108 protein-coding genes and 1 pseudogene (1 of these 109 cut by a window edge) are annotated in these 114,007 nt (G+C 61.7%); 55 read left to right on the top strand and 54 right to left on the bottom strand.

The genetic code is table 11. The features are described from left to right. Both AB9K34_RS22385 and AB9K34_RS22380 read left to right on the top strand, forming a co-directional pair. Nucleotides 1-528, top strand: partial view of a LysM peptidoglycan-binding domain-containing protein gene (locus AB9K34_RS22385; protein ID WP_369956852.1) — the 3' end only. Its footprint begins 693 nt before the window's first position; the window shows 528 of its 1,221 coding nt (coding positions 694-1,221); the start codon falls outside the window, past its left edge; its stop codon occupies nt 526-528. Between the two features lie 78 nt (nt 529-606). Then, nucleotides 607-2,415 carry an ABC transporter ATP-binding protein/permease gene (locus AB9K34_RS22380; RefSeq protein ID WP_369956850.1) on the top strand — a complete coding sequence of 603 codons (1,809 nt, stop codon included), beginning with the start codon at nt 607-609 and terminating at the stop codon, nt 2,413-2,415. An 89-nt stretch (nt 2,416-2,504) separates the two neighbouring features. On the opposite strand, the gene AB9K34_RS22375 is transcribed toward AB9K34_RS22380, so the two are convergent. Next, on the bottom strand, nt 2,505-6,326 hold the full coding sequence (locus AB9K34_RS22375) for an efflux RND transporter permease subunit (protein WP_369956849.1): 3,822 nt from the start codon (nt 6,324-6,326) through the stop codon (nt 2,505-2,507). Next, nucleotides 6,323-7,549, bottom strand: coding sequence for an efflux RND transporter periplasmic adaptor subunit (locus AB9K34_RS22370; protein ID WP_369956848.1), 1,227 nt, complete (start codon nt 7,547-7,549; stop codon nt 6,323-6,325). The genes AB9K34_RS22375 and AB9K34_RS22370 overlap by 4 nt, the downstream gene beginning before the upstream one ends. A 277-nt stretch (nt 7,550-7,826) precedes the next feature. On the opposite strand from AB9K34_RS22370, the gene AB9K34_RS22365 reads away from it, so the two are divergent. From AB9K34_RS22365 to AB9K34_RS22350, 4 genes are all read left to right on the top strand, one after another. Continuing rightward, nucleotides 7,827-8,498, top strand: coding sequence for a tetratricopeptide repeat protein (locus AB9K34_RS22365; RefSeq protein ID WP_369956846.1), 672 nt, complete (start codon nt 7,827-7,829; stop codon nt 8,496-8,498). Between the two features lie 51 nt (nt 8,499-8,549). Further along, complete coding sequence (locus AB9K34_RS22360; protein WP_369956844.1) at nt 8,550-9,884, top strand: PQQ-binding-like beta-propeller repeat protein; 1,335 nt, start codon at nt 8,550-8,552, stop codon at nt 9,882-9,884. 50 nt (nt 9,885-9,934) lie between these two features. Next, nucleotides 9,935-11,389 (top strand): ribosome biogenesis GTPase Der, encoded by a 1,455-nt coding sequence (gene der, locus AB9K34_RS22355; protein ID WP_369956843.1) that lies wholly within the window; start codon nt 9,935-9,937, stop codon nt 11,387-11,389. A gap of 165 nt (nt 11,390-11,554) precedes the next feature. Further along, entirely contained in the window at nt 11,555-12,682 is a 1,128-nt protein-coding gene (locus AB9K34_RS22350; protein ID WP_369956841.1) for a DUF2235 domain-containing protein, read from the top strand. A gap of 188 nt (nt 12,683-12,870) precedes the next feature. Here AB9K34_RS22350 and AB9K34_RS22345 read toward each other — a convergent pair whose 3' ends face one another. Then, nucleotides 12,871-14,019, bottom strand: a complete 1,149-nt coding sequence (locus AB9K34_RS22345; protein ID WP_369956840.1) for a Hint domain-containing protein — start codon at nt 14,017-14,019, stop codon at nt 12,871-12,873. Between the two features lie 483 nt (nt 14,020-14,502). Between AB9K34_RS22345 and AB9K34_RS22340 the strand changes: the two genes are divergently transcribed. Next, nucleotides 14,503-15,498, top strand: coding sequence for a fatty acid desaturase (locus AB9K34_RS22340; RefSeq protein WP_369956839.1), 996 nt, complete (start codon nt 14,503-14,505; stop codon nt 15,496-15,498). 26 nt (nt 15,499-15,524) lie between these two features. Continuing rightward, entirely contained in the window at nt 15,525-15,908 is a 384-nt protein-coding gene (locus tag AB9K34_RS22335; RefSeq protein WP_369956838.1) for a nuclear transport factor 2 family protein, read from the top strand. A 36-nt stretch (nt 15,909-15,944) separates the two neighbouring features. Here the strand turns inward: AB9K34_RS22335 and AB9K34_RS22330 are convergent, their stop codons facing one another. The 4 genes from AB9K34_RS22330 to AB9K34_RS22315 all read right to left on the bottom strand — a co-directional run bounded on the left by AB9K34_RS22330 (nt 15,945) and on the right by AB9K34_RS22315 (nt 19,454). Next, nucleotides 15,945-16,661, bottom strand: coding sequence for a hypothetical protein (locus tag AB9K34_RS22330; protein ID WP_369956837.1), 717 nt, complete (start codon nt 16,659-16,661; stop codon nt 15,945-15,947). Next, nucleotides 16,658-17,950 carry a serine--tRNA ligase gene (serS, locus tag AB9K34_RS22325; RefSeq protein WP_369956835.1) on the bottom strand — a complete coding sequence of 431 codons (1,293 nt, stop codon included), beginning with the start codon at nt 17,948-17,950 and terminating at the stop codon, nt 16,658-16,660. The genes AB9K34_RS22330 and serS overlap by 4 nt, the downstream gene beginning before the upstream one ends. Nucleotides 17,951-18,348: 398 nt before the next feature. Further along, entirely contained in the window at nt 18,349-18,753 is a 405-nt protein-coding gene (locus tag AB9K34_RS22320) for a pentapeptide repeat-containing protein (protein ID WP_369956834.1), read from the bottom strand. A gap of 20 nt (nt 18,754-18,773) precedes the next feature. Continuing rightward, complete coding sequence (locus AB9K34_RS22315) at nt 18,774-19,454, bottom strand: hypothetical protein (RefSeq protein ID WP_369956832.1); 681 nt, start codon at nt 19,452-19,454, stop codon at nt 18,774-18,776. Between the two features lie 182 nt (nt 19,455-19,636). Here AB9K34_RS22315 and yajC point away from each other — a divergent pair, with 182 nt between their 5' ends. The 10 genes from yajC (at nt 19,637) to AB9K34_RS22265 (ending at nt 26,651) form a co-directional block, all read left to right on the top strand. After that, the gene (gene yajC, locus AB9K34_RS22310; protein WP_369956830.1) at nt 19,637-19,921 is read left to right on the top strand and encodes a preprotein translocase subunit YajC; all 285 of its coding nucleotides are present in this window, start codon (nt 19,637-19,639) and stop codon (nt 19,919-19,921) included. Between the two features lie 33 nt (nt 19,922-19,954). Further along, entirely contained in the window at nt 19,955-21,616 is a 1,662-nt protein-coding gene (gene secD, locus AB9K34_RS22305) for a protein translocase subunit SecD (protein WP_369956829.1), read from the top strand. Between the two features lies 1 nt (nt 21,617). After that, nucleotides 21,618-22,586, top strand: coding sequence for a protein translocase subunit SecF (gene secF, locus AB9K34_RS22300; RefSeq protein WP_369956828.1), 969 nt, complete (start codon nt 21,618-21,620; stop codon nt 22,584-22,586). A 134-nt stretch (nt 22,587-22,720) separates the two neighbouring features. Further along, complete coding sequence (locus AB9K34_RS22295) at nt 22,721-23,476, top strand: TSUP family transporter (RefSeq protein ID WP_369956827.1); 756 nt, start codon at nt 22,721-22,723, stop codon at nt 23,474-23,476. Between the two features lies 1 nt (nt 23,477). Further along, a complete protein-coding gene (locus AB9K34_RS22290; protein WP_369956825.1) occupies nt 23,478-23,831 on the top strand; it encodes an Mth938-like domain-containing protein in 354 nt (117 codons plus the stop codon). A gap of 37 nt (nt 23,832-23,868) precedes the next feature. Then, nucleotides 23,869-24,483: a heme ABC exporter ATP-binding protein CcmA gene (ccmA, locus tag AB9K34_RS22285; RefSeq protein WP_369956824.1), complete on the top strand. Its 615-nt coding sequence runs from the start codon at nt 23,869-23,871 to the stop codon at nt 24,481-24,483. After that, on the top strand, nt 24,480-25,136 hold the full coding sequence (gene ccmB, locus AB9K34_RS22280) for a heme exporter protein CcmB (protein WP_369956822.1): 657 nt from the start codon (nt 24,480-24,482) through the stop codon (nt 25,134-25,136). The genes ccmA and ccmB overlap by 4 nt, the downstream gene beginning before the upstream one ends. Nucleotides 25,137-25,181: 45 nt before the next feature. Next, nucleotides 25,182-25,955, top strand: coding sequence for a heme ABC transporter permease (locus AB9K34_RS22275; protein ID WP_369956821.1), 774 nt, complete (start codon nt 25,182-25,184; stop codon nt 25,953-25,955). Continuing rightward, a complete protein-coding gene (gene ccmD / locus AB9K34_RS22270) occupies nt 25,952-26,110 on the top strand; it encodes a heme exporter protein CcmD (RefSeq protein WP_369956820.1) in 159 nt (52 codons plus the stop codon). Before AB9K34_RS22275 ends, ccmD begins: the two co-directional genes overlap by 4 nt. Beyond that, the gene (locus tag AB9K34_RS22265) at nt 26,103-26,651 is read left to right on the top strand and encodes a DsbE family thiol:disulfide interchange protein (RefSeq protein WP_369956819.1); all 549 of its coding nucleotides are present in this window, start codon (nt 26,103-26,105) and stop codon (nt 26,649-26,651) included. Before ccmD ends, AB9K34_RS22265 begins: the two co-directional genes overlap by 8 nt. Nucleotides 26,652-26,725: 74 nt before the next feature. On the opposite strand, the gene AB9K34_RS22260 is transcribed toward AB9K34_RS22265, so the two are convergent. Both AB9K34_RS22260 and acnA read right to left on the bottom strand, forming a co-directional pair. Next, nucleotides 26,726-27,064 carry an SDR family oxidoreductase gene (locus AB9K34_RS22260; RefSeq protein ID WP_369956818.1) on the bottom strand — a complete coding sequence of 113 codons (339 nt, stop codon included), beginning with the start codon at nt 27,062-27,064 and terminating at the stop codon, nt 26,726-26,728. 66 nt (nt 27,065-27,130) lie between these two features. Beyond that, complete coding sequence (acnA, locus tag AB9K34_RS22255) at nt 27,131-29,905, bottom strand: aconitate hydratase AcnA (protein WP_369956817.1); 2,775 nt, start codon at nt 29,903-29,905, stop codon at nt 27,131-27,133. A gap of 234 nt (nt 29,906-30,139) precedes the next feature. On the opposite strand from acnA, the gene AB9K34_RS22250 reads away from it, so the two are divergent. Next, nucleotides 30,140-30,841, top strand: coding sequence for a DUF1223 domain-containing protein (locus AB9K34_RS22250; RefSeq protein WP_369956816.1), 702 nt, complete (start codon nt 30,140-30,142; stop codon nt 30,839-30,841). A gap of 68 nt (nt 30,842-30,909) precedes the next feature. On the opposite strand, the gene AB9K34_RS22245 is transcribed toward AB9K34_RS22250, so the two are convergent. From AB9K34_RS22245 to purB, 6 genes are all read right to left on the bottom strand, one after another. Then, nucleotides 30,910-31,800, bottom strand: a complete 891-nt coding sequence (locus tag AB9K34_RS22245; protein ID WP_369956815.1) for a lysophospholipid acyltransferase family protein — start codon at nt 31,798-31,800, stop codon at nt 30,910-30,912. 9 nt (nt 31,801-31,809) lie between these two features. Beyond that, nucleotides 31,810-32,679, bottom strand: a complete 870-nt coding sequence (locus AB9K34_RS22240) for a DMT family transporter (RefSeq protein ID WP_369956814.1) — start codon at nt 32,677-32,679, stop codon at nt 31,810-31,812. A gap of 193 nt (nt 32,680-32,872) precedes the next feature. Then, complete coding sequence (locus tag AB9K34_RS22235; protein WP_369956812.1) at nt 32,873-33,961, bottom strand: flagellar motor switch protein FliG; 1,089 nt, start codon at nt 33,959-33,961, stop codon at nt 32,873-32,875. A 76-nt stretch (nt 33,962-34,037) separates the two neighbouring features. After that, nucleotides 34,038-34,577, bottom strand: a complete 540-nt coding sequence (locus AB9K34_RS22230; RefSeq protein WP_369956811.1) for a tetratricopeptide repeat protein — start codon at nt 34,575-34,577, stop codon at nt 34,038-34,040. Between the two features lie 87 nt (nt 34,578-34,664). Beyond that, entirely contained in the window at nt 34,665-34,823 is a 159-nt protein-coding gene (locus AB9K34_RS22225; RefSeq protein ID WP_369956810.1) for a carbohydrate-binding module family 14 protein, read from the bottom strand. Between the two features lie 253 nt (nt 34,824-35,076). Then, nucleotides 35,077-36,381 carry an adenylosuccinate lyase gene (gene purB / locus AB9K34_RS22220; RefSeq protein ID WP_369956808.1) on the bottom strand — a complete coding sequence of 435 codons (1,305 nt, stop codon included), beginning with the start codon at nt 36,379-36,381 and terminating at the stop codon, nt 35,077-35,079. A 120-nt stretch (nt 36,382-36,501) separates the two neighbouring features. Between purB and AB9K34_RS22215 the strand changes: the two genes are divergently transcribed. Next, nucleotides 36,502-36,915 carry a DUF6314 family protein gene (locus AB9K34_RS22215; RefSeq protein WP_369956807.1) on the top strand — a complete coding sequence of 138 codons (414 nt, stop codon included), beginning with the start codon at nt 36,502-36,504 and terminating at the stop codon, nt 36,913-36,915. A 5-nt stretch (nt 36,916-36,920) separates the two neighbouring features. Here the strand turns inward: AB9K34_RS22215 and AB9K34_RS22210 are convergent, their stop codons facing one another. Further along, entirely contained in the window at nt 36,921-37,181 is a 261-nt protein-coding gene (locus AB9K34_RS22210) for a DUF6455 family protein (RefSeq protein ID WP_369956806.1), read from the bottom strand. A gap of 183 nt (nt 37,182-37,364) precedes the next feature. Here AB9K34_RS22210 and AB9K34_RS22205 point away from each other — a divergent pair, with 183 nt between their 5' ends. After that, complete coding sequence (locus AB9K34_RS22205) at nt 37,365-37,952, top strand: biotin transporter BioY (RefSeq protein WP_369956805.1); 588 nt, start codon at nt 37,365-37,367, stop codon at nt 37,950-37,952. 403 nt (nt 37,953-38,355) lie between these two features. Continuing rightward, a complete protein-coding gene (locus AB9K34_RS22200) occupies nt 38,356-39,678 on the top strand; it encodes a calcium-binding protein (protein ID WP_369956804.1) in 1,323 nt (440 codons plus the stop codon). A 74-nt stretch (nt 39,679-39,752) separates the two neighbouring features. Here AB9K34_RS22200 and AB9K34_RS22195 read toward each other — a convergent pair whose 3' ends face one another. The 10 genes from AB9K34_RS22195 to metA form a co-directional block, all read right to left on the bottom strand. Beyond that, complete coding sequence (locus tag AB9K34_RS22195) at nt 39,753-40,979, bottom strand: alpha/beta fold hydrolase (RefSeq protein WP_369956802.1); 1,227 nt, start codon at nt 40,977-40,979, stop codon at nt 39,753-39,755. A gap of 106 nt (nt 40,980-41,085) precedes the next feature. Further along, on the bottom strand, nt 41,086-42,426 hold the full coding sequence (gene dddP, locus AB9K34_RS22190; RefSeq protein WP_369956800.1) for a dimethylsulfonioproprionate lyase DddP: 1,341 nt from the start codon (nt 42,424-42,426) through the stop codon (nt 41,086-41,088). A 127-nt stretch (nt 42,427-42,553) separates the two neighbouring features. Further along, nucleotides 42,554-43,456, bottom strand: a complete 903-nt coding sequence (locus tag AB9K34_RS22185) for a TonB family protein (RefSeq protein WP_369956798.1) — start codon at nt 43,454-43,456, stop codon at nt 42,554-42,556. Beyond that, nucleotides 43,453-43,872, bottom strand: coding sequence for an ExbD/TolR family protein (locus AB9K34_RS22180; protein ID WP_369956797.1), 420 nt, complete (start codon nt 43,870-43,872; stop codon nt 43,453-43,455). The genes AB9K34_RS22185 and AB9K34_RS22180 overlap by 4 nt, the downstream gene beginning before the upstream one ends. Nucleotides 43,873-43,876: 4 nt before the next feature. Next, nucleotides 43,877-44,260: an ExbD/TolR family protein gene (locus tag AB9K34_RS22175; protein WP_369956795.1), complete on the bottom strand. Its 384-nt coding sequence runs from the start codon at nt 44,258-44,260 to the stop codon at nt 43,877-43,879. Next, nucleotides 44,260-44,958, bottom strand: coding sequence for a MotA/TolQ/ExbB proton channel family protein (locus tag AB9K34_RS22170; RefSeq protein ID WP_369956793.1), 699 nt, complete (start codon nt 44,956-44,958; stop codon nt 44,260-44,262). Before AB9K34_RS22170 ends, AB9K34_RS22175 begins: the two co-directional genes overlap by 1 nt. 380 nt (nt 44,959-45,338) lie before the next feature. Then, nucleotides 45,339-45,956, bottom strand: coding sequence for a TetR/AcrR family transcriptional regulator (locus tag AB9K34_RS22165; protein ID WP_369956791.1), 618 nt, complete (start codon nt 45,954-45,956; stop codon nt 45,339-45,341). Further along, nucleotides 45,949-46,818 (bottom strand): polyphosphate kinase 2, encoded by an 870-nt coding sequence (gene ppk2, locus AB9K34_RS22160; RefSeq protein WP_369956789.1) that lies wholly within the window; start codon nt 46,816-46,818, stop codon nt 45,949-45,951. The genes AB9K34_RS22165 and ppk2 overlap by 8 nt, the downstream gene beginning before the upstream one ends. Nucleotides 46,819-46,867: 49 nt before the next feature. Continuing rightward, nucleotides 46,868-47,830 carry an alpha/beta fold hydrolase gene (locus AB9K34_RS22155; protein ID WP_369956787.1) on the bottom strand — a complete coding sequence of 321 codons (963 nt, stop codon included), beginning with the start codon at nt 47,828-47,830 and terminating at the stop codon, nt 46,868-46,870. 8 nt (nt 47,831-47,838) lie between these two features. Then, the gene (metA, locus tag AB9K34_RS22150) at nt 47,839-48,777 is read right to left on the bottom strand and encodes a homoserine O-succinyltransferase (RefSeq protein WP_369956785.1); all 939 of its coding nucleotides are present in this window, start codon (nt 48,775-48,777) and stop codon (nt 47,839-47,841) included. 154 nt (nt 48,778-48,931) lie between these two features. Here metA and AB9K34_RS22145 point away from each other — a divergent pair, with 154 nt between their 5' ends. Continuing rightward, the gene (locus tag AB9K34_RS22145; protein ID WP_369956783.1) at nt 48,932-49,519 is read left to right on the top strand and encodes a hypothetical protein; all 588 of its coding nucleotides are present in this window, start codon (nt 48,932-48,934) and stop codon (nt 49,517-49,519) included. Nucleotides 49,520-49,630: 111 nt separating this feature from the next. Here AB9K34_RS22145 and AB9K34_RS22140 read toward each other — a convergent pair whose 3' ends face one another. The 5 genes from AB9K34_RS22140 to AB9K34_RS22120 all read right to left on the bottom strand — a co-directional run bounded on the left by AB9K34_RS22140 (nt 49,631) and on the right by AB9K34_RS22120 (nt 55,028). Beyond that, entirely contained in the window at nt 49,631-50,506 is an 876-nt protein-coding gene (locus AB9K34_RS22140; protein WP_369956781.1) for an ATPase, read from the bottom strand. 46 nt (nt 50,507-50,552) lie between these two features. Continuing rightward, the gene (locus AB9K34_RS22135; RefSeq protein WP_369956779.1) at nt 50,553-51,455 is read right to left on the bottom strand and encodes a DMT family transporter; all 903 of its coding nucleotides are present in this window, start codon (nt 51,453-51,455) and stop codon (nt 50,553-50,555) included. 6 nt (nt 51,456-51,461) lie between these two features. Further along, a complete protein-coding gene (locus tag AB9K34_RS22130) occupies nt 51,462-52,352 on the bottom strand; it encodes a DMT family transporter (protein ID WP_369956777.1) in 891 nt (296 codons plus the stop codon). Between the two features lie 322 nt (nt 52,353-52,674). Beyond that, on the bottom strand, nt 52,675-54,246 hold the full coding sequence (gene guaA / locus AB9K34_RS22125) for a glutamine-hydrolyzing GMP synthase (RefSeq protein ID WP_369956776.1): 1,572 nt from the start codon (nt 54,244-54,246) through the stop codon (nt 52,675-52,677). A gap of 59 nt (nt 54,247-54,305) precedes the next feature. After that, nucleotides 54,306-55,028, bottom strand: coding sequence for a DUF2270 domain-containing protein (locus tag AB9K34_RS22120; protein ID WP_369957113.1), 723 nt, complete (start codon nt 55,026-55,028; stop codon nt 54,306-54,308). Nucleotides 55,029-55,163: 135 nt separating this feature from the next. On the opposite strand from AB9K34_RS22120, the gene AB9K34_RS22115 reads away from it, so the two are divergent. Further along, nucleotides 55,164-56,708 (top strand): trimethylamine methyltransferase family protein, encoded by a 1,545-nt coding sequence (locus tag AB9K34_RS22115; RefSeq protein ID WP_369956774.1) that lies wholly within the window; start codon nt 55,164-55,166, stop codon nt 56,706-56,708. On the opposite strand, the gene AB9K34_RS22110 is transcribed toward AB9K34_RS22115, so the two are convergent. Then, nucleotides 56,701-56,988: a DUF6477 family protein gene (locus AB9K34_RS22110; protein ID WP_369956773.1), complete on the bottom strand. Its 288-nt coding sequence runs from the start codon at nt 56,986-56,988 to the stop codon at nt 56,701-56,703. The two genes, AB9K34_RS22115 and AB9K34_RS22110, sit on opposite strands and share 8 nt — an antisense overlap. A gap of 247 nt (nt 56,989-57,235) precedes the next feature. Between AB9K34_RS22110 and AB9K34_RS22105 the strand changes: the two genes are divergently transcribed. Beyond that, nucleotides 57,236-58,387 (top strand): DUF6456 domain-containing protein, encoded by a 1,152-nt coding sequence (locus AB9K34_RS22105; protein WP_369956771.1) that lies wholly within the window; start codon nt 57,236-57,238, stop codon nt 58,385-58,387. A 24-nt stretch (nt 58,388-58,411) separates the two neighbouring features. On the opposite strand, the gene AB9K34_RS22100 is transcribed toward AB9K34_RS22105, so the two are convergent. Then, nucleotides 58,412-59,398, bottom strand: a complete 987-nt coding sequence (locus AB9K34_RS22100) for a hypothetical protein (RefSeq protein WP_369956770.1) — start codon at nt 59,396-59,398, stop codon at nt 58,412-58,414. Between the two features lie 221 nt (nt 59,399-59,619). Here AB9K34_RS22100 and lipA point away from each other — a divergent pair, with 221 nt between their 5' ends. Beyond that, nucleotides 59,620-60,573 carry a lipoyl synthase gene (gene lipA, locus AB9K34_RS22095; RefSeq protein ID WP_369956769.1) on the top strand — a complete coding sequence of 318 codons (954 nt, stop codon included), beginning with the start codon at nt 59,620-59,622 and terminating at the stop codon, nt 60,571-60,573. 118 nt (nt 60,574-60,691) lie between these two features. Here lipA and hpt read toward each other — a convergent pair whose 3' ends face one another. Continuing rightward, entirely contained in the window at nt 60,692-61,240 is a 549-nt protein-coding gene (gene hpt, locus AB9K34_RS22090) for a hypoxanthine phosphoribosyltransferase (RefSeq protein WP_369956768.1), read from the bottom strand. 77 nt (nt 61,241-61,317) lie between these two features. On the opposite strand from hpt, the gene AB9K34_RS22085 reads away from it, so the two are divergent. Continuing rightward, a complete protein-coding gene (locus AB9K34_RS22085) occupies nt 61,318-61,776 on the top strand; it encodes a type II toxin-antitoxin system RatA family toxin (protein WP_369956766.1) in 459 nt (152 codons plus the stop codon). Nucleotides 61,777-61,804: 28 nt separating this feature from the next. On the opposite strand, the gene AB9K34_RS22080 is transcribed toward AB9K34_RS22085, so the two are convergent. From AB9K34_RS22080 to ispF, 3 genes and pseudogenes are all read right to left on the bottom strand, one after another. Further along, on the bottom strand, nt 61,805-62,287 hold the full coding sequence (locus AB9K34_RS22080; RefSeq protein ID WP_369956764.1) for a CinA family protein: 483 nt from the start codon (nt 62,285-62,287) through the stop codon (nt 61,805-61,807). Beyond that, nucleotides 62,281-62,781: a phosphatidylglycerophosphatase A gene (locus tag AB9K34_RS22075; RefSeq protein ID WP_369956762.1), complete on the bottom strand. Its 501-nt coding sequence runs from the start codon at nt 62,779-62,781 to the stop codon at nt 62,281-62,283. Before AB9K34_RS22075 ends, AB9K34_RS22080 begins: the two co-directional genes overlap by 7 nt. After that, nucleotides 62,778-63,257: pseudogene (gene ispF / locus AB9K34_RS22070) on the bottom strand (2-C-methyl-D-erythritol 2,4-cyclodiphosphate synthase); the annotation flags it as partial. The gene AB9K34_RS22075 and the pseudogene ispF, both read right to left, overlap by 4 nt. A 266-nt stretch (nt 63,258-63,523) precedes the next feature. Between ispF and dusB the strand changes: the two are divergent. From dusB to AB9K34_RS22045, 5 genes are all read left to right on the top strand, one after another. Beyond that, nucleotides 63,524-64,456 carry a tRNA dihydrouridine synthase DusB gene (gene dusB, locus AB9K34_RS22065; RefSeq protein WP_369957111.1) on the top strand — a complete coding sequence of 311 codons (933 nt, stop codon included), beginning with the start codon at nt 63,524-63,526 and terminating at the stop codon, nt 64,454-64,456. Continuing rightward, nucleotides 64,453-65,535, top strand: coding sequence for a nitrogen regulation protein NR(II) (locus AB9K34_RS22060; protein ID WP_369956760.1), 1,083 nt, complete (start codon nt 64,453-64,455; stop codon nt 65,533-65,535). Before dusB ends, AB9K34_RS22060 begins: the two co-directional genes overlap by 4 nt. Next, nucleotides 65,535-66,905 carry a response regulator gene (locus tag AB9K34_RS22055; RefSeq protein WP_369956758.1) on the top strand — a complete coding sequence of 457 codons (1,371 nt, stop codon included), beginning with the start codon at nt 65,535-65,537 and terminating at the stop codon, nt 66,903-66,905. Before AB9K34_RS22060 ends, AB9K34_RS22055 begins: the two co-directional genes overlap by 1 nt. Nucleotides 66,906-67,015: 110 nt before the next feature. Continuing rightward, a complete protein-coding gene (locus tag AB9K34_RS22050; protein WP_369956757.1) occupies nt 67,016-69,295 on the top strand; it encodes an ATP-binding protein in 2,280 nt (759 codons plus the stop codon). Further along, a complete protein-coding gene (locus AB9K34_RS22045) occupies nt 69,292-70,707 on the top strand; it encodes a sigma-54-dependent transcriptional regulator (RefSeq protein ID WP_369956756.1) in 1,416 nt (471 codons plus the stop codon). The genes AB9K34_RS22050 and AB9K34_RS22045 overlap by 4 nt, the downstream gene beginning before the upstream one ends. A 6-nt stretch (nt 70,708-70,713) precedes the next feature. Here the strand turns inward: AB9K34_RS22045 and AB9K34_RS22040 are convergent, their stop codons facing one another. From AB9K34_RS22040 to AB9K34_RS22030, 3 genes are all read right to left on the bottom strand, one after another. Then, nucleotides 70,714-71,295 (bottom strand): hypothetical protein, encoded by a 582-nt coding sequence (locus AB9K34_RS22040; protein ID WP_369957110.1) that lies wholly within the window; start codon nt 71,293-71,295, stop codon nt 70,714-70,716. A gap of 77 nt (nt 71,296-71,372) precedes the next feature. After that, nucleotides 71,373-72,773, bottom strand: a complete 1,401-nt coding sequence (locus AB9K34_RS22035; RefSeq protein WP_369956755.1) for a selenium-binding protein SBP56-related protein — start codon at nt 72,771-72,773, stop codon at nt 71,373-71,375. A 132-nt stretch (nt 72,774-72,905) separates the two neighbouring features. Beyond that, nucleotides 72,906-73,391, bottom strand: a complete 486-nt coding sequence (locus tag AB9K34_RS22030) for a hypothetical protein (RefSeq protein ID WP_369956754.1) — start codon at nt 73,389-73,391, stop codon at nt 72,906-72,908. A 106-nt stretch (nt 73,392-73,497) separates the two neighbouring features. On the opposite strand from AB9K34_RS22030, the gene trkA reads away from it, so the two are divergent. The 4 genes from trkA to hflX all read left to right on the top strand — a co-directional run bounded on the left by trkA (nt 73,498) and on the right by hflX (nt 78,050). After that, a complete protein-coding gene (gene trkA / locus AB9K34_RS22025; RefSeq protein WP_369956752.1) occupies nt 73,498-74,874 on the top strand; it encodes a Trk system potassium transporter TrkA in 1,377 nt (458 codons plus the stop codon). A 2-nt stretch (nt 74,875-74,876) separates the two neighbouring features. Further along, nucleotides 74,877-76,415: a TrkH family potassium uptake protein gene (locus AB9K34_RS22020; protein WP_369956751.1), complete on the top strand. Its 1,539-nt coding sequence runs from the start codon at nt 74,877-74,879 to the stop codon at nt 76,413-76,415. 124 nt (nt 76,416-76,539) lie between these two features. After that, nucleotides 76,540-76,779 carry an RNA chaperone Hfq gene (gene hfq, locus AB9K34_RS22015; RefSeq protein ID WP_027260655.1) on the top strand — a complete coding sequence of 80 codons (240 nt, stop codon included), beginning with the start codon at nt 76,540-76,542 and terminating at the stop codon, nt 76,777-76,779. Next, the gene (gene hflX / locus AB9K34_RS22010) at nt 76,779-78,050 is read left to right on the top strand and encodes a GTPase HflX (RefSeq protein WP_369956749.1); all 1,272 of its coding nucleotides are present in this window, start codon (nt 76,779-76,781) and stop codon (nt 78,048-78,050) included. Before hfq ends, hflX begins: the two co-directional genes overlap by 1 nt. A gap of 92 nt (nt 78,051-78,142) precedes the next feature. On the opposite strand, the gene AB9K34_RS22005 is transcribed toward hflX, so the two are convergent. Further along, entirely contained in the window at nt 78,143-80,611 is a 2,469-nt protein-coding gene (locus tag AB9K34_RS22005; protein WP_369956748.1) for a penicillin acylase family protein, read from the bottom strand. Nucleotides 80,612-80,724: 113 nt separating this feature from the next. On the opposite strand from AB9K34_RS22005, the gene AB9K34_RS22000 reads away from it, so the two are divergent. Beyond that, nucleotides 80,725-81,615: an NAD(P)-dependent oxidoreductase gene (locus AB9K34_RS22000; RefSeq protein ID WP_369956747.1), complete on the top strand. Its 891-nt coding sequence runs from the start codon at nt 80,725-80,727 to the stop codon at nt 81,613-81,615. 73 nt (nt 81,616-81,688) lie between these two features. Here AB9K34_RS22000 and AB9K34_RS21995 read toward each other — a convergent pair whose 3' ends face one another. Then, nucleotides 81,689-82,279: a YSC84-related protein gene (locus tag AB9K34_RS21995; protein WP_369956745.1), complete on the bottom strand. Its 591-nt coding sequence runs from the start codon at nt 82,277-82,279 to the stop codon at nt 81,689-81,691. Between the two features lie 195 nt (nt 82,280-82,474). Then, entirely contained in the window at nt 82,475-83,473 is a 999-nt protein-coding gene (hemB, locus tag AB9K34_RS21990; RefSeq protein WP_369956744.1) for a porphobilinogen synthase, read from the bottom strand. 112 nt (nt 83,474-83,585) lie between these two features. Between hemB and AB9K34_RS21985 the strand changes: the two genes are divergently transcribed. The 5 genes from AB9K34_RS21985 to AB9K34_RS21965 all read left to right on the top strand — a co-directional run bounded on the left by AB9K34_RS21985 (nt 83,586) and on the right by AB9K34_RS21965 (nt 91,185). After that, nucleotides 83,586-84,113, top strand: coding sequence for a component of SufBCD complex (locus AB9K34_RS21985; protein WP_369956743.1), 528 nt, complete (start codon nt 83,586-83,588; stop codon nt 84,111-84,113). A gap of 28 nt (nt 84,114-84,141) precedes the next feature. Next, nucleotides 84,142-87,591: a transcription-repair coupling factor gene (mfd, locus tag AB9K34_RS21980; RefSeq protein WP_369956742.1), complete on the top strand. Its 3,450-nt coding sequence runs from the start codon at nt 84,142-84,144 to the stop codon at nt 87,589-87,591. Nucleotides 87,592-87,724: 133 nt separating this feature from the next. Next, complete coding sequence (gene obgE / locus AB9K34_RS21975) at nt 87,725-88,759, top strand: GTPase ObgE (RefSeq protein ID WP_369956741.1); 1,035 nt, start codon at nt 87,725-87,727, stop codon at nt 88,757-88,759. After that, nucleotides 88,747-89,853, top strand: coding sequence for a glutamate 5-kinase (gene proB, locus AB9K34_RS21970; protein WP_369956740.1), 1,107 nt, complete (start codon nt 88,747-88,749; stop codon nt 89,851-89,853). Before obgE ends, proB begins: the two co-directional genes overlap by 13 nt. A gap of 66 nt (nt 89,854-89,919) precedes the next feature. Further along, nucleotides 89,920-91,185, top strand: a complete 1,266-nt coding sequence (locus tag AB9K34_RS21965) for a glutamate-5-semialdehyde dehydrogenase (RefSeq protein ID WP_369956739.1) — start codon at nt 89,920-89,922, stop codon at nt 91,183-91,185. 116 nt (nt 91,186-91,301) lie between these two features. On the opposite strand, the gene AB9K34_RS21960 is transcribed toward AB9K34_RS21965, so the two are convergent. Next, nucleotides 91,302-91,898: a histidine phosphotransferase family protein gene (locus AB9K34_RS21960; RefSeq protein WP_369956738.1), complete on the bottom strand. Its 597-nt coding sequence runs from the start codon at nt 91,896-91,898 to the stop codon at nt 91,302-91,304. A 26-nt stretch (nt 91,899-91,924) separates the two neighbouring features. On the opposite strand from AB9K34_RS21960, the gene AB9K34_RS21955 reads away from it, so the two are divergent. The 3 genes from AB9K34_RS21955 to AB9K34_RS21945 all read left to right on the top strand — a co-directional run bounded on the left by AB9K34_RS21955 (nt 91,925) and on the right by AB9K34_RS21945 (nt 93,829). Continuing rightward, nucleotides 91,925-92,107 (top strand): DUF3553 domain-containing protein, encoded by a 183-nt coding sequence (locus tag AB9K34_RS21955; protein WP_369956737.1) that lies wholly within the window; start codon nt 91,925-91,927, stop codon nt 92,105-92,107. Nucleotides 92,108-92,204: 97 nt separating this feature from the next. Then, a complete protein-coding gene (locus tag AB9K34_RS21950; RefSeq protein ID WP_369956736.1) occupies nt 92,205-92,984 on the top strand; it encodes a GNAT family N-acetyltransferase in 780 nt (259 codons plus the stop codon). After that, nucleotides 92,981-93,829 carry a lysophospholipid acyltransferase family protein gene (locus tag AB9K34_RS21945; protein ID WP_369956735.1) on the top strand — a complete coding sequence of 283 codons (849 nt, stop codon included), beginning with the start codon at nt 92,981-92,983 and terminating at the stop codon, nt 93,827-93,829. Before AB9K34_RS21950 ends, AB9K34_RS21945 begins: the two co-directional genes overlap by 4 nt. On the opposite strand, the gene AB9K34_RS21940 is transcribed toward AB9K34_RS21945, so the two are convergent. The 4 genes from AB9K34_RS21940 to ugpB form a co-directional block, all read right to left on the bottom strand. Then, nucleotides 93,808-94,827: an ABC transporter ATP-binding protein gene (locus AB9K34_RS21940; protein WP_369956734.1), complete on the bottom strand. Its 1,020-nt coding sequence runs from the start codon at nt 94,825-94,827 to the stop codon at nt 93,808-93,810. The two genes, AB9K34_RS21945 and AB9K34_RS21940, sit on opposite strands and share 22 nt — an antisense overlap. 3 nt (nt 94,828-94,830) lie before the next feature. Then, nucleotides 94,831-95,667: a sn-glycerol-3-phosphate ABC transporter permease UgpE gene (gene ugpE / locus AB9K34_RS21935; protein WP_369957109.1), complete on the bottom strand. Its 837-nt coding sequence runs from the start codon at nt 95,665-95,667 to the stop codon at nt 94,831-94,833. A gap of 17 nt (nt 95,668-95,684) precedes the next feature. Next, nucleotides 95,685-96,566, bottom strand: coding sequence for a sn-glycerol-3-phosphate ABC transporter permease UgpA (gene ugpA, locus AB9K34_RS21930; protein ID WP_369956733.1), 882 nt, complete (start codon nt 96,564-96,566; stop codon nt 95,685-95,687). Nucleotides 96,567-96,662: 96 nt separating this feature from the next. Then, nucleotides 96,663-97,973, bottom strand: a complete 1,311-nt coding sequence (gene ugpB, locus AB9K34_RS21925; RefSeq protein ID WP_369956731.1) for a sn-glycerol-3-phosphate ABC transporter substrate-binding protein UgpB — start codon at nt 97,971-97,973, stop codon at nt 96,663-96,665. Nucleotides 97,974-98,310: 337 nt separating this feature from the next. On the opposite strand from ugpB, the gene rpsB reads away from it, so the two are divergent. Next, on the top strand, nt 98,311-99,159 hold the full coding sequence (gene rpsB, locus AB9K34_RS21920; protein WP_369956730.1) for a 30S ribosomal protein S2: 849 nt from the start codon (nt 98,311-98,313) through the stop codon (nt 99,157-99,159). A gap of 84 nt (nt 99,160-99,243) precedes the next feature. Continuing rightward, complete coding sequence (gene tsf / locus AB9K34_RS21915) at nt 99,244-100,119, top strand: translation elongation factor Ts (RefSeq protein ID WP_369956728.1); 876 nt, start codon at nt 99,244-99,246, stop codon at nt 100,117-100,119. A gap of 384 nt (nt 100,120-100,503) precedes the next feature. Here the strand turns inward: tsf and AB9K34_RS21910 are convergent, their stop codons facing one another. The 4 genes from AB9K34_RS21910 to AB9K34_RS21895 form a co-directional block, all read right to left on the bottom strand. Then, nucleotides 100,504-101,265 (bottom strand): autoinducer binding domain-containing protein, encoded by a 762-nt coding sequence (locus AB9K34_RS21910; protein ID WP_369957108.1) that lies wholly within the window; start codon nt 101,263-101,265, stop codon nt 100,504-100,506. Nucleotides 101,266-101,270: 5 nt separating this feature from the next. Continuing rightward, complete coding sequence (gene aroQ, locus AB9K34_RS21905; RefSeq protein WP_369956727.1) at nt 101,271-101,711, bottom strand: type II 3-dehydroquinate dehydratase; 441 nt, start codon at nt 101,709-101,711, stop codon at nt 101,271-101,273. 81 nt (nt 101,712-101,792) lie between these two features. Continuing rightward, complete coding sequence (locus tag AB9K34_RS21900; protein ID WP_369956726.1) at nt 101,793-102,260, bottom strand: MaoC family dehydratase; 468 nt, start codon at nt 102,258-102,260, stop codon at nt 101,793-101,795. Between the two features lie 28 nt (nt 102,261-102,288). Continuing rightward, a complete protein-coding gene (locus AB9K34_RS21895) occupies nt 102,289-103,290 on the bottom strand; it encodes an NADP-dependent oxidoreductase (protein WP_369956725.1) in 1,002 nt (333 codons plus the stop codon). 94 nt (nt 103,291-103,384) lie between these two features. On the opposite strand from AB9K34_RS21895, the gene AB9K34_RS21890 reads away from it, so the two are divergent. Continuing rightward, nucleotides 103,385-104,041: a histidine phosphatase family protein gene (locus AB9K34_RS21890; protein WP_369956724.1), complete on the top strand. Its 657-nt coding sequence runs from the start codon at nt 103,385-103,387 to the stop codon at nt 104,039-104,041. 3 nt (nt 104,042-104,044) lie between these two features. Here AB9K34_RS21890 and AB9K34_RS21885 read toward each other — a convergent pair whose 3' ends face one another. Then, nucleotides 104,045-105,040, bottom strand: coding sequence for an NADPH:quinone oxidoreductase family protein (locus tag AB9K34_RS21885; RefSeq protein WP_369956723.1), 996 nt, complete (start codon nt 105,038-105,040; stop codon nt 104,045-104,047). Between the two features lie 138 nt (nt 105,041-105,178). Here AB9K34_RS21885 and AB9K34_RS21880 point away from each other — a divergent pair, with 138 nt between their 5' ends. The 7 genes from AB9K34_RS21880 (at nt 105,179) to AB9K34_RS21850 (ending at nt 112,272) form a co-directional block, all read left to right on the top strand. Beyond that, nucleotides 105,179-106,000 (top strand): SDR family oxidoreductase, encoded by an 822-nt coding sequence (locus AB9K34_RS21880; RefSeq protein ID WP_369956722.1) that lies wholly within the window; start codon nt 105,179-105,181, stop codon nt 105,998-106,000. A gap of 16 nt (nt 106,001-106,016) precedes the next feature. Further along, nucleotides 106,017-106,940 carry an SDR family NAD(P)-dependent oxidoreductase gene (locus AB9K34_RS21875; protein ID WP_369956721.1) on the top strand — a complete coding sequence of 308 codons (924 nt, stop codon included), beginning with the start codon at nt 106,017-106,019 and terminating at the stop codon, nt 106,938-106,940. Between the two features lie 83 nt (nt 106,941-107,023). After that, a complete protein-coding gene (locus AB9K34_RS21870; protein WP_369956719.1) occupies nt 107,024-108,028 on the top strand; it encodes an NAD(P)H-dependent flavin oxidoreductase in 1,005 nt (334 codons plus the stop codon). Further along, nucleotides 108,029-108,679: a histidine phosphatase family protein gene (locus AB9K34_RS21865; RefSeq protein WP_369956718.1), complete on the top strand. Its 651-nt coding sequence runs from the start codon at nt 108,029-108,031 to the stop codon at nt 108,677-108,679. Between the two features lie 9 nt (nt 108,680-108,688). After that, entirely contained in the window at nt 108,689-109,717 is a 1,029-nt protein-coding gene (locus AB9K34_RS21860; protein ID WP_369956717.1) for a phosphotransferase family protein, read from the top strand. Nucleotides 109,718-109,750: 33 nt separating this feature from the next. Next, nucleotides 109,751-110,554: an IclR family transcriptional regulator gene (locus AB9K34_RS21855; protein WP_369956716.1), complete on the top strand. Its 804-nt coding sequence runs from the start codon at nt 109,751-109,753 to the stop codon at nt 110,552-110,554. A 476-nt stretch (nt 110,555-111,030) separates the two neighbouring features. Then, nucleotides 111,031-112,272: a branched-chain amino acid ABC transporter substrate-binding protein gene (locus tag AB9K34_RS21850; RefSeq protein ID WP_369956715.1), complete on the top strand. Its 1,242-nt coding sequence runs from the start codon at nt 111,031-111,033 to the stop codon at nt 112,270-112,272. Nucleotides 112,273-112,557: 285 nt separating this feature from the next. Here AB9K34_RS21850 and AB9K34_RS21845 read toward each other — a convergent pair whose 3' ends face one another. Beyond that, nucleotides 112,558-113,913: an IS1380-like element IS1247 family transposase gene (locus AB9K34_RS21845; protein ID WP_083392702.1), complete on the bottom strand. Its 1,356-nt coding sequence runs from the start codon at nt 113,911-113,913 to the stop codon at nt 112,558-112,560. Between the last annotated feature and the right edge of the window lie 94 nt (nt 113,914-114,007).

The raw sequence follows: 114,007 nt of genomic DNA, 5'->3' as shown, positions 1-114,007 counted from the left end.
CGCGCCGATGCCGACGGGGTCGAAGTGATCCCGCCCGCCGCAGCCGATGCCCCCACCGCGTCACAGGTGGCGCTGGATACGATCAGCTATTCGGCGTTGGGCGAGGTGGTGCTTCGCGGCACGGCGCAGGCCGGTGCCGCGGTTCGGGTCTATCTCGACAACAAACCCGTGACGGACATCGATACAAACGCCAAGGGACGGTTCAGGGGCAAGATCGGCGCGGCGGAGCCCGGCGTCTATACCCTACGTCTGGACGAGGTTGGCCCGGACGGACAGGTGCTCAGCCGCCTGGAGACCCCGTTCAAGCGCGAGTCGCCGGATGCCCTGCAACCGGCGAGCGGCGACGTTCAGGACCCCGGATCGCCGGTACGGGCGGTGACGGTGCAGACCGGCGATACGCTCTGGGCGATCTCGCGCGAGCGCTATGGCGACGGGGTGCTGTATGTCAAGGTGGTCGAAGCCAACCGCGACAGCATCAGGAATCCCGATCTGATCTATCCCGGCCAGGTATTCACCATCCCCGACTGATCCGAACCATGCGGTCGGACAGGGCTGGCAAACCATGTCGGCAGGGCCTATGTCAGGCGAAATCTTTCGGGACTTCTCATGCCGCCTTTTCAAGACACAGAAGCGCGCGAGGCGCGATTTTCCGGCCTGCGCACCATCCGGCGCGTCGCACCCTATCTCTGGCCACGTGATCAGGCCTGGGTCAAGCGGCGCGTGGTGCTGTCGCTGATCGTGCTGGTGCTGTCCAAGCTGATCGCGGTCTATACGCCGATCCTCTACAAGGGTGCGGTCGACAGCCTCGCGGGGGAGGGTGCGTCGACGCTGGCGCTCGGGGCGATCGGGCTGACGGTGGCATATGGCGTCGCGCGATTGATGAGCGTCGGCTTTCAGCAGATGCGCGACGCGGTTTTTGCCCCGGTGGGTCAACGCGCGTTGCGACGGCTGGCGCTCGAGACGTTCGAGCACATCCACCGGCTGTCGTTGCGCTACCATATCTCGCGCAAGACGGGCGGCTTGTCCCGGATCATCGAACGCGGGGTCAAAGGTGTCGAATTCCTGCTCCGCTTCCTGATCTTCAGCATCGGACCCCTGATCCTCGAACTGCTGCTGGTGGGGGTGATCCTGACCGTGCTGTTCGATGTCTGGTATCTGGTGATCGTCGCCGTCACCATCGTGCTTTATGTGGCGTTCACCTTTGCGGTGACCGAATGGCGCGTCAAGCTGCGCCGCCAGATGAACGACCAGGACACGGACGCCAATCAAAAGGCGATCGACAGCTTGCTGAACTATGAAACCGTCAAGTATTTCGGTGCCGAAGCCCGCGAGGCCGCGCGGTATGACGTGGCGATGAAGGGCTATGAAACGGCGGCGCTCAAGACCGCCTATTCGTTGGCTTTCCTGAATTTCGGTCAGTCCCTGCTGATCACCGGCGGGCTTGTCGGGGTGATGATCCTCGCGGCCCTCGGGGTGCAGGGGGGCAGCCTGACGGTGGGCGATTTCGTCATGGTCAATGCCTACATGATCCAGATCACCGTACCGTTGAACTTTCTCGGAACGGTCTATCGCGAAATCCGCCAGTCGCTTGTGGATATGGGCGAGATGTTCGACCTGCTGGAACAACCGGCCGAGATCACCGACAGGCCCGGTGCGCCGCCGCTGCGCGTGAATGGCGGCGAGATCAGGCTGACGGACGTGCATTTCGGATACGAGCCCAATCGCGAGATCCTCAAGGGGATCAACCTCACCGTTCCGGCGGGGAAAACGGTGGCCATCGTGGGGGCGACCGGGTCGGGCAAGTCCACCATCGGCAGGTTGCTGTTCCGGTTCTACGATGTGACCGGCGGCGCGCTCTCCATCGACGGGCAGGATATTCGCGATGTCACGCAAGACAGCCTGCACGCGGCGATCGGCGTGGTGCCGCAGGATACCGTGCTGTTCAACGACACGATCCGCTACAACATCGCCTATGGCCGCGATGGCGCCACGCAGGACGAGATCGAACAGGCCGCGCGCGACGCGCAGATCCACGATTTCATCGCGGGGCTTCCCGAGGGGTACGATACCGCCGTCGGCGAGCGGGGATTGAAACTGTCGGGTGGTGAAAAGCAGCGCGTGGGTATCGCCCGCACCTTGCTCAAGGATCCGCCGATCCTGTTGCTGGACGAGGCGACCAGCGCGCTGGACAGTGACACCGAACGCGAGATCAAGGATGCGTTGGACCGGGCAGGCGAAGGGCGCACGGTGATCACCATCGCGCATCGTCTGTCAACGATTGCCGAAGCCGACCAGATCGTCGTGCTGCACCAGGGCGAGATTGCCGAACTGGGCACGCATGATGAATTGCTCGCCCGCGACGGGCGCTATGCCAATCTGTGGAACCGGCAGCAGAACGATCGGGATGCCGCGTGATACGGTCGCATGGCGACGGCGCCGGGTTGATCCCCGATCAACCCCCGGGCCAATCGCGTCGCGCCTGTTCGTGACACGCGAGAGCGCCCCTATTCAGCGGCGCGCAGGGGCGGTGTGTCGCTCGACGCCGGCGTTCGGGTTTCCTCTGACGGTTTGACAGGCCCCTGTGGTGTGGCGTCGGGGTCGGCGACCTCGTCCCAGATGATTTCGTCCAGCCGGATCTTGCGCGCGGCGCGATCCAGTCGCATGTCGCGGGCGGTCTCGGTCTCCGTGCCGCCGGTGATCCGCACCAGCAGGTGGCCGATCCAGGACGCATAGGTCGAGAACCACACGCGCAGGGCCAGGAACGACGGCGTGACGATCAGCGTCAGAAACGTTGCAATCCCGAGGCCGAATACCACCGCAGTTGCCAGTTGCTTCCACCACAGCGCGGTCGGGCTGTTGATCGAGTAGCCGCCATTGATGAAATCAAGGCTCAGACCGAACATCATCGGTGCCAGACCCGCCATCGTGGTGATTGTCGTCAGCAAAACGGGCCGGATACGCGCTTCGGCGGTGCGGATGATAGCCTCGATGCGCGGCATGTACTGGCTGAATTCCTGATAGGTGTCGATCAGCACGATATTGTTGTTCACCACGATCCCGGCGAGCGCGACGATGCCGGTGCCGGTCATGATGATCGAGAACGGCTGCTGCATCACCATCATCCCGATCAGAACCCCCGTGGTCGACATGACCACCGCCATCAGCACCAGCACCGAGTTGTAGAAGCTGTTGAACTGCGCAAGCAGGATGATGAACATCAGGCCCAGGGCACCGAGGAACGCGTTCTGAAGGAAGGTGCTGGATTCCTCCTGTTCCTCCTGATCGCCGGTCCATTCCCAGTCGATACTGGCGGGAAGCGGGTTGGTTCCAAGCCATTCGGTGATTACGGCGATGCGTTCATTGGCATTCACGGGCACGAATTGCACGTCGCCCGAGGTCACCGCGCTGCGCAGGTCGTCAACGCGCACACCGTCGCCCAGTTGCACGATCTCGAACCGATCCCCGGATGCGTTTTCCAGCGTCGCGCCTTCCGAGATCATGCCGCCGTCCAGCGCCCGCACCAGCGCGCGGCGATCTTCGCCGCCGGTGTCGGCATCGCGGGCCACCACCTTGAACAGGGCGCTGCCCACATCGGCCTTGACGTCAAAGATGCGCTGCTGGTCGACGCGGTTGATTTCGGCCAGCTTCGCAACCGGTTTCCTGTTCACGAAGTTGCTCAGCGGCACCAGACCGTCGGCGGTGCGCACCTTCATCGAATCCAGTGTGCTCAGCACCCGGTCCTGTTCTGGCAGGCGCACGCGGATTTCGATCTCTTCGTCGCTGCTGTCGACCCGCATGGTGTCGAGCAGGATGCCGCGTGTGACCAGTTGCACCATGCCGCCGACCGTGGCCACATCCGCGCCATAGCGTCCGGCCTTTTCGACATCGACATCGATTTGCCAGTCGATCCCCGGCAGGGGCAGCGTATCCTCGACCTTGATCAGGCCGGGCAGGGTGTCGAAATAGGCGCGCGCGGTCTTGGTGGCGGCGGTCAGATCGGCCCAATCGTCGCCCTTCAGGCGCAGATGGATCGGTTTGCCCGAACCCGGACCCTGTTCCAGCGGCAGGATCTCTGCCTCGAATCCGGGAATTTTCGCCAGTTCGGCGTTCAACTGGTCGATCACGAAATCGCCGTCATAATCGGGCGCGGTCACGTCGCGTTCCAGCTTGCCAAAGAACCAGCTTTCGCGGGCGGTGGGGCGGTCTTCCCACGGGATGATCTCGAACTGGACCTGACCGACGGTGTCCTGCGGGCCTTGTTGTCCGGGGCCGGCGGTGTTGAGCCCGCCGCTGCCTGCAAAGGCAAAGACGTTGATCACCGCTGGATGGGCGCGGATCACCTCTTCGACCTGGCGTACCATCTCGTCGGTTTCCTGCAGCGAGAGGTTGCCACGCGCGCGCACGAAGACGCTGGCCTGTTCCGGTTCGGATTCGACAAAGAACTCTACGCCGCGCGAGTTGGCGGGGAACAGCACGACCGCGACATAGAACACGGCGGCAAAGACCGATGCGATGGCGACGATCGGCATGATCGGATTGCCGGCGATGAGTTTGATGAAACGGCCAAAGACGGTCAGGCGGTGGCCTGACCGTACCGTGCGCGGTGGCCGTTCGATGCGGGTGGCCCCAAGGGTGACAGAGGCCGCGAACGCCCCGAACAGGAACACCAGCGCACCAAAGAGCAAGCCCGCCATGCCATCGGTTCCCGCAGGCAGCAGGTAGGCGGGGTTCAGCACCTGCATCATCCCGATGAACATCGTGTACATCGCCACCGGCACCATCGCCGCACGCACGACCCAGGGCAGGCGGGCGCGCAAAGTATCCGAGATGCGGCCGAAAAGGCGGCTCATCCGTCCGGTGACGCCCCCCATGACCGGCAGATAGACCAATGCGACGATCAGCGATGCGGACAGCACGAAGATCAGTGTGACCGGCAGCATCCCCATGAATTCTCCGGGCACGCCGGGCCAGAACAGCATCGGCAGAAACGCACAGAGCGTCGTCGCCGTCGACGAGACGATGGGCCAGAACATCCGCTGCGCCGCCTCGACATAGGCGTGCATCGGGCCAACACCTTCCTTGATCCGCTTGTCGGCATATTCAACGACGACGATGGCGCCATCAACCAGCATGCCGACCGCGAGGATCAGCCCGAACATCACGATGTTCGAGATCGTCACGCCCATGATGGCCAGGAACATGAAACACAGCAGGAACGAGGTCGGGATCGCGAACCCCACGAGCAGCGCCGCCCGGCTTCCGAGCGCGCTCAGGACCACGATCATCACCAGCGCCACCGCCGTCAGCACCGAGCCTTCCAATTGGCTGACCATCGAGCCGACGACGCGGCTCTGATCATTGCTGGTGCCGACCTGCACCACGGCCTGCAATTCGGGCGGCCACTTTGCCTCGCTCTGCGCCAGCGTTTCCTTGACCAGCGCAACCGTGTCGATCAGATTGAAGCCCTTGCGCTTGACCACCTGCAGGGCAACCGTGCTTTCGCCATTGAAGCGGGCGGTTCCCTCGCGGTCCTCGAAGGTGAAATTGATCTCGGCCAGTTCACCCAGGGTCACCACGCGGTCGCCGTTGGTCTTGATCGGAAGGTTATAGACATCGCGCGGTTCGTCAAAGCTCGACGGGATCTTGACGCTGAACTTGCCCTCGGCGGTTTCCACTTCACCGGCCGCGATCAGCTGGTTGTTGTTCTGCACCACGTTGATCAGTTCGAGCGCGGTGATGTTGTAAGATTCCAGCCGCAGCGGATCGATCACGACTTCGAGCATCTCGTCGCGATTGCCGGCAATACCGGCTTCGAGAACCGCATCCAGAGCTTCAAGATCGTCCTGTAAAGATTTGGCAATGCGTGCCATTGTCCGTTCCGGAACCGCGCCCGTCAGGTTGACGATGACGATGGGGAATTCCGAAAAATTGATCTCGGTGATGCTGTATTGTTCGGCGCCGTCGGGGAATTCGGCCTGTGCCGAAATCATCGCGTCGCGCACGTCGGCCATGATCGCGGTCTTGTCCCAGCCAAAGTCGAACTCCAGCGCCACGCCCGCATAGCCTTCGGCGGCGGTGGCCGACATCTTGTCGAGCCCATCGAGATCGGCCAGCTCGGTTTCCATCGGCTTGACCAGCAGGCTTTCGGCGTCTTCCGCCGAAATGCCGGGAAACTGCACCGAGACGAAGAGCGCGGGAATCTCGATATCGGGCTCGCCTTCCTTGGGCAGGTTGGCATAGGCAAATCCGCCGATGATCAACGACAGCGCGATAAAGGCCAGCACCATGCGGGCCCGTTCAGAGGCCCAGGTGACGATTCCCCTCATTGCGCCGTCTCCCGATAGGCGGGTTTCACGAGAACGCCCTCGGTCACAAAGTCCTGGCCGACGACGATCACGTCGGTTTCATCCTCGAGTCCGCTGACCCAGATTCCATCGACCTCGTCGCGCAACAGACGAACCGGGCGGAAATCGACCGTGTTGTCCGCCAATACGATGCGCACGCCCAGTTGCCCGTCATTGTTCAGAGTCAGCGCCGAGGCGGGCAAGCGATGCGCCGAGGTTCCGTCCGCCGAAATGGCGATCGCGGCGGTCTGGCCGTCGCGGATGGACATGTCCGGATTGGGCGCCGTGATCTCGACCTCGAAGGTACGTGTCGTTGGGTCGGCGGAACGGCTGATGAACTCCACCGTGCCCTGCACGCGCCGCCCGTCGGTCAGTTCCGCGCCCGCCAGTGCTCCGAGCTCGATGCGATTGACATCGGCCTCGGGCACGTACCCGACCAGCTTGATCGGGTCGAGCTGGATCACTGTCGCGCACAGGCTGCCGGCCTGCATCAGGCTGCCCAGTTCTGCGGTATCGGATTCCAGCAGCCCGTCAAACGGCGCGCGGATGGTCAGGCGGTCGATTTCGCGCTCGGCCGCGGCAACGGCGGCCGCGGCGCTCTGGATGCCGGCCTGGGTGGTTTCCAGCCCGGACCTTGCCGCCGCGAGCCCGGCCTCGGCGGAGCGGACGGCGGCTTGGGTCGAGGCGAGCCGGGTTTCCGACGCGTAACCGCCCTTGGACAGTTTGTCCGCCGCGTTGTTGTTGATCAGTGCCTCTGACAAAAGCGCCTCGGCTTCGGCCAGACGGGCTTCGGTCTCCGGTTGGCGGGCCTTTGCTTCGCTCAGGCGCGCCCGCGCCTCGGCCAGGCTGGCTTCGCGGGTGCCCACGTCAAGCTGACACAGAATATCCGAAGCCTGCACGAACGTGCCCTTGGGCAGCGGATTGGAGACCACGGTCGCCGATGTTTCGGCGCGAACCTCGACCTGACGGTCGGCGGCCGTCTGGCCACGCAGGATCACCGAACTGTCGATCTGCTGCGCCATGCTGCGCAGAACCACGACGCCAACCGCGTCCGCTGCGTCGGCGACGGTAGAGTCATCACCCGACTGCGCCGTCTCGGTGGCATCGTTGCCCCTCGCAAATGCAAACAGTGCCTCGCGTTCGAACACGATCGCATAAAGCCCAAGCGTCACGAGGATGGCGGTGATGACGGGGATCAAACGCATCTTGCCTCTTTCCACTTCAATTGAATTGGCCAAAATCAAAACACCCGGAACGAATGGGCTTTCTGGCATATAGGCGCTTTTACTACTAAACTAACCAGTTCAGATCAAATTTTTTTCACAGGATGCACGGTGCGCGGCAGATTTGCGTCACAGCGGCCACTTGGCTTGTAGCGGTATGCAGGATAAGAGGGGGCCGTTGCCCGATATCCGGGCGGAACAAGGCCCCGCAAACGGGGTATCACCGGGCCGGACAACAGGGCCTAAGACAGGGCAAGGCATGAGCGACAGCGACAGTTTCATCGAAGAAGTGACAGAAGAGGTACGCCGCGACAGGTTGTTCCTGATGTTCCGTCGCTATGGCTGGATTGCAATTGCGCTGATCTTGCTGATTGTCGGTGGCGCGGCGTGGAACGAATACCGCAAGTCGCAGGAGCGCGCTTCTGCCGAGGCATTGGGCGACGGGATCATCGCGGCGCTGGCGGCCAATGATCCCGCCGAACGCGCGGCTGCGATGAAAGAGGTCACGGCGGATACCCCCGGCGGCGCGGCGGTGGTCGATTTCCTGATCGCGGCGGCAGAGGCGAATGCGGGCGACACCGCAGAGGCCGTGGCGCGGCTGAACCGGATCGCGACAAATGTCGATCTTGCCGAGGTCTACCGCCAGATTGCCAGTTTCAAGGCGCTGACCATGCAGGCCGACACCATGCCCGCCGCCGAGCGCCGGGTGCAGTTCGAGGCGCTCGCGCAGCCGGGCGCGCCGTTGCGACTGCTGGCCGAGGAACAATTGGCGCTGATCGAGGTGTCCGAGGACGATACCGATGCTGCGGTGACGCGGCTTCAGGCCATTCTAGACGACGCCGAGGCCACCCCGGACTTGCAACAGCGGGTCTCTCAGTTGATGGTGGCGCTTGGCGCGACACCGCAGGTCCCATCCCGTATCCAGGGGTGATCGCTTTTGGCGTCCGGGCACAGCAAGGGAAAGACAGGCAGGGATTTTAAGATGGCACCGTTTCGAGCATCCCGTTCCGGGTTGGCCCTGCTGGGCGTTTTGCTGATGACCGCAACCGCCTGTTCCGAAAAGGAACAGATTCTTCCCGGACAGCGCGAGGATATCCGCCCGCTCGGGGACGATGCGGTGGCGACCGCAGCCACGGTCGTCAATGAAAGCCGGCCGATCCGGCTGCCGTCGCAATCGGTCAACGCCTCGTGGGCGCAATCCTTTGGCACGCCGGCCTATCGCACCGCAAATGCCGCATTGCGCGCCGCGCCCCAGCGCGTCTGGTCGACCTCGGTCGGTTCCGGCAACAGTCGCAAGCAGCGCATCACCGCATCGCCCATCGTTGGCGGCGGGCTGATCTATACGCTCGACAGCGGTGCCCGCGTTTCCGCGGTTGCTCCGACCGGCGGGGTGGTCTGGAGTACGGACCTGATTCCGTCCAGCGACAAGGAAGGTCAGGCAACTGGCGGCGGCATGGCCTATGACAACGGCACGCTATACGTATCATCGGGATTCGGACGGCTGGCGGCGCTGGATGCCCGTACGGGGGCAACGCGCTGGATTCAGAAACTGGACTCGACCGGCAGTGGCATGCCGCTCGTGCGGGACGGGCTGGTGTATCTCGTCGCGGGGGACAACATCGCCTGGGCGATCAAGGCGTCGGACGGACGCGTCGCCTGGCAGATCGAGGCCAGCCCGAGTGTCACCAATGTGCTGGGCGCGCCGTCGCCGGTTCTCGCGGACGATTTCGTGGTGTTCGGTTTCGGGTCGGGTGACATCGTGGCGGCCTTCCGTCGCGGAGGTATCCGGCGCTGGAACGCAACGGTGGCCGGTCAGCGCACGGGCCGCGCGATCTCCAAGATCGGAGATGTGACGGGCGGACCGGTCGTGGTCGGAAACCGAGTTTATGCGGGCAACCATTCCGGTCGCATCGTCGCACTCGACGTTGCGGATGGCGAGCGTATCTGGACGGCGCGCGAGGGCGCGCTCGGGCCGGTCTGGCCGGCCGGAGACAGTATCTTCTCGGTCACCGACCAGAACAAGCTGGTGCGGATCAACGCGGCCGATGGCGGCGTGATCTGGGCCGTGGATCTGCCCAATTTCGTCAAGGACAAGCCCCGCAAACGGGGGGCAAGCTTTGCCAATTACGGCCCGGTCCTGGCGGGCGGGCGCATCATCGTTGCGTCTTCCGACGGTCAGTTGCGCTTTTTCAGCCCTGACAACGGGGTGCTGACCGCGTCGGTTCCGGTGCCCGGAGGCGCGAGCAGTTCGCCGGTGGTGGCGAACCGCACGCTCTACGTGATGGGCGGCGATGGTGAACTGCACGCTTTCCGTTGAGCGCCGGATGCGTTAAAGGGCGCATCTGATCCGGATCGAAAGCAGAAATCATGTCCTTCACCCTCGCCATCGTGGGCCGCCCGAATGTGGGCAAGTCCACATTGTTCAACCGCCTTGTGGGCAAGCGTCTCGCGCTGGTTGACGACACGCCGGGCGTCACGCGCGATCTGCGCGAAGGCGAGGCGCGGCTGGGTGATCTGCGGTTCACGGTGATCGATACCGCAGGGCTTGAGGACGCGACGGATGACAGCCTGCAGGGGCGGATGCGACGCCTGACGGAACGGGCGGTGGACATGGCCGACATCTGCCTGTTTATGATCGACGCGCGCACCGGGGTCACGCCGACGGATCAGGTCTTTGCCGAAATCCTGCGAAAACGCAGCGCACATGTCATCCTCGCCGCGAACAAGGCAGAAGGTGCGGCTGCGGATGCCGGGGTGATCGAGGCCTATGCGCTTGGCCTTGGTGAACCGATTCGGATGTCGGCGGAACACAACGAGGGACTCAACGATCTATATGCGCAGCTGATGCCGCTGGCGGATGGGTTTGCCGCACGTGCCGCGGCCGAGGCGCCGGTCACGGATGTCGAGCTCGATGAGGCCGGCGATGACATGGCGGTGCCGGTCCCGACGATGGACAAGCCGTTGCAGGTTGCGGTGGTCGGGAGACCGAACGCGGGCAAATCGACCCTCATCAACCGCATTCTCGGAGAAGACCGGCTGTTGACCGGTCCGGAGGCGGGAATCACCCGCGACGCGATTTCGCTGACCACCGAATGGGCCGGGACGCCGATGCGCATCTTTGACACCGCCGGTATGCGCAAAAAGGCGAAGGTGCAGGAGAAGCTCGAGAAACTCTCGGTCAGCGACGGGCTGAGGGCGGTCAAGTTCGCGGAGATCGTGGTTGTGTTGCTGGACGCGCAGATCCCGTTCGAACAGCAGGACTTGCGCATTGCCGACCTTGCCGAACGCGAAGGCCGGGCCGTCGTTGTTGCCGTAAACAAATGGGACGCAGAAGAGAACAAGCAGGAAAAGCTGCGCGATCTGCGAGAGGCGTTCGAACGCCTGTTGCCGCAATTGCGCGGTGCGCCGCTGGTCACCGTCAGCGCGCTGACGGGCAGGGGGCTGGACCGGTTGCATGCCGCGATCCTGCGCGCGCATGAGGTCTGGAACCGTCGCGTGCCGACCGCTGCGCTGAACCGCTGGCTTGCGGGCATGCTCGAACAACACCCGCCACCGGCCCCCCAGGGCAAGCGGATCAAGCTGCGCTACATGACCCAGGCCAAGACGCGGCCACCGGGTTTTGTGGTGATGTGCTCACACCCCGACAAGATGCCTGCCAGCTATTCGCGCTATCTCGTGAACGGTCTGCGCGAGGATTTCGACATGCCGGGCACGCCGATCCGTCTGCATATGCGGGGTCAGAGCGATCAGAACCCGTACAAGGGGCGCAAAAAGAGCGGTCCGAGCAAGCTGCGCAAGCATATTTCGGGCCGCAAGGCCTGATGCGCTGACGGACAAGACAGGTGGTCGCACATATCGTGGCGAGGCACGAATAAAGATGACAGGCAGAGGCTAGCTGCGCGCTCGAAATGAACGCAGGGGTTGAGCGTTTTCATTGTCGAAGGACCGAATACGTGGTATTTTCCATGTATTTAACAAAGGTTTTTCATGATGAAGCGGATAGCGGTTTTTTGCGACGGAACCTGGAATTCTCCGAGCCGGCTGGACTGGACCCACGTGGTCAACCTCTACAATGCGGTTGACCAGAAGCTGGACGTTCAGATTGCCCATTACTTTCCCGGGGTGGGCACTGAAACATCGAATGCCGGGTTCTTCGGCGGGCTGCTGAACCGGACCGGTGGCGGCGCGTTCGGTTGGGGGCTCGACCGAAATATCAAGCAGGCCTACGCCTATGTCTGCAAGGTCTATGAACCGGGCGACGAATTGCTGATATTCGGGTTCTCGCGCGGCGCATATACCGCCCGGTCGCTGGCCGGTATGATTCGAAAATGCGGCATTCTCGAGGATTACAGCGGCCCCGCACTGAGCGCTGCGTTCAAGCTCTACAAGAGCGCGGGAGACGATAATCGCCCGGATTCGCCGGGCGTCATGGCCAGACGCAAGCAGATATCGCCGCGTTTTGCCACGTCCGAAGCGGAACGCGTCGCGCGCAATGACGGCTCTGCCGTGGTCAGGATCAGCTATATCGGCGTCTGGGATACGGTTGGCTCGCTGGGCATTCCCCTGGCCCTGCTCGGCGGGATCGCGAGCCTCTGGAACCGGCGCTACGCCTTTCACGACACCGATCTGTCCAGCATGGTGAAGAGTGCGCGGCATGCGCTGGCATTGGACGAGAGGCGGGCCCTGTTCGAGCCTTCGCCGTGGAATAATCTGGATGACAGCGAGTCCGGCCCGGGGCTGAACAAGGGCGATACCTCGGACAACCGGCCATTTCAGCAACTCTGGTTCGTCGGCGATCATGGTATCATCGGCGGCACAGGTGACAGCGCGAGCCTCTCCGCGATCACCTTGCAGTGGATTGCCGAGGGGGCGCAGAAGGCGGGTCTCACCCTGCGCGCGGATGCCAATATTCCTGCTGTTCCGCCGAACCCGGTTGATGATGTTGCGGTCCTGCGAGACCCGTCGCCGATCTACAATATCTCGCCCGATCTGCTGGTCTGGCGGAACGGGCCGGAGAAACTCGCGGATGCATCGCCGACGGTAAAGCAACGTCTGGATGCGATGAACGGCTATCGCCCCCAGAGTCTGAAGCGCCTGTTCCCAGACCTGTACTGACCCGAATTACCGCTTTTCCGGTATTCGGATCAGACTTTTTGACTGCCCGTCGTAGCGCATGCCAACCCAGCCGGTTTTTGCCGTGCCGGTCGGTCGGGAAACCTGCCAATACGCGGATCTCAGGCAATTCCGCATATTTCGCAGTCATTCCGAAAAACAGCTTATCCGGACCCGAGCCGTCATTTCAATCAACTGACGTGGCTTTCCAGTTCAGCTGCCTCTGGCTGGTTTCGCTCTTCCTGAATGAAATGCGGGCTCTTGAGCAATCTTTCAATCAGGCGCTTTGCTTTCTTTCCCTCTGCAACGGGGCGTGCCGGTTGTTGATCGAATGAGCGGTATTTTTCCGGAATGGGCATTCCTTCACGGTCTCTGAACAGGCCTTGCCTGAGATGATCCCGCGAAAAGCTGCAAAGGAGCATGCTTTCGACATGCATCCCGTCGACCTCCAGGATTTCGTGATTTTCAAACAAGAGATGGATATAAGTGACAGCGTCCCGGGGCGCGTCGGCGGCGATACCGTCAACAGCACACAGCTTTCTGGCGGCGACAAGAACTTCTTCGTTGTCGAACATGCGCCTGGCCACGATTGAACGAACGACAACACGGTGCTGCGGAGAGAGGGTAACGTCTGATTTCGGACTGTCTGGTGCAAGCGCATTCGCGCCAATCCGGATCGGCAATTGATTTGGGTTCCTGACCAGCTCCGCGGGAGTGACCTGGCGCTCGCCGATCCAGAGAACGGGTTGATAGCCATTGTCCAGCGTCCAGACCAGATCGCCGATTTCAAGTTCGTGGGCCGGAACCTTGCCACGTATGGTTTCGACGTTGCAGGTTTCAGTCAGGCAAAGAACCGCATCGCCGGGGGTCAGGGTATTGATCGTCAGGTTCCCCAGGATGTCCCATTGATAGCTCTCTCCGGGTGCAAGATCCCTAAAGTCCATCATGGCCGTGGATGTCGCGTCTGCGGCGGCCCCTTGGGTGGGGACGATCGGGGGCAATGAGGCGGGACTGAAAAAGTCCAGAACACCCCCATCTGGGGAGGTGTCGGTCAGGGCAATTCCACTGCCTTCATTGAAATCGCTGGTGCTGCTCTTCAAGCCGACGGGAATAACGTAAATTGTGTAAAACGCATTGTTTGGATCGGGCGTGCCGGTCAGGCTGGAAAGTGTGACTTCGCCACCGGGAATTCCCGCATTTGTGTGCAGCACCCCGGTATGCCGGTAAACGCTAACAACAAAATCAGCCGGATCTTCATCTGGACCAAGCACGACTTCGACGTATTCGCCGCCACCAACACCTCCGCCGCCTCTGAAGTTGAGTTCAGAAATGAATGCCATGAGCGTTATTCAAATTCCATATATTCGATATTGATTAAATACTGAGCGAATGTGGCCATCCTGTGAAGTGCGCCTTTTGTCTCAACCGGAAAGACACGGGCCGGACCGACCGCAGCGATGGGCTTGACGGGTCAATTGTCCATGAAGCGGGCAGGGTGACGCATCGGAAAACCGGTTTCAACGTAAGGGCGAGCAAGGCGCAAATATGCGAACGTCCGGAATGACCGATCGGACAGCACCCAAGCTCGGCCAATTTCCGCCAATGCCGATTCTGACGTGGAAATGCGATCCGAGGCAAGCCTGCATCATCCAATGGGGCCTGAAATCAAGTGTTTGAACGCGTTAGACGATACCCGATATGACAATTCAATCGCAAAACGCGCTATACCATTGAAGATCGGCGCGAATATTGACAGGAATAGATCAGCGACTCCCGTCGTTTTGCCGTGCAAACGGCCTATCGTCACGTCTCGGGTAGATGACATGAATTTGCGAGAACACACGCGGAAATACTGCGACAAGGACAACCGTATCGCGAGTCTCAGCTTCTTTGGCACGTTCGCGGTCTATTTCACCTCGCTCTGGCTGGCGATCAGCCAGTCCGGTCATTGGTACATCCTGATCCCGGCGATGATCGTGCATGCGTTCTCGGCGGTGCGCCTGTATGTGCTGCAACATGACACGGGGCATCACTCGCTGTTTGCGACACGCGCGCAGAATGAACTGGCGGGCCATGTTCTGTCGCCCTTTACCTTCGCGCCGTTCGAGGTGATGAAACAGAATCACAACCTGCACCATGCCGGGGTGGGCAATCTGGATCATCGCGAAACCGGCGAGATTCACACCATGACCCTGCGCGAGTGGAATGAGGCGGGGGTCTGGACGCGGCTGCAATACCGGCTGTATCGCAATCCGTTCATCCTGGTGCCGGCGGGCGCTCTGTTTACCTATTTCATCCGCTATCGCTGGCCCAAGAACACCATGCGATTTGGCTGGAAAGGGGTGGTTCTGCACAATGTCGCGGTTCTGGCATGGGTCGGACTGATCTACCTGCTCGCGGGCTGGCACGGGCTTGGTATCTACTTTGCGGCCTCGATGCTGGGCGGAATGCTGGGCGTTTTCCTTGTCTATCTTCAGCACAATTTCGAGGACACCTACTGGGATCGCCGTCCGGATCTCGATCCGCAGATTGCCGCCATCCAGGGGTCATCCTGTCTTGATTTCGGGGCGTGGTTCGATCATGCGGTCGCCTGCATCACCCTGCACGACATTCATCACCTGAATTCCCGGATCCCGTCCTACCGCTTGCGTGCCTGTCACTACAGCCTGCCCGACGATGTCGCCCCGCGTCGTATCGGGTTTCTCGAAGCTGTTGCGGCGCTGAACCTCAAACTGTGGGATGAGGAGCAGGGCCGTCTGGTGCCGTTCCCGCCGGCCGATCAACGGGCCGGCCGGGCTGCGGATTCGGCCACCGGCTGAGCGGCGCGTACAAGGGATCGATCGACTTGACACAGCACGACACCAATACGGCCAATGCGATCGCCTTTTACGATCTGATGTTCAACCAATGCAAACCGCGCGAGGCGATCGAGCGGTATGTGGGCGCGGTCTATATCCAGCACAACCCGCATGTGGCGGATGGCAAGGCGGCGTTCATCGACTATTTCGAGCACATGGCCGCCGAATATCCGGGCAAGCACGTGCGCTTTGTCCGGACGGTGGCGGAAAATGATCTCGTTGTGCTGCATTGTCATCAAACCTGGCCGGGCAGTGACGACTATGCCGGAATGGATATTTTCCGGTTCGATCCGCAGGGCAAGATCGTTGAACACTGGGACGTGTTGCAAGTCATCGGCGAGGCATCGCAGAACGACAACGGGTTGTTCTGACGTTCCTCTGGCAAGCTCCTGCCGGCGCTCTGGGTGCTATGCGCGCCGTGACGCCGCCAGGGTCACGCCCGCAACGAGCCCCGCTCCGGTCGCCGCCAGCCATGTCACCACGGTCGCATCGTCCCAGCCCGCAACCGTGATCGCGATCAGCGCCCAGACCACGGAAAATCCGAATTCGGGGAAATTCCCGGCAAATCGAAGGGTCGCCACAGACAGCGCAAGCGCCAGCAGCAGGGCGAGGATCGCCGCAGTCGTCTGTCCCGTGATCCCGTATCCCGCCAGAACCAGACCGACCGATACGCAACTGGCCGCGGTCAGCCAACCGGCGTAGAGCCCGACAGGGGCGCGTGCGAGCAACCGGTCATGTTCCGGCGTGCGCAGCAAGGCAACCATCGCCGTCGCCCACATGATCCAGATCAGCGCGGTCGCGCCGAGCGGGCTGACCATCGCCACCGGCAACCAGGCGGCGCCAATTCCGACCGACAGGGCGAGGGCAGGGCGCATGGGCATCCAGTCGGCCGCACGCGCCCGCGCGAACAATCCGAAACCGGCGCTGACCAGCAGCCAGAGATAGATCACGCCCCAGATGGCAAAGGCATATCCCGCGGGCTGAACCGGGGCGTCGCGCTGCGGCACCGGGAACAGGTCGGGATCGAAGCCGCCGAAATCCGGCACCAGCAGGGGCGAGGTGACGAACGCCAGCGTCGTTGCGGCGACCAGTACCGCAGGCAGCAATGAGAGGCGTTTTATCACGTCAGCACACCGTCTGCAGAGAGCCGGCGGCGACCGCCCAGATAGGGCGCAAGCACGTCGGGCAACTCCACCGACCCATCCGCCTGCTGGCCGTTCTCAAGCACCGCGATCAGGCAGCGCCCCACCGCCAGCCCGGACCCGTTGAGCGTGTGCAGGAACTCGGGCTTGCCGCCGCCTTCGGGACGGAACCGTGCGTTCATGCGACGCGCCTGGAAATCACCGGTGGTCGATACCGACGAAATCTCGCGATAGGCATTCTGACCGGGCAACCATGCCTCGATGTCATAGGTGCGCCGCGCGCCAAAGCCCATATCGCCCGTGCACAGGATCACCGTGCGATAGGGCACCCCCAACCGTTCCAGCAGATCCTCGGCACAGCGCAGCATGCGCTTCTGCTCGGCATCGCTGTCGTCGGGGTGCGTCACCGACACCATCTCGACCTTTTCGAACTGGTGCTGGCGCAACATCCCCGCCGTATCCTTGCCGGCGCTTCCGGCTTCGCTGCGGAAACACAGGGTATGCGCGGTCATCCGGATCGGCAGGACGTTTGCGTCGAGTATCTCATCCGCGACCGTATAGGTCAGCGGCACCTCGGACGTGGGCACCAGCCACCAGCCATTGGTGGTCTGATAGCTGTCCTCGCCGAATTTCGGCAGCTTGTCGGTGCCGTACATTGCCTCGTCGCGCACCAGCACGGGCGAGTTCATCTCGGTCAGCGCGTTCTCGTCCACATGGGTGTCGATCATGAACTGGGCCAATGCGCGGTGAATCCGCGCGACCGCCCCCTTGAGCATCACAAAGCGGCTGCCGGAAATCTTGGCGGCAAGCTCGAAATCCATCGATGCGGCGACGCCCGCGATCTCGAAATGCTCCTTGGGCGCAAAATCGAAGCTGCGCGGTTCGCCCCAGCGGTTCACCTCGACATTGTCGTTTTCATCCGTCCCGTCCGGCACGTCGTCCGCCGGGGTGTTGGCGATCCGGGCCAGCTGATCGGCCAACTGCGCATCCAGCTCCTTGGCCTCGGCCTGCATCGCGGCCACCTCGGCCTTTTTCTCGGCGACCAGCGCGCGCAGCCGTTCGAACTCGGCCTCATCGCCCTTGGCCTTGGCCGCACCGACCAGCTTGGACGCCTTGTTCTGCTCGGCCTGCGCCGCCTCGCTGGCCTGAATCTTGCTCCGCCGCGCGGCGTCAAGTTCGAGCAATGCCGCCGACACCGGCGCATCTCCCCGCCGCGCAAGCGCCGCGTCAAGAGCCTCGGGATTTTCGCGAATGGCGCGGATGTCGTGCATGGGTCTGTCCTTGATCCTGCGAGTCGTTTGATGCGTTATGCCTCAACAATCCCGGTAACGGTAGAGTCCCCTTTGCAAAGTTGACGTTTAAGCGCCCCGTCCGACCTCGCCGTAAGGCGACATTCACGTCGCCAGCACTCTGTGTGGCCAAGGACTGAAACTGTTCCTCTGGGCCAACACTGATCGCGTCCAACTTTTCCACTTTCGAGTATCATGCCCAGCTTGGCACACGGATCGGCAGATCGGATTTCGAGTTCACCGGATTTTAAGATGAGAGACTGGCGGCCCGCTTCAGAGCCGCGAAAGAAACCTCTTGAAAAGGAAGCTGGCGCTAAATCTCAATGGGAACGAACAAGAAAGAATACTGCATTCCCGGCAGAACTCTCTAGACTTCTCGGCTAGTATGCTGCCCCCAAGTGCGATGGCACATCCCAGGTTGCTGGCCGTTTCATGCCCGCAGGAAGTCGCGTTGTGCGGTCCCCCGTGGCGGATTTCAATGCAGTGGTGCTTAGCCCCTCCGTTTCGGTCAGATTTGCACCACGAAGGTTTGCCCCGTCAAAGACCACATCGAACAATCTGCACCCTGACAAGTTGGCATCTTCGAGATCGGCATTTGTCAGATCGGCTCCTGACAGGTCTGCACCCGAGAGGTTCGCCCTCTTGAGCCGCGTTGAATTCATCTTGGCGTATTTCAGGTTGGCAAGCCGGAAATCGACACCATCGGCTTTTGCATGGCTCAGATCAGCATTCTCCAGATTTGCACGGGCAAGCCTGGCAGCACCGACATCCAGCGTAAATGCCATTTTTTCCGCACCCGATCTGATCACTCCGACCTCCAGCGCAGTATAACGTCCAAAGCAGCTTGTATATCAATATCCAACTCCGGCACGTCTCCGTCATACTCCTCGGACTTGTCTGCTTGTCTGTACTTGAGATAAGCATTCAACGTTCTCATTACCATAACATGGTCAACATCTGAATCGATCATTATTCTCTCAAGAGAATGAATCGCACCCATGCGCACCGCGGTGTTTTCGTGCCCCAGTTGGTCGATAGATTTGCTGATCCGATCGGTGATCAAACCTTGTTCCGCCGCCTTCGTTTGTCGGCGTGTGAAATCAATTCGCATCAGCGTGAAGGGCAGCGCAATCGCCGCACCCAGAACCCCGGTCAGTGCGACGATCTGCGCCAACAGAAATCGCCAATCCGAGATTTCGCCTCGGTCTTGCGGTGTCGCCGATAGGATCACCTGCCAGATCACCCAAAGCAGCCCGGCCGTCAGCGACAGGACGATCACTGTCCAAAAGCCCGATGCGAACAAGAATAGCGTCAGGTTCAGCCGTGGCATTCCCAACGCTTCTCTCACCGTGATCCTGTCGTTTCGGACTGAATCGGCTTCGATGGTCATTAGCCAGTTGACGAGGACGGTCAGTACAAGAATGCCGACCAAGACGATTAGCCCCCAGAACAGGTCCGGGCTGATGTTCAGCGTCGTCTTCTCCATTTCACCTCCTGATTGTGCAACGTCACCATGCCGCCCTGCCGCATCCCTGCCAAGCCCGCTTGTTACCAAAGATCCATCGTATGAAATTCGGCTTGCTTCCTACCTTGCAATGCCCAGCCGCTGCGCATAGGTTCCGCCGACATCGCGGGCCGGGGTCCGCCCTTCAATCAAAGGAACATCTCATGGATGGTGGCGCACTCGCCCAGTTTCTCCCGCTCATTCTGATCTTTGCGATCATGTATTTCCTGCTGATCCGTCCGCAGCAGAAAAAGGTCAAACAGCATCAGGCCATGGTCGAGGCCGTCCGCCGGGGCGACCAGATCATCACCCAGGGCGGGCTGATCGGCAAGGTGGTCAAGGTCAAGGACGACAACGAGGTCGAGGTCGAGCTGGCCGAGAACGTCAAGGTGCGTGTCGTCAAGTCGACCATCGCCAATGTCATAAGCAAGACCGAGCCCGCGAACTAGGTTCGCGTTTCACCCCTCGGAAAAGGCAGGGTCATGCTGCAATTCGAATTGTGGAAGAAGGTGCTGATCTGGGCGGTCTGCGCGGCCGGTCTGTGGCTGGCGCTGCCCAACGCGTTCTACACGCGGGTCGAGACGCATAACGACGCGCTGGCGGCGATGGACGTGCAGGGCCAGACACAGGCGCTGGAGGATCAGGCCGCGCTGTGGCCCGGCTGGATGCCGAGCGCGCTGGTCAATCTGGGGCTCGACCTGCGGGGCGGGGCGCATCTGCTGGCCGAGGTCAAGGTCGAGGATGTTTATGAAAGCCGGATGCAGGCCATGTGGCCGGAAATCCGCGACACCTTGCGGCCGGAACGCACGACAATCGGCACAATCCGTCTGCAACCCTCCGATCCGCAGGAGATTCGGGTCAAGATCAGCCAGCCCGAGGGCATGCCCCGTGCGCTCGAGGTGGTGCGTGAACTGGCCCGTCCGATCCAGACGCTGACAGGTGTCGGAGCCAACGATATCGAAGTGCGCGGCGAGGGCGACGTTCTGATCGTGACCCTGTCGGAGGCGGAAAAGCTCGCCAGTGACGATCGCACCGTGCGCCAGTCGCTCGAGATCATCCGCCGCCGGATCGACGAGGTCGGTACCCGGGAGCCGACGATCCAGCGTCAGGGATCGGACCGTATCCTGATCCAGGTGCCGGGCATCGGCAGCGCATCGGAGCTCAAGGACATCATCGGGACCACCGCGCAGCTGACGTTTCAGCCGGTGATCGGACGTGGCAGCGACGCCAATGCCAATCCCGGCGTCGGCAATGTCATTGTTCCGTCGCTGGATGAACCGGGCGTGTTCTATACGCTCGAGGCCGCGCCGGTCGTCACCGGTGAGGAACTGGTCGATGCGCAGCCCGCCTTTGACCAGAATGGCCGGCCCGCGGTGAATTTCCGGTTCAACACCTCGGGCGCGCGCAAGTTCGGCGACTATACGCTGGAAAACATCGGCAGCCCCTTTGCCATCGTGCTTGATGACGAGGTGATCAGCGCGCCGGTGATCCAGAGCCATATTCCGGGCGGTTCGGGGATCATCACCGGCAATTTCACGGTCGAGGAAAGCACCAACCTCGCGGTGCTTCTGCGCGCGGGGGCCTTGCCGGCGGAACTCGAATTTCTCGAAGAGCGGACCATCGGTCCCGAGCTCGGGCAGGACAGTATCGACGCGGGCAAGGTGGCCACGATCGTCGCCTTTGCCGCCGTACTGATCTTCATGTGGCTGAGCTATGGATTGTTTGGTATGTTCGCCAACATCGCCCTGATCCTGAACATCGGCCTGATCTTCGGGCTGCTGTCGCTGATCGGTGCCACGCTGACCCTGCCGGGGATTGCGGGGATCGTTCTGACCGTTGGTATGGCGGTGGACGCGAATGTTCTGGTTTTCGAACGTATCCGCGAAGAGCTCAAGACATCGCGCGGGCCTGCCCGTGCCATCGAACTGGGTTATGAAAAGGCGCTGAGCGCGATTCTGGACGCCAACATCACCACGTTCATCACGGCCGTGATCCTGTTCGCGATGGGGTCGGGGCCGGTGCGCGGGTTCGCCATCACCCTGGGGCTGGGCATCCTGACATCGGTGTTCACCGCGATCTATGTCACGCGGCTCATCATCGTGACGTGGTATGACCGACGTCGCCCCAAGACCATCGAGGTTTGACATGCGCCTGAAAATTGTACCCGAGCAGACCTCGTTCGATTTCTTCAGCCGCTGGAAATTGTGGCTGGGTATTTCTGCGGTGCTGGTGCTCCTGGCCTTTGGGTCGTTCATGGTCCGCGGGCTGAATTACGGGATCGATTTCCGGGGCGGCACGACGATCCGCACGGAAAGCGCGCAACCCGTGGATGTCGGGCTCTATCGTGATGCGCTGGCCGGGCTCGACATCGGCGATGTGCTGATCAGCGAGGTGTTCGATCCGGCCTTTGGCGATGACGAAAACATTGCGATGATCCGCATTCAGGCCCAGGACGACCAGGAGGCGGCGACCGCCGAAACCATTGCAGAGGTCGAAGCCGCGCTGGCGTCGGTCGCACCGGATATCAGGTTTGTCTCGGTCGAATCCGTTGGCCCGAAAGTGTCGGGCGAACTGATCCAGACCGCCGTCATGGCGGTGGCGCTCGCGATCGGTGCGGTGCTGATCTATATCTGGCTGAGGTTCGAATGGCAGTTTGCCCTGGGGGCCGTCGTTGCCCTGATACATGACGTGATCCTGACAATCGGCATATTCTCCGAGGTGCAGATCAAGTTCGACCTCGCGATCATCGCCGCCTTGCTGACCATTGTCGGCTATTCGCTGAACGACACCGTGGTGGTATTCGACCGGGTGCGGGAGAATCTTCGAAAATACAAGAAGAAGTCACTCGCCGAGGTGCTGAACCTGTCGATCAACGAGACCCTCTCGCGCACATTCATGACGTCGATCACCACGCTTCTGGCGCTTGTATCGCTGTTCATTCTGGGCGGCGACGTGATCCGGGGCTTTGTCTTTGCGATGATCTGGGGCGTGGTCGTGGGGACCTATTCGTCGATCTTCGTGGCATCGGCTGTGCTGCTCTATCTCGGGGTCAAACGCGACTGGACGAAACCGAACAACACCTCGGGCAACCAGTTTGCCAATGTCGATGCCTGACCGTGCATCGCCTGTGTCGGGATCGGGCTGAACAGTGGTTGAATACGCGCCGGACAATCGGGCTAGACGCTGGTGCCACGGGCATTGGTATCTGGCCCTAATCATTACGGCATGTTGCGTGCAGACTTCTGCGAATGGACATGCTCGCTTCGCTTCTGACACCCGATTTTCTGCTGCTCGCCTGTGCCGCGATGACGGCGGGCATGGTGCGCGGGTTTGCGGGCTTTGGCACCGCGCTGATCTATTTGCCGATCGCGGGCATCGTGCTTGACCCGGTTTCGGCGATCATCACGCTGGTGACGATGGATGTGCTCGGGCCATTGCCGATGCTGCGGCGCGCAGCCCCCGATACCCATCGCGCCGACCTGACGCGGCTGATGCTGGGCGCGGTGCTCGCGCTTCCCGTCGGGCTGGCGGCGTTGTTCGTGCTCGATCCCGGCGTGTTTCGCACTTTCGTGTCTGTCGTGTCCCTGACCATGCTTTGCGTGCTGATGTTCGGCTGGCGTTACGCGGGTGCATTGCGGCCCCGTGCGGTGTTCGGCACCGGCGCGGCGGCGGGGTTCCTCGGAGGAATTGCGGGCATTCCGGGGCCTCCGGTGATCTTTGCCTACATGGCGAGCCCGCACCCGACACGCGTGATCCGCGCGAATACCACATTCTTCCTGTTCTTCTATGATTGCGCGATTCTGACGATGATGCTGATCGCCGGGCGTCTTGCGACCGAACCGGTGCTGACCGGGCTGGCACTTGCGATTCCGGCGATGGCGGGCAACATACTGGGCAGCAGGCTATTCATTCCGGGTTATGAAAGGCTGTATCGTGGCGTTGCCTATGCGCTGATCTTTGCGGCGGCGGTGGCGGGGCTGCCGATTTGGGGGATGGGACACTGACATGCGGCTGAACGAGATCACCTATAACAACGCGATCCCGGTCGATGGGTACGGTCCGGGATTTTTCCGCATCGGCGGAACGGTCCATGAGGGCGCGGTACTGACCGGGCCGGACGGAACGACCGCGTGGTCCGGGCTAGATGAAACCGCGCCCCTGCTGGCCCTGTCCGGCACGATCGATGTCCTGCTTGTCGGCATGGGCGCTGAAATTTCCCATCTCCCGCCTGCCTTGCGCACGGCGCTCGAAGGCGCCGGCATCGGTGTCGAAGTGATGAATTCGCCTGCGGCCTGCCGAACCTACAACGTGCTGCTGGCCGAGGGGCGGCGTATCGCCCTGGCATTGTTGCCGGTTTAGGCTTTTTTGCCACCGGTCAATCGGTTATTCGCCCTTCATGACCCTGTCTGTTTCGGACCTGTCCATAACCCGCGGCGGCGTACCTGTTCTGCAGGGCGTGCGGTTTGCGCTTGCGCCCGGTCAGGCGCTGGTGCTGCGCGGACCGAACGGAATTGGCAAGACGACGCTTTTGCGAACGATTGCAGGGCTGCAGCCGCCATTGGCGGGGCAGATCGACGGCGCGGAGGATCGCATCGCCTATGCGGGGCATTCGGACGGGATCAAGCCGACCCTGACGGTACGCGAAAATCTCACCTTCTGGGCAAGCGTGTTCGGTGCCGGTGGAATCGGGGATGCGTTGCGCGCGTTTGACCTCGACGACCTCGCCGAGCGTCATGCGGGCAACCTCTCGGCCGGGCAGAAGCGGCGGCTTGGCCTGTCGCGTCTGCTGGTCACCGGGCGACCGGTCTGGGTCCTGGATGAACCGACCGTCTCGCTGGATGTGGCGGCGGTCGCGATGTTCGCCGCTGCCGTGCGGGGTCATCTGCAGCAGGGCGGCAGTGCCCTGATCGCGACGCATATTGATCTGGGGCTTGATGCCGGGACGCTCGATCTTGCGATGTTCAAGGCGACGCCGCGCCCAGTCGATGATTTTGACGGAGATTTCCTGTGATCGCCCTGTTGCTCCGCGACCTGAAACTGGCCTTTCGCGCCGGGGGCGGCTTTGGGCTGGGGCTGGCGTTTTTCCTGATCGTCACGGTGCTCGTTCCCTTCAGTGTCGGGCCGCAATCCTCGTTGCTGGCGACCATCGCGCCGGGCGTGTTGTGGCTGGGCGCGCTGCTGGCTTGTCTCTTGTCGCTTGACCGGCTGCTGGCGCTGGATTGGGAAGACGGATCGCTCGACCTGCTGGCCACGGCGCCGTTGCCGCTCGAAGCGGTGGTCACGGTCAAGGCGCTGGCGCACTGGATCACCACCGGATTGCCGCTGGTGCTGGCCGCGCCGGTTTTGGGGGTGCTCCTGAACCTGCCGCTGCCCGGATTTCCGTGGCTGGTGATCTCGTTGCTGACGGGGACGCCGGCACTGTCGGTCATCGGAACCTTTGGCGCGGCACTGACGGTCGGGCTCAAGCGCGGAGGGCTTTTGCTGTCGCTGCTGGTGCTGCCGCTCTATGTGCCCACGCTGATTTTCGGGGCCGAGGTTGCGCGGCGCGGTGCGGTTGGTATGGAGACATCGACGCCGCTGCTGCTGCTTGCGGGGATCACTGCGGCAACGGTGGCCTTGCTCCCTTTCGCCAGCGCGGCGGTGCTGCGCGTCAATTTGCGTTGACCATTGTCAATTGAGATGCGCACCGACTCGGACTAGATAGGCATCATGTCAATCGCAACCAAAGCCAATGCCCTCTGGGAATACGCCAATCCGAAAAAGTTCCTGACCACGTCGGAACGGGTTCAGCCCTATTTCTGGAGCGCGGCCATCCTCTGCCTCGTCGTGGGACTGATCTGGGGATTTTTCCTTACACCCGACGACTATCGGCAAGGCTCGACCGTCAAGATCATCTACCTGCACGTGCCCTCGGCGCTGATGGCGATCAACGTCTGGCTGATGATGATGGTGACCTCGCTCGTCTGGCTGGTACGACGGCACCATGTGAGCGCGCTGGCCGCGCGGGCGGCGGCTCCGATCGGTGTTGTCATGACGATGATCGCGCTGGCCACCGGCGCGATCTGGGGCCAGCCGATGTGGGGCACGTGGTGGGCATGGGATCCCCGGCTGACGTCGTTCCTGATCCTGTTCCTGTTCTATCTCGGTTATATCGCCCTGTGGGAAGCCATCGACAATCCGGATACGGCGGCTGACCTGACATCGGTACTGTGTCTTGTCGGTTCGGTCTTTGCGATCCTGTCGCGCTATGCCGTGAACTTCTGGAACCAGGGCCTGCATCAGGGGGCGTCGATCATGCGCGCGGCGGCCGTCACCGGTGCCGATACCGAGGAAAAGGTCAGCAACGTCTTCTTCTACCCGCTGCTTCTCTGCATCATCGGGTTTGTCCTGCTGTTCGTGGCGCTGCTGCTGTATCGGACCGGCACCGAGATACGCGCCCGGCGCATCAGGGCGTTGCTGGCGCGGGAAAGGGTAGGGGCATGATGCCCGATCTGGGAAAATACGCCGAGACGGTGATCTCGGCCTACGTGGCGTCGTTGCTGCTGCTGGTGCTTCTGGTGCTGGTCAGTATCTGGCGTGGACGCAAGGTGCGCGCCGAGATGGCCGCTCTGGAAAAACGGATATCGCGCAATGGCTAGGATTTCGCCCCTGATGATCGCTCCGCCGCTGATTTTTGCGGGCTTCGCGCTTCTGGCGGCTGTCGGGATGTTTCGCGAGGATCCCGAGGCGCTGCCATCCGCGCGCAAGGACCAGCAGGCGCCGCCGGTGGTGCTCAGCGAATTGCCGGGCAAGGTGCCTTTTGACGATGCCACCCTGCGTCAGGAGGGGATCAAGCTGGTCAATTACTGGGCGAGCTGGTGCGCGCCCTGCCGGGTGGAGCATCCCAATCTCGAAGCACTCGCCGCAGAGGGCTTGCCGATCTACGGCGTCAATTACAAGGATGAACCGGCCAATGCCATCGCATTCCTGACCGAGCTTGGCGATCCATACGAACGGATCGGCGCGGATCGCGACGGGCGCATGGCGCTGGACTGGGGCGTTTACGGCGTTCCCGAAACCTATCTGATCGACGATACGGGCACCATCCTGCTGCGCATCGCCGGACCGATCACGCAGCGCGTGATCGACAAGACCCTGCGACCGGCAATCGAAGCTGCACAGAACAAGCGCCAAGACTGATTTTCCTTGCTTAACGAATCAATTTCAAATGACTGCGTGACGTTCTGAATGTATCGGATTAACCGCGAAGCACTCTAGAGGCGATAGCCACCCGAGACGGTCAGGACCTCTCCGGTGATGAAATCCGCCGCATCGGAGGCAAAGAAGCGCACGGCCTTGGCGACGTCTTCGGGGCGGCCAATGCGCCCCAACGCGGTTTGGTCCACGAAGAGCTGCGTCAAATCGGCGTCGCGCGGGGTGTCGGGGGCGGTAAAATCGGTCCTGATCGCAAGCGTATCGGGATGTTCGCGCAAGACGTCCGATGCATCGCTGTTGCGGCGGGTGATCGCCAGCGCGTGATCGTGGCCCAGATCCTCGGCAATGGCACGACCGATGCCGCGCGCCGCCCCTGTGACCAGAGCAACGCGCCTCATCGTCGGACCTTTGGGCGGAAAAACGGGCGCCGGATGAGACGCCCGATTTCTGGTTTCAGCGTCAAGTCAACCGGCCTTGGCGAGGTCTCGCAGCACATAGTGCAGCACGCCGCCATGTTCGATATACTCGATTTCGATCGCCGTATCGATCCGGCACTTGAGCTTGATCTCTTTTGTCGAGCCATCCGCGAAGGTGATGGTGCAGGGCACGACCGCGAGCGGAGAGATCGTGTCGAGACCCGAGATCGAGACGGTTTCATCACCGGTCAACCCAAGAGACTTGCGCGTGTCGCCGTCGGTAAACTCGAACGGAATCACGCCCATACCGACCAGGTTGGAGCGGTGGATACGCTCAAAGCTTTCGGCGATCACCGCCTTGACCCCGAGCAGTGCGGTTCCCTTGGCCGCCCAGTCCCGCGACGATCCGGCCCCGTATTGCTCGCCACCGAATATCACCAGCGGCGTGCCCTGCGCCTGATAGTCCATCGCGGCGTCATAGATCGAGGTCTGCGCGCCATCCGGCCCCTTGGTATAGCCGCCTTCGACACCGTCCAGCATTTCGTTCCGGATGCGGATATTGGCAAAGGTGCCGCGCATCATGACCTCGTGATTGCCGCGACGCGAACCGTAGGAGTTGAATTCGCGGACCGGCACCTGACGTTCGATCAGGTATTGGCCAGCGGGCGTGGACTCCTTGAACGAACCGGCCGGGCTGATATGGTCGGTGGTGATCATGTCACCCAGCAAAGCCAGCACGCGGGCACCCTCGATATTGGTGATGACACCTTTGTCCTTGGACATGCCCTGGAAATAGGGCGGGTTCTGGATATAGGTCGAATTTGCAGGCCAGTCATAGGTTTCCTGCTGCGGGACCTCCACACCCTGCCATTTCTCATCGCCCTTGAACACGTCGGCATATTTCGACTGGAATGCTTCACGGGTCACGGTCTGCTCGACCAGTTCGGCAATCTCTTGCGCCGAGGGCCAGATATCCTTGAGATAGACGTCATTGCCGTCCTGGTCCTGGCCAAGCGGCTCCTTGGTGATATCGACGTTCATGTCGCCGACCAGCGCGTAGGCCACGACCAGCGGCGGCGAGGCCAGATAGTTGGCGCGCACATCCGGGCTGATCCGGCCCTCGAAGTTGCGGTTGCCCGAGAGAACCGAGGTCGCCACCAGATCGTAATCGTTGATCGCCTTCGAGATCGGCTCTTCCAGCGGGCCGGAGTTACCGATGCAGGTGGTGCATCCATAGCCGACGAGGTTGAAGCCGATGGCGTCGAGATCCTCCTGAAGATTCGCTGCCTCCAGATAGGCGGACACGACCTGAGAGCCGGGCGCCAGCGAGGTCTTGACCCAGGGTTTGCGGGTCAGCCCTTTTTCACGCGCCTTACGCGCCAGCAGCCCGGCGCCGATCATCACATAGGGGTTCGAGGTGTTCGTGCACGAGGTGATCGAGGCGATCACGATCGACCCGTCGTGCAACTGATGGCGCTCGTCACCGGACTTGTACCAGCCCTTCCTGTGATGGCCGGTATCGCCGGGCACGTCCAGCGGCTCGGGCGCGCCCCCTTCGCCTTCCCAGCGGACCTCGGATTTCTCCGAGGCGTCCTTGCCGCTGCGCAGACCTTCGATATAGGTGCCGAACTCCGACGCGGCGTTGTCGAGGGCGATGTAATCCTGCGGCCGCTTCGGTCCCGAAATCGCCGGAACGATGGTGCCCATGTCAAGCTCGAGCGTGTCGGTATAGATCGGATCATAGGACGCATCGCGCCACATGCCGTTTTCCCTGGCATAGGTTTCGACCAGAGCGATGCGGTCCTTGTCCCGTCCCGTATTGGTCAGATAGCGCAGGGTTTCGCCATCGATCGGGAAGAAACCGCAGGTCGCGCCGTATTCCGGCGCCATGTTGGCGATGGTCGCCCGATCCGCCAGCGGCAGGTTGTCGAGCCCGTCGCCATAGAATTCGACGAACTTGCCGACAACGCCCTTGGCCCGCAGCATTTCCACCACCTTGAGCACCAGGTCGGTGCCGGTGGTGCCTTCGATCATCTTGCCGGTCAGCCTGAAGCCGACGACCTCGGGGATCAGCATCGAGATCGGCTGGCCCAACATGGCCGCCTCGGCCTCGATACCGCCAACGCCCCAGCCCAGGACCGCCGCGCCGTTGACCATGGTGGTGTGGCTGTCGGTTCCGACCAGCGTATCGGGATAGGCGACCTCCTGACCATCCTGATCGGTGTCGGTCCAGACGGTCTGGGACAGGTATTCGAGGTTCACCTGGTGGCAGATTCCCGTTCCCGGCGGCACGACACGGAAATTGTCGAATGCGGTCTGCCCCCATTTCAGGAAGGTATAGCGCTCCATGTTGCGCTCGTACTCGCGGTCGACATTCATCTGGAAGGCGCGCGGGTTGCCGAATTCGTCGATCATCACCGAATGGTCGATGACGAGATCCACCGGGTTGAGCGGGTTGATCTTCTGTGCGTCGCCCCCCAGAGCCTTGATGCCGTCACGCATCGCGGCGAGGTCGACCACGGCCGGAACGCCGGTGAAATCCTGCATCAGCACCCGGGCCGGACGATAGGCGATCTCGCGCGGGTTCTTGCCACGGTTCTTGCCCCACTCGGCAAACGCCTTGATATCGTCCACGCTGACGGTCTTGCCGTCCTCAAAGCGCAACATGTTCTCAAGAACGACCTTCAACGCTGCGGGCAGGTTGGCGAAATCACCCAGCCCGGCCTCGGTGGCTGCCGGGATCGAATAATAGGAAATGGTCTTGCCATTGACGCTCAGTGACTTGCGTGCCTTGGCTGTGTCCTGTCCAACGGTGATGGGCATCTGCGGCCTCCCTCTAAGAGTCGTGGATTGCGGAATTGGCTCACATTTGTCTGCATCAGGAGCGGCGCGGGATCAATAGCGTTCACCGGCATGTTCTCCGCCGCGGATACGCCGGCAGACGGCTCCGAGTCACATTGACGCGAGCCATGCATTGCAGATTCGTCAAGAAACCTTGATTGGCAAATCTGCGCCGACATGGTTAGACCCGTGCACAGATCAGGGAAATCGCTTCACATGAAATTGCTTGCCGCTGCAACGCTCGCCATCTGCGCCACCACGTCCACGGTTCTCATCGCGCAGGATCGCAGCGTCGTCGTGGAATTGTTCACGTCTCAGGGATGTGCGTCCTGTCCGCCCGCCGACGCCATCCTGCATCAACTGGCGGACCGGGACGACGTGATCGCACTGGCCTTGCATGTGGACTATTGGGATTACATCGGCTGGAAGGACGAATATGCGCTTGCGAAAAACTCCAAGCGTCAGCGCCGCTACGCCGATGTCGGCGGGCGTGACATGGTCTATACGCCGCAAATGATCATCAACGGGGTCGATGATGTGGTCGGTGCCCGCGCCGGGGAAGTCATCGGGATCATCGAGCGCGAAAAATCGCGCAAGCCGGTCGTCGAACTGTCGGCGACACGCGAGGGATCACGGTTGTCGATACACGCTGTGCCTGTCGCGCAATCGCTTGCAGCTCCGATGACCGTACAACTCGTGCGGTATTCTCCCCTTCGAACGGCGAGGATCACCAGAGGTGAAAACGCAGGCAATGAACTGGATTACGCCAATGTGGTCGAAGACTGGTCGGTCGTGGGAGAGTGGGACGGCCGCGCACCCTACCGGCAGGACACCGAACTGACCGGCGAACTTCCGGCCGTCATCTTGCTGCAATATGCGGGACAAGGTGAAATCGTCGCGGCGGCGGCGATCGATTAGAGCCGCCTGCGATCACCACGGGACATCTGGGCGTAGTGTGACGCCATGCAGGCGGTTCGTCTGGTGTTTCAGGCCGGCTTCCAGCGCCGGTGTATCCAGAACCACTGGTCCATATGTCGACGCACCACCGCTTCGAGATCGTCGTTGAGTTGCTGCGTCATGGTCGCTGGATCGGAATGGGCAATGGGCTCATGCATCTCGATCCGGAAGTTGAGCCCATCCGGCTGGCGGATCGCGTAGGCGGTGATCAATGCCGCATCCTGTTTGATCGCAAGCTCTGCGGGCACCGTCGACGTGATCGCCGGTTGGCCAAAGAAATCGAGTTCAATGCCTTCCTGTACGTGCAGGTCTCCGACAATCGCGATGATCCCGCCCTGTTTCAGATGGCGCACCATCTCGATCATGCCGCGGCGCCCCTGTTCGAACATCGGGGTGCCGATGGTGGCGAGCATCTTGCGATAATGCTCGTTGAAATACGGGTTGGCCATGCGCCGGTAAAGCCCGCCCATGCCAAAACCCAGCGAAATCAGCTTGGCGCGGGCCGCGTCGTAATTGCCGAAATGCCCGGTCATAAGGATGACGGGCCGTCCCGCGTCGCGCGCCTCCTGCAAGGCGGCAAGACCGGGGCCGCCGATTTCCGCAGAGCGGGCACGATCGATAAATTCCTGGCCGGAATAGAATTCGATGAGCGAGCGCCCGGCATTGTCGCACACCGCGCGGCACAGGCGCTGCACTTCGGCTTCGTCAAGCTCGGGGCAGGTCAGGTTGAGGTTGTCGCGCACCCGGCGGTTGAAACCGGCCAGCGGTGCCATCACATGCGCGACCAGCCAGCCCATCGCCGGGATCCGCATCCTGTAAGGAAGCAGTTTGAACCCGCCGATAAGGGCGCGCAGAAACAGGTTCGCCGTGTAATATTTGATACGCTCGAAGCGGGAAAGTTCAGAAAATTCTGCCGGCATTCGGGACTCTCAGCGGCGAAAGGTCTCGCGGTGCCAGACATACAGACCTGCGCCGGCGATCACAAGGGCACCCAGGATGGTCCAGCTGTCGGGCAGCTCGGCAAAGAAGAGCGCCCCCCAAGCGGCCGCAAAAACCAGTCCGGTATAGGAATAGGGCGCGAGCATGCTTGCTTCGCCCTGGCTGAACGCGCGGATCAGCGCGAGTTGACCCACGGTGCCGGCAAGCGTGATGGCCCCGATCAGCCCCCAGGCGATCAGGTCAGGGGTTTGCCAGACAAAGGGAACGGCAAGCGTCAGCAAAACGGTTCCGACCAGCCCCGTGTAAAACAGCGAGGTCCAGACATCTTCGTCCGGACCAAGGCGTCGCGTCAGCAGCGAATAGGCCGAATAACAGGCGGCGGCGGCGAGCGGCAGTAATGCGGAAAGCGAGAACACCGCGCTCCCGGGTCGAATGATGATCAGCGCCCCGATCAATGCGACGATGATGCCGCCGATCCGCCGCAGCCCCAGCGGTTCGGATAGGAACAGGGCGGCGCCGAGCGTGATCAGGACCGGGTTCAGCGCCATGAGCGCGGCAGCGTCCGACAGGGGAATCATGCTGATGCCGGTGAAAAAGAATGCTGTGGCGCTCATCAACAGGATGGAGCGCAGGAACTGGAGCACCGGATGACTCGTGCGGACGACGCTGCGCAAACGCGGGGCGACCAGAACAAGCACCAGCGCCATCTGGCCGGCGTAGCGTGCCCAGACGGTGGGCAGGATGCCGATGCGTGGCGCAAGCGCCTTGGCCGAGGCGTCCATCAGCGTGAAACAGAAAATCGCCGTTATCATGAGCAGGATGGCCCGCCCGCGCGTATCGTGCAGAGTGATGTCGCTCATCATTGCGCCTTGCCTGGAATTACGCGGACGTCATAGCAACGTGATAGTTGATATGTTCAGCACTGTCCATCGTGCGGGCGGGGCCGGGATCGGAAGCTGCGCAGGTCCGGACACCTGAAATGGCGCTTGGCGGTCGCACCTGTTTTCCGGCGTGTCGGACGGGATATGGATCGGGGCGCGTCGTCGAGTGCGGCTATTCCTCTGCCTCGTCGGGAACGATCAGTTGCAGATCGCCCGACTGCTCCTGCGCCCGGATCGCCGCGATCACCTCGGTCATGGCGGCTTCGCCATCTCGCGCCTTGACCTTGCCCTTTTCTTCGACCTCTTCGCGCACACTGTCCGCGAGCCGGCTCGGCATGTTTCCGAGCAGGAATTCGGCGGAGCGTTGGGTGTCTTCATCGGTTGCGGCAGCAAGAGCGGTCACAAGCACATCCTGTTCCACTGCGCGGACCAAAGCGGGCACGTCGCGAGGCCGCACACGATCGGGGATGTGGGCAAAGATGAAGATCGATTTGCGCACCGTGCTGGCGAATTCCTGATCGGTTTCGTCGAGGCCCGTCAGCATGTCGTCGCGGGTTGTGGCGGCGGACTGGTTGAGAATGGCTCCGATCCGCGCACCCGGCGCGTCATCGAAGGCAACGGGGGCCTTGTGGTCGAGTTGCGAGGCGAGCGACAGGCCGATCCTGTCTACGGCGTCGGGCGTGACCTCGCCGGTTTGCGACACTGCATAGGTGATACGTCGTGCCAGTGGGCCGGGCAGCGCGCCAAGCAATTCCGCCGCCTTGGCCGTGTCGAGTTTCGACAGCAGCACGGCAGCGACCTCGATACACTCGGCCTGCGCCATTCGAACCAGATCCTGGATGGGAAGCGCCCTGAGACGCGCCCAAGGATCGCCCGCCTGTCGCACTCCCGCTTCCTTGCGCAACCGTGCTGCCGTCTGCGGGCTGATTTTTCCGTCCATGGCCGAGATCGCTTCGGCCAGCCCCTTGGGAAAGGACAGTCCGACACCATCCAGAACCCCGGCGAATTCCTCGACCACCGAAAACAGGGTGGTCCGGTCGACCAGACCCATCGAACCCATCTGCTGAATCAGCCGCGCCTGCAACTCGTCGGGCAAATCCTCAAGCGGGAGATCCGCCCCCTCATTCAGCAGCAGGCGCACGACGATCGCCGCCTTTGCCTTGGAATTCAGTCTGCTGGCCGGGGCCGACGCCTCCGCCTGCGGGGTGTCCGTGCCTGTCGCCGCCATCGGCAGCCTGGAAACCTGTGTGAGTTGCTGCATGCTCTGGCCGCGCCTTCATGACCTGATCCGTGAACCGGGTCAGACTAGGGCACAAGCCGTAAACAAAGCCTGAAAATCAGTAGTTATAGGTCATGCCGGTTCGGATCGCGTCGCGCAGGGACACCTCGGCCCAACTGCCGGTGCCTGCGCGCGCGGTGATCTCGCGCCATTGTGCGATGGCCTCGTCTGTCCGTCCTTCCTCGACAAGGCCCTGTCCCATGTAGGAGCGGGCCAGAATATTGTCCGGGTTACGCTCGATCGCGCGCGCATAGAATACATTGGCCAAGTCGGTGTTGCCCATCTTGCGATGGGTAAAACCCCAATAGGTCAGCACACGATCATCCGATTGATCGCGCATCGCACTCAACACACCCTGTGCATCCCCATAGCGACCGGCATAGGCAAGCTCGCGCGCGGCGTCATACAGCGCATCGCTGTCCAGCGAGGCATTGTCGGGGGCGACGCATTTCTGCGTCGCCGGATCCCAGACCTGAACGCCTTTGCAGGATTTGGTCGTGTTGGTCGGTTTCGGTGGCGCATCGTCACTGGCACCAAAGGCCAGCCCCGGGATCGCAACCAGCAAGGAAAAAAGAACGCGTATCTTCGGAGTCAACATGGTCTGCTCAACCGCTTTTTCGGGTGCGCGAACCAAGACCACGCGGAAAGCCCGGTTCTACACGCGCGATTTCGCTGTCGCGTGTGATCAACTGTTGATCTGCGCGACGCAACTTTCAGAGACGGCATCCCATGTCGTGCCGGGAGCGCAGGATTGCGCCTGGTGTTTGCGATCCGAGCACATCGCGAAGGACAGGGCGGGCAGGGTGACAAGCACCAGAGTTGCTGCGACAATCTTGAGGGTCATGAATGATCTCCAGTCAGGTTCCGAGCATCGATCTTGGGCATTCGCGGCAGAGTGTAGCGCGCTATCGTGGTTTCTCAAAACGAAAAGGGCCCGGACTGGCACAACCGAGCCAATCCGGGCCGTGTCTGAATGCGCTGCGGCGCAGCAATCCCGTGGCATTTCGCGATAAACCTGAATCACCCAACGCTGCCTGAAATCAAAGATTTCAACGCGTTAAGTGATGCCAGATGTTTCAAGTTAATCGCGAAACGCTTTAGTCCTTGAAGACGCGCGCGAAAATCGTGTCCACGTGCTTGGTGTGATATCCGAGATCGAATTTCTCTTCGATCTCTTCGGGCGACAGCGCCTTGAGCACGTCCGCATCGTTGAGCAGTTCGGTCTTGAAATCCTTGCCTTGTTCCCAGACCTTCATCGCGTTCCGCTGCACCAGCTTGTAGGAATCCTCGCGCGAGACGCCTGCCTGTGTCAGCGCCAGCAGAACCCGCTGGCTCATCACGAGGCCACGGAATTTGTTCATGTTGGCCAGCATGTTGTCGGGATAGATCACCAGCTTGTCCACCACCTGGGTCAGACGCGCGAGCGCGAAATCCAGCGTGATCGTGGTGTCCGGACCGATATTGCGCTCGACCGAAGAATGGCTGATGTCACGCTCGTGCCAGAGCGCGACGTTTTCCATTGCCGGGATCACAGCCATACGCACAAGGCGCGCCAGACCGGTCAGGTTCTCGGTCAGCACCGGGTTGCGCTTGTGCGGCATTGCGCTGCTGCCTTTCTGACCCTTGGAGAAAAACTCCTCGGCTTCCAGAACCTCGGTGCGCTGCATGTGGCGGATCTCGATGGCGATGTTCTCGATCGAACTGCCGACAACGCCAAGCGCAGCGAAAAACGCGGCGTGGCGGTCGCGCGGAATGACCTGGGTGCTGATGGGTTCGGGTTCGAGCCCCATCTTGGCGCAGACATGCTCTTCGACCGCCGGATCGATATTGGCAAAGGTGCCGACCGCGCCGGAGATCGCGCCGGTCGCAATCTCCTTTCGCGCGGTCTTCAGGCGGGTCATGTTGCGGTCCATCTCGGCGTAGAACCGGGCAAAGGTCAGACCCATCGTCGTGGGTTCGGCATGAATGCCGTGGCTGCGGCCGATGCGCACCGTGTCCTTGTGTTCGAGCGCGCGGCGCTTGAGCGCGGCGAGCAGTCCCTTCATGTCTTCGATGAGGATATCGGCGGCGCGTACCAGCTGTACGTTGAAGGTGGTGTCGAGCACGTCCGAACTGGTCATGCCCTGATGAACGAAGCGGGCCTCGTCATTGCCGATGATCTCGGCCAGATGCGTGAGAAAGGCAATGACATCGTGCTTGGTGACGGCCTCGATCTCGTCGATGCGGGCAACGTCGAACTCGACATCCCTGGCTTTCCAGACCGCTTCCGCGTTTTCACGCGGGATCACCCCGAGATCGGCCTGCGCGTCACAGGCATGGGCCTCGATTTCGTACCAGATGCGGAATTTGGTTTCCGGGCTCCAGATGGCGACCATATCAGGGCGGGAATAGCGGGGGATCATTGGCAGCGGCACCTTTTTGTGATTGTGCGAGACTTGCGCCGCCTCTTAAACCGGTGGTGCAGTGGCGACAAGCCGGGAGAGACAAGATGGGACGGTTTGCCCAGAATCCGATGATCCGCCATGCGTGAACGGGCGCGCAGCCTGCGGGATTTTACCGGCCGATGGAGCTTGCAGCGCGTGATCGAACACGCGGACGGCACGCGCGCGCGTCTTGACGGGCACGCGGTGTGGAGCGAGGATGGAGAGGGCCAGATGCAAGAGGAAACCGGGGCGTTGCGTATTGGCGACGGCAAACCGGTCACGGCAACGCGCCGGTATCTCTGGCGGCCGGAATTGGCGGTCCATTTCGACGATGGCCGATTTTTTCACGATGTTCCCCCCTTTGGGGGCGAGACCGCGCATTGGTGCGCACCCGATCAGTATGACGGTGTTTACGCGTTTGTGTCATGGACGGAATTTCGCGTGACATGGCATGTGTCAGGGCCGCAAAAATCCTATCGCATGGAGAGTATCTATCGCAGGATTGACCGCTGACCCTGTTACCTGCGTCGGCGCAGCGCATCCAGCGCGGTTTTGTTGACACAGTACATCGGAGCGGCATCCAACCGAGAGCTGCGGGCTTGCAGACTGCGGCAATTGGCCTGGGCGGAGCAGCCGCTGCACCTGATCGCCATTGTGCGCATCATCGGTGCATAGCGCTGCGGGTCCCGGGCAATGAGGTCCGGAATTCCCGCGCGCAGGCGTTCGGCCATGCCATTCACAAGATCGGTGCTCATGCCGAGTTTCGAGAGAATACCCATGATCTTTGTCCTTGTCGTGGTGCAGGCGGGCCTGCACTATCCTTGCGATTGTCGCATGATCTTGCCGGCAGCGAATTGACCTGAATCAACCGCAAGGGTTCTGCAGGGGCAAAATCTGCTTGTTGCAGTGCAGCATCTGCGGCATCAAAGGGGTCAGATCGACCACAACACAGGATATTGCAAATGACCCAAGCCGTCCTCACCCAAGCCATCGGGCCGAAATCCGGCACCGCGCTGCGTCTGAAACAGGCTGTTCTCGTGCTCGCGGGGATTCTTGCCCTGGCGTTGGCCGCCAAGATCAAGGTGCCGATGTGGCCCGTTCCGATCACCATGGGCACGTTTGCCGTGCTCTCCATCGGTGCCGCATACGGCGCACGGCTCGGGCTGGTTACGATCCTCGGTTATCTGCTTGTGGGCGCGCTCGGTTTCGACGTGTTCGCCGGCTCTTCTGCCGAAACGGCGGGTCTCACATACATGATGGGCGGCACCGGCGGCTATCTCGTGGGCTACGTGCTTGCGACTCTGGCGCTTGGCGCGCTGGCCGCGCGTGGCTGGGACCGGTCCTTCGGGACGATGGCCCTGGCGCTGCTGATCGGCAATGCGCTGATCTACATTCCGGGCCTCGCCTGGCTCGGCCATCTCTATGGCTGGGATAAACCGATCCTCGAGTGGGGCCTGACCCCGTTCCTGGTTGGTGATGCGATCAAGCTGGCGCTGGCCGCCGTGCTTGTGCCGGCGCTCTGGAAACTCGTGGGCTCCGTGCGTCACTGATCCACGGTGTTACAACTTGCCGAACAACGGCCCCGGAGTTTCCTCTCCGGGGCCTTTTTTGTGACTTGTCCAAAACAGATACTGTCGGCGAAGGGTCGAAAGCCTCAATGTCAAGCCTTGTCACCGCAAGATGGTTGCGGCGGATTTGATTTGAGTTCAGGAAACAAAGTTTCAAAAGCAGCGATTTTGTATCAATCGACGAAACCAATCGTCGCGCTGCATTGAGCATTTGCGGACCCGAACCTGCACATCCCGTCACGAAACCCCGACAATTCACCGAAATTGAGGAATTGCCTGATGAGCGGAAATCCGCTCTTCAATTTGCGGCCTACCTGTCGGGTCTGGCGATGTGACCAGAACCGGATGTGGCGGGCAATGCATAACCATCAAGTGGAAGAGAATTATGGATATTACCGGAACCAACAGAAGAGACATTCTGAGCGGCACGACCGATGATGACAACATCCGCGGGCTAGGCGGCAATGACGTTCTGAGAGGACTGGGCGGCAACGATGTTCTGGACGGCGGGAATGGCCGGGATGTCCTTCACGGTGGCGCGGGTGACAATTTCTTTATCGGTGGCGTCGGAGACGACACCTATGTGCTGAGCGGGCGCTACGAAACAATAGAAGTCGGCCTGGGCGAAGATCGCGTCGACCTCAGTTCGTTTTCGCAAGGCGACGGCTATCTGACGCTGGGTGCCCACGCGAACGCGCTTGGTCTGTTCGCGATCATCGATGGCGAAGAGGATTTTGGTGTCCTGCGGATCGACAATGGCGCCAACGATGAGGGGCTGGTCTTTTTCGACGACCTCAACAACGCATTGCAGCTTGATCTTTCCAGGCCCGAAGGCGGCATGGGGCTCAACGGAACGGCCTATGACGACACCTTCCTGATCGATCCCGGCGCGCAGGGCTGGATTCAGATTCGGCCGGGCGAGGGGGAGGACCTGATCCAGATCGAGGGCACGGCTGGCACCGTGCGACTGGACTATTCCGATCAGACGGATGGTATCTTTGCCAATCTGAAATTCGGGACCGTCATCGACGGCAGTCCGGGGTTTGTCATTGATCGCATCGTCGGCGAAGGTCATGTTTCCGAACTGCGGGCCACGGATCACGACGACATCATCTATGGCGGCAGAGAAGACGAGACATTCATCCTGCGGCAGGGCGATGATTTTGTTTCAGGTGGCGGCGGCGTGGATACCGTCAGGTACGACCGCTCGGGTGTCGAGGCGGTGAATGTCAACCTGGGCCAGCGTTCGGCCACCGGCATATGGAACGGTGAAGAATTTACTCACACGCTGAAAAACATCGAGAACATCAGAGGGTCGCGCAGCGACAACGACCGTCTCATCGGGAGCAACAAGGACAATCAGATCGACGGGCGCGGTGGCGCCGATTTCATCCAGGGCAAGCGCGGTGATGACGTTCTGATCGGCGGCGGCGGGAATGACAAGTTCATCTTCCGCAACAACGACGGGGATGATGTCATCGTCGACTTCAATACCGCAAGCAACGCGGAAAAGATCAACCTCAGGGGCGTTTCCGCAATCACCAGTTTCAACGATCTCAGGGCCAATCACCTGACCGAGGTTTCGGTTGAACTCGACGGTTCGCCATCGCCCGTTCCAACCGCCTTTATCGACGACGGCGCGGGGCTGACGATCCTGCTCCAGGGGGTGCGGATGGCCGATCTGGACAGTGGCGATTTCATTTTCTGAACTCATGGCGGGCACCTGTAACGGGTGCCCGCCACCGCGAAGGTCACGCGCCTGATGATGTAGCCGTTCTGTCGTCAGGCGCGTTCATCGTCGCGCGTCTGCGTTTCGATGCGTGCGCCATGTTCAAGCGTCTGATGCACCGGGCATTTGTCGGCGATCTCCATCAGCCTCTGGCGTTGCTCATCATCCAGTTGCCCCTCCAGCGCGATAGTGCGCACGAAGGCATCGATACGGTTTGATTGGTTGGTTTGCGCGTCGCGCACATGCACCTTGTCATGGCTGACATCGACGGTGACATGATCCAGCGGCCATCCCTTGCGGCGTGCGTACATGCGGATCGTCATCGAGGTGCAGGCACCCAGCCCGGCGGACAGGAGCCCATAGGGCGACAGGCCGCGATTGGTGCCTCCGAACTCTTTTGGCTCGTCGGCGTAGATGTGGTTCTCGGGCCCTGACTGAACGTCCTGCAGGAAACCGTCGGGATCGGCCTCGGAAACCCGCACGATTCCCTCGGGCGGGCCATCTGCCTTGGCGGGTGACGTCAGATCGACATAGCGCGTCAACCATGCGGCGATGACATCCGCGGCATATTCTGCGTCGGTGGCGCGTGAAATCAGGTGATCCGCATCGTCAAGGGTGACAAAGCTCTTGGGGTGCTTTGCCGCCAGGAAAATGTCGCTGGCATTCGCGATCCCGACAGTGTCATCGCGCGGCGCGTGCATCACCAGCAGGGCCGCGCGAAGGGATGATATCGCCGGGGCAAGCTGCTCGGCGCAGACGTTCTCAACAAATTCCCTGCTGATGGTGAACGGGCGCCCGGCAAGCATGACATCCGCCGACCCCTTTTGCCGTATCTCGGACAGGGCGCCGGAAAAATTGTGCGTGACGTGGCCCGGATCAAACGGGGCGCCCAGTGTAACGACAGCCTTGACGCCCTCGATTTCAGGCGCGGATTTGAGCACCGCGCTGCCGCCGAGCGAGTGACCGATGAGCACGTCGGGTGCCATGTTCCGCGCGCGCAGCCACTCTGCCGCCGCGATCAGATCCTGCACGTTGGATGAAAACGAGGTGTTGGCGAACTCGCCGCCCGAATGCCCGAGACCGGTAAAGTCGAAGCGCAACACCGCAATACCCATCCCGGCGAGCCGGCCGGCAATGCGGCGCGCGGCCTGAATGTCCTTTCCGCAGGTGAAACAATGCGCAAACAAGGCCGTCGCGAGAACCGGACCATCGGGGAGATCGAGCCGCGCGGCCAGGGTACTGCCATCATGGCCGGGAAAGGTGATGCGTTCTGTGGGCATGCTGTCCTCCGTTTGTTACCCCGACATGGCCGCACTCGCGCCGCCTGGAAAGGGAGGTCACGACAACGTGTTGCCGCGCACGCTTACATTCTAGACGGGCAGGGCGTCAGTGCCCCATCAACGCCGCGTCGAACGGATACCTGGTGAGGTTCTCGTAACCGTCTTCGGTGATCAGCACCTGATCTTCGAGCTTGATCGAGAAATCGCCGCCCACCTCGCCGACGCAGGCTTCGACACACAGCACCATGCCCGGCTCCAGCGCATAGTCGAACGCGCCGGGAACCGCCTTGTCCGGATAGCTCACCAGTGGCCATTCATCACATAGCCCGACCCCGTGCATGAGACAGCCGTATTTCTGGGCCTGATATTTATCATCCAGACGGTGCGCGCGTTCGGTCAGTTCGGGAATGGTCACACCGGGTTTCAGCATTTCCATGTTGGTCATGATATGTTCATGTGCGTGCTGCATGGCATAGATCATGTCGGGCCGGGGCCGCTGATCGCCGATCCACCAGCTGCGCGAGATGTCGATGCAGATGCCATAGCTGCCCACAAGATCCGTGTCGAAGCTTATGATCTCGTTGGGCTGGGCGATGCGGGGGCCGCATTCCTGAAACCACGGGTTGGTGCGGGGCCCCGAGGCGAGCAGGCGGGTTTCGATCCATTCCCCGCCACGCCGGATGTTCTCGGCGTGCAGCACCGCCCAGATATCGTCTTCCGACGCTTCGGCATCGGGCACCTTGGTCCGGGCGAAATCCTCCATCGCCCGCACCGCGGTTTCACAGGCATGGTTGGCGCAGCGCATCGCGCGAATCTCGTCCGGACCCTTAACGGCGCGGGACTTCTCGGTGACCTCTTCGCCTTCCATGATCTCAAAGCCCTGCGCCTGCAGCGCGCGCAACCCGTGCAGCATCATCTTGTCCACCGCCAGCCGCATGTTGCCGGGGGCATGTTCGGCCATCAGCACGCGCACCTCGTTGGCAAAGACATCGGCGGCGACATCAACCTTGTCGCCCCGGTCGAAATAGAACAGGTCTGCACCGCTGCGCCGTTCGCGGACCAGAGGGTTGAATTTGCTGAGAAACGGGGAGTTCTTGTAGTCCCAGATCAGCATGTAGCCATCGGCGCAAAGCAGAACCGCGCGGAACGGATTATGCGCGTTCCACAGCTGCATGTTGGTGCTGTCGGTGGCGTAGCGGATGTTCAGGGGATCAAACATCAGCAGACCGCCATAATCGCGATCGACCAGGTGTCGCGTCAATCTTGCCCAGCGGTATTCGCGCATCGCCGGCAGATCGGGCAGCGCCAGCCCCGCCGCCTGCCATTCGGACAGGGCGAGCCGGGTGGGGCCGATTTCGATACGGTCCTGATCGTTGGGGGTTCCGTCGCCCAGCGTTTCACCCCGGCTGGGATCGATCTTGCGTATGTCGCGGTAATGAGTGTCCATCGCCCACCTCCTTGGGGGAAGGGTGCGGGGCGTCGGGCGGGATTTCCGCTTTGAAAGCGACGGACGCCATGTCGTTTTGCGACCGGATCAACCTGCACGGGCTACACGCCGCCACGTGCTCCGGGCGTCAGCGGTTAAAGGCGATCGGCACGGCAAAACTGTAGGCGGGCTTTGACAGCCCCTTGGGTGCGGCAGGAAATCTCCCGGCAGACCGCACCGCGCGCAAAGCAGCCTCGTCGATATATGCATTGCCGGAGGAACTGATGATGGAGGCCCCCTGAAGCGTGCCCGCCGAACTGACCGAGATGCGTATCTTGACGCTTCCGGATGCGCCGCGCGCGGCACGGGGATAGGCCTTGCGCCGTTCGATCCGCGAGCGAATTTGCGCGCCCCATTGCGACATGAGACTTTGACGCTGTCCCTTGCTCAGCGTCGCGGTGGACTGGCTGTTGGCAAGCCCGGCCTGCTGACCGCCTCCCTGGCCGGCGGCAACCTGTGCCGCGCTCGCCGCTGACGACCTGCTTTTCTGGGGGGCTTGCTCGGTCTGGGTCTTGCGCGGTTGCTGCCTGGGGCGCTCCGGTCGGGATTGCGGCCGGATGTCGGCAATTTCAGGTTGCTCCGCCTCCGGCTCCTGGGTGTCCTGCAACGGTTCGGGCGGCTGAGGCGGCGGCGGTGGAACGGTCGCCTGCGCATCCGGCAGGGTTTCCGGCCGCGGCAGGGCCAGCCCCGCGATACGGGGCAGGGCCGGGGCAACCGGCGCACCGGGGGTGGCCTGCTGCGGCACATCCGGCGTTTCGACTTGTGGCTGCGCCAGCTTTGGCGGCGTGCGCGGCGACGGGGTCTCCGGAGGTTTTTCCCAGGCCTCGACCATCTGCTCGATACTGGCGGTCGACGCCTGCAACGACATCAGCGCCTCGCCACCCTCACCGGATGACGCGATTCCGGCCTCTGACGCCCGCAATGTCAGAAGCGCCAGGTGCATCGCGGCGGCCAGCGCCACGAAAGCCAGAATTTCCGCCAGACGTCTCATTGCTTGACCGTCACCAGCTGGACGACCCGAAATCCCGCAGCGCCCAGTTTCGGCATGAGAGCCGCCAGCCGTGTGGCATCCAGCTTTGCATCCGCGCGCAGGATCAGCGGCGGCGGCGCGTCTTCGGGGCAGGGTTCGGCGGCGCAATAGCTTTCGCGCGCAGCAGCCAGCGCCGCCAGCGCCTCTGCCTCGCCAATGATGTCGAGATAACCGATCTGCCCCTCTGCATCCATGTAGAGCCGGAATTCACCCTCTGCGCTTTCGGTTTCGGCCATCACCGGGGGTTCGACATCAAACGGCTCGGGCGGGGCGATCTGGGCAGACATCAGGAAAAAGATCAGCAGCAGGAAGACGACATTGATCATCGGAACGATGCTCTCGGTCGGTTGCCTGCGTGGGGGAGAAGAGAATTGCACGGGACTACTCGATCAGAACCAGCGCGGAATATCCGGCCGTCGACAAGGTTTCCATCACGGCGATGACCCGTTGCAGATCGGCCGCCGCGGCAGGGCGCAGGATGATGGTGTCATCCGGCTTTTCGGTCAGCGCGTCGATCTGCGCGAGCAGGGTCTCGGGCGACACGGTCACGCCGTTCAGCAGCAGGGCATCGGGCTGGATGTCGATCAACCGGGGCGGGCCGGAATAGCTTTCGCCGCTCGCAGAACCTGCAACGTTCAACGGAATATGCATGTCGATGCCAAAGCGCGAAGCCAGCATGAAGAACACCAGCAACAGAAAGACCACGTCGATCATCGGCGTCAGGCTGGGTTTGCGCCGGGGGCGGTCTTCGGCGAAATCGAACATTATTCGGCCGCGGCGCGGAGGGCCGGTTCGGGGGCGTGAATCGTCGGGCGCAGGAAGATTCGGGTGGCGGCGTCTTCCATTTGCAGGCGCAGGCGATCGACAACGCTTTCGAACCATGTCAGGGCCGCTGCGGCCGGGATCGCCACCGCCATACCCGCCGCAGTGGTCAGAAGCGCTTCCCAGATGCCGCCGGCAAGAGTGGCGGGATCGGCGCTGCTTCCGGCTTCCTGCAGGGCCTGAAACGCCGCGATCATGCCCATCACCGTGCCGAGCAGCCCCAGAAGTGGTGCGATGGTTGCAATCAGTTCAAGCGGGCGCAGGCCGGAACGCGCACCGGCAATCAAGTTGCGGGCGACGCGGGCGGTTTCTTCGCGGGCGGCCTCGTCATCCAGCGTCGGATCGTGTCGCGCGGTCATCGCGGCGCGGGCCAGAACGGCGCGGCAGGTGCGGCGATTGCGCAGCAGGTTAAGCGCGGCGTCTTCGTCGCCCTCCGACCACAGGGCCACGGCGCGCTTGGCCCGGGCACCGCCGGACCACGCCCCCAGAATGGCCAGCCGCCAGATCTTCCAGAGGATCAGCGCGAGCGCCGCGACGCTGAGCGCGGAAATCGCCCAGATGGCAGGGCCGCCGAGCAGGATGAACTCATAGAGCCGGTTCAATGCCTCGGTGCCGAGAACCGTCGATCCGTAAAATTCCATACCGCGTCTCTTTCAGGCCTGTTCGATGAAACATCTCCGTCGCTATTTATACAGAGTGTTTTTGTCAACATTTATCCAGAGTATTTTTGTCGTGTTAAGCTCCATTGCGCGAGGCCGCCGGACGGATCCTGCGCGGTTTATATGCGGATCAATGGAAATCCCGGCTGGGAAACAGGCGCTTGGCCTGCTCGCGGGGATGCCGTGCGCCGCTGCGATCGCGGAGCGGGCGCAGGCCACGGCGGTAAAGCCGGTTGCATCAGGGCACTGACCTCGTGAATGCGGGTCAGGCGCAGGGGAAAACAGGTGTGAAAGGCAGCAGCAGACGTGTATCCAAAATACCTTCGGTGTCCGGCGATGGAAACCGGCTTTGATCCGGATATCTAACGATCCGGATCGATCAGCCCAAGCCCGCGCAGGTAGATACCGATCCCGGTTTCCAGAAGTTCTTCGGGGGGAAAGGGCGAGCGGTTGCCCGGGGTGGCTCGCGCGTAGAGTTCGACGACGCCGTGGCTCAGTGCCCAGATATGCGCGCTGAACATCGATGCGGGCGGGCGCTTGTGCGGCGGGATATGTTCGGAGAGATCCTCTGCCGCCCGTTCCAGCACGTCATGCGCCCTGGCCGAGGCCGCGGCGAGTTCGGGCGTGCGGTTCACCGAAATCCCGCTTTCGAACATCGCGATATAATGTCCGGGATGTTTGCGCGCAAAGGCCAGATAGGCGCGCCCCGTCGCCTCGAACGCCGCCAGCGCCGAGGGTTGACCCGAGTCATAGGCATATTGCATGAGATCGGCGAACATCTCGAACCCCTGCCGCGCCGCTTCGGCGATCAGGTCTTCGCGACCGGCAAAATGGCGATACACCGCCGCCGGTGTGACGCCTGCCTGCTTGGCCGCTTCCGACAGGGTAAAGCCGGTCGGTCCTTTCACCTCGATCAACTCGAGCGCGGCGTCGATCAACGCCTGTCGCAGGTTGCCGTGATGATAACCGCGTTTAGACATCCCAGATGTCCGGGCCACCGCAGATCTTGTCGTCGATATGTCCGAGTGCCTTTGCGCTCTTGCGGTCGTACTCCATGTGGCCCAGCACCACACGGATCGCATTCAGCCGGGCGCGCCGCTTGTCGTCGGATCGGATGATGGTCCAGGGCGCGGCCTTGCTGTGTGTACGCTCCAGCGTTTCGCGGATCGCGCCGGAATATTCGTCCCATTTCCGCAGCCCCTCGACATCGATCGCGCTCAGCTTCCATTGCTTCAGCGGATCCGATTCCCGTGACAGAAAGCGGCGCAGCTGCTCGGCACGGCCGACATTGATCCAGAACTTGAAGAGGAGAATGCCATCTCCCACCAGCGATTGCTCGAACGGTGCGACCTGGCGGAAAAACCGTTCGCGTTCCTCTTCTGTGCAAAAGCCGTGCACCTTTTCGACAACCGCCCGGTTGTACCAGCTCCGGTCAAAGAACGTGATCTCACCGGCAGAGGGCAGGTGGTCGATATAGCGCTGGAAATACCACTGGGTCTGTTCGGCATCCGACGGTTTCGGCAGCGCGATCACCTTGGCGCCGCGCGGGTTCAGATATTCGCGGAATCGCTTGATCGTGCCGCCTTTGCCCGAGGCGTCGCGGCCTTCGAACACGATCACGATCCGCTGACCGCTCGACTTGACCCACGCCTGCATTTTCACCAGTTCGATCTGTAGCGCGCGCAGTTCCTTTTCATAGACCTTCCGTGCCAGCCGCTCGCTATGCGGATAGGTCGGTGACAGGATATCGCCCTTCTCCGCGCGCCGGATCGCGTTTCTGACGTCTTCGGGCGCATCGTTCTTGAAATAGGCACTGATCGCGCCGTCAAACGGGAGTTCCATCGACCTGTCCTTTTGTCTGTCTTTTCAGCACTATGGGATGTTAACAGGTTTAACGCAAACCCGCACGTGACGCGGCGCGGTCGATTGCGGCAACGATCTCGTCCTCGGAGGCGTGATGCGGCATATGGCCGATCCCTTCCAGTCGCGTCAGAACCGCGCCCGGGATCTGATCAACCAGCTTTTCGGAATGGATCGACAGGCCGACAGTTTCATCCGCGGTGCCGTGGACGATCTCGGTCGGTACGGAAATCAGGCCGTAATCATCCACCTGTGCCTTGATCTCGCCCAGCAGATTGGCGCGCTGGTCGGCATTGGCGCGCATCGACACACGCCGCAGCGTAAGGGCGGCGCCGACCTCTTCGGCATAGCCGTCGGGCGGGCTTTGCGGCGCAAAGATCGAACGGATGGTGCGCGCGATACGCTCTTCGCTGATCAGCGCGGTAATCAGCGGCACGATGATGCGGCTGCCCCAGTCGGAGGAGGTCACGCGATAGAGCGGGTCGAGCGGAATGGTCCACGGGTTGGAGGGTGCGGAGATCGGGACAAGCGCAGCGATATCGTCCGGGTAATACACCGCCCAGGCCAGCGCCACCGCGCCGCCATAGCTGTGTCCCACGACGATGGGCTTGCTGGCGCCGAGCTGTTCCGCGGCTTGCCGCAAGAGTGTTGCCTGCTGGTGCAGGCTGGCCCCGGTCGTGTTCAGCCGATCCGTATAGCCCAGACCCGGACGGTCGATGACGAAGACACGGTAATTCTCGGCAAGCCGGGGGGCGAGGGAAAAGGTCATGTCGCGCGTACTGCCGCTGGCGCCGTGGATCAGGACGAGGTCGGGACCGCGTCCCATAACCACCGCATGCACATTGATGTCGCCGACGCGCAGGAACTGACCCTGCGGCGGAAAACGCTGTTCCGCCGCGGCTTCGCGTTCCTCGGCGCGCATCAGCAACAGGACCCAGCCAAGAGTCAGTGCGACCAGCGCCGCGATGAACAGAGCGAGTACCTTGAGAGCCATAGCCATGATCAAGCGCGCAGGTCGGTCGTTTCCAGTCCGATCTTCGCGATGTCAAAAGGCGTGGTCTCGTAGACCTCGTTGATCCAGTTGCCGTAGAGCAGATGCGCGTGGCTGCGCCAGCGGTTCTGCGGCGCCTTGCTCGGGTCGTTGCCGGGATAATAATTGATCGGCACGTTGATCGCGATGCCTTCTGCGACGTCGCGGTCATATTCCTGTTTCAGGGTATCGCTGTCATATTCGAAATGGTTGAAGATATAGAGCGCGCGATGCGCCCGATCCTCGACCAGACAGGGGCCGACCTCGTCGCTGCCCAGCAAGGTGCGCAGACCATCCGCGGCGTTGATTTCGTCCTGGCGCATCTCGGTCCAGCGCGAGACGGGAATCACGCAGATATCGGAAAACCCGCGCAGGTAAGGCGAGGTGGGCGCAAGATTGTTGTGCCCGAAACACCCGAATGCCTTGCGATCCAGCATGTGTTTCCTGACGCCGTGAAAATGATTCACCATCGCCATGCCGCCCCAGCAGACACCCAGCGTGGAGTGTACATTGGTCTGGGTCCACTCGAAGACCCTGGTGATCTCGTCCCAATAGGTGACCTGATCGAAATCCAGATGCTCGATCGGCGCGCCGGTGATGATGAGCCCGTCGAATTTCTCGTCCTGCAGATCCGAAAAGGGACGATAAAAGCTCTCCATGTGATCGGCGGCGGTATTCTTGGCCTGATGTTCGGACATGCGGATCAGGGTGAGTTCGATCTGAAGCGGCGTGGCCCCGATCAGCCGGGCAAACTGGGTTTCGGTCTGGATCTTCTTGGGCATCAGGTTCAGCAGACCGATATGCAATGGGCGGATGTCTTGCCGTGCGGCCTGATCCTCGGCCATGACCATGACGCCTTCGCGGGTCAAAACCTCGTAGGCAGGCAGGTCGGCGGGGATCTTGATGGGCATCTCGGATTTCCTCTTGCTCGAAAGCGGTAGATAGCCCCGCCAGCCCGCGCTGCCAAGAGGGCAGGGCCGCACAATATGGTGTTGTATGTTGTTGGGAATACGCTAACTCCGTGTCATGTATCGTGGGAACATCTGATAATCGACCGGAGGAACGATGCTGAGATTTGCTGCTGTCTTGTGCCTGATGACAACCGGCGCGCTCGCGCAGGAGGATGATCCGATGGCGCTTCAAAGGTGTGTCTGGCGATGCCTGGCGGATTCCCCCGGCGCCGCGAGCGCGGAATACAACGAATGCGTCGCGCGCCTTTGCACGGAAGGCGGATCAACGTCTGACGCCGGAACGACGTCATCATCCCCCACATCGATCGCCGGGACATGGCGTGGCGGCATTGCCGCCGATGGGCGCACCGTCTTCGCCGGTGTCGACAGCCCCGCCGGCGATGGCTCGGGCCTGTTTTACATGTGCGACACGGCGGGGCAGAGCTATCTCATGCTCTATGCGGCGGATGCGCCGCCGGGCGCTTTTCATCTGGATGTGGCTGGGCAGCGATATACCCTGAATTTCGATATGGCGCGCCAGCAATTGACCAGCAATATTGCGCCACGGCAGGGCGTGTTGTCGGCACTGGCCAGCGGCTCGTCGGTTTCGGTCGTCAACCCGCTTGGCGACCGGTTGCTCCAGGTCGGCCTGGGCAATTCCCGTTCGACACTGGAGCAGGCCTATTCCGCTTGCGGCAGCTAGGGCATATCGCGATCCGCCCGGCGGATCCGGCAACACCTGACGCGGCGATCCCTTGGGTTCCGGCGGCGCAAGGTAATCCGGGTTTGCCGCAGAACGCTTTTGCGGGCGGGATCAGGCCACGCTCACGCTGTTGCGGTGTTCGATCGCCGTGGCGATGAGATCGTCGAAATCGCCGGCGTCGCGCAGGCTCGCGATCTGATCGGCGCTGACCGTGACGCCCCATTTCGCCATCGCCTCATAGCGGGGCTGACGATGCGCGAGCGCCTGCGCATAGGTCCAGCGCACAAAGGCATCCGGATCAACATCGCCCTCTTCCAGATTGTTTTCGCTCAGATATTTATCCCACACCCGCGTCAGGAATTCGGGCTGGTACGACATCGGCTTGGGCGCCTTGTCAAAGCGGCGGATCAGGTCCTTCGTATGCGCCTCGTCGCCCTTGATCCAGACCATCAATGTGTGCCGGGCAAGTTCGGACAGGATCGGGTCGTCGGGATCCGCCGGGTCCACCCATTCACAGATCGAGCCACCGGTGTCGCAGATGAAATTGCAATAGCCATAGAGCCGTCGCGCCCGGTCGATGAAATACTCGGTGTCCAGCAGCGCATGAATCTCGGCCTGCCGGAACTGTTCCTGACGGCGGCGGTATTCCTCCATGCTCAGCCCGCCACGGTCCACATTGCCCGGCTTGCCCAGATAGGCCGATACCGGGGTCAGGTTGGCAAAGCTGATATTCGATCCGATATAGATCGAATCCGACAACAGCAGGTCGCGCAGGAACGGCACCTTCATCGCTTCGGCCTTGGCGTTGTCGGCGATGTATTCGCCCATGTAACGTGTGCCGATACGGTAATCGATGCTGTAGTGAAACCAGCCACCGGCATCGCGCAGCATCTGGCTCGCGTGGGTCTTGCCAAGGCCGGACATGCCAAAGAAAAGTATGCGTTTGGAGGGCGCGGCGCGCCAGTCCTGTGCCGATTGGTAGATCATCAAACCCGTTCCCTTTTTGCCTAGCTACTCAGCCGGGCGGGCGGGGTCAATTGCGCCGTTTTCCGATCTTTCCGTTCAGGATCAGCAACCCGAGAGCCAGCAGGGCGAACCCGGCAAAGGCGCGGGGATGCAGCTCTTCCCCGCGCAGCCACGCGCCAAGAACAATGGCAACCGGCGGGATCAGCAGCGTGACCAGCATGAGATTGCCGCTCCCGGCCATGCCCAGTACCCGGTAGTAGAGCAGATAGGCCCCGGCGGTGGCGATCAGGGCGAAATAGCCGATTGCAGCCCATGTAACCGGTTGAAGATCAAAGACGACAGGGCCGTCCATGACGAGGGCGGCGGGCAGCATGATCACGGTCGAGCCGGTCAGCATCCCGGCGGCGGCCACCTGCGGCGGCAGATGGCCCAAACGCGCACGGGCCCAGGCGCTGGCAAGGGCATAGCTGACGGTTCCGGCGAGCACGGCAAGCTGCGCCGTGCTGCGCAGATCAAACTCCGTGAGGTTGCTTATGCCGATGGCGGTCGCCACCCCGGCAAAGCCGATCCCGACACCGGCCGCCTTGCGCAGGGTCAGGCGTTCGTCGGCAAACACGATCGCGGCGACAAGCACGCCGAAAATCGCAGTGGCGGCGTTCAGGATCGAAGTGAGACCGCTTTCGATATGCAATTGACCCCAACTCATCAAACCGAAGGGAATGACATTGTTCAACAGGCCCATGACGAGGAATGCGCCCCAGACGCGCGGGTCGCGGGGGATCGGCAGCCGTGTTGCGACCACGACGATCCAAAGGGCGAGCATGGCCCATCCGGTGCGGTGCAACACCGTGGTCGTCACCGGAACCTCGTCGAGCGCGACACGGATCGACAGGAAGGAGCCGCCCCAGACCAGGCCAAGCAAAAGCAGTTCACCCCAGGCACGCGGGGATATCGTTTTCTGTTCACTCATGCCGCCTTATGTCGGGCGTTGAGCGTCCATTGCGACCCGGATCTTGCGGGTTTCCGACAGGATGTTCAGGTAGTTGGCGACAAAGATCACCGCCGCGCCGACGAATACCCAGACATCCAGCGCTTCGTTATAGAGCAGCATGCCGATCACCGCGATGGTCGGCAGCCGCGCAAAGTCGATCGGCATGACCACGGTTGCGGGCGCGATGGCCAATGCGTTGGTGATGCAGAAATGGGCGAGCAATCCGCCGAGGGCGATCACAACGAGCCACGGCGCTGTCTGCAGATCCGGAAGCGCCACGTCACCGTCGAACCCAGCCGTCAGCAGACCAAAGCCCAGCTGCATCACGGTCAGCCAGAACATGATGCAGCCGACGCTTTCGGTGCGGGTCAGCCGCTTGGTGAACATGCCGGTAAATGCAAAGAAAATCGCTGCGGATGCCGCGGCGATAATACCGACATTGATGCTGTCCGGGCTGGGCCGGGCGACGATCAGGATGCCGACAAAGCCGAGCGCCGCCGCAAAGGCCCGCATCGGCGTCAGACGTTCGCCAAGCACCAGCGGAGACAGAATGATGATCCAGAGCGGCGAGGTGAATTCAAGGGCAAAGACCTGTGCCAGCGGGATCAGGGTGATCGCATAGAACCACAGATTCTGACCGCTGAAATGCACAAGATTGCGAAGGAAATGCAGCCCGAACCGTTGTGTCGACACCTGATGCAACCTGCCGGTCAGGCTCAGAACCGCGACCACGATCACCACGCCGATGGCACTGCGATACATCATGATTTCAAAGGTATCGAGCGCAAAGCTGACTTCGCGGCCGGCCACGGCCATCGACGAAAACGAGGCAATGGCCCCCGTCATCCAGAGAGCGGCGCGAAGGGTTGATGTCATGGCCTGTCGGTCCTTAAATCGTTAACTGCCGCGATCATTGTCGTGCTGACACTATCAACCCCATGACATTGCCGGATTGCAAGGACCTGACGGATAATTTAACCGGCCCTGCTGTTTTACACACCGTAATTTGAAAGGCCGCGCAGACAGGCGCGGGCCACTGGCACATCGCCTGTCAGACAAAGCTGCCTGGGGGCGCCGGCGAGAATGACTGGATCACACCGCGATGGCGCAAAAAGATCGCGTTATTCACCTGCAACGCCGTCTTTGGTGATACACACGTCATCAGAAAACCCGTCAGTGATTTCCTGAATGCCCGGGCTTACTCCCACTCAATCGTTCCCGGAGGTTTGCTCGTGACATCATAGGTGACGCGGTTGATGCCCTTGACTTCGTTTATGATGCGGGTGGCAGTTTCGCCCAGGAAATCGTGGCTGAACGGATAATAATCCGCCGTCATGCCATCGACCGACGTCACCGCGCGCAGGGCGCAGGCATAATCATAGGTGCGCCCGTCGCCCATCACGCCCACGGTGCGCACCGGAAGGATGGCCACGAATGCCTGCCAGATTTCGTCATAGAGACCATGCTTGCGGATCTGGTCGATATAAACGGCATCCGCCTTGCGCAGGATTTCAAGCTTGTCGCGGGTGATCTCGCCGGGGCAGCGAATCGCCAGTCCGGGGCCCGGGAAGGGATGACGGCCGATGAAGCTCGCGGGCAGGCCAAGCTCGTGACCCAGAACGCGCACTTCGTCCTTGAAAAGTTCGCGCAGCGGTTCGACCAGCTTGAGCCCCATCTTTTCCGGCAATCCACCGACATTGTGGTGGCTCTTGATCGTGACGGACGGGCCGCCCGAAAACGAGACGGATTCGATCACGTCAGGATAGAGCGTGCCCTGGGCGAGGAATTCGGCACCCTCAATGGTATCCGCGTATTTCTGAAACACGTCGATGAACAGCTTGCCGATGATCTTGCGCTTGGTCTCGGGGTCGCTGACACCCTCAAGTTCGCCAAGGAATAACGCGCTTTCATCCGCATGGATCAGTTGCAGGTTGTAGTGCTCGCGGAACATCGACACGACTTCGTGCGCCTCGTTCATCCGCAACAGCCCGTGATCGACAAAGACACAGGTGAGTTGTTCGCCGATGGCTTCGTGGATCAGGATCGCCGCGACCGAGCTGTCCACCCCGCCAGACAGGGCACAGATCACCTTGCGGTCGCCCACCTGATCGCGGATTTTGCGGATCATTTCCTCGCGATAGGCGCCCATCGTCCAGTCGCCGGAGAACCCGGCGGCGCGCACAAAGTTCTCATAGAGCGTCTTGCCGTTGGGCGTGTGGTGCACTTCGGGGTGGAACTGCACCGCGTAAAAGTTGCGTGCCGGGTCGGCGGTGATCGCAAAGGGCGCACCGGGCGACGTGCCGAAGACCTGGAATCCGGGGGCGATCTCGGACACGTGATCGCCGTGGCTCATCCAGACCTGTTCGCGACCGGAGCCATCCATGAACCAGCCGTTGAGAAAATCGACGCGCGCCTCGGAGGGCGAGACATAGGCGCGCCCGAATTCCGCGGTGGCGTGTTCGCCGGCTTCGACCCGACCGCCGAGATCGTGCATCATGACCTGCTGCCCATAGCAGATGCCCAGAATCGGCACGCCGAGGTCGTAGACCGATTTCGGGGGGCGCGGGCTGCCCTCGCGCATGACCGAATCCGGCCCGCCGGAAAAGATCACCGCCTTGGGCGCATACTCTGCCAGAAAGGCGTCGGTCACGTTCTGATAGGGGTGGATTTCGCAATAGACGTTCAATTCGCGCAGGCGACGCGCGATAAGCTGCGTTACCTGGCTGCCGAAGTCGATGATGAGAAGGCGGTCATGGCTGGTCTGGGTCATGTGCTGGCTTTAGGATGGAGCGGGCGGACTGGCAAGAGGAATGGCAGCGGCGCGCGGTCTCAACCCATCGAGTCCGAACTTTGCTTGCCCCGCTGTGTGGCACGGCCCACGTCCACGCGATAGCTCCAGAACGCAATGGCGGACCAGGTCAGGATATAGAGGATGCCGGTCAGCACGACCACGACACCGGGCAGGGGGCCGACATCGGCGCGCCCGAGTGCCTCTTGCAATGAGGTCACAGGGGTCGGATGCACCGCCAGTTTGCCGGCAAAGGCGATCGACTGGATCAACAGGATCCAAAGGTAGTTGCGCCGGATTCGCCGCCCGATCGCGATCAGCAACCCGACATGATAGCGCGGGCGCATGTAATCCTGCGCCAGAACCTGCTGCCAGTTATCCTCCATGTGAAGGTCGCCGTCATAAAGCAGCGGGGCGTAGAAATGGGTTTCCAGCCAGCGGGCGCGGGCGCGCCAGACGCTGAAATAGCGGTAGCGGCGGGCTTCCAGCATCAGAAACAGGATGATGAGCACACCGACCAGCACCAGCGGCAGCGGCGAGGCGTCGGGCGAGGCGAACGAGATCGACAATGCGACGCCGAGGGTGACAACCGCCCAATTCGTCGTGGTATCGAGCCGGGTGCGCCAGATCGTGCTTCGATAAATCTCGCCACGATAGAGATGCGCGACCGCGCCGATTTCCGCCGCGTTCAGGGTCTTGCGGGCTGATTCTGTTTCCGAAATGACGCCGCCCTCCCATGGCTGACCGTCATAATGCCCCGCCATTTGCCGCGGGTCAAAGCGTTCGCCAGAGGCGCATATGTCGCTTTTCCCCCGCATGCGCCGCAATCTTTCCCGGCAAGGGTATCCGCTTGCGATAAACCACAGGCGCAGAAGCCGTTTTCAACAGGGGACGAGGGCATGACCGAAGCAAGCACCAGACGCAGGGCAAGAGGTGGCGGCGGCGCGGCGCGACGCGCCGAGCGAACCGCGGTCAGTGTCGAAACGGCAAGGTATATTGAACGCAACATTCCGAACTTCGAGGTTCTGACCCCCGAAGCGATCGAGATCATCGAGGCCAATGCCGAAAAGGTGCTGGCCGAGATTGGCGTGAACTTCGTGAACAATCCGGCTGCGCTGGAACGCTGGCGGGCCGCCGGTGCGGAGGTGGATGGTGAACGTGTTCGGATCCCGCGCGGACTGGCGCGCAAGCTGTGCGAGACCGCGCCATCGCGTTTCGTGCAGCACGCCCGCAACCCCGCGCGTAACGTCGAGATCGGTGGCAAGAGTTTGGTTCTCGCACCGGTTTACGGGCCTCCCTTCGTGCGCGACGCCCACGGTGGCCGCCGCTATGCGACGATGGAGGATTTCCGCAAGTTCGTGAAACTGGGCTACATGTCCAAATGGCTCCACCATTCGGGCGGTACCGTGTGTGAACCCACCGATATACCGGTGAACAAGCGTCACCTCGACATGTTGCTTGCGCATATGACGCTGAGCGACAAACCGTTCATGGGATCGGTGACGGAACCCAGCCGCGCGCAGGATTCGGTCGATATGTGCGAGATCCTGTTCGGCAAGGACTTCGTTCAGCAGAACACGGTGATGACGTCGCTGATCAACGTGAACTCGCCGTTGACTTTCGATGACGTGATGATGGGCGCGCTCGAAGTTTATGCCCGCAACAACCAGGCCTGCATTATTTCCCCGTTCATCGTGGGAGGCGCGATGGCGCCGGTTTCGGTTGCCGGCACTCTGACACAGGTGCTGGCCGAGGTGCTTGCCGGGATCGCCTATTCCCAGCTGATCCGCCCCGGCGCGCCGGTGATCTTCGGTGCCTTCGTGACATCGATCGACATGAACAGCGGTGCGCCGACCTTCGGCACGCCCGAGGCCAGTCAGATCCTCTATGGGGCTGGTCAACTGGCGCGACGCCTGGGCCTGCCATTCCGCTCGGGCGGTGGCCTGTGCGCGTCAAAACTGCCCGATGCACAGGCGGCCTATGAAACCGCGAATACGCTGAACGCGGCGCTTCTTGGTGGGGTGAATTTCATGTTGCACGCCTGCGGCTGGCTGGAGGGCGGTCTGGTCAGCAGCTTTGAGAAATTCGTGCTCGACGCGGATCAGCTTGGCGTCTTGCACAAGCTCGCGCAGGGGGTGTCCGCAGACGAGAATGCACAGGCCCTCGGCGCGATTGCCGAGGTTGGGCCAGGCGGTCATTATCTTGGATGCGAACATACGCAGGCCAATTTCAAGACGGCATTCTGGCGCTCGGAAGTGTTTGATTACAAACCCTTTGAAACCTGGGAAGAAGAGGGTGCCCGCGATTCGCAGACGCTGGCCTCGCTTCGTGTGGCGCGCCTGCTGGAGACCTACCAGCAGCCGGCAATCGACCCGGCAATCCAGGCCGAGCTTGAAGCCTATGTCGCAGCCAGAAAAGACTCGATGCCGGACGCCTTCATGTAGCGGGTTCCGACCGGGCGGAGCGTAGCAACTCGGCTTCGCCCATCATCGCGATCAGCACATCGACATGCCTTGCGAGCGCATAGCCCGCGTCATCGCTGTTGCGCTGATCGTTCAGGGTACGCTCGATTTCCATCAGCCGCATGATCGCCGCCGCGGGGCGCGGCAGCGTACCGTATCCGAGCAGGCGCTGCAGGTGCCGGTCACGGCGATATTCCCGCGCGCCGAATTGCGCCGCGCGGATCAAAAGCTGTGGGCGGCGCAATGCACTCAACATGCTCATTACATCTTGCATTTTCTGAAATCCCTTTCCCTCGTTTTTCTGGTGACGCCAATCTATTGCACAACTTTTGCGGGTGTTGCGCTCATTGCGATACCAGCGTGCGCGGGTTTCACCACTGTTTATCATTTAAAAACAATGGTGAATGGGAGGGTGTTGCATTAACTCCTGAGTAACAGAATCGCCCATAGGTTGTTGGTTAATGAAGAGGTAACCGACACTGCCCTGGCGATTTCGAGGACGGATCAACATGGGAAATCAAGTTGCAACGGCGCTGCCAAACTGGGTTCCGGAGACCGTTCAGCGGTATCTTGCCCATACCGAGGCTGGCCAACCGATCCGCGATCTTGCCCGGAATGCGAGATGTCACGCCTCGACGGTCCTGCGACAAATCCGCAAGGTCGAGACCCGCCGTGACGATCCGCTTGTCGATGCGGCTCTTGCGACGCTCGCGGACCTTCATTTTTCAATGCCCCGGCGCAACGCAAAGATTTGGCGCGGCCCGGCAACAATGACAAAGGAAATGACATCGATGAGCCATAGCGCAAAAATCCGGGTTCCGACGCCAGATGCGGCCACGCTTGAGATCGAAGCGCGCCGTGTCTTGCGGCGCCTCTGCGAAAACGGCGCCGTGCTGGCGGTTGCAGAGAACATGGAGAAGGCTGTGATCGTGCGTGACGGAGATGGCGTGACAACCACCCGAACCGCAGTTGTGGATTGCGAAATAGCCCAGGCCATGGCGCTGAAAGACTGGATTTCATGCGCCAATCCGGGGCGGGTCAGCCGCTATCGCATCACTGCGGCCGGGCGCGCCGCGCTGGGGCAACTGCTGGCAGAGCAGGAAAACCGCGCCCGGCAGGAAAAAGAGAGCGGTTTTGCGGAAGCCCAGACACCTTTCCTGGTTGCGGGCGAGGCAGGGCCGGCAATGCCCCGTAACGCGGCCACGCCGCCGCGCCGTACCCGGTACAACCTGTCCGAAAGCCCGTTGATCGCATTGGCCCGGCGCAAGGATCGCGATGGCAAGCCATTTCTCGACGATGAACTGGTGCGCGCCGGCGAACGGCTGCGCGAAGATTTCGAAATCGCCCAGATGGGGCCGCGCGTCGCACAGAACTGGGATCGCTTTCTGACCGGCGGTGGGCGCGGCGGATTCGACGCGGGGTGCGATACGACCTCACGCTCCTCGGAAGCGCGCGACCGGGTGGCGCGGGCCCTGTCCGATCTGGGTCCGGGATTGAGCGACGTGGCGCTGCGATGCTGCTGTTATCTCGAAGGGCTTGAAACCGCAGAGAAAAAGATGGGCTGGTCCGCGCGTTCGGGCAAGATCGTGCTGCGCATCGCGCTGCAACGTCTCAAACATCACTATGACGGGCAGAACGAGCCCGACCGCATGATCGGCTAGCGTCCGACCGTGCCAGCCGACGCGTCACAGTTTGCTGTCGGCTTCGTCAACCAGATCTTCCGCTGCGTTATATTTATCCTCGGCGGCCTTGTGCTGATCGGCGACGGATTTGATGAGGCTCTTCATCTTGCCCTGTTCGTTATGCGCTGCGATAAGTTTGGCCTGCTTCTTCTGCGCGATCTGCAAATCCTTGTTGAGGCTTTCGAGTGTTTTCAGATGCTCGGAGGCCTTTTTCAGACAGGATTTGGCAGTTTGCACATCTTTCTCCAGCTTCTTCTTGCCGGCAACATCCGCCGGAATTTTCGCGAACTTGTCGTTGGCACACAGCATGCTCGCGTGACTGGTAAATTTCTCGACATTGCGACCCAGGCGTTTGGCCTTGTTATCGATTTGTTGCCGCTTGGGGTTTTCCAGCAATATGTCCGGCAATTCATCGCCCTTGCCCTCTTTCAGCGCCTTCGTGACCACCACATCTCTGGATTTCCTGAGATCGGCACCGAAAAACGCATCCTTGGCCTGCAATGTGCCAAATGCGTCCCTGGACGCAGTTAAATCAGAGAGGATCGCGGCGGCCTTGTCAGTGCATTTCTTGACCGTCTTGTTCGATCTTGCCGTTTGCCCGGACTTTTTCATATCCTTTTCAAAGTCGTCGCAGGCGCGTTTGAAATCCTGAAACCGCTTTCTGGCGTCGCTACTGAGGTCTTCCAGTGATTTGACGAGTGACTGCTGTTCGTTGAGCGAACTCTCCCAATCGGACAATGCGTTCTTGAAGTCCCTGTCGGCAAGAAAGTCCTTCCATTTCTTGCCGGTAACACCCTTCTTGATCGCCGCCGGGATGCTCTCGGACAACTTGTCCTCGCGATCATAGGCGATCTTTCTGTTGGCTTTAATCTTGGCTTTGAGAGCGGCCGCGCCGGCGGGCGGACAGTTTTTGGCAACCTCCTTTTCGATGGCTGCACATTTCTTTTCGAAGATCTTTGCCTTGAGTTCCCAGGATTCGATATTTGGCACGGGGGCACCTCGCTTTCGCTTTGCATTGCAGCCAGATCCGTTTCGGGCGGTGGTCACACGATCCGGGACTCAGTATTGCGGTGGAGCGGGCCTCCGACAAGGAACTGGTTCACACAAGGGAAGCGGATCCGAATGCATAGCACCCATGTGTCGCTGGCGGTTCTCATGACGCCGCGTTATGTTAGGTAGCATTGCAACTGCCGCAACAGACCGGAACCCACATGACGCGAGACCTGAAAATTCCCGAACAGCGCCATCCGGAGAAGGCGCATCGTCCGGACAATGCACAGCCGAAAAAGCCAGCATGGATTCGCGTGAAAGCACCGGGCGGCAAGGGGTATGCGGATACGCGCAAGATCATGCGCGACAACAATCTCGTGACCGTCTGCGAAGAGGCGGGGTGCCCCAATGTCGGCGAATGCTGGAGCCAGGGGCACGCCACCATGATGATCATGGGCGAGATATGTACCCGAGGCTGCACCTTCTGCAATATCGCCACGGGGCGACCGGATACGCTGGACGCGTTCGAGCCGGGACGGGTCGCGCATGCGGTGGAAAAACTCGGACTGAACCATGTGGTGATCACCTCGGTGGACCGCGACGATCTTCAGGATGGCGGTGCCGAGCATTTCGCCCAGACCATTCGTGCGATCCGGCATCGCAGCCCGAAAACCACGATCGAGATTCTGACGCCGGATTTCCTGAAATGTGACCCGTCGGTTCTGGAGACCGTGGTCGGGGCGCGGCCCGATGTGTTCAACCACAACCTTGAAACGGTGCCGGGGCTTTACCCGACGGTGCGTCCGGGCGCGCGCTATTTCCACTCGCTGCGGTTGTTGCAGCGGGTCAAGGAACTGGACCCCGCGATTTTCACCAAGTCCGGCATCATGGTCGGTCTGGGCGAAGACAGCCAGTCGGTGAAGCAGGTGATGGATGACATGCGCGCCGCAGATGTGGATTTCCTGACCATCGGGCAATATTTGCAGCCGACGCCCAAGCATCACCGGGTGGATCGTTTCGTCACGCCGGAAGAATTCGAGACCTACGAAAAGGCCGCGTTCGGCAAGGGCTTTCTGATGGTTTCGGCCACGCCGCTGACCCGTTCGTCATACCACGCAGGGAATGATTTCGCCCGCCTGCGCGACGCGCGTCAGGCAAAGCTGGGTCTCGCCTGAGCATTTCCGCCCGCACCTTGTTTCCTGAATTCGGGGGTGCTCTCAAGCGTGCTTGCCATCCGCCATCGCGCATGCACTGAAATACAGCCGCCGGATAATGCAGCGGGTTTCAGGGGGTTCACGAAGTGCTCTCGGTGAATCGTACCTTGCCGATATAGGGAAGGTTCCGGTTGCGTTGCGCAAAGTCGATACCATAGCCGACGACAAATTCGTCCGGGATTTCGAAACCGATCCAGTCAGCGCGAAAATCAACCTCACGCCGGCTGGGCTTGTCCAGCAGCGCGATGGATTTCAGGCGGGCGGGCTTGCGGCTGGTCAGCAGGCCGATGACATGGTTCAGCGTGTGTCCGGTATCGACGATATCTTCGACCACCAACACGTCACGACCTTCGATTGCGCCGCGCAGATCCTTGAGAATGCGGACCTCGCGGCTGCTTTCGGTGCTGTCCCCGTAGGATGAAGCCTCGAGGAAATCGACCTCGATCGGCAGGTCGAGCTCGCGCACGAGGTCGGCAATGAAAACAAAGCTCCCTCGCAGCAGCCCGACCACCACCAGCTTGTCGGTGTCGGCAAACTCGCGGCGGATCTTCCGGCACAAATCTTCGATCCGCGCTGCAATCGCTTTGGCGGAAATCAGTTCGTCGATGACATATGGCCGCTCTGCCATGGTCCCCCCTTGATCTTTTGGGCCAATCATACGACACGACGCGCGACTGTCATCCACGAACTGCCGGACCCGAAAACATGCCAAGCCATTCGGAAACCCGACCCATGCCGTACACTGCCGAACAGATGTACGACCTTGTCGCGGATGTGGCGTCTTACCCCCGTTTTCTGCCGTGGTGTGCCGCCGCCCGTGTGCGCAGCGTCAAACCGCAGGGCGACTCCGAGGTGATGGAAGCGGACCTCGTGATCAGCTTCAAGGTCTTTCGCGAACGCTTTGGCAGCCGGGTGACGCTCTGGCCCGCACAAAAGAAGATCGACACCGAATATATCGACGGGCCGTTCAAGTTCATGAAATCGAACTGGGCCTTCCGGGATACGGCAACCGGATGCGACGTATCGTTTCGCGTGGACTTCGAATTCAAGAACGCGATCCTGCAACGGGTCATCGGGCTGGTTTTCAACGAGGCGATGCAGCGTATCGTGCGGGCCTTCGAGACGCGGGCCGCCGAGCTCTACGGCCCCGCCAACCAGAGTTAGCTGCGCGCCGCGTGGCCGTGCGACGGTGCTATGCGCCGCGTTCCGACAACGCTGCCATCAGAAGCGTCAGGGCGTGATCGCGGGCGGCACTGCGCACCTGCGCACGTCCCCGTGCGCCAAACTCGACGGTTTCGGTGACTGTGGCGGACCCCGTCATCGCCAGCCCGAAGCAGACCCGCCCCTCGGGTTTGAATTCCGACCCGCCCGGACCCGCTATGCCGGTGATCGACACCACGAGATCAGCGCCTGACCGCTCAAGCGCACCGTCCGCCATTTCCCTTGCCACCTCTTCGGAGACCGCGCCGACACGTGACAAGGTATCGCCCCCGACCCCCAGCATCTGTTGTTTTGCGCTGTTCGAATAGGTGACAAATCCGCGGTCAACCACATCGGATGATCCTGCGATATCGGTGAGCGCGGCAGCCACCATGCCGCCGGTGCAGCTTTCCGCCGTGGCAACCCGTACGCCTGCGGCGCGGGCCAGCGCGAGCAGGGCGCCGACATCTACCATCCCATCATCCCGTGCCACAATCCGGCGAGCAGCATGACGCCAAGGGCGGCAAACACCCCGGCGATGACATCGTCGAGCATCACCCCGAGCGGATCGCCACGCCGGTCGGCCCACCCCACCAGCCACGGCTTGCCGATGTCAAACAGCCGGAACAGCAGAAACGCCGCGACCCAGCCGGGCCAGAGCCGGGTGATATCCAGCCCCATCGACCAGGTCGCGTAGCTGAGCGGTGCAAGCGCGATCAACTGGCCCGCAACCTCGTCGATCACGATTTCGGAGGGGTCGTGATCGGCACTGTTTCGGGTCATGATCCGCGTGGCCCACAAACCGGCGAGGAATGTCGCGGCGATGGCGATCAGCAACAGGGGAAAACCGCCGATCGCATGAACCAGCCAACCCAGAGGCAGCGCCGCCAGCGATCCCCACGTGCCCGGTGCTGGGCGCAGGTAGCCGACACCGCAGACCGTCGCGATCAGATCCGCCAGCCGCTTCATACCGACACCAGCGTTGCGGTTGCAATTGCGGCAATGCCCTCGCCGCGCCCGGTGAAGCCGAGCCGTTCCGACGTTGTCGCCTTGACCGATACACGGGCGATATCCATGCCCGTGATTTCGGCGAGACAGGCCCGCATCGCCGCAGCATGCGGTCCGATCCTGGGTGCCTCGCAGATCAGGGTGACATCCACATTGCCCGGAGCCAGGCCCATGCTCCGCGCGAGGTCGATGGCGTGACGCAGGAAAATGTCGCTGGCCGCGCCTTTCCACTGCGGGTCGCTGGGCGGGAAATGTTGACCGATATCGCCCCGCGCGAGCGCCCCGTAGATCGCATCGGTCAGCGCGTGCATGCCCACATCGGCATCCGAATGCCCCTGCAAGCCACGATCAAACGGGAGCGTGACCCCGCAAAGCGTGACCGCGTCGCCAGGTCCGAACCTGTGCACGTCGAATCCGTTTCCCAGCCTGATATCCATATGCGCGCCTTTTTTGGTTCTGCGTGCGCCCTCGGTTTCCGGTACGCACCACGCCCGCTGTTTAGGCTTTGGGTCAATCTGTGGCAATCACCCCGGATGCATTGCACAATAATTGTGCAGGCGCATTCCGTTGCGGCAGGATTCCATGCCTGAGCGTTGTATGCCGGAGGGGCGTCCACTAAACCCGGTGCAACTGCACAAGGTTTGGGCATGTGACGCCGCAATTCGATACATCTGTTCTGACGCCGCCGGTCGTGCTTGCGCCGATGGCCGGAATCACCGACCGCCCGTTTCGCGATCTGGTCCGGAGTTTCGGGGCCGGGCTGGTGGTCAGCGAAATGGTGGCCAGCCAGGAAATGGTCCAGTCCAAGCCCGGCGTGCGCGAACGTGCGGAACTGAGCGCGGATGTTGCCAACACCGCGGTGCAACTGGCCGGGCGCGAGGCGCACTGGATGGCCGAGGCGGCGCGGCAGGTCGCCGATCGCGGCGCGGCGATCATTGACATCAACATGGGTTGTCCGGCCAAGAAAGTGACCAACGGCTATTCCGGTTCGGCCCTGCTCAAGACCCCCGACCACGCCCTGCGCCTGATCGAGGCTGTGGTGGGGGCGGTGGATGTGCCGGTCACGCTCAAAACCCGTCTGGGCTGGGATGACACATGCCTCAATGCGCCTGATGTTGCCCGGCGTGCGGAGTCTGCGGGCGTGCAGATGATCACGATTCACGGGCGCACGCGGTGCCAGTTCTACAAGGGCAGCGCCGATTGGGCGGCGATCGCGCGCGTGAAGGAGCAGGTGAACGTGCCTGTCATCGCAAATGGCGACATCATCGACACCGCCACTGCGCGGCGCGCTCTGGCGCAATCCGGCGGCGACGGCGTCATGATCGGGCGCGGGGCGCAGGGCAAGCCATGGCTGCTGGCTCAGGTGGCCCATGACCTGTGGAACGCGCCCGCACCCGACGTGCCGCAGGGGGACGCGCTGGTTGCGATGGTCTCTGGCCACTACCAGACGATGTTGTCGTTCTACGGTGCGGATCTTGGCCTGCGGGTCGCCCGCAAGCACCTTGGATGGTATATGGATGACGCGCGCACACGGTCCTGTCTGCGTCGGCGGCTCCTGACATCGAAAGACCCGAATGAGGTCCTGCGCCTGTTGCCGGATGCGCTTGCCCGCCAGCCGGAGGACGCGGCAGCATGATCACGGATGCGAATATCTGGGCGTCTTTGCCGGTCCCGGCATTCCTGATCGATGCCGGGGACAGGATCATTGATGTCAATTCGGCGGGCGAGGGGTTTCTGAACCTGTCGGCCAAATCGATTCTCGGCGCGCCGGTCTGGGACGTGATTGCCATCGATGCGCCGATCGAGGACGCGTTTGCGCGCGCGCGCGCGAACGGCACCCCGCTTTTTGTCAACGATATCGATGTCGGGTCCGGCAGTCGCGCACCGCTGCAATGTGCGCTGCAAATCGCGCCGCTGATTTCGGATCCGACCACGATGATCATCATGATCTCGCCGCGCGAACTGGCCGGGCGCATGACGCAGAGCCATTCGGTGAAATCGGCGGCGCAGTCTGCCATCGGAATGGCCGAGATGCTGGCGCATGAAATCAAGAACCCGCTGGCCGGGATCACTGGTGCGGCACAGTTGCTGAGCATGAACCTGCCGCCGGAAGAGCTTGAACTCACGGATCTTATCGTCGTCGAGAGCCGGCGTATCGTGAAGCTGCTTGAACAGGTGGAGCAGTTCGGAAACCTGTCGCCGCCAGAGTTTCGCGCGGTGAATATCCACGATGTTCTGGACCGGGCACGCCGCTCGGCCTTGCTCGGGTTCGGGGCGCATATGCGCATCATCGAGGATTACGATCCGTCGCTGCCGCTGGCCTACGGCGATCCGGATCAGTTGTTGCAGGTGATCCTGAACCTTTTGAAGAACGCCTCCGAAGTGGCGGAGCCATCCGGCGGAACAATCCGGATCCACAGCTATTTCGAGCATTCCTTCCGGCTGCGCCGTGCCGATGGCCGTGGCCAGTCCCTGCCGCTTCAGGTCGAGATCATCGATGACGGACCGGGCCTGCCCGAAGATATCCGCGCCGACGTGTTCGATCCGTTCGTGTCAGGCCGCGAGAACGGCACCGGGCTTGGCCTGGCGTTGGTAAGCAAGATCATTTCCGACCACGGTGGCTGGATCTCGGTCACCTCGGTGCCGGGGCGCACGGTATTTCGCCTGTCGCTTCCGCGCGCGCCCCGCAGCCCTGACAAAGAGGAGACTTCCTGATGGACGGCACGGTACTTGTCGCCGACGACGACCGCACGATCCGCACGGTTCTGACGCAGGCCCTGACCCGGGCAGGGTGCAAGGTGCACGCGACCAGTTCGCTGACAACCCTGATGCGGTGGGTCAGCGAGGGAAAGGGCGATGTCGTGATCAGCGACGTGATGATGCCTGACGGGAACGGGCTCGAGATGCTGCCCAAGATCGCCGAGGATCGACCGGGCCTGCCGGTGATCGTGATCTCGGCGCAGAACACCATCATGACGGCGATCAAGGCGGCCGAAGCCGAGGCGTATGATTATCTTCCCAAACCGTTTGACCTTCCCGATCTGATGAAACGGACATCCCGTGCGCTGGAACTCAAACGGCGCGCGTCCTCCGGGGTGGCCGAATCGGCCGCCAGCGAGCGCCCCGAGGATCTGCCGCTGGTGGGGCGCACGCCGATCATGCAGGCGCTGTACCGGCTGGTCGCCAAGGTGATGAATACCGACCTGCCGGTGTTGATCTCGGGCGAAAGCGGCACGGGCAAGTCCCTGATCGCGCGGGCCATTCACGACTTTTCGGACCGGCGAACCTTGCCTTTCATCTCGGTGACCGGCGCCGATCTTCAGGAACTCGAAGGGCCGGCACGGGTTCTGGCGCGGGTCAAGGGCGGCACCGTCTTGATCGACGAAATTGCCGATGTCGATGACGAGATTCAGGCCCGCATCGTGCGGATGATCGATGCGCCCGGCGATCATGTTCCGCGCTTCATGGCGACCGGGCAGGGGGATCTTGCCGATGCGATGGAAAAGGGCAGGCTGCGCAAGGATCTCTATTACCGTCTGAGCGGTGCCACCGTGAATGTGCCGGCGCTGCGCGAGCGCGTCGACGACATCACGTTGCTTGCCGAACATTTCCTGAGCCGGGCCGAGCGGGAAGGCTCGGCCAGACGACGGCTCGGTGACGGGGCGCTGGACCTGTTTCGTGCCTATAGCTGGCCCGGCAATGTCCGTCAGCTTGAAAACACGATTCGCCGCCTTGTCCTGACCAGCCGCGCCGACGAGATATCGCGCGCCGAGGTCGAGGTGGTGCTGGGAAACCAGCCGGAAATGGAGCCCGTTCCGGGTCAGGGCAGTACGGAAAAACTCTCGGCCTCGGTTGCGCGTCATTTGCGCCGCTATTTCGACCTGCATGGTAGTATGCTGCCGCCGCCGGGGCTTTACGCGCGCATTCTCAGGGAAATGGAGATCCCGCTGATTGAGATCGCGCTTGAAGCGACCGGCGGAAACCAGGCGAAATGCGCCGACCTGCTCGGTATCAATCGCAATACTTTGCGCAAGAAGATCACCGATCTCGATATACAGGTGACACGGCGTCGCAAATTGATGTAAAACCGCCACATAAGCGTGGCAGGCCGGTGTCATTCGACGACGATACCGGGACAAGACCACGAAATATGGCGGTACGCCGCGCGAGCGGCACATCAATATGAGGACGACACGTGACAACCCGGTCACAGAACAGGCCGTTCACGACTTTCAACCGGTGGCGCAAAACCAGGCGTGCCAAGAACGCGGGTACGCTGGGTCTGGTGTTGCTGGGGCCTGCGCTGGCGCTGGCCACGTTCATGGTGCTCGGTCCCTTTGACCAGCACGCCTCATCGCCGTCGCTGCGCTTCATCTTTCTGGCCGATCTGGTCTATATCCTCGTCGTTGCGACGCTGGTTCTGGGGCAGGTTGCCCGGCTGATCGCCGCCCGCCGGGCGCGGTCCGCGGGGTCACGTCTGCATCTTCGGCTGACAGCCGTCTTTGCCTTGCTGGCGTTGATCCCGACGGTGATTGTCGCGGTGTTTGCCGGGCTGACCGTCAATATCGGACTCGAAGGATGGTTTTCCGAGCGGGTCCGGCAGGTGGTCGGATCGTCCCTGTCCGCTGCCGAGGCCTATGAAGAGGAACACCGGCAAAACCTCGCACAGGACGCGCGTGCGTTGGCGCGCTATCTGGCAACGACGCGACAGGTCAACGTTTTCATCAACGATGCGGAGCTGCGGCAGTTTCTCGGTCAAGGGCAGGCGCAAATCCAGCGCGGATTGCGCGAAGCCTATGTAATTGACGGTACTGGCGAAATCCGGGCGCGGGGCGAGGGATCGTACCTGTTCGACTTCGAGCGCCCCACATCCGACCAATTGGCCGCGGCGACGGATGACGGTCTGATCGTCATCCAGGACTGGGACAATAACGAGTTTCGCGCGCTGCTGCCGCTCGAAACCTTTGTCGACCGTTACCTTTACGTGAGCCGCGAGGTTGATGGCGACATTCTGAATCTGCTGGACGAGACCAAGGAAACGGTGGTGCTTTATCAGCAACTCGAGAATGAACGCGGCCGCGTGCTGTTTGAATTCGGGTTGCTGTATCTCGGCTTTGCGCTGATCCTGGTGCTTGCGGCGATCTGGTCCGGCTTGTGGTTCGCCGAACGGCTGAGCCGTCCGGTCGGACGATTGACCACGGCGGCGCAAAAGGTCGGTGCAGGCGATCTGGACGTTCAGGTGGATGAAGAGCAGGGGGACGACGAAATCGCCCTGCTCGGACGTTATTTCAACCAGATGACCTATCAGCTCAAGGGGCAGCGTGAGCGGCTCCTGGACAATACCCGCCAGATCGAGCGGCGACGCCGGCTATTCGACTCGGTTCTGACCTCGGTAACGTCCGGGGTGGTGGGGTTGGATCCCGATGGCAAGGTGACCTTCGTCAACCGGTCCGCCGAACGGCTGCTCGACTGGACAGGCCACGAGCAGGATCTTGCCCTGACGGTCGCCGTGCCCGAATTCGGAGCCTTGTTCGAACAGCTCAAGACCGGAACCGGCGAAGTTGCGCAAAGCGAAATCAAGGTGTCGCGCCAGGGACATATGGAAAACCTGCTGGTCCGCATGTCGACTCGTCGCGAGGCCGATGGTAGCCTTGAGGGATATGTTGTCGCGTTCGACGATGTGACCGATCTGGTCAGCGCACAGCGCATGGCAGCCTGGGGCGATGTCGCGCGCCGGATCGCGCACGAGATCAAGAATCCGCTGACTCCGATCCAGCTGAGCGCGGAGCGGATAAAACGCAAGTTCGGTCCTGCCGTTGGCGAAGAGCGCGACAAGCTCGACTCCATGACCGACGTCATCGTACGCCAGACCAACGATCTGCGCCGTATCGTGGATGAGTTCAGCAAGTTCGCACGGATGCCCGAACCCGACCGCCGCGCCGAAGACGTTATCGCGCTGGTACGGGATGCGGTCCTGCTGCAACAGACCGGCCAGCCCGGCGTCAGGATCAGCGCCACGCTGCCCGATGGCGAGATTTGCGCCGATCTGGATGCGACGATGATGTCGCAGGCATTGACCAATTTGATCAAGAACGCCGGGGAAGCGATTGAAACGCTGAAGGAAAAGGGCGCGCCGGAGGATCTCGTGCCCGAGATCAGGGTATCGGTGAGTACGTCGGGTCCAGCCTGTACCATCACGATTGCAGATAACGGAATCGGGTTGCCCGAAGACCGCGCAAGACTGTTTGAGCCCTATGTCACCACGCGCGATCAGGGCACCGGGCTGGGCTTGCCCATCGTCAAGAAGATTATCGAGGAACACGGGGGTACGCTGACCCTCGAGGATGCGCCGGTATTCGAGGGCCAATCCCATTTCGGTGCAATGGCCGTGATACGGCTGGTGATCACCGGCACAACTGAAACGAACGCCACCACGGAAGGCGAGGCAGAGGCAGAAAGAGCAGGAACGATATGAGTGACATTCTGATCGTCGATGACGAACGCGACATCCGGGAACTGGTTGGAGATATTCTGGAGGACGAGGGGTTTTCCACGCGGCTGGCAGGCAATTCCGATGACTGCATGTCGGCCATAAACGCGGAACCGCCCGCCTTGCTGATCCTCGACATCTGGCTGAAAGACAGCCGGATGGACGGGATCGACATTCTCAAGGCGGTCAAACGCGACAACCCCGACATTCCCGTGGTGATCATTTCGGGCCACGGCAATATCGAGATCGCGGTCGCCGCGATCAAGCAGGGGGCCTATGACTTTATCGAAAAACCCTTCAATATCGATCAGTTGCTGGTGGTTATACGCCGCGCGATGGAGACATCGCGGCTTCGACGGGAGAACAGCGCACTGAAACACCGCGACGGTGTGGGGGCCGAAATGATCGGTGCAAGTTCGGCGTTCCGCACCCTGATCGGCAATCTCGACAAGGTGACCAAGTCGAACGGGCGGGTGATGCTGACCGGACCGGCTGGATCGGGCAAGGAAATTGCCGCGCGCTATATCCACGCCCATTCCAACCGCTCGAACGCGCCGTTCGTGACGGTGAATTGCGCCAGTATCGAGCCTGAGCGGATGGAAGAGGTGCTGTTCGGACGGGAAACGCCCGAACGGGGGGTCGAGCCCGGATTGCTCGAACAGGCTCATGGTGGCGTCGTCTATTTCGATGAAGTCGCGGATATGCCGATCGGGACCCAATCCAAGATCTTGCGGGTGCTGGTCGACCAGCAATTCCAGCGGGTCGGCGGAAATGACAAGGTTCGCGTCGACCTGCGCGTGATTTCCAGCACCAACAAGAATCTGGAACAGGAAATCCGCGCCGAACGTTTCCGGCAGGAACTCTATCACCGGCTGAACGTGGTGCCGATCGCGGTGCCGTCGCTGGAAGAGCGCCGGGAAGACGTGCCTGTGCTGGCCGGGCATTTCATCGAATCCTGCCACAAGAGCCAGGGCCTGCCGCTGCGGGAGATTTCGGAAGAGGCCATTGCGCTGATGCAGACAATGGTCTGGCCGGGCAACGTGCGCCAGCTCAAGAATCTGATCGAACGGGTGCTGATCCTGGGCGAGGGCAACGGGCCCATCGAAGCCCGCGAATTGCCCGGTGACGAGGTGAAATCGGCCGATGAGGGCCGCGTGGTCCTGTCCGGGGCGCTGGCAACCCTGCCGCTGCGCGAAGCGCGCGAGGCGTTCGAACGCGAATACCTGCTGACCCAGATCAACCGGTTTGGCGGCAATATCAGCCGCACCGCGTCGTTCGTCGGGATGGAGCGCAGTGCGTTGCACCGCAAGCTGAAGTCGCTGGGCGTGGTCACATCGAGCAAGTCGGGCGCTCGGGTCGCGCATGTGGAGCAGGAGACAACCGAAGCAGCCGAATAGGTGTTGTCATAAAGCGGTCCAGAGCGCCAGCGCACCGACACTGATCAGGCTCAGCGCCCATAGCACATCCATGTTGAACCAGGCCCTGGACAGGAATTTCAGGCCAAGCCAGGCGTGAACCCCGATTGCGATCACCCCGCCCGCCACGGTCATCGCCGCGGTGTGAACAGCCGCGACCGCCAGCGCGATATCGAGGTTGCCAAGCATCAGTTCGGCGGCGGCGCGATGGCCCGGCTCCGCGTCCTCGATCCCGCACAGCCCCAGATAGATGGGCAGAAGCATCAGCCCCGCGCCATGCGCCATCGCGGCAAGAAACGACCAGAGGGCAAGCCGTGTCGGCCTGATCCGTGCCAACCCCCGCGGGTGACGGCGATTGATCAGAAGATAGACGCCGGCAGCGAGGACGATAAACCCCGTACCGATGCGTATTTCGCGCTGCCAATCAACCAGCGCATAGATCAGCGTGAATGGCAGAAGGATCGCGGACATCGCCAGAAAATGTCCGAGCGCCAGCAGCATGAGCGCCTTGCCAAGCGCCGCCCGCCGCCCTTCCATCAGTGCGGCCGAGACTGACAGGGGCCATCCCATCCCCGGATTCACCCCGTGATAGATGCCCGATGCGATGACCGCCCACCAAAGGGCCACCGCCGGTGTCTGATCCACGTCTAGCTGTTCGGATAGCAGAAACTGTCGGTCGAACAATCCCCGCCCTCAAGGCGGATCTGGTGGCAGCGATAGCCCTCGGGAAACTCGACCCAGAACGACTCGTCCAGCGTCAGGCCGCCGGTATCGCCGACATTTGCCATCACCATCGCCGCACCGCGTTCGCCGGGGTAAAACTGGTCATCCCACGTCGAATAGAGCGAGTTGGTCCAGTAGACCCGTTTGCCATCGCGGCTGATTTCGACCATCTGCGGGCCATAGCCGAATGTCTTGCCGTTGGGATGTGGCGTTTTCCGGACGATGCCGCCAATCTCGACCTTGCCCGCGAGCACCGGATTCATCGGGTCGGAGACGTCGTATTGGTGCATTTCGCCGATCCCCCAGCAGGACACGTAAAGAAACCTGTCATCCATGCTGAGGTCGATATCGGTGATCAGCGGCGGCACCGCGCCAAATCCCTTTAGCAATTCGGGCAGCTCGTCCGCATCCGCGGGCTGCGGATCGATCGTGACGGTTTTCCTGGCGTCGAACGTGCCGTCGTCATTGCGCCACCAGGTAAAGATCGCGCCTTGCAGGTTGGTCGTGTCCACGACGATGCTGCAAAATCCGTATTGTTTGGCCGGGTCGTGCGCGGGCCGGATCTCCAGCGCCATCTGATGGTTTTCGCCCAGGTCAATGGTCTGGACGTTGCGACGTCCACGCAAATCCCAGAAATGAATGCTGTGGCCGTATTTGTTGGCAAGCAGATCCTCGGCCACGACGCCGTTTTCATATTGCGGCGGCAGCGCCCATTCGGAACTGATCATGTAATCGCGCGGCAGGTTCCACCAGAAGTCGTAATGCTTGTCCTGAACCCCACGATCCATTTCGTAGCGACCCAGAATGTCAAATGTCTCGCAATCCATGATGAAGATGCCCGGCGGGCCGTCCATCCCGTCCTTGCCGCCACCGCCCAGGGTCGAAACATAGATGCCCTCGGGCCCGCAATGGATCGTGTGAGGGCGGGAGTACCCGGTTTTCTCAAACAGCTCTTCGGGTTCGATGATCTTGTGAATCCTGGCCTTGAGCGGTTCCTTGACATCGATGATGTAGATACGGCTCGAACGGATTCCGGGAATGATGAGATAGCGACGTTCAAGAAAGGCATGTCCCGTCAGCGGGCTGAGCGCGGACGAGCAGGCGTTCCAGCCGAAATGGTGAAATTCGTCGCCCGTGTTGGGCATCATCAGCGAATGAACGATCTGCCCATAGGTTTCCGACGTGGCATCGACATCGATCACCGCCAACCCGTCGGGCTGTGATCCGTCGGGACTGAGCATAAGCGTGAAGGCGAGTTTTTCGACAGGCGCGGCCATCGCGAGCTTCGGCGTGGCGTGGAATGTCGGATCCGGTCTCAGGTTCATGATTTTCTCCCAGAATGCAAATATTGTCGAACAAGCGGTTGCATCGCTTCCAGAACATGGAACGCGACCGTCAATCGGTAACATTCTTTCGCGCCGCGTGATCGCCAGAGGCGGACATGCCCCTTTGCCGGTCTACTCCGACGCGGTCGACACCTGCGGTGTCACGATCTGCCAACTGCCATCGTCATAGCGGATCGCGCAGGAGTTTCGTGCCAGCGCGGGCAGCGTCGATGTCGCCGCGCGCGGTGCGGACGCGCTTACATTGGCTGGGCAGCGCGGGATGCTGACCGGCTGATAGCCCTTGTTCGCCATGCAGATATCCAGCACCCGGCGGCGCAGATCCTGGTTCACGTCAACGGTGTACAGGCCGCCATCGACCCAATAGCCGGGATTGTAGTAGCATCCATTTCCCGTACAGAATCTGTTGCCGGGGAAATAGATCGGCGGGCGCTGGCGTATCTGGTTGGCAACCGGCGCATCCCTGAGCGCCTCGACCTCGCAGTTGGTCGCGTCGGTTTGCATCCGGCTGACCTCGACGCCGGGCCGGTAATAGAGGGACAGCGGCCCGCAAGCGCCAACCATCAGTCCTGCCACGAGAATCCGCATCACGAGTTTCATGGCAACAGTTTGCATCAACCAGCGGCGGGTGACAATTGAATTGACCCTTCTGGGGGCTTCTGTCATGCAAATGAACGCAGAACACCGGACCAAGGGTCAAGAGCGCATGAAGGTCATCATTTGCGGTGCCGGTCAGGTAGGCTGGCAGATCGCACGTCACCTGTCAGGCGAATCGAACGATGTCACCGTTGTCGACAGCAACCCCGATCTCGTGCGGCGGGCCACCGATACGCTGGATGTGCAGGGAATCGCGGGTTTTGCCAGCTATCCGGACATCCTGGACAGGGCAGGAGCGCGGGATGCTGACATGATCATCGCGGCGACCCATTCCGACGAGGTCAACATGGTGACCTGCCAGGTGGCGCATTCGGTGTTCTCGATCCAGCGCAAGATCGCGCGTCTGCGGGCGCAATCCTATCTCACGGCGATTTACTCCGATCTCTACCGGCGCGATCACCTGCCGATCGATGTGGTGATCAGCCCCGAACGCGAGGTGGCGTCGGCGGCGATGCAGCGGCTTGCGGCACCCGCCGCCTTTGACACCGAGACCTTCATGGAGGGCAAGGCGCAGCTTCTCGGTATCGCGCTGGATGAGGACTGTCCGGTGCTCAACACGCCGCTGCGGCAGTTGACGGATCTGTTCTCGACATTGCGCTCGATCGTCGTCGGCGTGCGCCGGGACGGCAGCCTGTTCGCGCCGGAACCGGACGATCAGTTGTTTGCCGGGGACGAGTGTTACGTCTTTGCCCATGTCGATGATGTCGGTCGCACGATGGAGATTTTCGGCAAGGAACAGCACAAGCAGGAACGTCTGGTGATCGTGGGCGGCGGCAATGTCGGGCTGACCGTCGCCAAGACGCTGGAAAAGCGCCAGAAACGCACGCGGGCAAAGGTGATCGAGCGGAACCGGAAAAGTGCGGAGGTGGCCGCCGATGCCCTTGAGAGAACCATTGTCCTGCATGGGGACGGGCTCGACGCGGCACTGTTGCGCGAGGCGGGCATCGACCGGGCCGACGCCATGCTCGCTGTGACCGATGACGACAAGACCAACATGCTGGCGGCGGTGCGGGCCAAGTCCGAGGGCTGCCCTTATGCGATTGCACTGATCAATGATCCGACTTTGGTGCCGATGATGGCGCCGCTTGGAATCGACGCCTATATCAACCCGCGCTCCACCACGGTCAGTTCAATCCTGCGCCATATTCGCCACGGGCGGGTGCGTGCGGTCTATTCCATCGGCGACGCCGAGGCCGAGGTGATCGAGGCCGAGGTGATGTCGACCTCGCCTCTGGCCGGGCAGCGGATCCGCGACATCGATTTCCCCGAAGGTGTGCTGGTGGGGGCGATCATGCGCGAAGGCGAGGTGATGCGCCCGACCGGCAGCCTGCGGATCGAGGAAAAGGACGTGATCGCGCTGTTTGCACTGGCCGATGACGTGCCCGAGGTCGAGCGGCTGATGCAGGTCTCGATCGACTTCTTCTGATCATGCGGCTTGAGCAAACCCCAAAAGGTCCGCTTTGGCGTCTGCCGCTTTCGCTGCTGATCTGGGGCGTATTTTCGGCGTCGATGTTCGTGCCGGCCGCCTATGCAGTGGTGCGCGACAACCACCCGGCGTCGCAGTCGTTTTTCTATTCCGGTCTGCTTGGCCTGATCTGTGTCGTTCTGATCGCCCTGGCGCTTGGCGACCGCAAACCGCGTTACGCGACGCTTGGCCAGCTTTTGTCGCTGCTGTTCACCTTCGCGATCCTGCCGGTCTTTCTGGCGATTCCGCTGCATGATGCGTTGCAGACCACGTCTTTCCTGAACGCCTATTTCGACATGGTCAGTGCGATCACCACGACGGGCGCGGACCTGTTTGCCGATCCCGAGCGGTTGTCGCCACCGCTTCACCTGTGGCGGGCGCAGGTGGGCTGGATGGGCGGCATGCTGATGTGGATCGCGGCCTCGGCGATTCTCGCGCCGCTGTCGCTCGGCGGTTTCGAGGTAACCACGCGCGGCGAACCCGGACGTGCGGCATCGGGACCCAGCATGATTGCCCGCGCCGATCCGCGCAAGCTGCTGCTGCGGTCGGCGGCGATGCTCGCGCCGATCTATGCCGGGCTCACGCTGACGCTCTGGGTGTTGCTGCTGATGTCGGGTGAACGCTCGCTGACGGCGCTTTGTCACGCCATGTCGGTGATGGCGACATCCGGGATTTCCCCGGTTGGCGGTCTCGAAGGTTCGACATCCGGCCTCGCCGGCGAGGCGCTTTTGTTTCTCTTCATGTTCTTCGCGCTGTCCCGGCTGACATTTTCCAGCGACACCACCAACACGACCGGGTTTCGCCGGCTTGAGACCGATCCGGAATTCCGCATCGGCCTTCTGCTGGTCTTTGCCCTGCCGACCCTGCTGTTCCTGCGCCACTGGATCGCGTCGCTCGAAGTGACCGAAGGCGAGAATTTCCTGCTTGGCCTGCGGGCGTTCTGGGGGTCGATGTTCACGGTGATTTCCTTTCTGACCACCACCGGCTTTGAAAGTGCCGACTGGGAAGAGGCGCGGCGATGGTCCGGGCTGGGCACGCCGGGGCTGCTCTTGCTGGGGCTTTCGATGATCGGCGGCGGCGTTGCGACCACCGCAGGCGGGGTCAAGCTGCTGCGGGTCTATGCGCTGTATCTCAACGGGCTGCGCGAGATGGAGAAGCTGGTCCACCCGTCATCCGTCGATACCGTGCACCGGGAGACGCGAATCCAGAAAAACGGCGCCTTCATCGCCTGGGTCTTCTTCATGCTCTTCGCGATGTCGCTGGCGGTGATCAGCCTCGCGCTGGCGTCGCTCGGAGTGAGCTTTGAGCATGCCATCGTGCTGAGCATCGCGTCGCTGTCGACAACCGGCCCATTGATCGATGTTGCCAGCGAAACCCCGATACGTCTGGTCGAACTTGGCGGCGCGGCCAAGATGATCCTCTGCGCGGCGATGGTTTTGGGGCGTCTTGAGACTCTGGCGATCATCGCGCTTCTGACGCCCGGTATCTGGCGCAATACGTGACTCTTCGCGCATCACGAACAACACGCTTTTTTTGGGTGGAAGTTCCCTGCGCGGCGCGACATACTCGCCCAGGGGCAATGCCGGTCCGCGGCATACGGCAAGAACAATGGCGAGAATTTCAAATATGGCATCTGACAGACAGAATCTTCAGGACGCATTCCTGAACCATGTGCGCAAGACCAAGGTTCCGGTTACAATTTTCCTGATCAATGGGGTGAAGTTGCAGGGTGTCATCACATGGTTTGACAATTTCTGCGTGTTGTTGCGCCGGGATGGGCAATCCCAACTGGTTTACAAGCACGCGATCTCGACCATCATGCCAGCCCAGCCGATCAGCCTTTACGAGGGCGAAGACGCTACTTGATGGATCATGAGAGTGTAAGCACCCGGGCCTGGGTGCTGCATCCAGACATTCGTACCGACCCCGACCGCCGCGACTCCGGCCCGGCGCTTGAGGAAGCCGTGGCGCTGGCCGTGGCGCTACCGGATCTTGAGGTCATCGGCAGCGATATTGTGCCCTTGCCCAAGGCGCATGCCGGAATGTTATTCGGCAAGGGCAAGATCGAGGAACTGAAGACGCGCTTTGCCGACGCCGATATCGAACTGGTCCTGATTGATGGTCCGGTTTCGCCCGTGCAGCAACGCAACCTCGAGAAGGCCTGGGGAGTCAAGTTGCTCGACCGGACCGGGCTGATTCTCGAGATCTTCAGCGACCGCGCCCGCACGCGCGAGGGTGTTCTGCAGGTCGAGATGGCCGCATTGTCCTATCAACGCACACGTCTGGTCCGGGCCTGGACACACCTTGAGCGTCAGCGCGGCGGGCTGGGATTCGTCGGCGGCCCCGGTGAAACCCAGATCGAGGCCGACCGACGCGCCATCGACGAACAGCTGGTGCGCCTGCGCCGGCAGCTGGACAAGGTCGTCAAGACCCGTGAGCTGCATCGCAAGGCCCGCGCCAAGGTGCCGTTCCCGATTGTCGCGCTCGTCGGCTATACCAACGCCGGGAAATCAACGCTTTTCAACCGTCTGACAGGGGCCGAGGTGATGGCAAAGGACATGCTCTTTGCCACGCTCGACCCGACCATGCGCCGCGTGGTTCTGCCCGAGGGACCCGAGATCATCCTGTCGGATACGGTGGGATTCATCAGCGACCTGCCCACCGAACTCGTCGCGTCGTTTCGGGCCACTCTGGAAGAGGTGCTCGCCGCCGACCTGATCGTGCATGTCCGCGACATCAGTCATGCAGAGACGGACGCGCAGGCCCGCGATGTCGAAAACATCCTGAATTCACTCGGGATCGACGAAGATCGCCAGATGCTCGAAATCTGGAACAAGCTCGACCTGCTCGGACCGGATGAACAGGACGCCTTGCGCGCCCGCGCCGACCGAGATGACGGGCTGTTCTGTCTCTCGGCACTGACCGGCGAAGGCATTGATGAACTGCTTGCCGCGATCTCCGGCGCCTTGCAAGGCGCGCGCTTTGCCGAAGACCTGCATCTCGGTTTCTCGGACGGGCGGAAACGGGCATGGCTGTTTGAACAGGACGTGGTGCAATCGGAAAACCAGACCGAGGACGGTTCTGACATTTCGGTGATCTGGACGGCGCAGCAGCAGGCAAAATTCAGGACGTTGTGATCATCCGTTTCACCCGGCGCCACCGCTGATCGCGGTATCGCACGAAGGCCGGGGTGCCCCGTTCAGAGATCGCCGTCACGCCGGATGCCATGTCATTCGATCCTGGGGGTCAGGATCGTCGTTCCCACCGCTGCGGCCCGCGCGAGTTCCTCGTCCAGGGACATAGGAATATACTCTCCCCGACGCCAAAGCTGCGCGAGGTCGTCATAGTAGCGCGACAGGAAATGGCCTGATTGGCCGGTGGAGATGATAAAGACCGAACTGTCGGGATCGGCAAAGTCATAGACCCCGCGATAGCCCGCGCCGTGGACATTCTCGAACGGGGCGGGGTCCTCGCCAGAGGTCAGCCCGCGCAACAGGGTATTGTCGCCGCCGCTGGTGGACTGGCGAATATTCACAAAGTAGCGGAGGATCGGAACATCGCCGAGCACCGGGTGATCCTGTGTGGCCTGATGCGCATCGCCCCAACGCAGGCTTTCCAGCGCCGTCCCATACGTATCGGCGATCCAGTAAAGCGCGTCATCCAGCGCCAGCCGCGCGATGTCGGTGCAGGTTTCAACCGGCGCGCTCTGGCGTATGTCACACCAGATGCTTGCCCCGTCGATGTCGCGATAGACGCGTTCGATAAAGACCGGATCCGCGCGTTTGAACTCGTCGGCGAGGGGCCCAAGCTCATCGCGGATCAGCCTCTGGTTCAACGCCCGCAGCCACGCCGCATAGATCAGCGGTTCCGGCAGGTGTTCGTTCATTTCGCCGTTCCAGTCTGCCAGCAGGGACAGGGCGATCTGACGCTGTCGCTCCTGCGTGCCTTCGGGCGCGGATTCACCGGTAAACCAGAGATCCGCACCGATCAGCGGTAGCAACGAGCGCGCGGTAAAGCTCACCGGGTCAAGCTGCGCCTCGATAAAGCTGTCGCGGGTGTGGACCTCGCGCGACTGCATGAGCCGCTGCCAGCGATTGATCCGCTGGGTGTCGCCCCAGACGAATGACAGGTGGTCGGGGAAGGGGCGGTCGACGATCTTGTTGTTGGTGTTGCCAAGGATGCCCCCGCTCGGCGACACGAACTCGGGGTTGGTGTCATAGGGCATCCGCCCTTGCCAGCGATTTTCCTGCCGCCAGCCTTGTGACGGCATGCGGCCCTGGCTGTTATGGCGCGGATCGCGGCGTGGCACCGCGCCGATCAGTTTCATCGCAATGGTGTCCTTGTCGATCAGCGACAGGTTCTGAGCCGGGGCAATATACCCTTCGGTCAGCTTGATCGCCTCTTGCACCGACGTCGCCTCCATCATCGCCATAGCGGCAGACAAGGTCGTGTCCTGCGGGCTGAGCGCGGTCCAGCCCAAGGCGACCACATGGCCCGGCGGCGTGATCGCGTCGAGATTGAACTGTCTCCGTGGCAGAACCGGTCCGTTCTCGGTCCAGCGCAGGGTCAGGGTAATGGGCGACGCGCCCTTGATCTCGATGATCGACGGGCGGCTTTCAAACGGCTTGAACCCGTCCGGCGTTTCGTATTCTTCCGGATTGTCGGGATTCAGACGTTCGATGAACAGATCCTGATCGTCCACGTAAGCCGAGGTCAGCCCCCAGCCGAGCGTATCGCTGCGCCCGGTCATGACCACGGGAATGCCGGGAATGGTGCCACCGATCACCCCGCCGCTGGCAAGTTCGAGCCGCGCGAGATACCAGAGTGACGGGGCCGAAAAGCCCAGATGCGGGTCATTCGCTAGCAGGGTGCCCCCGGCGGCCGAGCGGAATGGCGCCGCCGTCCACGCATTCGAAGCACCTGCCATGCCGCGTTTTGCCACCGGCGACAGCGGCGAGCGTTCATCCTCCTTGACCTCTGCATAGCGGGGCAGGCCGGGAAACAATGCCGAATATTCGGGAAGTGCAGCAATACCGGTGCCCGGCGCCTCGGGCAGGACGTCGGCGATCCGTGCAGGATCGTCGAGCATCAACGACACGCGCGCGCGCAGAACCTCATCCACCACGTGGCCGGACAATTTCAGCGCCATCAACTTGACCAGCGCAAGCGAATCCGCCGGGGTCCACGGGGCAACCGGCGCATTGAACAGGAACATTTCAGGCGCACCTCGCCCCAGTGCGTCCTTGTTGATTTCGGCGAGCCGTGCGTTGACACCCGCCGCATAGGCATTCAGGGCCTGCAAGGTCTGATCATCCTGCGCGCCCACCGATTGCGCCGCCAGCCGATAGATGTCGAGCCGACGCATGAGGCGGTCATCCGCCACGGTCTTCTGTCCGAACACCTCGGAAAGCCGGCCCTGGGCCGCGCGCCGCATGGTGGTCATCTGCCACAGGCGATCCTGCGCATGCGCATATCCAAGCCCGAAGAACACGTCCGGATCGGTCTCGGCAAAGATATGCGGCACATCTGCATTGTTGCGGACGATCTCGATCGGTGCGGTGGGGCCTTCGACCTGCACGGTGCGGTCATAATCTGGCAGCGACTGGCTGGCGAGGTAATAGACCAGCGCAACCACCACCACGACCAGCCCGACCAGCCCGGCGGCGATGCGCAACAACCAGCGAAAAACGATGCTCATACTGTCCTCACGAAGATCGTCGGCGCGTGGCCGGCAATTGGCGATTTTGTCTGGCAGAGATGCCTGTTAGATACGGAGGCAATCTATTTGAAACGGGTTCGGAGGGAAAGCAAATGGCAAAGCTCGCGTTTCTGGGTCTCGGGGTGATGGGATACCCGATGGCCGGGCATCTGAAGTCGGCCGGACATGACGTGACCGTATACAACCGGTCGCCCGCCAAGGCCGAATCCTGGGTCGCGGAACATGGTGGCGCGCGTGCGGATACGCCGCGCGAGGCGGCGCAGGGCGCGGATTTTGTCATGTGCTGTGTCGGCAATGACGACGACCTGCGCAGCGTCTGTCTGGGCGAGGATGGCGCCTTTGCCGGAATGGCGGAAGGATCGGTGTTCGTCGATCACACCACGGTTTCGGCGAAGGTGACACGCGAGCTTTATGCCGCTGCGCATGAGGCCGGGCTGGGATTCGTCGATGCGCCGATTTCCGGCGGTCAGGCGGGCGCGGAAAACGGGGCCCTGTCGGTGATGTGCGGCGGAGATCAGCCGGTATATGACCGGGCGGAAGAGATTATTGGCGCTTATGCGCGCATTTGCCGGCGCATCGGCGAAAGCGGCGCCGGACAGATGACAAAGATGTGCAACCAGATCGCCATCGCCGGGCTGGTCCAGGGGCTCTCCGAAGCGCTTCACTTTGCCGAGAGCGCCGGGCTGGACGGGCGCGCGGTCGTCGAGGTGATCAGCCAAGGCGCTGCAGGGTCCTGGCAGATGTCCAACCGCTATGAAACGATGCTCGACGATCATTTCGAGCACGGGTTTGCCGTCGACTGGATGCGCAAGGATCTCGATATCTGTCTGGGAACGGCGGATGAAGTCGGTGCATCGCTCCCGGTCACGGCGCTGGTCGATCAGTATTACAAGGACGTGCAGCAGATGGGCGGCGGCCGCTGGGATACCTCAAGCCTGATCCGGCGGTTGCGCGCGTTCAAACGGGATGGTGCGCAGCGTTGAACTGAACCCGTTTGGCGATAGTCGACGGTCAAGGTCCGGCCCGCCCGAGCGCGGGCGGGACCGTATTTCGGAATCAGGGAATGATGCGGGTATATTTGGCGCCTTCCAGCGACGCCCCGGCATAGAGCCCGGCCTGACCGAAGATTGCAGCAAGGATCGGCGCGGTCAGAATATTGGTATCGGTCGACGCGGACTCGCCGCCTTCGGGCGTCACATAGTCGATCTCGGCCCCGGCAGTCCAACCGCTGGCGCGGCGGAACCCTTCCAGCGCGTCATGCGTCATGAAGAACAGGACATGCGCATATTGCTTGGCCCCGATCTGGAAACCGGCGCTGGCCTTGGTGTTGGAATAGTAATCGACCGTCACGTCGTTGACCCGCAAGGCACCGCGGCCATAGCCGCCGCCAAACCCGAATCCGGCCTCGGTCACCAGTGGCATGACCAACATGCCATTGGCTTTTGCGGCAAGATCGCGGGTGTTCGGATAGGTGCGATACATCTGGGCCAGCGTCGCATCGACGCGCGCGTCGATCGTGGCCGCGCCATTGCTGCCGACGCCGTTGCCGCAGGCCGCGATCAATGTCGCACCCGCCAGCGCGCCAAATGCAAATCCGCGCCGGGTCAGACCCAGGGGGGGCGTGTGTTTCGTGGTGAAGCTGCTCATGTCAATACTGCCTGTAAATGTTTGCCTGAGTTGGCCGTTTTCATCGGCCTTGGCGCGAAACATACGCAGGAATCCCCGGTTTGTCACGCCGCAAGGACAATGATTCGGCGACTTATCGCTGGCAATTCCAGAGCTCTTGACAAAAAACCCCCGTTTTCCGGATCGCCCGAGCCGCGCGCATCCGCGCCCCGGTGATCAGCGGTTCAGCATGCGGGCGACATCGGGTGCGAAATAGGTCAGGATACCGTCACACCCCGCACGCTTGAACGCCATCAGGCTCTCGAGCATCACGCGATCGCCGTCGATCCAGCCGTTGTGCTGCGCGGCGCGGATCATCGCGTATTCGCCGCTGACCTGATAGGCAAAGGTCGGGGCGCCGAAGGTCTCTTTGACGCGTTGGCAAATATCGAGATAGGGCAGGCCGGGTTTGACCATGACCATGTCCGCGCCCTCGGTCAGATCGCGCTCGATCAGACGCAGCGCCTCGTTCGAATTGGCCGGGTCCATCTGATAGGTCTTCTTGTCCCCGATCAGCGCCGCCGACGCTCCGACCGCATCGCGGAAAGGGCCATAGAACGCGCTGGCGTATTTGGCGGCATAGCTCAGGATCATCACATTGTGATGTCCGCCATGTTCAAGCGCGGAACGGATCGCGCCGATACGACCGTCCATCATGTCGCTCGGGCCGATGATGTCCGCGCCCGCCTCGGCCTGCGCGACGGCCATTTTCACAAGCGCCTCGACGGTCTGGTCGTTGACGATCTCACCATTCACCACGAACCCGTCATGACCGTTGATATTATAGGTGTCCAGGGCGACGTCGGTCATGATCGCGATCTCGGGGACCGCGGATTTGATCGCCCGGATGGCGCGATTGGTGTGGTTTTCGGGATTCCAGGCGCCGGCGCAGTCCGCGGTGCGCTCATCAAGACCGGTATAGGGAAACAGGCAGATTGCCGGTATTCCAAGGTCTGCCGCTTCGCGGGCCGCCTCGACCGTCTTGTCGACGCTGCGCCGCATGACGCCGGGCATCGAAGACACGGGTTCTTCCACACCGTCGCCGGAGCGCACGAATATCGGCCAGATGAGGTCTTCGACCGACAGCGTATTTTCACGCACCAGACCGCGCACTGCCGGAGACTGGCGCGCGCGGCGCAAGCGAGCCGCAGGAAAAGAGGCAACGGTAGGTTTCATGACGCAGTCTCCTTGAACAATCCGTCATGGGGTGGCATGGAATGCCGTCATCGGCAAGAGCAACACGGCACCGTGTGCAATTCCAGCCGGAAGTCGAAACCGGGGACGGCGCGTGGAATGGTATTCATTCATATTCGAACTGATCGACATGCGGTCCTTTTCGAACCTCTGGTACTGGATCGCGCTGGCGGTCTTCTGGTCCTCGGCGAGCCATTGGGTGCTGGGTATTCCCTTTGACATGATCCAGCGGGCGCGGCGTGTCGGCGGGCAGGCGGCGCTTGACCTCGAGATCATCACGCGGGTGAACGTCAACCGGCTGCTCTATATCTGGCGGGTGTCGGGCATGTGGCTGATCGGTTTCGCCTGTTTCCTGCTGTCCACGCTTGCGGTGCTGGGCTTCTGGTACTGGATGGAATTCGCCCAGGCGGTTCTGTTGCTGATGTTTCCCATGATGGTGATCGGCGCCATGAGCCTTGTCACCGCCCGCCGTATCGAACGGCAAGCTGCCTCCGGCGAGACCCTGCGTAAAATCCTCGCCCGGCACAGGTTCGTTGTGCAGGCGATCGGGATGGTCGCCATATTCTTCACCGCGCTTTGGGGGATGTACCAGAATCTTACCATCGGCGTTCTGGGCCACTGAGACAAGACAACCAATCGGAGCAAGACAGATGAAGCCATCGGGCCATATCACCGTCGGCGGAGCACCCGAAGGTTTCGATGCGCGCCTCATCCTGAACGAGGTCGCGCGCGAACAGGCCCCGGTGATCCACATCGCCCGCGATGACAAACGCCTCGCGGCGCTGCGTGCGGCGCTCGCGTTCTTTGCGCCCGACATGCCGGTTATCGTTTTTCCCGGGTGGGATTGCCTGCCCTATGACCGGGTGTCTCCGCATGCGGACATCTCGGCGGCGCGCATGGCCACGCTGGCGGCACTCGTGCATCAGGTTCCGGGCCAGTTCGTATTGCTGACCACGCTGAACGCCGCGACACAGCGGGTGCCGGCGCGCGACGTGCTGCGCGATGCGGCCTTTACCGCCCGTGTCGGTGATCGCATCGACGAAACGGCCCTGCGCCAGTTCCTCGTGCGGATGGGATTCAGCCAGAGCCCGACAGTCATGGAACCGGGCGATTATGCGATCCGGGGCGGGATCATCGACATCTTTCCACCGGGCGAGGGCGGTCCGGTGCGGCTCGACCTGTTCGGCGATCTGCTTGACGGTGCGCGCCGGTTCGATCCGGTCAGCCAGCGCACGACGGAAAAGCTCGACATGGTCGAGCTTGCGCCGGTTTCCGAGGTTATTCTCGACGACGCGGCGATCACCCGGTTTCGCCAGAACTACCGGATCGAATTCGGCGCGGCGGGCACTGACGATCCGCTTTACGAAGCGGTCAGCGCGGGGCGCAAGCATCAGGGCATCGAACACTGGCTGCCGTTCTTTCACGACCGGCTGGAAACCCTGTTCGACTTTCTGCCCGGCGTGACGGTGACACAGGACGATCAGGTGACGCCGTCGCGCCTGTCGCGGTGGGACGGCATCCGGGATCAGTATGAAACCCGCAAGCTGGCGATGCAGGCGAAATCCAGGATGGACAGCGTCTACAAACCCGCGCCGCCCGACCTGCTCTATCTGAACGATGCCGCATGGCAAGACGCGGTTTCCGACCGTCGCGTACTGCAATTCCATCCCTTGCCTCAGGCCACGGGCCCCGGCGTGATCGACGCGGGCGGCCGCATCGGTCGGAATTTTGCACCGGAACGCCAGCAGGAACAGATCAGCCTCTTTGGCGCGCTGGCCGATCATGTGCGCGACCGGCTGCGAGCCGGACCGGTGGTGATCGCGTCCTATTCCGAAGGCGCGCGCGAGCGTCTGTCCGGGTTGATCGAAGACGAGGGGCTGGCCGAAACCATCGCCATTCCGAACGCCACCCGCATCGGCAAGCACGGGTTGCATCTCACGGTCTGGGCGCTCGAACACGGGTTTCAGACCGACGATCTGACCGTCATCTCGGAACAGGACGTGCTGGGCGACCGGCTGATCCGGTCCGCCAAGAAGCGACGCAAGGCCGAGAATTTCCTGACCGAGACTCAATCCCTGTCTCCCGGCGATCTGGTGGTGCATGTGGATCACGGGATCGGCCGCTATCAGGGGCTCGAGGTGATCACCGCCGCCGGTGCCGCCCATGAATGCCTGCTGCTGGAATACGCCGAAAGCGCGAAACTCTACCTGCCTGTCGAGAATATCGAATTGCTGTCGAAATACGGTCACGAAGAAGGCCTGCTCGACAAGCTCGGCGGCGGCGCGTGGCAGGCGAAAAAGGCGCGGCTCAAGGAACGCATCCGCGAGATGGCGGACCGGCTGATCCGGGTGGCGGCGGAACGTGCGCTGCGCAAGGCGCCTGTGCTGGAACCCGAACGCCACGCGTGGGAAGCGTTCTGCGCGCGCTTTCCCTATCAGGAAACCGACGATCAGCTGGCCGCCATTGCCGATGTGCTGGGCGACATGACCAGCGGAACACCGATGGATCGGCTGGTTTGCGGCGATGTGGGGTTTGGCAAGACCGAGGTGGCGATGCGCGCCGCCTTTGTCGCGGCCATGTCCGGTGTTCAGGTGGCGATCATCGCCCCGACAACCCTGCTGGCGCGCCAGCATTACGCCAGTTTCGCCGAACGGTTCCGTGGCTTTCCGTTCCAGGTGCGGCAATTGTCTCGTTTCGTCCCGGCCAAGGATGCGCAACAGACACGCGACGGCATGGCGCGCGGTACGGTCGATATCGTCATCGGCACGCACGCGCTGCTGGCCAAGGGGGTGCGCTTCAGCAATCTCGGCCTGTTGATCATCGACGAGGAACAGCATTTCGGGGTGACGCACAAGGAGCGCCTGAAACAGCTGCGCAGCGATATCCACGTGCTGACCCTAACCGCCACGCCGATCCCGCGCACGCTGCAACTGTCGCTCTCGGGCGTGCGGGATCTGTCGATCATCGGCACACCGCCGGTCGACCGGCTGGCGATCCGCACCTATGTCAGCGAATTCGATGCTGTCACCATCCGCGAGGCGCTTTTGCGCGAACATTATCGCGGCGGGCAGTCCTTTTACGTGGTGCCGCGTATTTCAGACCTGCCCGAGATCGAGCAATTCCTGAAGGATCAGGTGCCCGAAATCAGCGTGATCGTTGCCCATGGGCAGATGGCGGCAGGCGAGCTCGATGATCGGATGAACGCATTTTACGACGGCAAGTACGATGTGCTGCTGGCCACGACCATCGTTGAGTCCGGACTCGATATTCCGACCGCCAACACAATGATCATCCACCGCGCCGACATGTTCGGTCTGTCGCAACTCTATCAGATCCGGGGACGGGTGGGGCGCTCCAAGACCCGCGCCTATGCCTATCTGACGACGAAACCCAGGACCAGGCTGACCCCCGCCGCCGAAAAGCGTCTGCGCGTGCTCGGCTCGCTCGATACATTGGGGGCCGGGTTCACCCTGGCCAGCCAGGATCTCGACATTCGCGGTGCCGGAAACCTGCTGGGCGAGGAGCAATCCGGCCAGATGCGCGATGTTGGCTACGAACTCTATCAATCGATGCTGGAAGAGGCGATTGCCAAGATCAAGGCCGGCGAAATGGAAGGGTTGTCGGAGTCCGACGATCAATGGGCCCCACAGATCAACCTGGGTGTGCCGGTTCTGATCCCCGAAAGCTATGTGCCCGATCTTGACGTGCGCCTTGGACTGTACCGGCGTCTGTCGGCGCTGTCGACCAAGGTGGAACTCGAAGGATTCGCGGCGGAGCTGATCGACCGGTTTGGCACGCTGCCCAAGGAGGTCAACACGCTGTTGCTGGTCGTGCGGATCAAGGCGATGTGCAAACGCGCCGGTATTTCCAAGCTGGACGGAGGCCCCAAGGGGGCCACGATCCAGTTCCACAACGACAAGTTCGCCAGCCCCGAGGGCCTCGTGGCGTTCATCCAGGACCAGCGCGGCATGGCCAAGGTCAAGGACAACAAGATCGTGGTGCGCCGGGACTGGCGAAAGGACGCGGACAAGATCAAGGGGGCCTTTGCCATCGCCCGCGATCTTGCCGAAAAGCTGGTCCGCAAGAAAAAGGCCGGTTAGGGGCGTCGGCATTCCACCCGCAGCCCCTTGCCTCGGGACCGGCCAATGTGGCACAGCGATGCGACACGGGACCGAACGATGGCATGGCGCGGGGCAATCTGCCGCCATGCCTTGAAAATAAGGTGTGAGAGCGATGAAATTCCTGGACCTCGCAAAGGTCTATATCCGGTCCGGTGCCGGCGGAAACGGCTGCATCAGCTTCCGCCGCGAAAAATACATCGAATATGGCGGACCCGATGGCGGCGATGGCGGCAACGGCGGCTCGGTCTGGGCCGAGGCGGTCGAGGGGCTGAACACCTTGATCGATTTCCGCTATCAGCAGCATTTCTTTGCCAGGAACGGTCAACCGGGAATGGGTCGGCAACGCACCGGCAAGGATGGTGACGACATCGTGCTGCGCGTGCCCGTGGGCACGGAAATTCTGGACGAGGATGAAGAAACCGTGATCGCGGACCTGACCGAGGTCGGCCAGCGCGTACAGTTGGCGCGGGGCGGCAATGGCGGTTTCGGCAACCTGCATTTCAAGTCTTCGACGAACCAGGCCCCGCGCCGCGCTAATCCGGGACAGGAAGGGGTGGAGCGCACGCTCTGGCTGCGTCTCAAGCTGATCGCGGATGTGGGTCTGCTGGGGTTGCCCAACGCGGGCAAATCCACCTTTCTCGCGGCCACGTCCAATGCGCGCCCCAAGATTGCCGATTACCCTTTCACCACGCTGCATCCGAACCTTGGCGTGGTGGGCGTGGACACTGTCGAGTTCGTGATCGCCGATATTCCGGGCCTGATCGCTGGCGCCCACGACGGGCGCGGTATCGGGGACCGGTTTCTGGGCCATGTGGAGCGCTGCGCCGTATTGCTGCACCTCGTCGATGGGACGTCCGAAACGATTGCCGAGGATTATCAGACGATTATCCACGAACTCGAGGCCTATGGCGGAGAGCTGGCCGACAAGCCGTGCGTCACCGCGCTCAACAAGGTGGATGCCCTTGATGACGAGGAACGAGTCGCGGCGGTCGCTGAACTTGAAAAGGCCAGCGGTGGTGCGGTGATGACCATGTCCGGGGTCAGCCGCGAGGGGGTGCAGGATGTGTTGCGCGCGCTGCGCTCGCAGATCGACGCGGACAGGCTGCGCCAGAAACCCGACGCCGGGGCGGCATCGTGGAGTCCCTGAAGCGCGCCCGGCGTGTCGTCGTCAAGATCGGCTCGGCGCTGCTGGTCGATCGGGAGTCCGGCACGCTGCGGGCGGATTGGCTCAGATCGCTGGCGGAGGATGTTGCGTGGCTGAAGCGGGGCGGAGCCGATGTCATCCTCGTGTCGTCGGGCTCCATCGCGCTCGGGCGTGGCGTTCTTGGCCTTCCGATGCGCGAACTCGCGCTGGAACAGTCCCAGGCTGCGGCCGCGGTCGGGCAGATCCGTCTGGCCCGCGCCTATGAAGAGGCGCTGACCCCGCATGGCATCACCACTGCGCAGGTTCTTGTAACACTGGAAGACAGCACGAATCGGCGACGTTACCTGAATACGCGGGCGACGCTCGAAACACTGATCGCGTTGCAAGCGGTGCCGATCGTGAACGAGAACGACACCATCGCCACCGACGAAATCCGCTATGGCGACAATGATCGCCTGGCCGCACAGGTCGCGGTGACCGTGGGGGCGGACCAGTTGATCCTGCTCTCGGATGTCGATGGCTTTTACACCGCGAATCCCGCGACCGATCCGCAAGCCAGACGCTATGATCGCATCGATGAGATCACACCCGAGATCGAGGCGATGGCCGGTGACGCGGGCTCGGGCCTGTCCAAGGGCGGAATGAAGACGAAACTGATGGCTGCCAAGATGGCGACCGCTGGCGGCTGTGCTATGGCGATTACTGAAGGATCAAAGTATAACCCCCTGCAATCTCTTGAGAATGGCGCAAACGCCACCCGGTTCACCGCACAGCTGGACCCGCAGACCGCGCGCAAACGCTGGATCAACGCGATGAAACCGCGCGGTGTGGTCACGGTTGATCCCGGTGCCGCCGATGCTCTTGGGCGCGGCAACAGCCTGCTGCCGGCGGGTGTCATCGCAGTCTCGGGCAGCTTTGGGCGGGGCGACCCGGTCGAGATTCACGAACCCGGGAATCACCGGATCGGGCAGGGGCTCAGCCGCTATACGGCCAGCGAAGCGCGCTCGATCATGGGATGCAAATCGTCGGACATCGAGGACAAGCTCGGCTATCCCGGCCGCGCGGCTTTGATCCATCGCGACGATATGGCATTGTAGGTTTCTCGCCGATATTCCCTGTTGCGAGGCAGGGACGCCGGCGACGCACAGAAAAGGGCGCAGACGATGAAAGACATGGATAACATTCCCGCACTGATGGCCGAAATCGGCTCACGTGCCAAGGCCGCCAGCCAGACCCTCGCCTTTGCCAGCCCGGAGAGCAAACGCGCGGCACTGCTTGCGGCGGCGGACGCGATGTGGCGCGACCGTGCGGGCATCATCGCTGCAAACGGTCGCGACCTGGACTATGGCCGCGACAAGGGGCTGTCCGCTGCGATGATGGATCGGCTCATGCTGGATGAAGAGCGTATCCGTGGTATTGTCGACGGGCTGCGCACGGTCGCCGATCAGCCCGATCCCGTCGGTGAAGTCATCGAAGAATGGGACCGGCCCACCGGCCTGCATATCAGCCGCGTGCGCACCCCGCTTGGGGTGATCGGCGTCATCTATGAAAGCCGCCCAAACGTGACGGCGGATGCCGGGGCGCTGTGCCTGAAATCGGGCAATGCGGTGATCCTGCGCGGCGGTTCGGAGAGTTTCCATTCGTCCGCAGCCATCCATGCCCGTCTCGTCGAGGGGCTGCGCAGCGCGGGTCTCCCCGAAGACTCGATACAGCTTGTACCGACGCGCGACCGTGCCGCGGTCTCGGAATTGCTGACCATGACCGACACGGTCGACGTGATCGTGCCGCGCGGCGGCAAGGGGCTGGTCGGGCTGGTGCAACGCGAGGCAAGGGTGCCGGTCTTTGCCCACCTGGAAGGCATCGTGCACATCTATATCGACAAGGAGGCCAACCCGCAAAAGGCGCTTGATGTCGTGCTGAACGCCAAGACGCGCCGGACGGGCACCTGTGGCGCGGCGGAATGCCTTCTGATCCACGAGGATATTGCCGAGACCATCGGTGCAGAGGTGATTGCAGCCCTGGTGGCTGCCGGGGTCGAGGTGCGCGCGGAAGGTGTTCTCGCCAAGATCGCCGGAACGGTCGCTGCCAGCGACGAGGATTGGGGCCGGGAGTATCTCGACATGATCATCGCCGCCAGGCCCGTCGCCGATCTGGATGCGGCCATCGCCCATATCCGCCGCTTCGGATCGAACCACACCGATTGCATCATCACCGAGAGCACCGGGGCTGCCGCCCAGTTCTTTGAACGCCTGGACAGCGCGATCCTGATGCAGAATGCATCGACACAGTTCGCCGATGGGGGAGAGTTCGGCATGGGCGCGGAAATCGGCATCGCGACGGGCAAGATGCACGCACGCGGACCGGTCGGCGCCAAGCAACTGACCAGCTTCAAATACATCGTGCGCGGGGACGGTACGGTGCGCGCCTGACGCAAGTTGCAATGCAACCCGCTCCTCTGACGTGGCCTGAAATCGGAGATTTCAGCGGGGCAGGTGCTGCCCGGTGATCCGAATTGATTGCAAAACGCCCTGAAACGCGCGCCGTCTCAGAACCTTATGATGATGTGGCCGTTCGCCTGTTCGGTGGAAATCGTGCGCCCCAGATCGGCCGCGACAGCCGGCATCAGCGGAAACTGCACCTGCGCCGGGGTGATCTGATTGAGCGTTTCCGGAGCCGACAATCCGGCCCAGAGCGCGTGATCGACATTCAGCTTGCCCGACACGCCGGCGACGCTCCACTGCTCACCCTCGACGGTCACCGTGACGGTGCCGCCATAGGGCATTGCGCTTTCAAGGCACTGGATTGCCAGAAATGCGAGGCGCACGTTGCCGCGACTCTGCGGTTCGACCGGGGTCCAGTGTAGCTGCAGGCGCCCGCCTCGGCTGACATCCTCCAGCACCGACATGATTTCGGTGCGCCCGAGCATCTGATCGCCGGATGCACCATAGGCGATGCGAAAGAACCGGATGCGCGCGCCGGCATTGCCAACACTGTCGCTGATCAGCTCGAACTCGGGGCCATGGACACCGCCGGCCATGTCGAGCAGTTCGAGACCGTTGGTGATCGCCCCGATCGGACTGATCAGGTCATGGCAGATTCTGGAGCCTATCAAAGACGCCAGATTGTGGTTACTCTGTCCCACATAATTCCTCCGTTTCAGGGGCTGTTGTGAACGATCTCAACGCGATACTTGAACCCGGTATGCTTGTACGCCACCCCGATTTCAATGATTGGGGCGTCGGGCAGGTGCAATCCAATGTCGGCGGCAAGATCACGGTCAACTTTCGCGAGCAGGGAAAGGTGGTCATTGACGGCACACGCGTGTCGCTGGTTCCGGTCTTTGATTCCTGAAATCGGTTTACGAATGGTTAATTTCCCGCAAGGCCATTGCTTTTGTTGCCATTGCGCATCAATGCGCGCTATGGGTCGTCAACTGAATTCCGGATAGATGACCACTGCCGAAATGCCTGGACCCGAGCCCGAATTTACCGTCAGGCTGGCGCGAGATGACGCCGAACTGCGGGCCGCACAGGCGTTGCGCTATGACGTGTTCGTCCGTGAATTGGGCGGCGGCGGTCCGCTCGTCGATCACGAGAACGGGTTGGAAAAGGACCGATTCGATCCGTATCTCGATCATCTTCTGGTGCATCACGAACCGACAGGGCAGGTGGTCGGCGTCTATCGTCTGATGCGCGAGGATCAGGCGATCGAGGCCGGGCAGTTCTATTCCGAGAGCGAGTATGATCTCACGCCGCTGCGCGCCACCGGCCGACGGTTGCTCGAACTGGGACGATCCTGCCTGCACCGCGACTTTCGCGGCGGGGTTGCGATGTTTCATTTATGGACAGGGCTGGCGCGCTATGTCGAAGCGCACGGGATCGATATTCTGTTCGGAGTGGCCAGTTTTCGCGGAACCGACCCGCAAGCGCTCGCGCAGCCGCTTGCAATGCTGAACCATGCGCATCTCGCCCCGCCCGAATTGCGCGCGCGGGCGCGGCCCGATCACTTTCAGCGCATGGACCTTGTCGCGCCGGACGAGATCGATCGACGGCGGGCCATGATCGAGATGCCGGCCTTGATCAAGGCATATCTGCGGCTTGGTGGCTTTGTCGGTGAGGGGGCCTATCTCGATCACGCTTTCAACACGACGGATGTCTGCCTCGTGCTTGACACGGCGCGCATGAATGCGCGGCAGAGGCGTCTCTACACGGGCGAGCGGGCGCGATGAACCCGACCTGGGACAGCGACGCCGAACCGGATCCGTTTCACATAGGTCCGGGAGGATGGCTGCGCATCGCCGTGCGCGGAACGGTTCTGGCGGTCCTGGTCTTCGGTTGCCTGCTGCTGCTGCTCCTTGTGCGCCTGATCGAGCGACCGCTCTATGGCCTTAGACGTCCAGTGACGCCTTACATCACACAATTTGTCTGTCGCAATGCGTTTCGCATTCTGGGCATGGGCTTTTCAACGTCCGGTCAATTGATGCGCGACCACGGCGCCGTTGTCGCGAACCATTCCTCCTGGCTCGACATCTTTGCGCTGAACGCGCGCAAGCGGGTGTATTTCGTGTCGAAATCGGAAGTCGCGCGCTGGCCGGGGATCGGTTGGCTGGCCCGGGCCACCGGGACCGTCTTCATCGAGCGCAACCCGGCCCGCGCGCGCGAACAGACAGACCTGTTCGAGCAACGGCTGTTGGCGGGGCACAAGCTGCTGTTCTTCCCGGAGGGAACATCCACGGACGGATTGCGTATATTGCCATTCAAAACAACACTCTTTGCGGCATTCTTTACAGATCACCTGAAGGATGTGGTTCATGTGCAGCCGGTGAATGTGATCTATCATGCGCCACAGGGAGAACCGGCGCGATTCTACGGCTGGTGGGGCGATATGGCGTTCGGCGAGCACCTGATCAAGACGCTGGCGGTGCGTCGTCCGGGATCGGTCGAACTGGTGTATCATCCGGCGGTGCGTGTGGCCGATTTCACCAATCGCAAGGCGCTGGCCGCACATTGCGAAGCGGTCGTGCGCGCCTGCCACGAAGCGCGGCTGGCCGATCAGCGGGCCGACACCCGCTGACCCGAGGCATCAAAGTGTATTTCGCGCGCCGGGGGCCAGTCGATGCCGCAATGCTCGCCCGGATTGCGACCCGGCATGCTTCCTTCCTGGCGCACGGTGAATTGCTCGCCCGAGGGCAGGGCGAGGTGGATCAGCGTCTCCGCTCCAAGTGCCTCGGAAAACGTGACGATGCCAGTGGCATGACCCTCGCCCGAATGAACGATCCGGGCATGTTCCGGACGCACCCCAACCGTTGTACAGCCGCTGCGCGGCGTCGCCAGAGAGGTCGCGGGAACAAAGTTGGTGGCTGGCGATCCGATGAAACCCGCGACGAACTGCGTCGCCGGATTCGCATAGACATCGAGCGGCGCGCCGATCTGGTCGGCGACACCGTCATGCATCACGACCATGCGGTCCGCCAAGGTCATTGCCTCGACCTGATCGTGGGTCACGTAGAGCGACGTGATCCCAAGTTCCTTTTGCAACGCCTTGATTTCCAGACGCATCTGCACCCGCAGCTTGGCATCGAGGTTGGACAGTGGCTCATCGAACAGGAACACCGAGGGTTTGCGCACGATCGCGCGCCCCATGGCCACCCTCTGGCGTTGCCCACCCGAGAGCTCGCGCGGTTTGCGCTGCAAATGGGCGTCCAGTTGCAGCATGCTGGCCGCGGTGGCGACCCGTCTGGCGATTTCGTCCTTTGCAACCCCCGCGATTCTGAGCCCGTAGGAGATGTTTTCATAAACGCTCATATGCGGATAGAGCGCGTAATTCTGGAACACCATCGCGATATCGCGATCCATCGGTTCAAGGTCGTTGACCCGCTTGCCGGAGATTTCGATATCGCCTTCGGTCACGGTTTCCAGCCCCGCCACCATCCGCAGCAGGGTGGACTTTCCACAGCCCGACGGCCCGACGATCACGATGAATTCGCCCTCCGCAATGTCGATATCGACGCCGTGGATGACCTCGGTCTTGCCAAAGCGTTTCTTGACGGAGTTGAGCTTGAGGGTTGCCATGGCTTATTTCTCACTGTCCACGAGACCGCGGATAAACAGGTTCTGCATGCTGATCACCACGATGATCGGGGGCAGCATGGCGAGGATGGATGTGGCCATGATGACCGGCCAGTCGGCGGTGTCGTCACCGGAGGGGAACATCTGCTTGATGCCCATGACGATCGTGTTCATCGACGGGTCCGTGGTGATCAACAGGGGCCAGAGATACTGGTTCCAGCCGTAGATGAACAGGATCACAAAGAGCGCGGCGATGTTGGTGCGGCTCATCGGCAGCAGGATGTCCCAGAAAAACCGCATCGGGCGCGCTCCGTCAACGCGCGCCGCCTCGGCCAACTCGTCCGGCACCGTCAGAAAGAACTGCCGGAACAGGAAGGTGGCCGTGGCGCTTGCGATCAGCGGGAAGATCAGGCCGGAATAGCTGTTGAGCATGCCAAAGCCGGCAACAACCTCGTAGGTCGGCACGATCCGCACCTCGACCGGCAGCATGAGCGTCAGGAAGATCAGCCAGAAGAACGGCCGCCTGCCGGGAAACCGGAAATAGACGATGGCAAAGGCCGAGAGGAGCGAAATGACGATCTTGCCCAACGCGATCCCCATGGCCATGACCAGAGAATTTGCCAGCATCCGCGCGACGGGCGCGTTGACCCCGGACACAAGGGCGTCGCGGTAATTCTCGACAAAGCGGTCACCCGGCCAGAGCGGCATCGGCGGTTGCGTGATCTCGGTCTGCGTCACGGTGGACGCCACGAAGGCCAGCCAGATCGGAAAGAAGATGATGAGAACCCCGACGATCAACCCGGCATGTGTCAGCCAGAGACCCGTGCCGCGCGACTCGACCATGCCCGTTCGTTCCGTCATCAGTAATGCACCCGTCGTTCGATGAATTTGAACTGGATCACGGTAAGCAGGCCGACCACCAGCAACAGGATCACGGATTGCGCTGCGGAACTGCCCAGATCCTGCCCGACGAACCCGTCGGAATAGACCTTGTAGACCAGGATGGTTGTCGCCTGCTGTGGCCCGCCGCCGGTGATCGTGTGGATCACCCCGAAAGTTTCAAAGAATGCGTAAACCACGTTCACCACCAGCAGGAAGAAGGTCGTCGGTGAAAGCAGGGGCCAGACAATCGTGCGAAAACGTGTCCAGAAGCGCGCGCCGTCTATCGCGGCGGCCTCGATGACCGACCGGGGGATGGCCTGCAATCCGGCGAGAAAGAACAGGAAGTTATAGCTGATCCGCCCCCAGCTTGACGCCGCCACGACAAGACCCATCGCCTCGGTCTGGTTCAGTACGTGGTTCCAGTCATAGCCGAGCAGACCCAGATACCATGACACGACACCGACGCGCGTGTTGAACATGAAAAGCCACAGAACGCCCGCGACCGCAGGCGCGACGGCATAGGGCCAGATCAGCAGCGTGCGATAGGTCCCCGCGCCCTTGATCAGGCGATCCGCCAGCAGGGCGAGATACAGCGCGATGCCCATCGAGAAAATCGTGACCAGCCCCGAGAAGATCGCGGTGGTGACAAAGGACGCCCGGTAATAGGGATCGCCCAGCAGGAACTCGAAATTTCCCAGCCCGACGAATTGCGATTTGAGGCCGAAGGGGTCAGGGATGAACAGCGATTGCCATATGGCCTGTCCCGCCGGATAGAAAAAGAAGACCGCCGTGATGATCACCTGCGGCATCAGCAGCAGCAGCGGCAGAAACCAGCCTTTGAAGATTACACGCTTTTCCATTCTGATCGTTCGGTTCTGGGGCGGATGGGTCAGTCACAGCCCGAAAAAAGGTCCTGCGCCCGGACCTTCCGGGCGCAGGGTCGTATCGACCAGCAGTTACTGATTGGCCTGCTCAAACCGGCGCAGCAACTGGTTGCCGCGCTGCACGGCATTGTCGAGAGCGGCCTGTGCATCCTTGTCACCCGCCCAGACAGCTTCCAGTTCTTCATCGATGATGCCCCGGATCTGGTCAAAGCTGCCCAGTCGCAGGCCCCGCGAATTCGGTGTCGGTTCGGCACCGGTCATCTGCTGGATGGCAATGTCGGTGCCGGGATTGGCCTCGTAAAACCCTTCCGCCCTGGTCTGTTCGGCGGCGGCCAGGGTGATCGGCAGATAGCCGGTATCCTGATGCCACTTTGCCTGGACGTCCGACGTCGAGAGGAAGCTCAGGAATTCGGCCACGCCCTTGTATTCCTCCGGCTCATGTCCCGCGAGCACCCAGAGCGAGGAGCCGCCGATGATGGTGTTCTGCGGCGCGCCATCGACACCGTCCCAATAGGGCAGGGGACGGATTTCGAAATCGAAATCGGCCTCGGCCTTGATCCCGGCGTAGCCGGCGGAGGATTCGGTGAACAGCGCGCATTCGCCGGCGCGGAAATTCGCACCACCTTCGTTGCGGCGACCGTTATAGATGAACTTGCCCTCCTTTGCCCATTCGCCCATCTGCGCGATGTGCTGCACTTGTGCCGGACCATTGAAGGTCAACTCGGTGCCAAGCCCGGCATAGCCATTTTCCAATGTCGCAAAGGGCTGGTTGTGCCAGGTGCTGAAATTCTCGAGATGGATCCAGCTCTGCCAGGCCGTGGTCAGGGGGCAGGAACTCCCCGCTTCCTTGAGCGCGTCGAGCGCCTTGTCGACCTGTTGCCAGGTGGACAGATCCATGTCGGGATCGAGTCCGGCCTCGGTGAACGCGTCGCGGTTGACCCACAGAACCGGGGTCGAGGAGTTGTAGGGCAGCGACAGCATCTCGCCATCGGTTGTGGTGTAATAGCCCTTGACCGGGCCGAGATAGCCGTCGGGATCAAAGGGCGCGCCGCCCTCGGCCATCACTTCATAGACCGGTTTGATCGCCCCCTCGGCGGCCATCATCGTCGCGGTGCCCACTTCGAACACCATCAGGACATGCGGCTGCTCGCCGGCGCGGAAGGCGGCGATCCCGGCGTTGAGGGTCTCGGAATAGTTGCCCTTGTGATTGCCAATGACGACATAATCGGACTGGCTGGCGTTGAAGGTCTCGATCTGTTCGGCGAGAAGTTCGCCAAGACGGCCGGTGAACGCATGCCACCATTGGATTTCGGTCTGCGCCCAGGCGCCTGTCGCAAGGGCCACGGTTGACGCTGCGGCAGCTAACAAGGTTCTGATTTTCATGGCTTTCCCCCAAGGAAACGAGTTTGGTGCAATGTAACACAGCCTAGTCACCTCGGTGATTCTAACAACAGTTTTGCGACAGTCCGGCAAATTCCTGTATGAGTTGAGCGTGGCCGGAGCCCGGCGCGCGCACCGGTGCCGGCCAGGTGCCGCGGACCCGTGTGGCGAACCCGGTCGGTTCAAAAGGGGTTGCGCCCGGCATCCTCCTGCAGTATGGCCCCAGCACTCAACCCGCAGGTGGGGTTGGGCCGATGGGAGAGACATCCCCATGGGTCCGCCGGTTGGCGCAATTGCGTCGAGACCCCCGCCGAGGACAAAACCGGAAAGGAAAACGAGCATGGCTCTTCCCGAGTTCACCATGCGCCAGCTGCTGGAAGCAGGCGTTCACTTTGGTCACCAGACTCAGCGCTGGAACCCGCGCATGGCGCATTACATATATGGCGCGCGCAACGGCATTCACATCATGGATCTGACGCAGACCGTCCCGATGCTGGACCAGGCGCTGCAAATCATCCGCGACACGGTTGCCAAGGGCGGCCGCATTCTGTTCGTCGGCACCAAGCGTCAGGCCAGCCAGCCGATCGCCGAAGCCGCCGAGAAATCCGCGCAATACTACATGAACCATCGCTGGCTGGGCGGTACGCTGACCAACTGGCAAACCGTTTCCAAGTCGATCCAGCGCCTCAAGCACATTGACGAGCAGATGGAATCCGGTGCCGCCGGCCTGACCAAGAAAGAGCGTCTGGGCATGGAACGTGACCAGGGCAAGCTGCAGGCGTCTCTGGGTGGTATCCGCGAGATGGGCGGTACGCCGGACTTGCTGTTCGTGATCGACGTCAAGAAAGAAGCCCTGGCCATCGCCGAAGCCAACAAGCTGGGTATTCCGGTCATTGCGGTTGTCGATACCAACTGCTCGCCTGACGGCGTTGATTTCGTGATCCCCGGCAATGACGACGCCGCACGCGCGATTGCGCTTTACTGCGATCTCGCCGCGCGCGCTGCGCTGGATGGCATGTCTGCACAGCTGGGTGCCGCCGGCGTCGACCTCGGCGCGATGGAAGAAGCCCCTGTCGAGGAAGTCGTGGCCGAGCAGGCGAGCGAAGACAAGGCGCCCGCCGCCGAAGAGGCCGACAGCTCGGGTATCGACGCCGCCGCCAAGGCGCTGGAATCGGCCTCCAAGGCCTGATCCGCGCCCGTCATTCAATTGACACGCAGCGCGGGCATATCCCGCGCTGCACCTGTTGAACACTTCCGTGAAGGAGAGCCGAACATGGCAATCACCGCATCTATGGTAAAAGAACTGCGCGACAGCACCGGCGCAGGCATGATGGACGCCAAGAAGGCGCTGACCGAAACCGATGGCGACATGGAAGCCGCTGTTGACTGGCTGCGGACCAAGGGCCTTGCGAAAGCGGCCAAGAAGTCGGGCCGCGTCGCTGCGGAAGGTCTGGTTGCCGTTGTCGTGGACGGTGGCAAAGGCGTTGCCGTCGAGGTCAATTCCGAGACCGACTTTGTCGCCAAGAACGCCGAATTCCAGGAAATGGTGAGCGGTATCGCACGCGCCGCCCTGGGCGTCAGCGATGTCGAGGCACTGAAATCCGCCGACATGGGCGGCAAATCCGTGGCTGACGTCATCACCGACAAGATTGCCACCATCGGCGAGAACATGTCGGTGCGCCGCATGTCCGGGATCGAAGGTGACAGCGTTATTTCCTATGTCCACAACGCGGCCACCGCAGGCATGGGCAAAATCGGTGTTCTGGTTGCAATGTCCGGCGGCGACGAAGCCTTTGGCAAGCAGGTTGCCATGCACATTGCCGCTGTGAACCCCGCCGCGCTGAGCGAAGACGACATGGACCCCGCTGTTGTCGAGAAGGAAAAGCAGGTCCAGATGGACATCGCCCGCGAAAGCGGCAAGCCCGAGCAGGTCATCGAAAAGATGATCGTCGGTCGGATGAAGAAATTCGTCGCGGAATCCACGCTGCTGAACCAGCAATTCGTGGTGAACCCGGATCTGACCGTTGGCGATGCCGCCAAGGAAGCCGGCGCAACCATCACCGGGTTCGTGCGTCTCGAGGTTGGCGAAGGCATCGAAAAGAAAGAAGAGGACTTTGCCGCCGAGGTAGCCAAGGCCGCGCAGGGCTAAGTCCAAACATTTTTTTAAAAGGCCCGTCCGGAATGCTCCGGGCGGGCCTTTTTTAATGCCGGTTGCTCTTATTGGAATAGCGGGGTGGCAGAGTGAATTGGAGCCGCGCCTTTTCGGGCACGGCTCCGATCAATTGAACGCCCCGTTTATTTGGGGATGGGGAGGGCGATTCAAAGGTTCCGACCCGATACGCGGAACAATACACGCACGAGCCGGACAGGTAGGAGAGCCTTGAAATTACAAGGATCGTTTCCCGATGTTCCCAGGCCAAAGCCACCACTCACGGAACAATTACACTTTGCGATTTAAAGCGCTTTTGTAAAAGTAGTGTATTCCTTACCCGGGGTAAACGGCCGCTCTGGATCATGAAATATTCAATTAAAATCACGACTCAGAAGGCATCGTGAACATCTGGTTGAGCAGCGCCGCCTTGAGCACCGCCTGCGCCGATGTTTCGACCGACAGCGACTCGCGCGCAAGGCGCAGATGTTTTTCGACAGTCGCCGCGGTAAGCCCCATCAATATCGCGATATCCTGCGTCGTCTTGCCGTCTCCGACCCATTCCAGGGCCTCGCGCTGCCGCTTGGTCAGCGCCCGGTTGGGGGGTGCGTAGGGCAGGGTGAGGATACGCAGATGCGCGATGTTGTTCATCAGGTGAATATCCGCCCCGTGCTCGGCCCAGACCTGGTCGATCTCTTCCTGCGACATCTCGGCGCGTGCAGCCAGTGAAATTGCGCCCTTGGACCGGGGCGAGATCGACTTGAAGCTGATCGTGTAGCCGGATTTCACCTTGAATGTCAGGTTGAACTCGACCACCTTGATCTGCTCGGGCGTCAACTTGCCAAGATCGAATTTTTCATAGATCTGCCGCCAGCTGCCCGCGCCCTCGTTTTCAAGCGCCCAGTTCAGCATCGGCGCATTGAAATACAGGCCACGATGCAGGAAACCCTCGATATATTCCGGGCAGTGATTGCTCAGGATGGTGAAATCGTCGGGATCTCCCAGCGATGTTTCCGTGCGATAGCGCGTGAACCCGTAGATCAGCCGGTCAAACCCGTATTTCGCCATTTGCGCCGTATGTGCCGGCCAGAGCTCTTCGAGGCTTTGCGCGTTGGTGATAACGTTCAGATATTCGCGCAGTTCCATCGCGGTCATGCCCCTTCCAAGTGAACCTTGAGCGCATCCAGCGCCATGATATAGCCCTGCGGTCCGAAACCGCAGATCTGTCCGAGCGCGACCTTGGCCAGGTATGAGACGTGGCGAAAGGACTCGCGCGCGTGAATATTCGACAGATGCACCTCGACCGCCGGCAGCTCGACCGAAGCGACCGCGTCCATCAGCGCAATGGAGGTATGGGTATAAGCGCCCGCATTGATGACCAGACCGGCCTGTACGCCCCGCGCCGCATGGATCGCGTCGACCATTCCGCCCTCGTGGTTGGTTTGCAGGCAGGATACGCGCAGCCCGATCGCTTCGCCATGCGCGCGGCAGGCCTCTTCGACCATCGCCAGAGTGGTCGTTCCGTAAACTTCGGGCTGGCGCGTGCCGAGCAGGTTCAGGTTCGGTCCGTTCAGGATCAGAATGCCAGTCATGATGCCAGTTCCCCATTAATCGCTAGCTCATAGGCACGAATGGCTGCTTCTGTCCAGTTCAGAGGGCAATTTGCCCAAAAATCATTCAAAAACCGCCATTCCCAGCCACTGCGCCACCAGCGCGGGCGTGTCCTGGCTTTCTATTTCGATGGTCAGGGTATTCTCGCGCAGCAGCTCGCGCGCGTTGCGCTTGGTGACGGCGGCCAGCACGAACCGTCCGCGCAACCGCGATCCGGCGCGCACCGGCGAGAGAAAGCGCAGCTTGTTGAACCCGTAGTTGATGCCCATGACCTGTCCCGGCAGCATCGGGAAACAATCATAGGCAAAGCGGCTCGCCAGAGAGAGCGACAGGAACCCGTGCGCGATGGTGCCGCCAAACGGGGTCTCGGCGGCCGCACGTTCGGGGTCGACATGGATCCACTGGGTGTCGTGGGTCACATCGGCGAAGCGGTCGATCATCGTCTGGTCCACCGTAATCCAGTTCGACACGCCGACTTCCGTGCCCAAAAGCGCTTCGGCGTTCTGCAGTGCTTCGTCTATTGCGGTCATGATGGCTCCTTCCTGTGCCGGATTTTTTTCAGGGGTCGGGACCGACGCGCACCATGCGCTTGCCCCTGTTTTCGCCTGCAAGCAGACCGATCAGAGCGGCAGGCGCGTTGTCGAGCCCGTCGACGATGTCTTCGAAAACCTTGATCTGCCCCGAGCCGACCCATCGCTGCAATGCGCGCAGGGCGGTGGCGTCCTGTGCGGCGAAATCCATCACGATAAAGCCTTCCATGCGCAACCGTTTGACAACCACCAATCCCGGCAGGTTGCGCGGCCCGGTGGGGGCGTTGGTGTCATACTGGCTGATCGCACCGCAACAGGAAATGCGGCCCCGTTCGTTCATCACGGCAAGTGCGGTTTCGAGCACCGCGCCGCCGACATTGTCGAAATAGACATCAACACCATCGGGACAGGCCGCGCGCAAGGCCCTGTAAAGGCCGGGGGCGCGATAATCGACGCAGGCGTCAAAGCCAAGCGTCTTTACGACCCAGTCACATTTTTCCGCGCCACCGGCAATTCCGACAACACGGCAGCCCAGCGCCCTGGCGATCTGACCGACATATCCGCCTACCGATCCTGCGGCGGCAGAGACCAGAACCGTTTCTCCGGCAATCGGTCGTGCAACATTCACCAGCCCATGAAACGCGGTCTTGCCGGCGATCCCGTAGACCGACATGAGGTTCGAGAGAGGGCGCACCTTCGGCATCTTCTGCACCTTGTGCGCAGGCCGCGTCACGTATTCGGCCCAGACCGACTCGCAGGCCACCACATCGCCCTTTGCAAGCCTTGGGCTATGGCTTTCCATGACTTCGCAGATGGCATATGTGGGCATGATGTCACCCGCCTTGACAGCGTCGCGGTAGGTCGCGCCCTGCATCCAGCTTCGGTTCGCGGCGTCGATCGACATCAGGATCGTGCGCAGCAGAACCTCACCGTCGCCGGCGATGGGCATCTCACCGTCCGTGGCGGTGAAATGCGCCTGTGTCAGTTCGCCTTGGGGCAGTTCTGAAATCGCGATCATTCGGTTGGTCATGCTCATGTCCTTTGGTCGGGCAATTGTCGGGGTGTCACCCCCGGCAAAATCCCGTTAATGGTTGGAGAAATTGGCGACGGCAGAGGTGCGGAGAATGAGTGAAGAATACCATCAGACCAAGTTTTCCCCGCCACCGGGCGCGGCCGATTTGCTGCTGATCCGTCATGGGCGCACCGAAGCGGCCCGGCCGGGCGTGTCGTTCCCCATGAAAGACGGCCACGGGGATCCCGCGCTGCATCCGGAGGGAGAGGAGCAGGCGCGGGCGTTGGCGACAAGGCTTGCGCATGAACCGCTTGCGGCGATCTACGTCACCAACCTGCGCCGCACCCATCAGACCGCGGCACCGCTGGCGGCGCGTCTCGGCCTGGTGCCGCGTGTCGAGGCTGACCTGCGTGAAGTCCATCTCGGGGATTGGGATGGTGGTCTGTACCGGATCAAGGCCGCCGAGAACGCGCCAGAGTTCCAGCGCGCCTTTGCGCGGCAGGAATGGGGCGAAATTCCCGGAGCCGAGACCACCGCCGCCCTGCATGCACGTGTACGGGCCGGGTTGCTGCGCATTGCCGCGGCGCATCCGGACGAGCGTGTGGCGGTTGTCGTTCATGCGGGCGTGGTCGGCGCCGCCATGGCAATCGCCAGCGGATCGCAGCCCTTTGCCTTCAACCGGGTTGCCAACGGATCGATCAGCCGGATCGTGATCCGGGATGAGCAGATGATCGTGCAGGGGTTCAATGACGTTTGCCATCTGAACTGAGGATCATTCCATGGTCACGACGACTTTGCCCATCACCTTGCGATCCTGCATCATGACGAGCGCATCTGCGGCCTGCGCCAGCGGAAAACGCGCGCTGATGCGGGGTTTGATCTTGCCTGCCGCATAGAGTCCGAACAGGTCGCTGACATTCTGCATGTGTCCCTTGGGGTCGCGCATCGTCGAGGCCCCCCAGAACACGCCAACCACCTGGCACCCCTTGAGCAGCGTCAGGTTCAAAGGCAGCTTGGGGATGCCGGCAGGAAACCCCACGACGAGGAAACGGCCCTCCCAGGCGAGCGCCCGCACAGCAGGTTCGGCATAGGCACCGCCGACCGCATCGTAAACGACGTTGACGCCATCCGGACCCGCGATTTTCTTGATCTCTGCGGAGAAAGCCTTCTGCGCATCGCGGTCCATGTCGCGCGGGTAGATCAGCGCATCGTCCGCCCCTATGGATTTGCAGAACGCGGCCTTTTCCTCGCTCGATACGGCGGCGATCACCCTGGCGCCAGCGGCCTTGCCAAGCTCGATGGCCGCGGCGCCGACGCCGCCGGCAGCACCGAGGATCAACAGGCTCTCGCCTTCGCGCAGATGCGCGCGATCCTTCAGCGCATGATACGAGGTGCCGTAGGTAAAGATGAAACAGGCCGCTTCATCATAGGGCATGTCATCGGGTATCTTGACCAGCCGCGCCGGCTCGACCGCCAGATGGGTGGCAAACCCACCATATCCGGTGAGTGCCAGGACACGATCACCGACCGCAAACCCGGTTACATCCTTGCCGATACTCGCAATCTCGCCCGCTATTTCGCCACCGGGCGCGAAGGGGCGCGGGGGCTTCATCTGATAGAGATCGCGGATCATCAGGGTATCCGGAAAGTTCACACCAGCCGCATGAACCCGAACGATCACTTCCTTGTCCTTCGGTTGCGGATCCGGAAGCTCGGTCAATTTCAGCGTTTCCGGGCCGCCGATGTCATGGCTCAGCATTGCGTGCATGTGATCTCTCCCTGATGTCGTGGTCGCGGGCCACGCTTTTGCCGGGGGACTGTTTCGCCGCAGATCGCTGTTGTCAATCGAAATTCGAAATGCAATTCTGCACTGCGGAACGCGAGTGAGCATTGGAGAGACATCATCATGACACCTGATATCCTGTTTTCCCTGAATGGGAAGACGGCTTTGGTTACAGGCGGCGCAACCGGCATCGGGCGTATGGCGGCAGAAGCGTTGGTGCGCGCAGGCGCGCGCGTATTGATCGCGTCTCGCAAGGGTGATGCCTGCGAAGCGGTGGCAGCGCAGTTGAACGCGCTCGGCGCTCCGGGCTCGGCCGAAGGGTTTGCCGGCGATGTCGGCAGCGAAGAGGGTGTCGATGCGCTCGCCAAGACAGTGTCGGAACGCACCGAACGGCTTGATATCCTGATGAACAATGCCGGCGTGACATGGGGCGCGCCATTGGGCCAGTTTCCGTTTGCGGGCTGGGAAAAGGTGCATGCGGTCAATGTCGCGGGTCTGTTCCACCTGACTCAGAAACTGATGCCGATGCTGATTGCGTCCGGGACGCAGGAAGACCCGGCGCGGGTGGTCAATGTCGGCTCGGTCATGGGCGAGGTGCCGATGGGCGATGGTGCCTATAGCTATTCCGCCTCAAAGGCCGCCGTGCTACACCTGAGCAAGATCCTTGCCAAGGAACTCGCCGGTCAGCATGTCACGGTCAATGCACTGGCACCCGGACCGTTCGTGTCACGCATGACCGCCTTTGCGACCGGAGAGGAGGCGCTGCGCGAAAAGGTCGGGGCGGATGTACCGCTTGGCCGTGTGGGCCGCGACGAGGACATTGCCGGGTGCATGCTGTTTCTCTGCGGACGCGGCGGCGCTTATGTCACCGGGGCAGTCATCCCCGTAAGTGGCGGAATCAATGTGATGACCGCGCCGAATATCTTTGCAAGCGCAATGGAATAGAAAAGGGCATTGAAGCATGGCAATCCGATTTGATGACCGTGTGGCGATCGTGACCGGTGCCGGCACGGGGCTCGGCCGCTCGCACGCGCTCGGGCTGGCGGCGCGCGGTGCCAAGGTCGTTGTGAACGACCTTGGCGTGGCGACCGATGGCACCGGAACATCCTCTGACGCGGCGCTGGCAGTGGTCGAGGAGATCAAGGCAGCGGGCGGGCAGGCAATCGCCCATGGTGCCGACGTTTCGGACGCCGAGGCGGTGGCCGACATGGTCGCAAGGACCATCGACGAATGGGGGCGCATCGACATCGCGGTGAACAACGCCGGCATCCTGCGCGACAAGACCTTTGCCAAACTGAGCCTCGCCGATTTCCGCAAGGTCGTCGATGTGCACCTCATGGGCAGCGCGACGGTCTGCCACGCCTGCTGGCCGATCATGCGGGAACAGGGATATGGCCGGATCGTGCTGACCTCTTCGGGCAGCGGGCTATACGGCAATTTCGGGCAATCCAACTACGGCGCCGCCAAGGCCGCGATGATGGGGCTGATGAACGTGCTGCACATGGAAGGGGCGCGTGACAATATCCGGGTCAACGTTCTCGCCCCGACCGCAGCCACCCGGATGACCGAATCCCTGATCCCCGCCGAAGCACTGGCCCTGATGGCGCCCGAGACGATCACGCCCGGATTGCTCTATCTGGTAAGCGAGGACGCCCCGAGCCGGGTGATGCTGGGCGCAGGAGCGGGCTGTTTTGCACAGACGCGGGTTTACGAAACACCGGGAGTCACCCTGACCGGTGAGATTACCCCGGAAACCGTTGCGGAGCACTTTGCCGAGATCACCGACCCGGAGGGCCAGCAAGAGCTTGCCAGCGCCTTTGATCAAACCAAGAAATATGTCGCCAACGCATCCCGGGCCCGTGGCCTGTCGGTGGACTGGGGCTGAGAGGACACGCACATGCCCGATATTTCCGTAGACCGGCCTGGCAGACGACACACGACACCCTCCGACCTGTCAGGAGCGTTGTCATGGTAACCTGGAAACGCGACGAAAGCCATCTGCCCGCCGCGCTGCGGGGTCTTCGCCTGCCGCTCGTGGGGTCACCCCTGTTCATCGTATCGTCTCCCGACCTGGTGATCGCCCAGTGCAAGGCGGGGATCGTCGGGTCGTTTCCCGCGTTGAACGCCCGAGAGGCCGAGGGCGAGCCACCGCTTCTCGAAGCGTGGCTGCAACGGATCACCGAAGAACTGGACCGGCACAATCAGGCGAACCCGGATCGTCCCGCCGCGCCGTTTGCCGTAAACCAGATCGTGCATCGTTCGAACGCGCGGCTGGAACGGGATCTCGAGATTTGCAACCGCTACAAGGTGCCGATCTGGATCACCTCGCTTGGCGCGCGGGTGGAAGTGAATGACGCGGCGCATGATTGTGGCGGTATCGTTCTGCACGACATCATCAATAATACATTCGCCAAGAAGGCCATTGAAAAAGGCGCTGACGGGCTGATCGCGGTGGCGGCGGGCGCAGGTGGCCATGCCGGGCCGCAATCTCCCTTCGCCCTGATCCGCGAAATCCGCGAATGGTTTGCCGGGCCGCTGCTGCTCTCGGGGGCGATCGCAACCGGAGACGCGCTGTTGGCAGCCCTGGCGGTCGGCGCGGATTTCGGCTATGCGGGATCGCCTTTCATCGCAACAACCGAAGCCAACGCGCAGCCGGCCTACAAGGACATGATCGTGGCAAGCGGTGCCGAGGATATCGTGACCTCCACGCTGTTCACAGGCGTATCCGGCAATTACCTGAAACCGTCGATCACCGCAGCCGGGATGGATGCGGACAACCTGCCTTCCGCCGATGCGAGTTCGATGAATTTCGGCTCCGGCTCGTCCAAGCCAAAGGCGTGGAAGGAAATCTGGGGGTCGGGGCAGGGCATCGGCGCGGTCAGTGAAATCACCGGCGCTGCGGAGCTTGTCGACCGCATCGAGCGGGAATTCCTCGATGCCGGTGCCCGGATCGCCAGCGAGTTCACCGGCTAGATGGCAGAGCTTCTGGTCATCCGGCACGCGCAGGCGAGCTTTGGTGCCGACAATTACGATCGGCTGTCGGAGCTTGGCCACCGGCAGGCGGAAATGGCCGGAGAGGCGCTTCGGGCGTCGGGCTGGGTGCCGGACCGGCTGGTGACTGGAACGCTGGTTCGCCAGCGGGAAACCCTGTCATCGATGGGGTTTGACAACCCGCCCGAGCAGCACGCGGGATTCAACGAATACGATTTCCACGACCTGCTCTCCGTGCGGTTCAACGGCGATGTTCCCGATCCGGTGCGCCATGATCGCAAGACGCATTTCCGCACGCTGCGCGAAACCATTCTGGACTGGCAGGCCGGGGGGCTGTCCGGGGCGCGCGAAAGCTGGAAAGACTTCTCGGAGCGGGTCGAGAGCGCACGACAGTTTGCGACAGACGGCCCGGCACGGCGGGTGCTGGTGATCAGCTCGGGCGGGCCGATTGGCGCCCTGGTCAAATCCTGTCTGGACGCGCCCGATGCGCAGATGATCGCACTGAACCTTCAGGTCAAGAACACCTCGTGGACCCGCTTTTTCTTCAACTCCGGCACCTTTCTGCTGCATGAGTTCAACGCAACCCCGCATTTTGCCACCCCCGAGCAGGCAAAACTGCTGACCTTCAGCTGAGGAGCGATCATGACACATGAAACGCAGACACTCGACCTTGACGCCGTAAGTGCCTATCTCGGCCAGCATCTTCCGGACTTTGCAGGCCCTCTGACCGCGCAGAAGTTCGAGACAGGGCAAAGCAACCCGACCTTCCTGCTCAAGACGCCCGAGCGGAACTATGTGCTGCGGCGCAAGCCGCCGGGAACGCTGCTGAAATCCGCACATGCGGTGGACCGCGAATTCCGTGTTCAGAAGGCATTGGCGGACACCGACGTTCCGGTGGCCCGGATGCACCTGTTATGTGACGATGAGAGCGTGATCGGATCGATGTTCTACGTGATGGATCACGTGGACGGGCGCAATTTCAACGAACCCACCATGCCGGATGTCGCGAAAGACGTGCGCAGCGGCGTGATCGACGACATGAACCGGGTGCTTGCGGCGCTTCACATGGTCGATATCGACGCCGTGGGCCTGTCCGATTACGGGCCTCCGGGCAACTACTTTCAGCGGCAGGTCGAACGCTGGTCAAAACAGTACCGCGCCTCGGAAACCGATCCGGTTCCGGCGATGGACGCCTTGATGCGGGAGCTGGTCGAGAAGATGCCGGAAGACGACGGGCAGCGCAGCCTCGTGCATGGCGATTATCGTCTGGACAACATGATTTTCGACAAGAACGGTTCGACATGCCTGGCGGTGCTCGATTGGGAGCTATCGACGATCGGACACCCGTTTGCGGATCTCGCATCGGTCATCATGCAGTGGCAGATGCCGCCGGGGCGCGAAGGGCGCGGGCTGGCCGGTGTGGATCGCAAGGCCTTGGGTCTGCCATCCGATGCCGAGTTCATCGCCCGTTATTGCGAGCGCCGCGGATTGCCCGGGATCGACAATTTCGGCTTTTACCTGTCTTTCTGCTTCTTCCGCATGGCGGCCATCATCCAGGGTGTTCTGAAACGGGCGCTGGACGGCAATGCCAGCAATCCGGAACGCGCCATGAAGGTCGGACAATACGTTCCCGTTTTTGCAGATCATGGTCTGAAGGCGCTGTCGACATAGGATGTACCGGTAGCGATTGGGAGAGGGGGCGACATGCCGGAAACGGAATTCAGCGCAAGTCTCGACGAAGACAAGGACAGGAACTTTGTCACCGCCCTTGCGCGCGGTCTCGACGTGCTGCGGTGTTTTCGCCCAAACGAAACCGACCTGACGAATACCGACATCTCGGAACGCACCGGCCTGCCGAAACCGACGGTGTCGCGCCTGACGCATACGCTGTGCAAGCTGGACTATCTTGTCGCGGACCCGCGCACAGGCAGCTATCGGTTGAGTGCGGGCGTGCTGCAATTGGGCTATGGCGTGTTGTCGGGCATGGAGATCGGCGAGCGTGCGGCGGATGCAATGCGTGAACTGCGCAACGGGCCGAATTCCTACATCACCTGCGCGTTGGCGGAACGGCATCGGATGGATGCGGTCTATGTGGCGGTGCAGCGGTCGCGCGAAGAGATTTCGCTCACCATGCATGTAGGGTCGAGACTGCCCCTGTTTCGCTCGGCGATGGGGCGGTCGATCCTGGCCGGGATGAGCAGCGAAGACCGCGCAGCGGCACTGGCCGAGGCCGACCGGCTGGATCCGGACGGGCAGGAGGCGCGTCACGCCAGCCTGGAACGCGCTCTCCAGGAATACGAGTCAAACGGATACTGCACCGGCTACGGTGACTGGCGCCCGGATGTGAACGGTATCGCGGTTCCGGTCTATTCTCTGAATGGCGCGCGGGTCTACGGGTTGAACGTCGGAGGACCGGCATTCCACGTCAAGAAGAAGCAATTGGAGCAACATTATGCGCCGAATCTGATCCGTGCCGCCGAGGCTCTGAGTTGCCGCCGCGCGCCATAGCAAGGGGTCGAAGAATCGGGGCGAAAAGAGTGGAATATAGTTTTGCATTGCGGAATACACAGGCCATGAGCAACAAGCAGTGATTGTGTGATTCCCAGCCGAACTCGCCCCATGTTTGCAGCCCTGACTTGTCGTACGGCTGATCATCAACCGGACCGATTGCGGTTTCAAAAAATGATCACCGCCCCGAAAGGTCACACGCAAACCAATATATTAATACCTTTTTTACAACGCCTTATTAGCAATTTATAAAGCAAACATTGAAGCCCGGAGTGTGGATTTTTGGCGCTTAAATTATGTGCACATCACTCCATTGCGGCGCGTATTTTAACCATTCCGTCTCATCGCTCATGACGTGACGTGATGCGGCGCAGAACGCTTGACTTTGACTGATGATATGCAACTCTTCGATCAGTGCCTGACTCAAGAAAAAGAAGAAATGGAAACATCAGGCCGTGTGATAGGGAGGAAATTACATGCGCATAACCACCAGGATAGGTGTGTCCAGCGTTCTGGCACTGGCCATCGGTGCAGGCGCGGCATTTGCCGAGAATATCAAGATCGCGTTCATCGACCCGCTGTCGGGGCCATTTGCGAGCACCGGGACGAACGGGCTGAACCAGTATGAGTTCGCGGCGCAGTATCTCGTCAACGACAAGGGCGGCGTGCTGGATGGCGACATGTTCGAGATCGTGGGCTTTGACAACAAGATCAGCCCCAAGGAATCCCTCATCCAGCTTCAGGTCGCCATCGACCAGGGCATCCGGTACATCGTTCAGGGCAACAGTTCGGGCGTTGCCAACGCCCTGACGGAAGCCATCGACAAGCACAACAGGCGCAATCCCGACAGCCGCGTGCTGTTCCTGAACTATTCTGCGGTCGATCCGGCGCTGACCAATGACAAGTGCAATTTCTGGCATTTCCGGTTCGATGCCAATGCCGACATCAAGATGGATGCGCTGACCGACGTGATCGCGCAGAGCGACGACATCACCAAGGTCTATATCATCGGGCAGGATTATTCCTTCGGCAAGGCGGTCGCATCTGCCGCCGTGGAGATGCTTGGCGAAAAGCGGCCTGACATCGAGATCGTCGGCAACGAGCTGCACCCCATCGGCAAGGTCAAGGATTTCACGCCCTATGCCCGCAAGATCGTCGCGTCCGAGGCGAATGCGGTGATCACCGGCAATTGGGGGTCGGACATGCTCGGCCTGGGCAAGGCGGTGATCGAGAACGGCTATACCGGACCGATCTTCAACTATTATGCCGGTTCGGATGGCATCACCGCGGCCTTTGGCGAAAGCGGCAAGGGCATCCTGATGCAGGTGTCCGAAGGCAAGCTGAACCCGCCCGAAGAGAAAGCGATCGAATATTTCACCGCGTTCCGGGAAAAATATCCCGAGTCCGATGTGTCGCAACCGCGTATCACCAACGTGATCGAAATGCTGGCCAAGGCCATCGATCAGGCAGGCACCGCAGATGATGTTGTCGCGGTCGCAAATGCCCTCGAGGGGATGGAGCACGACTCGATCTGGGGCGGCAAGGTCTTCATCCGCCCGCAGGATCATCAGGCCATCCAGGATGTGCATATCCTGGCGCATACCAATGAAGGCGTGCAGATCGATCTCGACAACTCCGAATTCGGTCCGGTTGCGGTCAACACCGTCGAAATGGCGGCCATGGACAGCGCGACCACCTGCAAGATGAAGCGCCCCTGACGCGGGGATCAAGCCAACCCTGCTCCCGGATGTCGGGGGCAGGTATCGTTCATCTTGAAATGACCCTGCATTCCCCAAGTGGCGTGTCGTTTGAGGTGAAGATCGCCTGTATCCGAGCGCTAGACAAGGATTTTCTGCCGCAAGCGGCACCTGCGGTCGCGCAGACTGCTGGATCTGGACGGATCAGACCGCGAAGCCGCTGTTTCCTTGCCCAGGGGCGGCGTTTTTCAGCGCAGCGGACAGATCTGTCCAGCCGCTTTCGTTCAGTTTGAGCGTGGATCGCGATCATGCGCATAGCGGTGGCGCTCGCAATCGGCGGATAGCGGCGAGGATGGCGCGTACCATCGTGCCGGTGACAGCGACCTCGGCCAGCTGGAAGGTGATGGTGCGGGCGTGACGGACCACACGTGCCCCGATCTTGATCAGCTTCAGTTGCAGGCTGGTCAACGACCAGTCGGCCATGGCCTCGGGCAGCTCGATGCAGCGCAAGAAGGTGGCCAGGTTGTACGCCAGGGCGTGCAGTTGCAGCCGCACCTCATTGTCGCGGAACTTCCGGCACGACAGCCGCGTCCAGCGAAAGGCGTATTTGCCCTCTTTGATGTGCTGCTCGGCGGTGCCGCGCTGGTTGTAGAACCGCACCACCCAGTCCGGCTCCATCGGCAGGTTGGTGACGATGAAGCCGAAACGCGGGAACAGTTCGCCCGGATGCCATTCGATCTTGGCGATCACCCGGCGTTCCTTGTCCCAGGACGCCGCCTGATACTCGAATTCCTCGAAGAACCGCTTGACCTTGGTCAGTGACGGCCGCCCGACAGGGCGCGTTAGCCGATGCGCGATCTTGTCCTTGAGGACCGCGTTTGCGGGCAGCCGGATGGCGTAGAAGAACCGCGCTTCTTCCAATCGCTCATAGATCGCCGGGATCGCGTAGGCAGCATCGGCCCGGAAGAACCTGCCACCAAGGTCGCGCTCCGCGTAGCGCGCAATGACGGGGTCGAGAACATCACGCCAGCCATCGGCGCTGTGGACGTTGCCATGGCGCAGGGCGCAGCGTTCCAGCATCCCGAACTGGTTGAACAGAAAGTTGGGGTGATAGCAGCTACAGTCGAAATGGCCATTCCAGGCGGACCCTTCCTGGTCGCCATGGGTCGGGCTGACCGAGCTGTCCATGTCCAGAACGATGTACTTCAGCCCGTTACGGTCATGGAACCGGTCGATCCATTGCCCGTTCAGGTCGGCCAGCGCGGCACGGTTCCCGGCCAGAGCCAGCGTCTCGGTCTCGAACCGTCCCATCTGCGATGCCGAGGCCGCTTGTGCATCGACCGCTCTGCCGCCGACAACTTGGCGCATGACCGGATCGCAGGCGAGACGGTTGGCGTCGTTGACATCCTCGTATCCGGCCAGCCGCCCAAAGACTGATTGCCGGAACAGGCCGTCGAGCCGATGGACCGTGTTCTTGCCAGAGCGAGTATCGCGCAGCGCCGCTGACGCCAAATCGGACAACCCGAGCGCGTCATCAAGCTCGCGCATCACCAGAAGGCCGCCGTCGGAACTGAGCTGCGTGCCGCGAAATTCCAGCCGCACGCGAGGGTCGAAATCCACCCGATCTGCCCGTTGCAAGCCCGCACCCTCTGGGTGATCCATAAAACGCGCCCCTCGCAGCCTTCAACACCATGTTTTATATAGGAAATATAATGGTCAGGACAGCGAAATCAGCGCCTTACTTGGGAAATGTGGG

The sequence above is a fragment of the Sedimentitalea sp. XS_ASV28 genome (assembly GCF_041224545.1).
GTDB lineage: Bacteria > Pseudomonadota > Alphaproteobacteria > Rhodobacterales > Rhodobacteraceae > Sedimentitalea.
This window is presented reverse-complemented; position numbering and strand designations above follow the sequence as displayed.

Bases quoted from the DNA above. Each gene is read 5' to 3' on its own strand.
- AB9K34_RS22380 (WP_369956850.1), top strand. From the start codon at position 607: ATGCCGCCTTTTCAAGACACAGAAGCGCGCGAGGCGCGATTTTCCGGC.
- AB9K34_RS22375 (WP_369956849.1), bottom strand. From the start codon at position 6,326: ATGAGGGGAATCGTCACCTGGGCCTCTGAACGGGCCCGCATGGTGCTG.
- AB9K34_RS22370 (WP_369956848.1), bottom strand. From the start codon at position 7,549: ATGCGTTTGATCCCCGTCATCACCGCCATCCTCGTGACGCTTGGGCTT.
- AB9K34_RS22365 (WP_369956846.1), top strand. From the start codon at position 7,827: ATGAGCGACAGCGACAGTTTCATCGAAGAAGTGACAGAAGAGGTACGC.
- AB9K34_RS22360 (WP_369956844.1), top strand. From the start codon at position 8,550: ATGGCACCGTTTCGAGCATCCCGTTCCGGGTTGGCCCTGCTGGGCGTT.
- der (WP_369956843.1), top strand. From the start codon at position 9,935: ATGTCCTTCACCCTCGCCATCGTGGGCCGCCCGAATGTGGGCAAGTCC.
- AB9K34_RS22350 (WP_369956841.1), top strand. From the start codon at position 11,555: ATGATGAAGCGGATAGCGGTTTTTTGCGACGGAACCTGGAATTCTCCG.
- AB9K34_RS22345 (WP_369956840.1), bottom strand. From the start codon at position 14,019: ATGGCATTCATTTCTGAACTCAACTTCAGAGGCGGCGGAGGTGTTGGT.
- AB9K34_RS22340 (WP_369956839.1), top strand. From the start codon at position 14,503: ATGAATTTGCGAGAACACACGCGGAAATACTGCGACAAGGACAACCGT.
- serS (WP_369956835.1), bottom strand. From the start codon at position 17,950: ATGCACGACATCCGCGCCATTCGCGAAAATCCCGAGGCTCTTGACGCG.
- AB9K34_RS22320 (WP_369956834.1), bottom strand. From the start codon at position 18,753: ATGGCATTTACGCTGGATGTCGGTGCTGCCAGGCTTGCCCGTGCAAAT.
- AB9K34_RS22315 (WP_369956832.1), bottom strand. From the start codon at position 19,454: ATGGAGAAGACGACGCTGAACATCAGCCCGGACCTGTTCTGGGGGCTA.
- yajC (WP_369956830.1), top strand. From the start codon at position 19,637: ATGGATGGTGGCGCACTCGCCCAGTTTCTCCCGCTCATTCTGATCTTT.
- secD (WP_369956829.1), top strand. From the start codon at position 19,955: ATGCTGCAATTCGAATTGTGGAAGAAGGTGCTGATCTGGGCGGTCTGC.
- secF (WP_369956828.1), top strand. From the start codon at position 21,618: ATGCGCCTGAAAATTGTACCCGAGCAGACCTCGTTCGATTTCTTCAGC.
- AB9K34_RS22295 (WP_369956827.1), top strand. From the start codon at position 22,721: ATGGACATGCTCGCTTCGCTTCTGACACCCGATTTTCTGCTGCTCGCC.
- AB9K34_RS22290 (WP_369956825.1), top strand. From the start codon at position 23,478: ATGCGGCTGAACGAGATCACCTATAACAACGCGATCCCGGTCGATGGG.
- ccmA (WP_369956824.1), top strand. From the start codon at position 23,869: ATGACCCTGTCTGTTTCGGACCTGTCCATAACCCGCGGCGGCGTACCT.
- AB9K34_RS22275 (WP_369956821.1), top strand. From the start codon at position 25,182: ATGTCAATCGCAACCAAAGCCAATGCCCTCTGGGAATACGCCAATCCG.
- ccmD (WP_369956820.1), top strand. From the start codon at position 25,952: ATGATGCCCGATCTGGGAAAATACGCCGAGACGGTGATCTCGGCCTAC.
- AB9K34_RS22265 (WP_369956819.1), top strand. From the start codon at position 26,103: ATGGCTAGGATTTCGCCCCTGATGATCGCTCCGCCGCTGATTTTTGCG.
- AB9K34_RS22260 (WP_369956818.1), bottom strand. From the start codon at position 27,064: ATGAGGCGCGTTGCTCTGGTCACAGGGGCGGCGCGCGGCATCGGTCGT.
- acnA (WP_369956817.1), bottom strand. From the start codon at position 29,905: ATGCCCATCACCGTTGGACAGGACACAGCCAAGGCACGCAAGTCACTG.
- AB9K34_RS22250 (WP_369956816.1), top strand. From the start codon at position 30,140: ATGAAATTGCTTGCCGCTGCAACGCTCGCCATCTGCGCCACCACGTCC.
- AB9K34_RS22245 (WP_369956815.1), bottom strand. From the start codon at position 31,800: ATGCCGGCAGAATTTTCTGAACTTTCCCGCTTCGAGCGTATCAAATAT.
- AB9K34_RS22240 (WP_369956814.1), bottom strand. From the start codon at position 32,679: ATGAGCGACATCACTCTGCACGATACGCGCGGGCGGGCCATCCTGCTC.
- AB9K34_RS22235 (WP_369956812.1), bottom strand. From the start codon at position 33,961: ATGCAGCAACTCACACAGGTTTCCAGGCTGCCGATGGCGGCGACAGGC.
- AB9K34_RS22230 (WP_369956811.1), bottom strand. From the start codon at position 34,577: ATGTTGACTCCGAAGATACGCGTTCTTTTTTCCTTGCTGGTTGCGATC.
- AB9K34_RS22225 (WP_369956810.1), bottom strand. From the start codon at position 34,823: ATGACCCTCAAGATTGTCGCAGCAACTCTGGTGCTTGTCACCCTGCCC.
- purB (WP_369956808.1), bottom strand. From the start codon at position 36,381: ATGATCCCCCGCTATTCCCGCCCTGATATGGTCGCCATCTGGAGCCCG.
- AB9K34_RS22215 (WP_369956807.1), top strand. From the start codon at position 36,502: ATGCGTGAACGGGCGCGCAGCCTGCGGGATTTTACCGGCCGATGGAGC.
- AB9K34_RS22210 (WP_369956806.1), bottom strand. From the start codon at position 37,181: ATGGGTATTCTCTCGAAACTCGGCATGAGCACCGATCTTGTGAATGGC.
- AB9K34_RS22205 (WP_369956805.1), top strand. From the start codon at position 37,365: ATGACCCAAGCCGTCCTCACCCAAGCCATCGGGCCGAAATCCGGCACC.
- AB9K34_RS22200 (WP_369956804.1), top strand. From the start codon at position 38,356: ATGGATATTACCGGAACCAACAGAAGAGACATTCTGAGCGGCACGACC.
- AB9K34_RS22195 (WP_369956802.1), bottom strand. From the start codon at position 40,979: ATGCCCACAGAACGCATCACCTTTCCCGGCCATGATGGCAGTACCCTG.
- dddP (WP_369956800.1), bottom strand. From the start codon at position 42,426: ATGGACACTCATTACCGCGACATACGCAAGATCGATCCCAGCCGGGGT.
- AB9K34_RS22185 (WP_369956798.1), bottom strand. From the start codon at position 43,456: ATGAGACGTCTGGCGGAAATTCTGGCTTTCGTGGCGCTGGCCGCCGCG.
- AB9K34_RS22175 (WP_369956795.1), bottom strand. From the start codon at position 44,260: ATGTTCGATTTCGCCGAAGACCGCCCCCGGCGCAAACCCAGCCTGACG.
- AB9K34_RS22170 (WP_369956793.1), bottom strand. From the start codon at position 44,958: ATGGAATTTTACGGATCGACGGTTCTCGGCACCGAGGCATTGAACCGG.
- AB9K34_RS22165 (WP_369956791.1), bottom strand. From the start codon at position 45,956: ATGTCTAAACGCGGTTATCATCACGGCAACCTGCGACAGGCGTTGATC.
- ppk2 (WP_369956789.1), bottom strand. From the start codon at position 46,818: ATGGAACTCCCGTTTGACGGCGCGATCAGTGCCTATTTCAAGAACGAT.
- AB9K34_RS22155 (WP_369956787.1), bottom strand. From the start codon at position 47,830: ATGGCTCTCAAGGTACTCGCTCTGTTCATCGCGGCGCTGGTCGCACTG.
- metA (WP_369956785.1), bottom strand. From the start codon at position 48,777: ATGCCCATCAAGATCCCCGCCGACCTGCCTGCCTACGAGGTTTTGACC.
- AB9K34_RS22145 (WP_369956783.1), top strand. From the start codon at position 48,932: ATGCTGAGATTTGCTGCTGTCTTGTGCCTGATGACAACCGGCGCGCTC.
- AB9K34_RS22140 (WP_369956781.1), bottom strand. From the start codon at position 50,506: ATGATCTACCAATCGGCACAGGACTGGCGCGCCGCGCCCTCCAAACGC.
- AB9K34_RS22135 (WP_369956779.1), bottom strand. From the start codon at position 51,455: ATGAGTGAACAGAAAACGATATCCCCGCGTGCCTGGGGTGAACTGCTT.
- AB9K34_RS22130 (WP_369956777.1), bottom strand. From the start codon at position 52,352: ATGACATCAACCCTTCGCGCCGCTCTCTGGATGACGGGGGCCATTGCC.
- guaA (WP_369956776.1), bottom strand. From the start codon at position 54,246: ATGACCCAGACCAGCCATGACCGCCTTCTCATCATCGACTTCGGCAGC.
- AB9K34_RS22120 (WP_369957113.1), bottom strand. From the start codon at position 55,028: ATGGCGGGGCATTATGACGGTCAGCCATGGGAGGGCGGCGTCATTTCG.
- AB9K34_RS22115 (WP_369956774.1), top strand. From the start codon at position 55,164: ATGACCGAAGCAAGCACCAGACGCAGGGCAAGAGGTGGCGGCGGCGCG.
- AB9K34_RS22110 (WP_369956773.1), bottom strand. From the start codon at position 56,988: ATGAGCATGTTGAGTGCATTGCGCCGCCCACAGCTTTTGATCCGCGCG.
- AB9K34_RS22105 (WP_369956771.1), top strand. From the start codon at position 57,236: ATGGGAAATCAAGTTGCAACGGCGCTGCCAAACTGGGTTCCGGAGACC.
- lipA (WP_369956769.1), top strand. From the start codon at position 59,620: ATGACGCGAGACCTGAAAATTCCCGAACAGCGCCATCCGGAGAAGGCG.
- hpt (WP_369956768.1), bottom strand. From the start codon at position 61,240: ATGGCAGAGCGGCCATATGTCATCGACGAACTGATTTCCGCCAAAGCG.
- AB9K34_RS22085 (WP_369956766.1), top strand. From the start codon at position 61,318: ATGCCAAGCCATTCGGAAACCCGACCCATGCCGTACACTGCCGAACAG.
- AB9K34_RS22080 (WP_369956764.1), bottom strand. From the start codon at position 62,287: ATGGTAGATGTCGGCGCCCTGCTCGCGCTGGCCCGCGCCGCAGGCGTA.
- AB9K34_RS22075 (WP_369956762.1), bottom strand. From the start codon at position 62,781: ATGAAGCGGCTGGCGGATCTGATCGCGACGGTCTGCGGTGTCGGCTAC.
- dusB (WP_369957111.1), top strand. From the start codon at position 63,524: ATGGCCGGAATCACCGACCGCCCGTTTCGCGATCTGGTCCGGAGTTTC.
- AB9K34_RS22060 (WP_369956760.1), top strand. From the start codon at position 64,453: ATGATCACGGATGCGAATATCTGGGCGTCTTTGCCGGTCCCGGCATTC.
- AB9K34_RS22055 (WP_369956758.1), top strand. From the start codon at position 65,535: ATGGACGGCACGGTACTTGTCGCCGACGACGACCGCACGATCCGCACG.
- AB9K34_RS22045 (WP_369956756.1), top strand. From the start codon at position 69,292: ATGAGTGACATTCTGATCGTCGATGACGAACGCGACATCCGGGAACTG.
- AB9K34_RS22040 (WP_369957110.1), bottom strand. From the start codon at position 71,295: ATGGGATGGCCCCTGTCAGTCTCGGCCGCACTGATGGAAGGGCGGCGG.
- AB9K34_RS22035 (WP_369956755.1), bottom strand. From the start codon at position 72,773: ATGAACCTGAGACCGGATCCGACATTCCACGCCACGCCGAAGCTCGCG.
- AB9K34_RS22030 (WP_369956754.1), bottom strand. From the start codon at position 73,391: ATGAAACTCGTGATGCGGATTCTCGTGGCAGGACTGATGGTTGGCGCT.
- trkA (WP_369956752.1), top strand. From the start codon at position 73,498: ATGAAGGTCATCATTTGCGGTGCCGGTCAGGTAGGCTGGCAGATCGCA.
- AB9K34_RS22020 (WP_369956751.1), top strand. From the start codon at position 74,877: ATGCGGCTTGAGCAAACCCCAAAAGGTCCGCTTTGGCGTCTGCCGCTT.
- hfq (WP_027260655.1), top strand. From the start codon at position 76,540: ATGGCATCTGACAGACAGAATCTTCAGGACGCATTCCTGAACCATGTG.
- hflX (WP_369956749.1), top strand. From the start codon at position 76,779: ATGGATCATGAGAGTGTAAGCACCCGGGCCTGGGTGCTGCATCCAGAC.
- AB9K34_RS22005 (WP_369956748.1), bottom strand. From the start codon at position 80,611: ATGAGCATCGTTTTTCGCTGGTTGTTGCGCATCGCCGCCGGGCTGGTC.
- AB9K34_RS22000 (WP_369956747.1), top strand. From the start codon at position 80,725: ATGGCAAAGCTCGCGTTTCTGGGTCTCGGGGTGATGGGATACCCGATG.
- AB9K34_RS21995 (WP_369956745.1), bottom strand. From the start codon at position 82,279: ATGAGCAGCTTCACCACGAAACACACGCCCCCCCTGGGTCTGACCCGG.
- hemB (WP_369956744.1), bottom strand. From the start codon at position 83,473: ATGAAACCTACCGTTGCCTCTTTTCCTGCGGCTCGCTTGCGCCGCGCG.
- mfd (WP_369956742.1), top strand. From the start codon at position 84,142: ATGAAGCCATCGGGCCATATCACCGTCGGCGGAGCACCCGAAGGTTTC.
- obgE (WP_369956741.1), top strand. From the start codon at position 87,725: ATGAAATTCCTGGACCTCGCAAAGGTCTATATCCGGTCCGGTGCCGGC.
- AB9K34_RS21965 (WP_369956739.1), top strand. From the start codon at position 89,920: ATGAAAGACATGGATAACATTCCCGCACTGATGGCCGAAATCGGCTCA.
- AB9K34_RS21950 (WP_369956736.1), top strand. From the start codon at position 92,205: ATGACCACTGCCGAAATGCCTGGACCCGAGCCCGAATTTACCGTCAGG.
- AB9K34_RS21945 (WP_369956735.1), top strand. From the start codon at position 92,981: ATGAACCCGACCTGGGACAGCGACGCCGAACCGGATCCGTTTCACATA.
- AB9K34_RS21940 (WP_369956734.1), bottom strand. From the start codon at position 94,827: ATGGCAACCCTCAAGCTCAACTCCGTCAAGAAACGCTTTGGCAAGACC.
- ugpE (WP_369957109.1), bottom strand. From the start codon at position 95,667: ATGGTCGAGTCGCGCGGCACGGGTCTCTGGCTGACACATGCCGGGTTG.
- ugpA (WP_369956733.1), bottom strand. From the start codon at position 96,566: ATGGAAAAGCGTGTAATCTTCAAAGGCTGGTTTCTGCCGCTGCTGCTG.
- ugpB (WP_369956731.1), bottom strand. From the start codon at position 97,973: ATGAAAATCAGAACCTTGTTAGCTGCCGCAGCGTCAACCGTGGCCCTT.
- rpsB (WP_369956730.1), top strand. From the start codon at position 98,311: ATGGCTCTTCCCGAGTTCACCATGCGCCAGCTGCTGGAAGCAGGCGTT.
- tsf (WP_369956728.1), top strand. From the start codon at position 99,244: ATGGCAATCACCGCATCTATGGTAAAAGAACTGCGCGACAGCACCGGC.
- AB9K34_RS21910 (WP_369957108.1), bottom strand. From the start codon at position 101,265: ATGGAACTGCGCGAATATCTGAACGTTATCACCAACGCGCAAAGCCTC.
- aroQ (WP_369956727.1), bottom strand. From the start codon at position 101,711: ATGACTGGCATTCTGATCCTGAACGGACCGAACCTGAACCTGCTCGGC.
- AB9K34_RS21900 (WP_369956726.1), bottom strand. From the start codon at position 102,260: ATGACCGCAATAGACGAAGCACTGCAGAACGCCGAAGCGCTTTTGGGC.
- AB9K34_RS21895 (WP_369956725.1), bottom strand. From the start codon at position 103,290: ATGACCAACCGAATGATCGCGATTTCAGAACTGCCCCAAGGCGAACTG.
- AB9K34_RS21890 (WP_369956724.1), top strand. From the start codon at position 103,385: ATGAGTGAAGAATACCATCAGACCAAGTTTTCCCCGCCACCGGGCGCG.
- AB9K34_RS21885 (WP_369956723.1), bottom strand. From the start codon at position 105,040: ATGCACGCAATGCTGAGCCATGACATCGGCGGCCCGGAAACGCTGAAA.
- AB9K34_RS21880 (WP_369956722.1), top strand. From the start codon at position 105,179: ATGACACCTGATATCCTGTTTTCCCTGAATGGGAAGACGGCTTTGGTT.
- AB9K34_RS21875 (WP_369956721.1), top strand. From the start codon at position 106,017: ATGGCAATCCGATTTGATGACCGTGTGGCGATCGTGACCGGTGCCGGC.
- AB9K34_RS21870 (WP_369956719.1), top strand. From the start codon at position 107,024: ATGGTAACCTGGAAACGCGACGAAAGCCATCTGCCCGCCGCGCTGCGG.
- AB9K34_RS21865 (WP_369956718.1), top strand. From the start codon at position 108,029: ATGGCAGAGCTTCTGGTCATCCGGCACGCGCAGGCGAGCTTTGGTGCC.
- AB9K34_RS21860 (WP_369956717.1), top strand. From the start codon at position 108,689: ATGACACATGAAACGCAGACACTCGACCTTGACGCCGTAAGTGCCTAT.
- AB9K34_RS21855 (WP_369956716.1), top strand. From the start codon at position 109,751: ATGCCGGAAACGGAATTCAGCGCAAGTCTCGACGAAGACAAGGACAGG.
- AB9K34_RS21850 (WP_369956715.1), top strand. From the start codon at position 111,031: ATGCGCATAACCACCAGGATAGGTGTGTCCAGCGTTCTGGCACTGGCC.
- AB9K34_RS21845 (WP_083392702.1), bottom strand. From the start codon at position 113,913: ATGGATCACCCAGAGGGTGCGGGCTTGCAACGGGCAGATCGGGTGGAT.